Source organism: Streptomyces sp. NPDC045022, from assembly GCF_056432605.1.
In genome coordinates this window covers 172,536-275,531 of record NZ_JBWKIR010000011.1, presented here as the reverse complement: position 1 = coordinate 275,531, position 102,996 = coordinate 172,536, and the positions used below count along the sequence as shown (strand labels likewise).

At 72.1% G+C, this 102,996-nt stretch carries 95 protein-coding genes, 7 tRNA genes and 8 pseudogenes (1 of these 110 cut by a window edge); 73 read left to right on the top strand and 37 right to left on the bottom strand.

Translation table 11 applies throughout. The features are described 5' to 3' along the window. Positions 1 to 277: 277 nt before the first annotated feature. Together AC07C1_RS21875 and AC07C1_RS21870 are read right to left on the bottom strand one after the other, a co-directional pair. Positions 278 to 964 (bottom strand): gamma-glutamyl-gamma-aminobutyrate hydrolase family protein, encoded by a 687-nt coding sequence (locus tag AC07C1_RS21875; protein ID WP_478941280.1) that lies wholly within the window; start codon positions 962 to 964, stop codon positions 278 to 280. A 53-nt stretch (positions 965 to 1,017) separates the two neighbouring features. Further along, entirely contained in the window at positions 1,018 to 1,755 is a 738-nt protein-coding gene (locus tag AC07C1_RS21870) for a FadR/GntR family transcriptional regulator (RefSeq protein WP_478941278.1), read from the bottom strand. 94 nt (positions 1,756 to 1,849) lie between these two features. Here AC07C1_RS21870 and AC07C1_RS21865 point away from each other — a divergent pair, with 94 nt between their 5' ends. Genes AC07C1_RS21865 through AC07C1_RS21850 form a run of 4 tightly spaced genes read left to right on the top strand, consistent with a single transcriptional unit; the run spans position 1,850 to position 6,643 of the window. After that, positions 1,850 to 3,220 (top strand): glutamine synthetase family protein, encoded by a 1,371-nt coding sequence (locus AC07C1_RS21865; RefSeq protein ID WP_478941276.1) that lies wholly within the window; start codon positions 1,850 to 1,852, stop codon positions 3,218 to 3,220. Positions 3,221 to 3,231: 11 nt separating this feature from the next. Continuing rightward, on the top strand, positions 3,232 to 4,605 hold the full coding sequence (locus tag AC07C1_RS21860) for an aldehyde dehydrogenase family protein (RefSeq protein ID WP_478941274.1): 1,374 nt from the start codon (positions 3,232 to 3,234) through the stop codon (positions 4,603 to 4,605). Then, a complete protein-coding gene (locus AC07C1_RS21855; RefSeq protein ID WP_478941272.1) occupies positions 4,602 to 5,384 on the top strand; it encodes a 3-oxoacyl-ACP reductase in 783 nt (260 codons plus the stop codon). The genes AC07C1_RS21860 and AC07C1_RS21855 overlap by 4 nt, the downstream gene beginning before the upstream one ends. A gap of 26 nt (positions 5,385 to 5,410) precedes the next feature. Continuing rightward, a complete protein-coding gene (locus AC07C1_RS21850) occupies positions 5,411 to 6,643 on the top strand; it encodes an HAD family hydrolase (protein ID WP_478941270.1) in 1,233 nt (410 codons plus the stop codon). A gap of 8 nt (positions 6,644 to 6,651) precedes the next feature. Here the strand turns inward: AC07C1_RS21850 and AC07C1_RS21845 are convergent, their stop codons facing one another. After that, positions 6,652 to 7,854, bottom strand: coding sequence for an amino acid deaminase/aldolase (locus AC07C1_RS21845; RefSeq protein WP_478941269.1), 1,203 nt, complete (start codon positions 7,852 to 7,854; stop codon positions 6,652 to 6,654). A 1,332-nt stretch (positions 7,855 to 9,186) separates the two neighbouring features. Here AC07C1_RS21845 and AC07C1_RS21840 point away from each other — a divergent pair. Together AC07C1_RS21840 and mycP are read left to right on the top strand one after the other, a co-directional pair. Beyond that, entirely contained in the window at positions 9,187 to 10,065 is an 879-nt protein-coding gene (locus AC07C1_RS21840) for a hypothetical protein (protein ID WP_478941267.1), read from the top strand. Continuing rightward, complete coding sequence (gene mycP, locus AC07C1_RS21835; protein WP_478941265.1) at positions 10,062 to 11,249, top strand: type VII secretion-associated serine protease mycosin; 1,188 nt, start codon at positions 10,062 to 10,064, stop codon at positions 11,247 to 11,249. Before AC07C1_RS21840 ends, mycP begins: the two co-directional genes overlap by 4 nt. Before the next feature lie 60 nt (positions 11,250 to 11,309). Here mycP and AC07C1_RS21830 read toward each other — a convergent pair whose 3' ends face one another. Further along, positions 11,310 to 12,278, bottom strand: coding sequence for a serine hydrolase (locus tag AC07C1_RS21830; protein WP_478941263.1), 969 nt, complete (start codon positions 12,276 to 12,278; stop codon positions 11,310 to 11,312). A 216-nt stretch (positions 12,279 to 12,494) separates the two neighbouring features. On the opposite strand from AC07C1_RS21830, the gene AC07C1_RS21825 reads away from it, so the two are divergent. Together AC07C1_RS21825 and AC07C1_RS21820 are read left to right on the top strand one after the other, a co-directional pair. After that, positions 12,495 to 13,034 (top strand): GNAT family N-acetyltransferase, encoded by a 540-nt coding sequence (locus AC07C1_RS21825; RefSeq protein ID WP_478941324.1) that lies wholly within the window; start codon positions 12,495 to 12,497, stop codon positions 13,032 to 13,034. A gap of 115 nt (positions 13,035 to 13,149) precedes the next feature. Continuing rightward, positions 13,150 to 13,881 carry an SseB family protein gene (locus AC07C1_RS21820; RefSeq protein WP_478941262.1) on the top strand — a complete coding sequence of 244 codons (732 nt, stop codon included), beginning with the start codon at positions 13,150 to 13,152 and terminating at the stop codon, positions 13,879 to 13,881. Between the two features lie 91 nt (positions 13,882 to 13,972). On the opposite strand, the gene AC07C1_RS21815 is transcribed toward AC07C1_RS21820, so the two are convergent. Beyond that, positions 13,973 to 14,329 (bottom strand): DUF1844 domain-containing protein, encoded by a 357-nt coding sequence (locus tag AC07C1_RS21815; protein WP_478941260.1) that lies wholly within the window; start codon positions 14,327 to 14,329, stop codon positions 13,973 to 13,975. 353 nt (positions 14,330 to 14,682) lie between these two features. Here AC07C1_RS21815 and infC point away from each other — a divergent pair, with 353 nt between their 5' ends. From infC to AC07C1_RS21765, 10 genes are all read left to right on the top strand, one after another. Then, the gene (gene infC, locus AC07C1_RS21810) at positions 14,683 to 15,384 is read left to right on the top strand and encodes a translation initiation factor IF-3 (RefSeq protein ID WP_478941259.1); all 702 of its coding nucleotides are present in this window, start codon (positions 14,683 to 14,685) and stop codon (positions 15,382 to 15,384) included. Positions 15,385 to 15,496: 112 nt separating this feature from the next. After that, positions 15,497 to 15,691: a 50S ribosomal protein L35 gene (gene rpmI / locus AC07C1_RS21805; protein WP_004933563.1), complete on the top strand. Its 195-nt coding sequence runs from the start codon at positions 15,497 to 15,499 to the stop codon at positions 15,689 to 15,691. Positions 15,692 to 15,789: 98 nt separating this feature from the next. Next, a complete protein-coding gene (rplT, locus tag AC07C1_RS21800; RefSeq protein WP_014671645.1) occupies positions 15,790 to 16,173 on the top strand; it encodes a 50S ribosomal protein L20 in 384 nt (127 codons plus the stop codon). 166 nt (positions 16,174 to 16,339) lie between these two features. Further along, complete coding sequence (locus tag AC07C1_RS21795; protein WP_478941257.1) at positions 16,340 to 17,203, top strand: TrmH family RNA methyltransferase; 864 nt, start codon at positions 16,340 to 16,342, stop codon at positions 17,201 to 17,203. Between the two features lie 50 nt (positions 17,204 to 17,253). Beyond that, positions 17,254 to 18,387, top strand: coding sequence for a sensor histidine kinase (locus AC07C1_RS21790; RefSeq protein WP_478941255.1), 1,134 nt, complete (start codon positions 17,254 to 17,256; stop codon positions 18,385 to 18,387). Between the two features lie 137 nt (positions 18,388 to 18,524). Continuing rightward, on the top strand, positions 18,525 to 19,646 hold the full coding sequence (gene pheS, locus AC07C1_RS21785; protein WP_478941253.1) for a phenylalanine--tRNA ligase subunit alpha: 1,122 nt from the start codon (positions 18,525 to 18,527) through the stop codon (positions 19,644 to 19,646). Next, the gene (pheT, locus tag AC07C1_RS21780) at positions 19,646 to 22,159 is read left to right on the top strand and encodes a phenylalanine--tRNA ligase subunit beta (RefSeq protein WP_478941252.1); all 2,514 of its coding nucleotides are present in this window, start codon (positions 19,646 to 19,648) and stop codon (positions 22,157 to 22,159) included. The genes pheS and pheT overlap by 1 nt, the downstream gene beginning before the upstream one ends. A 249-nt stretch (positions 22,160 to 22,408) precedes the next feature. Next, positions 22,409 to 23,482 carry a PP2C family protein-serine/threonine phosphatase gene (locus AC07C1_RS21775; RefSeq protein ID WP_478941251.1) on the top strand — a complete coding sequence of 358 codons (1,074 nt, stop codon included), beginning with the start codon at positions 22,409 to 22,411 and terminating at the stop codon, positions 23,480 to 23,482. Positions 23,483 to 23,690: 208 nt separating this feature from the next. Then, positions 23,691 to 25,031 (top strand): transcriptional regulator, encoded by a 1,341-nt coding sequence (locus tag AC07C1_RS21770; RefSeq protein WP_478941249.1) that lies wholly within the window; start codon positions 23,691 to 23,693, stop codon positions 25,029 to 25,031. Between the two features lie 65 nt (positions 25,032 to 25,096). Next, the gene (locus AC07C1_RS21765) at positions 25,097 to 25,633 is read left to right on the top strand and encodes an NUDIX hydrolase (RefSeq protein ID WP_478941247.1); all 537 of its coding nucleotides are present in this window, start codon (positions 25,097 to 25,099) and stop codon (positions 25,631 to 25,633) included. Here AC07C1_RS21765 and AC07C1_RS21760 read toward each other — a convergent pair. Both AC07C1_RS21760 and AC07C1_RS21755 read right to left on the bottom strand, forming a co-directional pair. Beyond that, entirely contained in the window at positions 25,630 to 25,890 is a 261-nt protein-coding gene (locus AC07C1_RS21760; protein ID WP_478941245.1) for a hypothetical protein, read from the bottom strand. The genes AC07C1_RS21765 and AC07C1_RS21760 overlap by 4 nt on opposite strands. Positions 25,891 to 26,084: 194 nt before the next feature. Beyond that, positions 26,085 to 26,945 (bottom strand): 3-hydroxybutyryl-CoA dehydrogenase, encoded by an 861-nt coding sequence (locus tag AC07C1_RS21755; RefSeq protein WP_478941244.1) that lies wholly within the window; start codon positions 26,943 to 26,945, stop codon positions 26,085 to 26,087. A 171-nt stretch (positions 26,946 to 27,116) separates the two neighbouring features. Between AC07C1_RS21755 and AC07C1_RS21750 the strand changes: the two genes are divergently transcribed. Then, positions 27,117 to 28,517: a glycoside hydrolase family 10-like protein gene (locus AC07C1_RS21750; protein ID WP_478941242.1), complete on the top strand. Its 1,401-nt coding sequence runs from the start codon at positions 27,117 to 27,119 to the stop codon at positions 28,515 to 28,517. Positions 28,518 to 28,541: 24 nt separating this feature from the next. Here the strand turns inward: AC07C1_RS21750 and AC07C1_RS21745 are convergent, their stop codons facing one another. Together AC07C1_RS21745 and AC07C1_RS21740 are read right to left on the bottom strand one after the other, a co-directional pair. Continuing rightward, positions 28,542 to 28,742, bottom strand: a complete 201-nt coding sequence (locus AC07C1_RS21745) for a DUF1918 domain-containing protein (RefSeq protein WP_478941240.1) — start codon at positions 28,740 to 28,742, stop codon at positions 28,542 to 28,544. Between the two features lie 19 nt (positions 28,743 to 28,761). Then, a complete protein-coding gene (locus AC07C1_RS21740) occupies positions 28,762 to 29,727 on the bottom strand; it encodes a DMT family transporter (RefSeq protein WP_478941239.1) in 966 nt (321 codons plus the stop codon). Here AC07C1_RS21740 and AC07C1_RS21735 point away from each other — a divergent pair. From AC07C1_RS21735 to AC07C1_RS21725, 3 genes are all read left to right on the top strand, one after another. Then, on the top strand, positions 29,726 to 31,162 hold the full coding sequence (locus AC07C1_RS21735; protein ID WP_478941237.1) for an aminotransferase-like domain-containing protein: 1,437 nt from the start codon (positions 29,726 to 29,728) through the stop codon (positions 31,160 to 31,162). The genes AC07C1_RS21740 and AC07C1_RS21735 overlap by 2 nt on opposite strands. A gap of 61 nt (positions 31,163 to 31,223) precedes the next feature. Next, on the top strand, positions 31,224 to 31,661 hold the full coding sequence (locus tag AC07C1_RS21730; RefSeq protein ID WP_478941236.1) for a GNAT family N-acetyltransferase: 438 nt from the start codon (positions 31,224 to 31,226) through the stop codon (positions 31,659 to 31,661). 73 nt (positions 31,662 to 31,734) lie between these two features. Then, complete coding sequence (locus AC07C1_RS21725; protein WP_478941234.1) at positions 31,735 to 32,328, top strand: histidine phosphatase family protein; 594 nt, start codon at positions 31,735 to 31,737, stop codon at positions 32,326 to 32,328. Here the strand turns inward: AC07C1_RS21725 and AC07C1_RS21720 are convergent. After that, complete coding sequence (locus tag AC07C1_RS21720; protein WP_478941233.1) at positions 32,325 to 32,774, bottom strand: DUF6314 family protein; 450 nt, start codon at positions 32,772 to 32,774, stop codon at positions 32,325 to 32,327. The genes AC07C1_RS21725 and AC07C1_RS21720 overlap by 4 nt on opposite strands. Before the next feature lie 435 nt (positions 32,775 to 33,209). Here AC07C1_RS21720 and AC07C1_RS21715 point away from each other — a divergent pair. Next, positions 33,210 to 33,938, top strand: a pseudogene (locus tag AC07C1_RS21715) (alpha-L-arabinofuranosidase C-terminal domain-containing protein); the annotation flags it as partial. Here AC07C1_RS21715 and AC07C1_RS21710 read toward each other — a convergent pair. After that, entirely contained in the window at positions 33,925 to 34,365 is a 441-nt protein-coding gene (locus AC07C1_RS21710; protein ID WP_478941231.1) for a carboxymuconolactone decarboxylase family protein, read from the bottom strand. The pseudogene AC07C1_RS21715 and the gene AC07C1_RS21710 overlap by 14 nt on opposite strands. Beyond that, positions 34,362 to 34,787 (bottom strand): MerR family transcriptional regulator, encoded by a 426-nt coding sequence (locus AC07C1_RS21705; RefSeq protein WP_478941229.1) that lies wholly within the window; start codon positions 34,785 to 34,787, stop codon positions 34,362 to 34,364. The genes AC07C1_RS21710 and AC07C1_RS21705 overlap by 4 nt, the downstream gene beginning before the upstream one ends. A gap of 264 nt (positions 34,788 to 35,051) precedes the next feature. Between AC07C1_RS21705 and AC07C1_RS21700 the strand changes: the two genes are divergently transcribed. The 10 genes from AC07C1_RS21700 to AC07C1_RS21655 all read left to right on the top strand — a co-directional run bounded on the left by AC07C1_RS21700 (position 35,052) and on the right by AC07C1_RS21655 (position 45,357). After that, on the top strand, positions 35,052 to 37,622 hold the full coding sequence (locus AC07C1_RS21700) for a YfhO family protein (protein WP_478941227.1): 2,571 nt from the start codon (positions 35,052 to 35,054) through the stop codon (positions 37,620 to 37,622). A 21-nt stretch (positions 37,623 to 37,643) separates the two neighbouring features. Next, the gene (locus tag AC07C1_RS21695; protein ID WP_478941226.1) at positions 37,644 to 38,594 is read left to right on the top strand and encodes a glycosyltransferase family 2 protein; all 951 of its coding nucleotides are present in this window, start codon (positions 37,644 to 37,646) and stop codon (positions 38,592 to 38,594) included. 11 nt (positions 38,595 to 38,605) lie between these two features. Next, positions 38,606 to 38,989, top strand: coding sequence for a GtrA family protein (locus AC07C1_RS21690; protein WP_478941224.1), 384 nt, complete (start codon positions 38,606 to 38,608; stop codon positions 38,987 to 38,989). A 57-nt stretch (positions 38,990 to 39,046) separates the two neighbouring features. Continuing rightward, positions 39,047 to 40,075, top strand: a complete 1,029-nt coding sequence (gene argC, locus AC07C1_RS21685; protein ID WP_478941223.1) for an N-acetyl-gamma-glutamyl-phosphate reductase — start codon at positions 39,047 to 39,049, stop codon at positions 40,073 to 40,075. After that, positions 40,072 to 41,223, top strand: a complete 1,152-nt coding sequence (gene argJ / locus AC07C1_RS21680) for a bifunctional glutamate N-acetyltransferase/amino-acid acetyltransferase ArgJ (protein ID WP_478941221.1) — start codon at positions 40,072 to 40,074, stop codon at positions 41,221 to 41,223. Before argC ends, argJ begins: the two co-directional genes overlap by 4 nt. Beyond that, complete coding sequence (gene argB, locus AC07C1_RS21675; RefSeq protein WP_478941220.1) at positions 41,220 to 42,128, top strand: acetylglutamate kinase; 909 nt, start codon at positions 41,220 to 41,222, stop codon at positions 42,126 to 42,128. Before argJ ends, argB begins: the two co-directional genes overlap by 4 nt. Next, positions 42,125 to 43,342 carry an acetylornithine transaminase gene (locus tag AC07C1_RS21670; RefSeq protein ID WP_478941218.1) on the top strand — a complete coding sequence of 406 codons (1,218 nt, stop codon included), beginning with the start codon at positions 42,125 to 42,127 and terminating at the stop codon, positions 43,340 to 43,342. The genes argB and AC07C1_RS21670 overlap by 4 nt, the downstream gene beginning before the upstream one ends. Before the next feature lie 7 nt (positions 43,343 to 43,349). After that, entirely contained in the window at positions 43,350 to 43,895 is a 546-nt protein-coding gene (locus AC07C1_RS21665) for an arginine repressor (RefSeq protein ID WP_478941217.1), read from the top strand. A 108-nt stretch (positions 43,896 to 44,003) separates the two neighbouring features. Then, positions 44,004 to 44,591: an RNA polymerase sigma factor gene (locus AC07C1_RS21660; RefSeq protein WP_478941215.1), complete on the top strand. Its 588-nt coding sequence runs from the start codon at positions 44,004 to 44,006 to the stop codon at positions 44,589 to 44,591. After that, a complete protein-coding gene (locus AC07C1_RS21655; RefSeq protein ID WP_478941213.1) occupies positions 44,581 to 45,357 on the top strand; it encodes a hypothetical protein in 777 nt (258 codons plus the stop codon). Before AC07C1_RS21660 ends, AC07C1_RS21655 begins: the two co-directional genes overlap by 11 nt. 9 nt (positions 45,358 to 45,366) lie before the next feature. Here AC07C1_RS21655 and AC07C1_RS21650 read toward each other — a convergent pair whose 3' ends face one another. The 9 genes from AC07C1_RS21650 to AC07C1_RS21610 all read right to left on the bottom strand — a co-directional run bounded on the left by AC07C1_RS21650 (position 45,367) and on the right by AC07C1_RS21610 (position 53,406). After that, positions 45,367 to 46,233 carry a serine/threonine-protein kinase gene (locus AC07C1_RS21650; protein ID WP_478941211.1) on the bottom strand — a complete coding sequence of 289 codons (867 nt, stop codon included), beginning with the start codon at positions 46,231 to 46,233 and terminating at the stop codon, positions 45,367 to 45,369. After that, positions 46,230 to 48,065 carry an ABC transporter ATP-binding protein gene (locus AC07C1_RS21645; RefSeq protein WP_478941209.1) on the bottom strand — a complete coding sequence of 612 codons (1,836 nt, stop codon included), beginning with the start codon at positions 48,063 to 48,065 and terminating at the stop codon, positions 46,230 to 46,232. Before AC07C1_RS21645 ends, AC07C1_RS21650 begins: the two co-directional genes overlap by 4 nt. A 74-nt stretch (positions 48,066 to 48,139) precedes the next feature. Beyond that, positions 48,140 to 48,325, bottom strand: coding sequence for a hypothetical protein (locus tag AC07C1_RS21640; protein ID WP_478941207.1), 186 nt, complete (start codon positions 48,323 to 48,325; stop codon positions 48,140 to 48,142). A gap of 87 nt (positions 48,326 to 48,412) precedes the next feature. Further along, positions 48,413 to 49,153 (bottom strand): FAD:protein FMN transferase, encoded by a 741-nt coding sequence (locus AC07C1_RS21635; protein WP_478941205.1) that lies wholly within the window; start codon positions 49,151 to 49,153, stop codon positions 48,413 to 48,415. Positions 49,154 to 49,208: 55 nt separating this feature from the next. After that, entirely contained in the window at positions 49,209 to 49,997 is a 789-nt protein-coding gene (locus AC07C1_RS21630; RefSeq protein ID WP_478941203.1) for an FMN-binding protein, read from the bottom strand. 35 nt (positions 49,998 to 50,032) lie between these two features. Continuing rightward, positions 50,033 to 51,415, bottom strand: coding sequence for a ferredoxin reductase family protein (locus tag AC07C1_RS21625; protein ID WP_478941202.1), 1,383 nt, complete (start codon positions 51,413 to 51,415; stop codon positions 50,033 to 50,035). A 58-nt stretch (positions 51,416 to 51,473) separates the two neighbouring features. Further along, positions 51,474 to 51,938, bottom strand: coding sequence for an FMN-binding protein (locus AC07C1_RS21620; RefSeq protein WP_478941200.1), 465 nt, complete (start codon positions 51,936 to 51,938; stop codon positions 51,474 to 51,476). 172 nt (positions 51,939 to 52,110) lie between these two features. Further along, positions 52,111 to 52,815: a L,D-transpeptidase family protein gene (locus tag AC07C1_RS21615; RefSeq protein ID WP_478941198.1), complete on the bottom strand. Its 705-nt coding sequence runs from the start codon at positions 52,813 to 52,815 to the stop codon at positions 52,111 to 52,113. Positions 52,816 to 52,818: 3 nt separating this feature from the next. Next, positions 52,819 to 53,406, bottom strand: a complete 588-nt coding sequence (locus AC07C1_RS21610; RefSeq protein WP_478941196.1) for a pyridoxamine 5'-phosphate oxidase family protein — start codon at positions 53,404 to 53,406, stop codon at positions 52,819 to 52,821. 158 nt (positions 53,407 to 53,564) lie between these two features. Here AC07C1_RS21610 and AC07C1_RS21605 point away from each other — a divergent pair, with 158 nt between their 5' ends. From AC07C1_RS21605 to AC07C1_RS21585, 5 genes are all read left to right on the top strand, one after another. Next, positions 53,565 to 54,758 (top strand): argininosuccinate synthase, encoded by a 1,194-nt coding sequence (locus AC07C1_RS21605; RefSeq protein ID WP_478941194.1) that lies wholly within the window; start codon positions 53,565 to 53,567, stop codon positions 54,756 to 54,758. Between the two features lie 119 nt (positions 54,759 to 54,877). Then, positions 54,878 to 56,311 (top strand): argininosuccinate lyase, encoded by a 1,434-nt coding sequence (gene argH / locus AC07C1_RS21600; protein ID WP_478941192.1) that lies wholly within the window; start codon positions 54,878 to 54,880, stop codon positions 56,309 to 56,311. A gap of 161 nt (positions 56,312 to 56,472) precedes the next feature. Continuing rightward, positions 56,473 to 57,444: an aldo/keto reductase gene (locus AC07C1_RS21595; RefSeq protein ID WP_478941190.1), complete on the top strand. Its 972-nt coding sequence runs from the start codon at positions 56,473 to 56,475 to the stop codon at positions 57,442 to 57,444. A gap of 96 nt (positions 57,445 to 57,540) precedes the next feature. Further along, entirely contained in the window at positions 57,541 to 58,092 is a 552-nt protein-coding gene (locus tag AC07C1_RS21590; RefSeq protein ID WP_478941188.1) for a TetR/AcrR family transcriptional regulator, read from the top strand. Further along, the gene (locus AC07C1_RS21585) at positions 58,089 to 59,612 is read left to right on the top strand and encodes an MFS transporter (RefSeq protein WP_478941186.1); all 1,524 of its coding nucleotides are present in this window, start codon (positions 58,089 to 58,091) and stop codon (positions 59,610 to 59,612) included. Before AC07C1_RS21590 ends, AC07C1_RS21585 begins: the two co-directional genes overlap by 4 nt. Positions 59,613 to 59,682: 70 nt before the next feature. Here the strand turns inward: AC07C1_RS21585 and AC07C1_RS21580 are convergent, their stop codons facing one another. Then, positions 59,683 to 61,323: a multicopper oxidase family protein gene (locus AC07C1_RS21580; RefSeq protein ID WP_478941185.1), complete on the bottom strand. Its 1,641-nt coding sequence runs from the start codon at positions 61,321 to 61,323 to the stop codon at positions 59,683 to 59,685. A gap of 127 nt (positions 61,324 to 61,450) precedes the next feature. Further along, positions 61,451 to 62,203 carry a lysophospholipid acyltransferase family protein gene (locus AC07C1_RS21575; protein ID WP_478941322.1) on the bottom strand — a complete coding sequence of 251 codons (753 nt, stop codon included), beginning with the start codon at positions 62,201 to 62,203 and terminating at the stop codon, positions 61,451 to 61,453. Between the two features lie 313 nt (positions 62,204 to 62,516). Here AC07C1_RS21575 and AC07C1_RS21570 point away from each other — a divergent pair, with 313 nt between their 5' ends. The 3 genes from AC07C1_RS21570 (at position 62,517) to AC07C1_RS21560 (ending at position 64,835) form a co-directional block, all read left to right on the top strand. Further along, the gene (locus AC07C1_RS21570) at positions 62,517 to 63,695 is read left to right on the top strand and encodes a glycerophosphodiester phosphodiesterase (RefSeq protein ID WP_478941183.1); all 1,179 of its coding nucleotides are present in this window, start codon (positions 62,517 to 62,519) and stop codon (positions 63,693 to 63,695) included. A 90-nt stretch (positions 63,696 to 63,785) separates the two neighbouring features. Then, positions 63,786 to 64,292, top strand: a complete 507-nt coding sequence (locus AC07C1_RS21565; protein WP_478941181.1) for a sigma-70 family RNA polymerase sigma factor — start codon at positions 63,786 to 63,788, stop codon at positions 64,290 to 64,292. 45 nt (positions 64,293 to 64,337) lie between these two features. Beyond that, positions 64,338 to 64,835 carry a GNAT family N-acetyltransferase gene (locus AC07C1_RS21560; RefSeq protein ID WP_478941321.1) on the top strand — a complete coding sequence of 166 codons (498 nt, stop codon included), beginning with the start codon at positions 64,338 to 64,340 and terminating at the stop codon, positions 64,833 to 64,835. A 67-nt stretch (positions 64,836 to 64,902) separates the two neighbouring features. On the opposite strand, the gene AC07C1_RS21555 is transcribed toward AC07C1_RS21560, so the two are convergent. Further along, positions 64,903 to 65,328: a hypothetical protein gene (locus AC07C1_RS21555; protein WP_478941180.1), complete on the bottom strand. Its 426-nt coding sequence runs from the start codon at positions 65,326 to 65,328 to the stop codon at positions 64,903 to 64,905. Between the two features lies 1 nt (position 65,329). Further along, positions 65,330 to 65,689, bottom strand: a complete 360-nt coding sequence (locus AC07C1_RS21550) for a hypothetical protein (RefSeq protein ID WP_478941178.1) — start codon at positions 65,687 to 65,689, stop codon at positions 65,330 to 65,332. A gap of 69 nt (positions 65,690 to 65,758) precedes the next feature. Between AC07C1_RS21550 and AC07C1_RS21545 the strand changes: the two are divergent. The 9 genes and pseudogenes from AC07C1_RS21545 (at position 65,759) to AC07C1_RS21505 (ending at position 78,830) form a co-directional block, all read left to right on the top strand. After that, positions 65,759 to 66,404, top strand: a pseudogene (locus tag AC07C1_RS21545) (HAD family hydrolase). 395 nt (positions 66,405 to 66,799) lie between these two features. Continuing rightward, positions 66,800 to 67,843 (top strand): methionine ABC transporter ATP-binding protein, encoded by a 1,044-nt coding sequence (locus tag AC07C1_RS21540; RefSeq protein WP_478941176.1) that lies wholly within the window; start codon positions 66,800 to 66,802, stop codon positions 67,841 to 67,843. Further along, entirely contained in the window at positions 67,840 to 68,577 is a 738-nt protein-coding gene (locus tag AC07C1_RS21535; RefSeq protein WP_478941174.1) for a methionine ABC transporter permease, read from the top strand. The genes AC07C1_RS21540 and AC07C1_RS21535 overlap by 4 nt, the downstream gene beginning before the upstream one ends. A 66-nt stretch (positions 68,578 to 68,643) precedes the next feature. After that, positions 68,644 to 69,474, top strand: a complete 831-nt coding sequence (locus AC07C1_RS21530) for a MetQ/NlpA family ABC transporter substrate-binding protein (protein ID WP_478941172.1) — start codon at positions 68,644 to 68,646, stop codon at positions 69,472 to 69,474. 195 nt (positions 69,475 to 69,669) lie between these two features. Further along, on the top strand, positions 69,670 to 70,308 hold the full coding sequence (locus AC07C1_RS21525; protein ID WP_478941170.1) for a GNAT family N-acetyltransferase: 639 nt from the start codon (positions 69,670 to 69,672) through the stop codon (positions 70,306 to 70,308). Between the two features lie 119 nt (positions 70,309 to 70,427). Continuing rightward, positions 70,428 to 71,639, top strand: a complete 1,212-nt coding sequence (gene cbiE / locus AC07C1_RS21520) for a precorrin-6y C5,15-methyltransferase (decarboxylating) subunit CbiE (RefSeq protein WP_478941168.1) — start codon at positions 70,428 to 70,430, stop codon at positions 71,637 to 71,639. A 344-nt stretch (positions 71,640 to 71,983) separates the two neighbouring features. Continuing rightward, entirely contained in the window at positions 71,984 to 76,564 is a 4,581-nt protein-coding gene (gene cobT, locus AC07C1_RS21515) for a nicotinate-nucleotide--dimethylbenzimidazole phosphoribosyltransferase (protein ID WP_478941166.1), read from the top strand. A gap of 141 nt (positions 76,565 to 76,705) precedes the next feature. After that, on the top strand, positions 76,706 to 77,938 hold the full coding sequence (gene cobA / locus AC07C1_RS21510; RefSeq protein ID WP_478941319.1) for a uroporphyrinogen-III C-methyltransferase: 1,233 nt from the start codon (positions 76,706 to 76,708) through the stop codon (positions 77,936 to 77,938). A gap of 73 nt (positions 77,939 to 78,011) precedes the next feature. Further along, on the top strand, positions 78,012 to 78,830 hold the full coding sequence (locus tag AC07C1_RS21505) for a TrmH family RNA methyltransferase (RefSeq protein ID WP_478941164.1): 819 nt from the start codon (positions 78,012 to 78,014) through the stop codon (positions 78,828 to 78,830). 15 nt (positions 78,831 to 78,845) lie between these two features. Here AC07C1_RS21505 and AC07C1_RS21500 read toward each other — a convergent pair whose 3' ends face one another. Continuing rightward, the gene (locus AC07C1_RS21500) at positions 78,846 to 80,258 is read right to left on the bottom strand and encodes a serine/threonine-protein kinase (RefSeq protein ID WP_478941162.1); all 1,413 of its coding nucleotides are present in this window, start codon (positions 80,256 to 80,258) and stop codon (positions 78,846 to 78,848) included. Positions 80,259 to 80,862: 604 nt separating this feature from the next. On the opposite strand from AC07C1_RS21500, the gene AC07C1_RS21495 reads away from it, so the two are divergent. The 4 genes and pseudogenes from AC07C1_RS21495 to AC07C1_RS21480 all read left to right on the top strand — a co-directional run bounded on the left by AC07C1_RS21495 (position 80,863) and on the right by AC07C1_RS21480 (position 83,707). Next, positions 80,863 to 81,039: a hypothetical protein gene (locus AC07C1_RS21495; protein ID WP_478941160.1), complete on the top strand. Its 177-nt coding sequence runs from the start codon at positions 80,863 to 80,865 to the stop codon at positions 81,037 to 81,039. A gap of 836 nt (positions 81,040 to 81,875) precedes the next feature. Beyond that, positions 81,876 to 82,247: pseudogene (locus AC07C1_RS21490) on the top strand (aminoglycoside phosphotransferase family protein); the annotation flags it as partial. A gap of 396 nt (positions 82,248 to 82,643) precedes the next feature. Then, a pseudogene (locus AC07C1_RS21485) lies at positions 82,644 to 83,342 on the top strand (phosphotransferase family protein); the annotation flags it as partial. Between the two features lie 80 nt (positions 83,343 to 83,422). Further along, the gene (locus AC07C1_RS21480) at positions 83,423 to 83,707 is read left to right on the top strand and encodes a TFIIB-type zinc ribbon-containing protein (RefSeq protein ID WP_478941159.1); all 285 of its coding nucleotides are present in this window, start codon (positions 83,423 to 83,425) and stop codon (positions 83,705 to 83,707) included. A 57-nt stretch (positions 83,708 to 83,764) separates the two neighbouring features. On the opposite strand, the gene AC07C1_RS21475 is transcribed toward AC07C1_RS21480, so the two are convergent. From AC07C1_RS21475 to AC07C1_RS21455, 5 genes are all read right to left on the bottom strand, one after another. Then, positions 83,765 to 83,836, bottom strand: a tRNA-Val gene (locus AC07C1_RS21475). A gap of 29 nt (positions 83,837 to 83,865) precedes the next feature. Continuing rightward, positions 83,866 to 83,937: transfer RNA gene (locus tag AC07C1_RS21470), tRNA-Val, on the bottom strand. Positions 83,938 to 83,984: 47 nt separating this feature from the next. Beyond that, positions 83,985 to 84,056 (bottom strand) — tRNA-Val (locus AC07C1_RS21465). A gap of 1 nt (position 84,057) precedes the next feature. Then, positions 84,058 to 84,131, bottom strand: a tRNA-Cys gene (locus tag AC07C1_RS21460). Between the two features lie 38 nt (positions 84,132 to 84,169). Next, positions 84,170 to 84,242 (bottom strand) — tRNA-Gly (locus tag AC07C1_RS21455). A 177-nt stretch (positions 84,243 to 84,419) separates the two neighbouring features. On the opposite strand from AC07C1_RS21455, the gene AC07C1_RS21450 reads away from it, so the two are divergent. The 3 genes from AC07C1_RS21450 (at position 84,420) to AC07C1_RS21440 (ending at position 87,261) form a co-directional block, all read left to right on the top strand. Next, the gene (locus AC07C1_RS21450) at positions 84,420 to 85,475 is read left to right on the top strand and encodes a chorismate-binding protein (RefSeq protein ID WP_478941157.1); all 1,056 of its coding nucleotides are present in this window, start codon (positions 84,420 to 84,422) and stop codon (positions 85,473 to 85,475) included. Beyond that, a complete protein-coding gene (locus AC07C1_RS21445; protein ID WP_478941155.1) occupies positions 85,472 to 86,293 on the top strand; it encodes an aminotransferase class IV in 822 nt (273 codons plus the stop codon). Before AC07C1_RS21450 ends, AC07C1_RS21445 begins: the two co-directional genes overlap by 4 nt. A 143-nt stretch (positions 86,294 to 86,436) precedes the next feature. Continuing rightward, on the top strand, positions 86,437 to 87,261 hold the full coding sequence (locus tag AC07C1_RS21440) for a GNAT family N-acetyltransferase (protein WP_478941153.1): 825 nt from the start codon (positions 86,437 to 86,439) through the stop codon (positions 87,259 to 87,261). 36 nt (positions 87,262 to 87,297) lie between these two features. Here the strand turns inward: AC07C1_RS21440 and AC07C1_RS21435 are convergent, their stop codons facing one another. Beyond that, the gene (locus AC07C1_RS21435; RefSeq protein WP_478941151.1) at positions 87,298 to 87,822 is read right to left on the bottom strand and encodes a DsbA family protein; all 525 of its coding nucleotides are present in this window, start codon (positions 87,820 to 87,822) and stop codon (positions 87,298 to 87,300) included. Positions 87,823 to 88,071: 249 nt separating this feature from the next. Between AC07C1_RS21435 and AC07C1_RS21430 the strand changes: the two genes are divergently transcribed. Next, positions 88,072 to 88,569, top strand: a complete 498-nt coding sequence (locus AC07C1_RS21430; protein ID WP_478941149.1) for a hypothetical protein — start codon at positions 88,072 to 88,074, stop codon at positions 88,567 to 88,569. 155 nt (positions 88,570 to 88,724) lie between these two features. Next, entirely contained in the window at positions 88,725 to 88,877 is a 153-nt protein-coding gene (locus AC07C1_RS21425; protein ID WP_478941148.1) for a hypothetical protein, read from the top strand. A gap of 90 nt (positions 88,878 to 88,967) precedes the next feature. Here AC07C1_RS21425 and AC07C1_RS21420 read toward each other — a convergent pair whose 3' ends face one another. Further along, positions 88,968 to 89,528, bottom strand: a complete 561-nt coding sequence (locus AC07C1_RS21420; protein ID WP_478941146.1) for a CGNR zinc finger domain-containing protein — start codon at positions 89,526 to 89,528, stop codon at positions 88,968 to 88,970. 313 nt (positions 89,529 to 89,841) lie between these two features. Continuing rightward, the gene (locus AC07C1_RS21415) at positions 89,842 to 90,255 is read right to left on the bottom strand and encodes an SsgA family sporulation/cell division regulator (protein WP_004002642.1); all 414 of its coding nucleotides are present in this window, start codon (positions 90,253 to 90,255) and stop codon (positions 89,842 to 89,844) included. A gap of 191 nt (positions 90,256 to 90,446) precedes the next feature. Between AC07C1_RS21415 and AC07C1_RS21410 the strand changes: the two genes are divergently transcribed. From AC07C1_RS21410 to AC07C1_RS21365, 10 genes and pseudogenes are all read left to right on the top strand, one after another. After that, the gene (locus AC07C1_RS21410) at positions 90,447 to 90,932 is read left to right on the top strand and encodes a TIGR02611 family protein (protein WP_478941145.1); all 486 of its coding nucleotides are present in this window, start codon (positions 90,447 to 90,449) and stop codon (positions 90,930 to 90,932) included. A 60-nt stretch (positions 90,933 to 90,992) separates the two neighbouring features. Continuing rightward, positions 90,993 to 91,064, top strand: a tRNA-Val gene (locus AC07C1_RS21405). Positions 91,065 to 91,393: 329 nt separating this feature from the next. Further along, positions 91,394 to 92,224, top strand: a pseudogene (locus AC07C1_RS21400) (alpha/beta fold hydrolase); the annotation flags it as partial. A 123-nt stretch (positions 92,225 to 92,347) separates the two neighbouring features. Next, positions 92,348 to 93,308, top strand: a pseudogene (locus AC07C1_RS21395) (ABC transporter substrate-binding protein); the annotation flags it as partial. Between the two features lie 186 nt (positions 93,309 to 93,494). Further along, positions 93,495 to 93,734 (top strand): annotated as a pseudogene (locus AC07C1_RS21390) (hypothetical protein); the annotation flags it as partial. A gap of 47 nt (positions 93,735 to 93,781) precedes the next feature. Continuing rightward, positions 93,782 to 94,066 (top strand): annotated as a pseudogene (locus AC07C1_RS21385) (exo-rhamnogalacturonan lyase family protein); the annotation flags it as partial. 220 nt (positions 94,067 to 94,286) lie between these two features. Next, the gene (locus AC07C1_RS21380; protein WP_478941143.1) at positions 94,287 to 94,733 is read left to right on the top strand and encodes an SRPBCC family protein; all 447 of its coding nucleotides are present in this window, start codon (positions 94,287 to 94,289) and stop codon (positions 94,731 to 94,733) included. 39 nt (positions 94,734 to 94,772) lie between these two features. Next, a tRNA-Val gene (locus tag AC07C1_RS21375) sits at positions 94,773 to 94,844 on the top strand. A gap of 59 nt (positions 94,845 to 94,903) precedes the next feature. Then, positions 94,904 to 95,731: a DUF2207 domain-containing protein gene (locus tag AC07C1_RS21370; protein ID WP_478941141.1), complete on the top strand. Its 828-nt coding sequence runs from the start codon at positions 94,904 to 94,906 to the stop codon at positions 95,729 to 95,731. Continuing rightward, on the top strand, positions 95,680 to 96,246 hold the full coding sequence (locus AC07C1_RS21365) for a hypothetical protein (RefSeq protein ID WP_478941140.1): 567 nt from the start codon (positions 95,680 to 95,682) through the stop codon (positions 96,244 to 96,246). Before AC07C1_RS21370 ends, AC07C1_RS21365 begins: the two co-directional genes overlap by 52 nt. A gap of 9 nt (positions 96,247 to 96,255) precedes the next feature. Here the strand turns inward: AC07C1_RS21365 and AC07C1_RS21360 are convergent, their stop codons facing one another. Continuing rightward, a complete protein-coding gene (locus tag AC07C1_RS21360; protein WP_478941138.1) occupies positions 96,256 to 96,981 on the bottom strand; it encodes an exonuclease domain-containing protein in 726 nt (241 codons plus the stop codon). Positions 96,982 to 97,149: 168 nt separating this feature from the next. On the opposite strand from AC07C1_RS21360, the gene AC07C1_RS21355 reads away from it, so the two are divergent. The 3 genes from AC07C1_RS21355 (at position 97,150) to thrS (ending at position 101,042) form a co-directional block, all read left to right on the top strand. Then, entirely contained in the window at positions 97,150 to 97,716 is a 567-nt protein-coding gene (locus AC07C1_RS21355) for a DUF4365 domain-containing protein (RefSeq protein ID WP_478941136.1), read from the top strand. After that, the gene (locus AC07C1_RS21350; RefSeq protein WP_478941135.1) at positions 97,713 to 98,945 is read left to right on the top strand and encodes a hypothetical protein; all 1,233 of its coding nucleotides are present in this window, start codon (positions 97,713 to 97,715) and stop codon (positions 98,943 to 98,945) included. Before AC07C1_RS21355 ends, AC07C1_RS21350 begins: the two co-directional genes overlap by 4 nt. A 120-nt stretch (positions 98,946 to 99,065) precedes the next feature. Next, positions 99,066 to 101,042, top strand: coding sequence for a threonine--tRNA ligase (thrS, locus tag AC07C1_RS21345; RefSeq protein WP_478941133.1), 1,977 nt, complete (start codon positions 99,066 to 99,068; stop codon positions 101,040 to 101,042). Positions 101,043 to 101,070: 28 nt separating this feature from the next. Here the strand turns inward: thrS and AC07C1_RS21340 are convergent, their stop codons facing one another. After that, positions 101,071 to 101,724 (bottom strand): potassium channel family protein, encoded by a 654-nt coding sequence (locus AC07C1_RS21340; RefSeq protein ID WP_478941132.1) that lies wholly within the window; start codon positions 101,722 to 101,724, stop codon positions 101,071 to 101,073. A 67-nt stretch (positions 101,725 to 101,791) separates the two neighbouring features. On the opposite strand from AC07C1_RS21340, the gene AC07C1_RS21335 reads away from it, so the two are divergent. After that, positions 101,792 to 102,349 carry an HIT family protein gene (locus AC07C1_RS21335; protein ID WP_478941130.1) on the top strand — a complete coding sequence of 186 codons (558 nt, stop codon included), beginning with the start codon at positions 101,792 to 101,794 and terminating at the stop codon, positions 102,347 to 102,349. Between the two features lie 39 nt (positions 102,350 to 102,388). On the opposite strand, the gene AC07C1_RS21330 is transcribed toward AC07C1_RS21335, so the two are convergent. After that, positions 102,389 to 102,996, bottom strand: the 3' portion of a protein-coding gene (locus AC07C1_RS21330) for a hypothetical protein (protein ID WP_478941129.1). Its footprint extends 1,039 nt past the window's final position; 608 of the gene's 1,647 nt are visible here — the last part of the coding sequence; the start codon falls outside the window, past its right edge — the gene reads right to left on this strand; it ends in the stop codon at positions 102,389 to 102,391.

The window sequence follows — 102,996 nt, the reverse complement described above, 5'->3', positions numbered from 1 at the left end:
CGGCACCCGGCACGACGAACCCGCACCCGGCAGCTGGCGACCGGCCGCGACGGACCCGGCACCCGGCACGACGAACCCGCACCCGGCAGCTGGCGACCGGCCGCGACGGACCCGGCACCCGGCACGACGAACCCGCACCCGGCAGCTGGCGACCAGCCACAACGAGCCTGCGCGAGGCACGACGAACCGGCACCCGGCACGACGAACGCTCGGCACGAGCCTGCGCGAGGCACGACGAACCGGCACCCGGCACGACGAACGCTCGGCAGCGCTCGGCTCAACCCGCCGCAGCGATGAGCGCCCGCATCACGCGCAGGTCCTCGCCCATCTCCGGGTGCCACTGCACGCCCAGCGCCCAGCCCCGCTCCGGCGGCAGCTCCACCGCCTCCACGGTGCCGTCCGCCGCGTAGGCCGACGGCAGGAGCCCCGCGCCGAGCCGCTCCACCGCCTGATGGTGATACGTCGGCACCGTCAGTTCCTCCGGGACGATCCCGGCGTACCGCGTTCCCGGCACCGGCTTCACCGGATGCGCGCCGAACACGCCGACCGCCTCCGCGTGCCCGTCCAGGTGCTGGACGAGGGTCCCGCCGAGGGCCACGTTCAGCAGCTGCATGCCCCGGCAGATCCCCAGCAGCGGCACACCCGCGGCCAGGGCCGCGCCGAGCAGGGCGAGTTCCCAGGCGTCCCGCTGCGGCGCGGGCGGCCCCGTACGAGGAGAGCGCTCGGCGCCGTAGCGCGCCGGATCGACGTCCGGCCCGCCCGCGATCACCAGTCCGTCGAGCCGGGCGACCGCGGCCTCCGCGTGCTCCGGTGCGTCCGGCGGCAGCAGCGCCGCCAGCCCGCCGGCCCGCTGCACCAGCCGGGGATACGCGGCCGGCAGCAGCGCCGCCTCCAGCTCCCACACGCGCCAGCGCGCACCGGCCTCCAGATACGTGCTCACACCGATCAGCGGTCGTACGGTCATGCCGCCCTCCACGGAAACCAAAGGTACACTCCCATACCTTTACAGGGGCCGCGCTACGCCAGGAAGCCCCGCAGCAGCGCCGCCGTGCCCGCGCAGTGCTCGCGCATCATCTCCCGCGCCCCGTCAGCGTCCCCGTCCAGCACCGCCTCCACCAGCGCGGTGTGCTGCCGCTGGGAGTGCTCGAGGTTGCGCACCAGCAGCGGAATGCAGTCGAGCAGGTCGTTGACGGTGGCCCGGACCGCGGCGTACTGCGCGGTCAGCGACGGCGAACCGCACAGTTCGGCGATCGTCAGATGCAGCAGCGTGTCCAGGCGCCGGTAGTCGGCGAGGGGGGCCTCGTGGGTGCGGTCCAGCGCCTCCCGCAGCCGGTCGGCCCGCTCGCCCGTCAGCCCGTGCGCCGCGCACAGCCCTGCCGCGCCCACCTCCAGCACCTCCCGGAAGCGCAGCACGTCCTCGATGTCCACCGCGGCGACGCGCCGCCGCAGCTCGTCCTCGCCGCCCGCGTCGGCGCGTGGCAGCACGAACGTTCCGCCGTACCGTCCGCGCCGCGCCTCCACCAGCCCCTGGTCCTGCAGCACCTTCAGTACCTCGCGCAGGGTCACCCGGCTGATCCCGAGCCGCTCCGCCAGCTCCCGCTCGGCCGGCAGCCGCTCGCCCCCCGGCACCAGGCCGAGCCGGACGAGCTGCAGGATCTGCTCCAGCGCCTCTTCGAAGCCGTTGCCCGCGCGCACCGGCCGCAGCACCGGAGCGAGCCGGTCGCCCACCCCTTGCCACTCCGTCTCCCGCGACATCCGTCGTACCCCCTTCCCAAGCAATGGTCCTGCGCAATACCTTATGGCTCCCGGCCCGGCCGAAACAGCGCGAAGAAGCCGAAGGAGCTCTCCCGTGGCAGACCGCACACCCCCGCTGAGCGTCGAGGAACTGCACGCCCTCGTCGCGAGCGGTGAGATCGACACTGTCGTCCTGGCCTTCCCCGACATGCAAGGGCGGCTCCAGGGCAAGCGGTTCGCCGCCCGCTTCTTCCTCGACGAGGTCCTGCACCACGGCACCGAGGGCTGCAACTACCTCCTCGCCGTCGACACCGAGATGAACACGGTCGACGGCTACGCGATGTCCTCCTGGGACCGGGGCTACGGCGACTTCGCCATGCGGCCCGACCTGGCCACCCTGCGCAAGATCCCCTGGCACCCCGGCACCGCCCTGCTCGTCGCCGACCTCGCCTGGAACGACGGCTCCCCGGTCGCCGCCGCACCCCGCCAGATCCTGCGCCGCCAGCTGGAGCGGCTCGCCGGACTCGGCTGCACCGCCCAGGTCGGCACCGAGCTGGAGTTCATCGTCTTCAAGGACAGCTATGAGCAGGCCTGGGACGCGAACTACCGGGGCCTGACCCCGGCCAACCAGTACAACATCGACTACTCGATCCTCGGCACCGGCCGCATCGAACCGCTGCTGCGCCGCCTGCGCAACGACATGGCCGGCGCCGGCCTCACCGTGGAGTCCGCCAAGGGCGAGTGCAACCCCGGCCAGCACGAGATCGCCTTCCGCTACGACGAGGCCCTGCGCACCTGCGACCAGCACGTCCTGTACAAGACCGGCGCCAAGGAGATCGCGGCCCAGGAAGGTGTCTCGATCACCTTCATGGCCAAGTACAACGAGCGCGAGGGCAACTCCTGTCACATCCACCTCTCACTCGCCGACGCCGACGGCAACAACGCCATGGCCGGGTCCCCGGACGACCCGGACGGCATGTCCGAGGTCATGCGGCACTTCCTCGCCGGACAGCTCGCCGCACTGCGCGACTTCTCCCTCCTCTACGCCCCCAACATCAACTCCTACAAACGGTTCCAGCCGGGCTCCTTCGCCCCCACCGCCGTCGCCTGGGGCCACGACAACCGCACCTGCGCGCTGCGCGTCGTCGGCCACGGCCGCTCCCTGCGCTTCGAGAACCGCCTCCCCGGCGGCGACGTGAATCCCTACCTCGCCGTGGCCGGGCTGGTCGCGGCCGGCCTGTACGGCGTCGAGCAGAAGCTGGAACTCCCCGAGCCGTGCCCCGGCAACGCCTACACCGCCGGCTTCGCGCACGTCCCCACCACCCTCCGCGAGGCGGCGGAACTCTGGGAGAACAGCCCGATCGCCCAGGCCGCCTTCGGCGACGAGGTCGTGGCCCACTACCGGAACATGGCGCGCGTCGAACTGGACGCCTTCGACGCCGCGGTCACCGACTGGGAGCTGCGCCGCTCCTTCGAACGCCTGTGAAAGGTCATCACGTGTCCGACCCGCACGAGCTGAAGGTCCTCAACCCCGCCACCGAGGAAGTCGTCGCCGTCGTACCCGCCGCCACCGCGCAGGACGTGGACGCCGCCGTCGTACGGGCCGCGCGCGCCCAGCGGAAGTGGGCCGCCCTGGGCCCCGCCGACCGGGCCCGGCTGCTCCGCCGTTTCGCCGACGTCGTCGACGCCCACATCGAGGAACTCGCCGGGCTGGACGTCCGCGAGGCCGGCCACACCGTCGGCAACGCCCGCTGGGAGGCCGGCAATGCCCGAGATCTGCTGCTGTACGCCGCCGGCGGCGCCGAACGCCTCCTCGGCAAGCAGATCCCGGCCCCCGGCGGCTGGAACGTCACCTTCCACGAACCCCTCGGCGTGATCGGCGTCATCGCCCCGTGGAACTTCCCGATGCCGATCGCCGCCTGGGGCTCCTTCCCGGCGCTCGCCGCCGGCAACGCGGTCGTCCTCAAGCCCGCCGAGACCACCCCGCTCACCGCGCTCCGCCTGGCCGAACTCGCCCTGGAGGCGGGCCTGCCCGAACATGTCCTCCAGGTGCTGCCCGGCTACGGCCACACCGCCGGACGTGCCCTGGTGGACCACCCGGACGTGGCCAAGATCGTGTTCACCGGCTCCACGAGCACCGGCCGCGAGGTCATGGAGCGCTGCGCCCGCCTGGTCAAGCCGGTCACCCTCGAACTCGGCGGCAAGAGCCCCAACGTCGTCTTCGCCGACGCCGACCTCAAGGCCGCCCTCGACCCCTTCTCCTTCCTGGACAACGCCGGCCAGGACTGCTGCGCCCGCACCCGAGTGCTCGTCCAGGAGTCGGTCCTGGAGGAGGCCCACGCCTTCCTCGCCGACGCGCTGGCCGCCGTCGTCGTGGGCGACCCGGCCGACGAGAAGACCCGGATGGGCCCGCTGATCTCCCGTCAGCAGCTGGAGCGGGTACGGTCCTACGTCCCCGAAGACACTCCGGCCCTGCGCGGCAGCGCTCCCGACGGGCCCGGCTTCTGGTTCCCGCCGACCGTGCTCACCGGCGTGCGGCACGACAGCGCGGCGGCCCGCGAGGAGATCTTCGGACCCGTCGCCGTCCTGCTCCCCTTCACCGACGAGCAGGACGCGGTCCGCCTCGCCAACGACACCCCCTACGGCCTGTCCGGCTCCATCTGGACCCGGGACGTCGGCCGCGCCCTGCGCGTCTCCCAGGCCGTCCGCGCGGGCAACCTGTCCGTCAACTCCCACTCCAGCGTCCGCTACTGGACCCCGTTCGGCGGCTTCAAGCAGTCCGGCCTCGGCCGCGAACTCGGCCCCGACGCCCTGACCGCCTGTACCGAAACCAAGAACGTCTTCATCAGCACGGAGGGCCCCGCACAGTGACCGACACCATCGTCTGCCGCCGCCTGGCCGGCCGTACCGCCGTCGTCACCGGAGCCGGCAGCGGCATCGGCCTCGCCACCGTCCGCCGGCTCGCCGCCGAAGGCGCCCACGTCGTCTGCGGCGACGTGGACGAGGTCCGCGGCAAGGCCGCCGCCGACGAGGTCGGCGGACTCTTCGTGAAGGTCGACGTCACCGACCCCGAGCAGGTCGAGGCGCTCTTCCGGACCGCCTACGACACCTACGGCAGCGTCGACGTCGCCTTCAACAACGCCGGCATCTCCCCGCCCGACGACGACTCCATCCTGGAGACCGGCCTGGAGGCATGGAAGCGGGTCCAGGAGGTCAACCTCACCTCCGTCTACCTGTGCTGCAAGGCCGCCATCCCCTACATGCGCCGCCAGGGCAAGGGCTCCATCATCAACACCGCCTCCTTCGTGGCCCGGATGGGCGCGGCCACCTCCCAGATCTCGTACACGGCCTCCAAGGGCGGCGTGCTCGCCATGTCCCGTGAGCTGGGCGTGCAGTTCGCGAGGGAGGGCATCCGGGTGAACGCCCTGTGCCCCGGCCCGGTCAACACCCCACTCCTGCAGGAACTGTTCGCCAAGGACCCGGAACGGGCCGCCCGCCGCCTCGTCCACATCCCGGTCGGCCGATTCGCCGAGGCCGAGGAGATCGCCGCCGCCGTCGCCTTCCTGGCCAGCGACGACTCCTCCTTCGTCAACGCCACCGACTTCCTGGTGGACGGCGGCATCTCCGGCGCGTACGTCACGCCCCTGTAGGGACAAAGGTGTACGGTCCCCGTCGTATGCGACAGCTTCTGGCGTGGACCCTGGCAGCGGCCGCCACCCTGGCGGCCGCGCCCACCGCGACGACGGCGACCGCCGGCGACTGCCCGGCCCTCTCGGGCACCTGGTACGGCGACAACCGAACACACCTCCAGCAGGTCATCGACGCCTACGGCACCTGCTCCGGCCACACGGGCGCCGTCGCCGCCTTCGACTGGGACAACACCGTCACCAAGAACGACGTCACCGACGCCACCCTCTCCTGGGCCCTGCGCCACGACCGGCTGCTGCGCCCCGCCCGCTGGAAGGAGACCAGCGCCTGGCTGACCGACGCCGCCGACCGGGCCCTGACGACGGCCTGCGGCACCGGCGCGGGCACACCCCTGCGGACCTCCGCCGAGCCCCGCTGCACGGACGAGATCGTCGGGATCCGCGAGAACGGCACCACCATGAGCGGCGCCCCCGCGTTCGCCGGCCGCTGGAACCACCGGCGCACGGTCCCGCAGTACGCCTGGGTCCCGCAGCTCTTCGCCGGCCGCACCCCGGCCGAACTCGCCTCCTACGCCCGGTCCGCCCGCCGGGAGGCCCTGGCCGCCCCGATCGGCGCCACCCGCACCCTCGGCACCCGCACGGTCCCCGCCTACGTCCGCTACTACGACCAGCAGCGCGACCTGATCCACACCCTCCGACGGGCCGGATTCCGGGTCTACGTCGTCTCGGCGGGCTCCGAACCCATCACCGAGGTGTGGTCGCGGGCGATCGGCGTCGACGCGGCGCACACCATCGCCATCCGCTCGGTCCTCGACCGCCGTGGCCGGATCACCGTGCGCAACGAGGGCTGCGGCGGCGTCCCCGCGAGCCGGGGCGCGGTGATCCCGTACATCGACGGCAAGCGCTGCTGGATCAACCAGGAGGTGTACGGCGTCCGGGGCGCGCCGGCCTGGAAACGGCAGCCCTCGAAACACCGGCCCGCCCTCGCGGCCGGTGACTCCGACACCGACGTCACCTTCGTCGCGGACGCCACCGGCGCGCACGTCGTGATCAACCGCAACAAGCCCGAGCTGATGTGCCGGGCGTACGACGACGCGGACGGCCGCTGGCTGGTCAACCCCATGTTCCTCGCCCCGCTGCCGCGCAGACCCAGGCCCTACCCCTGCTCGACCACGGCCTACACGGCCCCCGACGGCACTGGTGAGCCGCTCCGCCGCGCGGACGGCTCGGTGGTGCCGGACCAGGCGGACACCGCTCACTGACGGGCCGCTCAGAGGAAGGTGTGCCCCTCGCCCCGGTAGGTCGGCACGGTCGCCGTCACCGTGTCCCGCGCGACCAGGTGCAGCACCTCGAAGCGCTCGCACAGCTCGCCCGCCTTGGCGTGCCGGAACCACACCTTGTCGCCGATGAGCAGGTCGTCGGCGGGCGAGCCCAGCAGCGGGGTCTGCACCTCGCCCGGGCCTTCCTGCGGGTCGTACGCCAGCCCCTCCGGCAGGTACGGCACCGGCAGCCGGTCGGGACCGGCGGCACCGGAGGCCGGGTAGCCGCCGCCGAGCACGGTGACGACACCGACGCCGGGCCGCCGTACGACCGGCTGGGCGAAGAGGGCGGCCGGACGGCCCGTGAAGGACGTGTAGTTGTCGAAGAGACGCGGCACGTACAGTCCCGAACCGGCCGCTATCTCCGTCACCGCGTCCTCGGCTGCGGTGTGCTGCACACTGCCGGTGCCTCCGCCGTTGACGAACTCCAGGCCGGGGGCGACCGAGCGCACCGCGCGCACCACGGCGGCCCGCCGCTCGGCCAGCTCCCGCCGGGCCGCGGCCTGCATCAGCCGGATCGCCCGGGAGCGCAGCGGCCGCCCGGCCACCGCGTCCCCGACCCCGGCGATGTGCCCCTCGTACGCCATGATCCCCACCAGCTCGAAACCCGGCCGCCGGGCCACCGACCGTGCCAGTTCCGCGAGTTGGGCGGGGGAGCGCAGGGGTGAACGCCGTGCCCCCACCCGCACCCGGCCGCCGAGCAGCTTCAGCGAGGTGTCCAACTCCAGGCAGACGCGCACCACTTCACGCCCACCGCCGCGGGCGGCGTCGATGAGATCGAGCTGGGCCGGGTCGTCCACCATCACGGTGACGGCGGCGGCGAGCTTGGGATCGGCCGCCAGTTCCCCGAAGCCGGCGCGGTCGGCCGACGGGTAGGCCAGCAGGATGTCGTCGAACCCGGAACGCGCGAGCCACAGCGACTCGGCCAGGGTGAACGACATGATGCCCTGGAAGCCGTCCCTGGCCAGGACGCGTTCCAGCAGGGCGCGGCAGCGAACCGACTTGCTGGCGACCCGGACCGGCTTGCCGCCGGCCCGGCGGACGAGGTCCTCCGCGTTGGCGTCGAACGCGTCCAGGTCCACGAGCGCGAGAGGGGCGTCGAGATGGGCGGTGGCCCGGTCGTAACGGGCCCTGTCGGCGGCGAGCGCAGTCATGACGGAAGCGTGCCAGACAGGATTACCGCAGGGTAGGGGGACGTACCGGGCAGATGCCCCGGCGCTGCGGACTGGTTCTCTGTCATCCGCCGACAACCCGTAGAGTGACGCGCACGTACGGCGGAACGCGCGCGGCGCACCTGTTGAACCGGGGTGCCTGCCCGGCCGTACGGGTATGCGTGCCCGGGAGGGAGCTTCCGCACCGGGCGCGGCCGAGCAGCAGGACGGCCCGCGTACGAGAAGGCGGCCCGGGCACGAGGAAACGGGGGGTGCATGAGCACGGAAGCGCGCCACGCCCCGATCCCGCCACGCCCCTCGACTCCGCCCACCGGCCCCGCCTCCGAGCCGCCCCGGCAGCGCCCGGCACAGGGCACGCCCGCGGCTGCGAGGGGCGTACGCCCGGACGCGCGGTCCGCTCGCCCGGCCGGCCCGGCACCGGACGACGACCCGGACGACGAGCCGTCCGTCTTCACCCCCCGCGCCCCCCGGCCGCCCGCCGGGTCTCGCATCGCCGTGCCCGAGGTCACCGACCCGGTCAGCCCGCCCCCGCCGCCCGCCTCGGCCCGCTTCCCCGACGCCCCGCCCAACACGGGCCGACAGGCACACCGCGCCCACACCGGCCCGGCCGCCGACGCGCCCCGCTCCGCCGACACCGGCCCGGCCGGTACGCCGCGCTCCGCCGACGCGGGCCGGGTTGGTGCGCCGGGCTTGGCCGATGCGGGCCGGGTTGCTGCGCCGGGCTCCGCCGACGCGGCTGGTTCGCCGCGCTTCGCTGGCGCGGGTTCGGCCGGTGCGCCGGGCTTGGCCGATGCGGGTCGGGTTGGTGCGCCGGGCTCCGCCGATGCGGGTGCGGCTGGTTCGCCGCGCTTCGCTGGCGCGGGTCCGGCTGGTTCCTCCCGCTCCGCCGATGCCGGTCCGGCTGGTTCGCCCGGCTCCGCCGGCGCCGGACCGATCCGCGCCGGCCATCGCCCCGGCGGGGAGCCCGGCCGGTCCGCCGCCCCTGCGGAGGCCGCCGTCGAGACGACGGCCCGGCTCCGTCCGGTGGGGGAGCCTCGCCGACCGGGAACCCCGGCGGAAACCCCCTCGGAGACGACGGCCCGGCTCCGCCCGGTACCCTCGGCCTCCTCGTCTCCCTCGTCCCCGGACCCCCGGCATCCAGGGGCCGCGCCGGAGCGCCCCGCCGGACCGCACGGTGACCGTCGTACCGGTGTCGCGTCCGGGCCCCGTGTCAGTGGTACGCCGGCCGCGACCGCGCACGGCACCCTTGCCGGTGGATCCGCCGCCCCGACCGGGCGGCCGGCGCCCGAGGCAGGGGCGACCGCCTGGAGCCCGATGGCCCCGGCGCGCCCCGTCGGCGGCTCCACCTCCCCGGACCCTGCCCTGTCCTGGAGCGCCGGCCCGGCCGCCCGGCCGTTCGTGTCGTTCGGGGTGCCCGAGGCGTTCGACGAGCGGCGTCACCGGGTACGGCCGCGCACCGCCGTCGCCGCCGCCTGCCTCGTGCTCGGCCTCGGTCTCATCGGCGGTGCCGTGACCGGGAGTTGGCTCACCGGAGACGGCCCGGACGACGCCGCCGGCGGCGGGTACACCGCCGCCGGGACGCTCTGGCACAGCACGCCCGTGGACCAGCTGTTCCCGCCCACCGTCGAGGGCACCGGCGCCGGCCCCGGCGGCGCCGATCGCAACTGGACCCGGATCGCCGTGGCCCCCGACAGCGGCTGCGCCCACGCCTTCGACCCCCTGCTGCACAGGGTTCTCGCCCCGGTCGGCTGCCGGCGGCTCCTGCGGGCCACCTACACCGACTCCACCCAGAGCTATGTCACCACCGTCGGCCTGCTGTTCACCAAGGCCGACCCCGCCACCATGTCCGCGCTCGCCCGGCGCTTCCGCGACGAGCGCCTGGACCGGCGCAGTGACCTGATGCCGCGGCCGTACGCCGCCGAGGGCACCGCCGCGGCGGGCTTCGGTGACGAGCAGCGCGCCACCTGGACCGTGTCCGTCCTCACCGACGCCCCCGTCGTCGCCTACGCCGTCTCCGGCTGGGCCGACGGCCGTACGGTCGACTCGCCCCAGCCCGCCGCGGACGCCGTCCGCTCCGGCGCCACCACCGCACCGGCCCAGGCCGGCCTCGGCAACGAGGCCCAGGGTCTGGCCGACCGCGTCGAACGGCACCTGCGCCAGACCGTCGGCTCGGCCACGGAGAAACCCTCATGAGGCAACCGACGTACGGCCGTCGCCGCGTACGCGCGACCGGGCCGGCGGTGAGCCTGCTGCTCGCCGGCTCCCTCGTCCTGCTGCCGTCCGCCGTCGCCCACGCCGACAGCATCCGCGCCCAGCAGTGGGGCCTGTCCGCGCTGCACCTGTCCGAGGCCTGGCAGACCACCAGGGGCCGCGGCGCCACCGTCGCCGTCCTGGACACCGGCGTCGAGGCCGGCCATCCCGACCTCGCCGGCAACGTCCTGCCCGCCAAGGACATGATCGGCTTCGGCGCCGGGCCGGGCGACCGCCCCTGGGCCCGGCACGGCACCGCCATGGCCGGCATCATCGCCGGTCACGGCCACGGCCCCGGCGACACCGACGGCGTGGTGGGCGTCGCCCCGGAAGCGAAGGTGCTGCCGGTCCGGGTGATCCTGGAGGACGGCGACCCCGCCCGCGCCAAGGCCCGTACCACCCGCGGCAGCGCCCTCGCCGACGGCATCCGCTGGGCCGCCGACCACGGCGCCGACGTCATCAACCTCTCCCTCGGCGACGACTCCGACTCCGCCCACCCCGAGCCGAGCGAGGACGAGGCCGTGCAGTACGCCCTGAAGAAGGGCGTGGTCGTCGTGGCCTCGGCGGGCAACGGCGGCGACAAGGGCGACCATGTCTCCTACCCGGCCGCCTACCCGGGTGTCATCGCCGCCACGGCCGTGGACAAGTACGGCACCCGCGCCTCCTTCTCCACCCGCCGCTGGTACGCCGCGGTCAGCGCACCCGGAGTCAACGTCGTGATCGCCGACCCGGACCACAAGTACTACCAGGGCTGGGGCACGAGCGCGGCCTCCGCCTTCGTCTCCGGCGCCGCGGCCCTGATCAAGTCCGCCCACCCCGACCTGACCCCGGCCCAGATCAAGAAACTCCTGGAGGACACCGCCAGGGACGCCCCCGCAGGCGGCCGCGACGACTCCCGGGGCTTCGGCATGATCGACCCCGCGGCCGCCCTGAAGGCAGCCGCCCGCCTGAAGCCGAAGGGTCTGCGCTCGGCGTCGTACGGCGAGAGGTACTTCGGCCCCGGCCCGGACGGCCCCAAGGCCAGCGGCAGCACCTCCGACTGGGCGGGCCCCCTGGCGGGCGGCGCGGGCGGTGTGCTCCTGGTGGCAGGGGTGACCCTCTGGAGAGGCCGCAGGACAGCCGGCTGAGAGCGGGGGCGCCGCGCGATCAGCCCGGGAACAGCCGCGGACGCCGGCCGGCCGGCGCCGCTACGACGCCGAGGTGAGCGCGGACACCGCCGCCTTCGCGGCGGCCTCCACCAAGGAGATCCCGCGCGCCTGACTCACGGTCCCCTTCGACAGCACCGCCACCAGGTACGCGGCCGAATCCACCGTCACCCGCCCGATGCTGTTCACCACCCACAGCCCGGTCGTACTGCGTGGCAGCCACCCGTTCTTCAGCGCCCACGAGGAATCGGCGCCGGCAGCCGACACCCCCCACCGCTGACCGGCCTCCACGCCCTCCATCAGCCCCCGCAGATACGTCCGCGACGCGGCACTCAGCTTCGAGTTTTCCCCGAACACCTGCTGGAGCAGGACGAGTTGATCAGCGGCAGTGGTCTGCGTCAGCCCCCACAGCTCACCGGAGCCCCCGGATGTGTCCCGCAGCCCCAGCCGCTTGTTCGCCGCGTCCAGCCCCTCAGCGCGCCCGATGGAATGCCACAGCGCCGTCGCGGAGGCGTTGTCGCTGTTCTCGATCATCTTCGTGGCGTACGCCCGTTCGGTCGCCGTCAGCCGCCGTTCCGCGTCCTGCGCCTGGAGCAGCAGTGCGGCCAGGATGTCGACCTTGACGATGCTCGCCGTGTCGAAAGCGGCGTCCCCGTACACCGCGCTCGCACCGGAGCCGGGCTCCAGCACCGCCACCGACACCTCCGCTCCGGGCGGCACGCTCACCGCCGCCATCGCCTTCGACAGCAGCGCCTCCCGGTCCACCGCCGTCGGCGACGGCTCCGTCACGGATTCCACCGGTCCCTCCTCGCCCGCCCCGGCCGAGGAGGAGGCCGAGGGCGACGCGGCCGACGATACGGCCGCGGACCCGGAGTGTGTCCGTGCCAGCACATACACCGCACTCCCGGCCGTGACCCCGCCCACGGCGACGACGGCGAGCGCGGCACCGAGAACCGGACGGCGCCTGGACGGGCGCGCACGGCGGCGACGGCGGGCTCCGGGGGACTCCATGCCCGCGATGCTCGGGGCGTGGGCTGTGCGCACCGTCGGACGGACGTGAGAGCTGGGTCAGGGAAGGCTGAGATTCCCGTGAAAGCCGCCATCGCCGGCGTTCCCGGCCCCACCCAGGGCCGGCGGCTTCGCCCCTATAGACATCTCAGGGGGCTGAGAAGTCAAGCAGGTCCGCGAGTCTTGATCACTGCTGAGCCTGCTGATTGGCTGACCGTCATGACTGATCTCGGACCCGTTGCCTGGCCGTCTGCACCGATCAGGACCGAGAGGCTCGTGCTCCGTGAGCCCGAGGCCCGGGACCGTGCGGCGTTCATCGAGCTGCTGGCGTCGCCGGAAGTGCACACCTACCTCGGTGGACCCCGCCCGCGTGACGAGCTTGAGCGCGAGTTGCCCGAGGTGCCCGAGCGGTGGCCCGGGAGCTTCGTCGTCGATCTCGACGGGGCGATGATCGGCCAGATCCTGCTCAGGAGAGCGCCGGAGCACCATCGCCCGGCTGCCGCGGGGAAGGCCGATCTCGGCTACCTCTTCCTGCCACGGGCGTGGGGGTTCGGGTATGCCGCCGAATCGTGCGCGGCGGCACTGGGCTGGTTCGAAAGCGTCCTTCCCGGTGAGCCGGTGGTGCTCGCCACCCAGACCGCTAACGTCGGCTCGATGCGCCTCGCGGCGAAGCTCGGGTTCACCGAGGTAGAGCGGTTCCATGCCTGGGACGCCGAGCAGTGGCTCGGCTTGCGGTCCCCGGTCACGCCCTCCGCTTGAGCTCGCGCGCGACAGCGCGGATCTGTCGAGCGACCGCTGCCCATGCAAACCGCCCGCCGGTTCCTTGCGGAGGCCCGGTACGAGCTGCTCACACCCTGGATTAGGGTCGGTGACCGTGGCGAACAAGAACATTCCCGACCCCGGCTTCTCCGACGACGACGGCTCCGCCGACCCCCGGCTGAGCGCGGCGCTCGCCGCCTGGGCCGAGGACCGCGGCGCCCTGGAGCCCGTCCTGGAGGCGCTCAAGGGCGCCCGTCTGCTGGTCCCCGTCGTCGCCGTGCTCGGCGAGGTCGAGGAGGACGACAACGGGCTGCGCCGCGAGAAGACCAGCGACATGGCCGTACCCACCCTGAAGGCCGGCCACCGCACCGCCCTGCCCGCCTTCACCTCCACCGACTCCCTCGCCCGCTGGGATCCCGAGGCCCGCCCGGTCGCCGTACCGCTGCGCCAGGCCCTCGAGGCCGCCGCGCACGAGAAGGCCGACACGGTCGTACTGGACCTCGCCGGACCCGTGCCGTTCGAGCTGACCGGACCGGCACTGCTCGCCCTCGCCGAGGGCCGCACCAGCATCGACCCGCTCGCGGATCCGGCCGTCGTCGAGGCCGTCCGTACGGCCGTGGCGGCCGAGCCCGCCGTGCTGCGGGCCCATCTCGGGCCCGGGCGAGCCGACGGCACGCTCGCGCTCGTCCTCGACCCGGCCGTCCCGCCCGCCGAGGCCGCCCGCGCGGTCGCCGAGCGTCTCGCGGCCGACGAAACACTGAGGGCCCGCCTGGTGCGCGGTCTCGACCTGGCACTGCTGCCGGCCGGGACCACGCCTCCTGGCGAGCCCTTGTACGTGCGTGGCTGAGCGGCGGACGGACAGGCCCGCAGCGACGGCCTAGGGGCTCTCGTTTGGATCATGCCGGGCCCTGCGAGCCCGGCATGATCCACGAAAAACCCTAGCCGTAGACGGGGCCGGTGTACTTCTCGCCCGGGCCCTGACCCGGCTCGTCCGGGACGATGGACGCCTCGCGGAAGGCCAGCTGCAGCGACTTCAGGCCGTCGCGCAGCGGCGCCGCGTGGAAGGAGCTGATCTCGGTCGCGCTCGCGTCCAGCAGACCGGCGAGGGCGCTGATCAGCTTGCGGGCCTCGTCCAGGTCCTTGTACTTCTCGCCCTCCTCACTGAGCCCGAGCTTCACGGCGGAGGCGCTCATCAGGTTGACGGCGACCGTCACGATCACCTCGACGGCGGGGACCTCGGCGATGTCGCGGGTCATCGCGTCGAAGTCGGGGGACTCGGGAGGGGTGTCACTCATGTCCCACACGATAGGCGGTCCGGCCCGGCGTCCCTCAATTAGCCCTTGTCAAGCGATGCTGCTAGCCTGGTGGACGACCGGCCGGACATGCCATGAGCGACATCAGGGCATCCGGCCCACAAGTGGAGGCTCCGATCTCCCACCTGACCGTCCTCCGGGGCGGCGGGTCTCCGGTCAGGCGGCCACCATCGTTCCGTACGGACGATGGAGTCGCCCGATAGCGCCCCGCGGTCACCGCGGCGGTGCTCCGGTAGTCATTGGAGCCCGCCTGTGATCGTCCGGGGCATTTTTTGTGCTTCGGCGCGGTTAGGTCTAACGAACAGAGACGTTACGCGGCTGTCCGCCAGACCGCCGTGTGGTGCTACCGAGGAGGATCCATCAGCGCCGAGCCCCGCATCAACGACCGGATTCGCGTTCCCGAGGTGCGACTTGTCGGTCCCAGTGGCGAGCAGGTGGGCATCGTCCCCCTGGCCAAGGCACTGGAGCTTGCACAGGAGTACGACCTGGACCTGGTCGAGGTCGCGGCGAACGCCCGTCCGCCTGTGTGCAAGCTCATGGACTACGGGAAGTTCAAGTACGAGTCGGCCATGAAGGCCCGTGAGGCGCGCAAGAACCAGGCGCACACGGTCATCAAGGAGATGAAGCTCCGGCCGAAGATCGACCCGCACGACTATGACACCAAGAAGGGTCACGTCGTCCGGTTCCTCAAGCAGGGCGACAAGGTCAAGATCACGATCATGTTCCGCGGTCGTGAGCAGTCCCGCCCCGAGCTGGGCTACCGACTGCTGCAGCGTCTCGCGGAGGACGTCCAGGACCTCGGGTTCATCGAGTCGAACCCGAAGCAGGACGGCCGCAACATGATCATGGTTCTCGGTCCGCACAAGAAGAAGACCGAGGCGATGGCCGAGGCCCGTCAGGCGCAGGAGGCCCGCAAGGCCGAAGCGAAGGCGAACCCCGGTAAGTCGCAGAACGCCGCGGACCCGGACGCCGTGAACGCCGAGGCCCACGACGAGGTCTTTGACGAGGCCCCTGCCGAGGCTTCCGCCGAGGCGTGATCCCGGGGGACACCCGTCCCCGAGGATGTAACCGATAGAAGAGCGACGCTCCAGTGTGCCCGGTTTTCGTGACCGGGCACGGGAGCGCCACCGACGAGGAGAGAACGGCGCTATGCCGAAGAACAAGTCGCACAGCGGTGCCAGCAAGCGCTTCAAGGTCACCGGCTCCGGCAAGGTGCTCCGCGAGCGCGCCGGCAAGCGCCACCTGCTCGAGCACAAGTCGTCCCGCGTCACGCGCCGCCTCACCGGCAACGCCGAGATGGCCCCGGGCGACGCCGCGAAGATCAAGAAGCTTCTCGGCAAGTGACGCCGCGGCGCTGCCTGAGCGCCGTACGTCTGGACCGGGACCGAATCGTTTCCGGGTCGTGTGAGTACCCCCACGACCCCGCTACAAGGAGTTAACAAGTGGCACGCGTCAAGCGGGCAGTCAACGCCCACAAGAAGCGCCGGGCGATCCTCGAGCAGGCCTCCGGCTACCGCGGTCAGCGTTCGCGCCTGTACCGCAAGGCCAAGGAGCAGGTCACCCACTCGCTGGTCTACAACTACAACGACCGCAAGAAGCGCAAGGGTGACTTCCGTCAGCTGTGGATCCAGCGCATCAACGCCGCTGCCCGCGCCAACGGCATCACCTACAACCGCTTCATCCAGGGTCTGAAGGCCGCGAACGTCGAGGTCGACCGCAAGATCCTGGCCGAGCTGGCCGTGAACGACGCGAGCGCCTTCGCGGCGCTCGTCGAGGTCGCGCAGAAGGCGCTGCCGTCGGACGTCAACGCGCCGAAGGCCGCGTGACGCTGCGCTGGCTTTGAGCCGACGCTCACCGCAGGACCCGCAGGCTTACGGCTTGCGGGTCCTGCTGTTGCGGGCCCTGGGCGATGGTTCGGCCGCGGGTCCGTCGTGGCTGGTCGCGCAGTTCCCCGCGCCCCCTGGGGCGCCACGAGTTTCCGAAGGTAAGAGGATGCCCCCCGTCTCCCCTGAGCTCATCTCCTCCCGCTCCGCCCGTGTGAACGCCGCTCGGCGGCTGGCCAAGCGGAACTTCCGGGGCAAGGACCGGCTGTTCCTCGCGGAGGGGCCGCAGGCCGTGCGGGAGGCCGCCGGGCACCGAGGGGCGGACGGCACCCCGACGCTCGCCGAGCTGTTCGCCACGGTCGAGGCTGCGGAGCGGTACCCCGACATCGTCGGCGAGGCCCGGACCGCGGGCGCCCGCGTGCACCTCGCCTCCGAAGAGGTCATCGCCGACATCTCCACCACCGTCACCCCGCAGGGCCTGGTCGGGGTCTGCCGGTTCCTGGACACCCCCTTCGAGGACATCCTCGCCGCACGGCCCCGGCTCGTCGCCGTCCTCGCCCATGTGCGCGACCCGGGGAACGCCGGCACGGTGCTGCGCTGCGCCGACGCCGCCGGCGCCGAGGCCGTGATCCTCACCGACGCCTCCGTCGACCTGTACAACCCCAAGGCCGTACGGGCCTCCGTCGGCTCGCACTTCCACCTGCCCGTCGCCGTCGGCGTCCCCGTCGAGCGGGCCGTCCAAGGGCTGAAGGACGCCGGCGTGCGCATCCTCGCCGCCGACGGCGCCGGCGACCGCGACCTCGACGAGGAGCTGGACAAGGGCACCATGGGCGGGCCGACCGCCTGGGTCTTCGGGAACGAGGCGTGGGGACTCCCCGAGGAGACCCGCGCCCTCGCGGACGCCGTCGTACGCGTCCCGATCCACGGCAGGGCCGAGAGCCTGAACCTCGCCACGGCCGCGGCCGTATGTCTCTACGCGTCGGCCCGTGCACAGCGCGCCTCCGGAGGGTGCCGTTCCGTCACCGAGAGCTAGTAAGGTGACCAGCTCGGGGCCCTGCGCCGTCTGAGAGGTGGGGTACGGGGATGAGTGTGGCCGGCACGAGCACTGCGCCGGAAGGACGGGACGCGCGGCGCGCATCCGCGCCCGGGCACGAGGCCGGCCCGGACATCGATCCCGACCAGCTGCCCGACGGCCTCGTCGTCGCCGACGAGTACGGCCGGGTCGTCCGCTTCAACGCCGCCGCCGCACGGATCACCGCCGTCCCGGCCGCGGGCGCCCTCGGCCGGCCCCTGGAGCAGGCGCTGCCCCTGGAGGACCTGGAAGGGCGGCGCTGGTGGCAGCTGACCGACCCCTACGGCGGACTCGCGATCCGGGTCCGGCAACCCGAACGCAACCTGCTGCTGCCCGGCGGCCGGGAGGTGCTGGTCTCCGCCCGGTACGTGCGCGACGAGCCTCTCGGGCCCGTGCGGCGCGTGGTCGTCTCCCTGCGGGACACCGAGGCCCGCCGCCGCACCGAACGCAGCCACGCCGAGCTGATCGCCACCGTCGCCCACGAGCTGCGCTCGCCGCTGACCTCGGTGAAGGGCTTCACCGCCACGCTCCTCGCCAAGTGGGAACGCTTCACCGACGACCAGAAGCGGCTGATGCTCGAGACCGTCGACGCCGACGCGGACCGCGTCACCCGCCTCATCGCCGAGCTGCTGGACATCTCGCGGATCGACTCCGGGCGGCTGGAGGTGCGCCGGCAGCCCGTCGACATAGGCGCCGCCGTCTCCCGGCACATCCAGGCCTACGTCGCCGCCGGCCAGCCGGCCGACCGCTTCCTGCTCCGCATCGAGCAGCCGCTGCCCGCCCTGTGGGCCGACCCCGACAAGGTCGACCAGGTGCTCAGCAACCTGCTGGAAAATGCGGTGCGGCACGGCGAGGGAACCGTCACCATTGACGTCACGCCCTCGGCGTCCCCGCGCGAGGGCGAGGAAACCGGCACGTCGGTCGCGGTGAGCGACGAGGGGCCCGGCATCCCGGAGGAATCCATGAACCGCGTCTTCACCCGCTTCTGGCGGGGCAGCAAGCGCGGTGGCACCGGCCTCGGGCTGTACATCGTCAAGGGCATCGTCGAGGCCCACGGCGGCACCGTCACGGTCGGCCGCGCCCCCGGCGGTGGCGCCGAGTTCCGATTTACGTTGCCCGTGGGGGCCCCGGCGTATCTCAGCTGAGAGCGCCCGAGCAGCCCGCGGGCACATTCGTCTGTCTCCACCCCGTTAGACTCGGCCTTTGGCACCTTTGTGTCCTGCACGCGGCCCAGCGCCGGTCACGGGGACCATCCGCCAGCCAATCGGAAGCACGGGAAGAGATGTCGGCACCGAATAAGTCGTACGACCCTGTCGAGGTCGAGACGTTGAAACCGGAAGAGATCGAGCGCATGCGGGACGAGGCGCTCGCCGCCTTCGCCGCCGCGGACTCCCTCGACGCGCTCCACGAGGCCAAGGTCGCTCACACCGGCCCCGCCTCCCCGCTGGCCCTCGCCAACCGCGAGATCGGCGCCCTGCCCCCGCACGCCAAGGCCGAGGCAGGCAAGCGCGTGGGCCAGGCCCGCGGCGCGGTCAACAAAGCCCTCGCCGCCCGCCAGAGCGAGCTGGAGGCCGAGCGGGACGCCCGCGTGCTGGTCGAGGAGGACGTCGACGTCACGCTGCCGTACGACCGCGTCCCGGCCGGCGCCCGGCATCCGCTGACCACGCTCTCGGAGCGCATCGAGGACGTCTTCGTGGCCATGGGCTACGAGGTCGCCGAGGGCCCCGAGGTCGAGGCCGAGTGGTTCAACTTCGACGCCCTCAACATCGGCCCGGACCACCCGGCCCGCGGCGAGGCCGACACCTTCTTCGTACAGGGCCGGGGCGGTGGCACCGAGTCCGGTGTCGTGCTGCGCACCCACACCTCGCCCGTCCAGATCCGCTCCCTGCTCGACCGCGAGCCGCCGGTCTACGTGATCTGCCCCGGCCGCGTGTACCGCACGGACGAGCTGGACGCCACCCACACCCCGGTCTTCCACCAGGTCGAGCTGCTCGCCGTCGACGAGGGCCTGACCATGGCCGACCTCAAGGGCACCCTGGACCACATGGTCCAGTCCCTGTTCGGCGAGGGGATGAAGACCCGGCTGCGGCCGAACTTCTTCCCGTTCACCGAGCCGTCCGCCGAGATGGACATGGTGTGCTACGTCTGCCGCGGCGAGTCCGTCGGCAACCCGGACCGGCCCTGCCGCACCTGCTCCAGTGAGGGCTGGATCGAGCTGGGCGGCTGCGGCATGGTCAACCCGCGGGTGCTCGCCGCCTGCGGCGTCGACCCGGAGAAGTACAGCGGCTTCGCCTTCGGGTTCGGCATCGAGCGGATGCTGATGTTCCGCCACAACGTCGAAGACATGCGAGACATGGTCGAGGGTGACATCCGGTTCACCCGGCCGTTCGGGATGGAGATCTGATGCGGGTCCCGCTTTCTTGGCTGCGGGAGTACGTCGACCTGCCGGCGACTCAGACCGGGCGCGACGTCCAGGCCAAGCTCATTTCCGCAGGTCTTGAGGTCGAGACCGTCGAGCAGCTCGGCGCCGACCTCAAGGGCCCGCTGGTCGTGGGCCAGGTGCTGACCATCGAGGAGCTGGAGGGCTTCAAGAAGCCGATCCGCTTCTGCACCGTCGACGTCGGCCAGGCCAACGGCACCGGCGAGCCCCAGGAGATCGTCTGCGGCGCCCGCAACTTCGCGGTCGGCGACAAGGTCGTCGTGGTCCTCCCCGGCGCCACGCTGCCCGGCGGCTTCTCCATCGCCGCCCGCAAGACCTACGGCAGGACGTCCCACGGCATGATCTGCTCCAGCGACGAGCTGGGCATGGGCGACGACGGCAACCACGGCATCATCGTGCTGCCGCCGGAGACCGAGGTCGGCAGGGACGCCATCGAGCTGCTCGAGCTGGTCGACGAGGTCCTGGACATCGCCGTCACCGCGAACCGCGGCGACTGCCTGTCCATCCGCGGTGTCGCCCGCGAGACCGCCATCGCCTACGGGCTGCCGCTGCGCGACCCGGCCCTGATCGACGTACCGGCCCCGAACGCCTACGGCTACCCGGTCCAGGTCACCGACCCCGCCGGGTGCGACCGCTTCACCGCCCGCACGGTCACCGGCCTGAGCCCCGAGGCGCGCTCCCCGATCTGGCTGCAGCGCCGCCTGCAGAAGGTCGGCATGCGCCCGATCTCGCTCGCCGTCGACGTCACGAACTACGTGATGATGGAGCTGGGCCAGCCCCTGCACGCCTACGACCGCAAGCTGGTCCAGGGCACCATCGGCGTGCGCCGGGCGGAGGAGGGCGAGAAGCTCGTCACCCTCGACGGCGTCGAGCGCACGCTGCACGCCGAGGACCTGGTCATCACCGACGACCGCGGCCCCATCGGCCTGGCCGGTGTGATGGGCGGTGCCAACACGGAGATCGCCGACCACGAGGACGTGCAGAACGCCACGACCGACGTGGTCATCGAGGCGGCCCACTTCAACGCCGTCTCGGTCGCCCGGACGGCCCGCCGGCACAAGCTGTCCTCGGAGGCGTCCCGTCGCTTCGAGCGGGGCGTCGACCCGCAGGCCGCCGCGGCCGCCGCGCAGCGGACCGTGGACCTGCTGGTCCTGCTCGCGGGCGGCACGGCCGAGGCCGGTGTCACCGAGATCGTCGCGCCCTCCGCCCCGCACACGATCGCCGTCCCGGCGAACCACCCGGACAAGGTCGCGGGCGTCGACTACGGCCGCGAGACCGTCGTCCGCCGCCTGCAGGAGATCGGCTGCGACGTCTACGGGCAGGACGAGCTGCTCGTCACCGTCCCGTCCTGGCGGCCCGACCTCGCCGAGGTGAACGACCTGGCGGAGGAGGTCATCCGCCTGGAGGGCTACGAGAACCTGCCCTCCACGCTGCCCAAGCCGCCTTCGGGCCGTGGCCTGACCCACCGCCAGCGGCTGCACCGCCGCGTCGGCCGCGCGCTGGCGGGCGCCGGTTACGTCGAGGCGCCGAACTATCCGTTCGTCGCGGAGCAGGTCTTCGACCAGCTCGGCCTCGAGTCCGGCGACCCGGCCCGCCGTGTCGTGAAGCTGGCCAACCCGCTGAGCGACGAGGAGCCCGCGCTCCGTACGACGCTGCTGCCGGGCCTGCTGGGTGCCCTGCGGCGCAACGACGGCCGGGGCTCGCACGATCTGGCGCTGTTCGAGACCGGCCTGGTCTTCCTGCCGCGCCAGGAACAGGGCACCGCCGTGCACCTGCCCGTCGACCGGCGACCCACCGACGAGGAGATCGCCGAGCTGAACGCCGTGCTGCCCGAGCAGCCGCGGCACGTCGCCGTGGTCCTCGCGGGCGCTCGCGAGCTGGCCGGCTGGTGGGGCAAGGGCCGGCCGGCCGACTGGGCCGACACGGTCGAGGCCGGGCGCGCCGTCGCGCGGGAGGCCGGTGCCGACCTGATCGTCCGCAAGGGCCAGTACGGTCCCTGGCACCCGGGCCGCTGCGCCGAGTTCGTGGTCGTCGCCGACGGCGCGGAGAAGGTCGTGGGCCATGCGGGAGAACTGCACCCGCGTGTCCTCAAGGCCCTGGGTCTGCCCGAGCGCACCTGCGCGATGGAGCTGAACCTGGATGCCCTGGAGACGGTGGGCGACGGTGTCCCGCAGGCGCCGCGGATCTCCACGTTCCCGGTGGCCACGCAGGATGTCGCCCTGGTCGTCGACAAGCCGGTGCCGGCCGCGGAGGTCGAGGCGGCGCTGCGTGAGGGTGCGGGTGAGCTGCTCGAGTCCATCCGGTTGTTCGACGTGTACGAGAACGCCGAGCAGTTGGGTGACGGGCGCAAGTCGCTGGCGTACGCGCTCCGCTTCCGTGCGGGCGACCGGACGCTGACCGTGGACGAGGCGTCTGCCGCTCGGGACGCGGCCGTCGCCCTCGCGGGCGAGCGGACCGGGGCGGTACTTCGAGGCTAGGGCCTTCCCGGTGCTGTGCGCGGCCGGCCGCGGGTCGTCCCCGGCCGGCCGCGCGGTTTCCCGCACCCCTTCGGCGCGTTTGCCCCGGCCGTCGGCTGCATAAATGCGGCTTGGTCAGGGTGACCTCACTCGTTCGGGTGGGAACCGGAGGCGATCCGGCCCTTTTGGGTCATGCCGTCGACAGAATCGGACCGGCCTTTCGGGGTCGGTCCGTCTGCTCTGTCAGGGCCCGGATGGGGGACCACAGGCATGATCCGCATCAAGGCACGGGCGCCCACCGCGCGGGGAGCCGTACTGCCCACGCTCTGGGGAGCCGTGGCGGTCGGCTACAAGCTCGGCTGCCCGCTCGCCCAGCAGAACGGGATCGGCGCACGCATCGTCACCAGCGCCGTCTTCTTCGCGGTCGGTACGGGCCTCATATTCCACGTCCGCCGCACTCTCCTCCAGGAGCTGCGGCTCGCCCGCCGGGCGGCCCGTGCCGCCCAGAGCGTCGTCCTGCGTCCACCGCCCCCACGCCTCGACGGGCTGAACGTGGCCGCCGCGCAGCTCTCCGCGGACCGGGGCGCGACCGTCGGCGGCGACCTGTACGAGGCGATCGCCACCGAGTACGGGGTACGGGTGGTGATGGGCGACGTGCGAGGGCACGGCCTGTCCGCGTTGGGCACGGTCGCCGCCGTCCTGGGCAGTTTCCGCGAGGCCGCCCACGACGAGCCGGAACTCGGCGGGGTGCTGCGCCGACTGGACCGGGCCCTGGCCCGGCACCTGCGCGAACGCGCCCGCGCGGAGCATCCCGCGAACGGCGCCCCGGACCCGGAGCACCCGGTCGCCGAGGAGTTCGTCACCGTCCTGCTCCTGGACATCGGCCGGGACGGCGAGCTGCGCGCCCTCAACTGCGGTCACCCGTGGCCGTATCTGCTGCGCGGTACGAGGGCCGAGCCGCTGACGCGCGCGGACCCGCTCCCGCCGCTGGGCCCGTTCCCGCTGCCGGCGGAACTGACGGCCCAGCCCTGCGGCCACCTGCTCCCCGACGACTCCCTGGTCCTCTTCACGGACGGCGCGGAGGACGCCAGGGACTCCCGGGGGCGGTTCTTCGCACTGCCGGAAGCGCTGCGCAATGCGGTACGTGATCATCCGGTCTCCCCGCAGACGGTCCTGCGCACGGTCTTCACGGCCCTTCTGCACCACACCGCCGGCAGACCGACGGACGACGTAGCGGTACTGGTCCTGCGGAACGAACGCGGCAGGGTGACGCGCACCCCCCAAGGGGCGCGGGGAACCGCGCGACCAGCGGCGCATCACCCGCAGCCGACAACGCGCCCCTGACCGGCCGGCCCAGGGGTCACCCGGCCAAGCCACCGCTTTTCGAGGGGGAGCAGGCGGCTTGGCCGGCCTCTTGCGAGGAACTTCAGTCAACCGGATCGCCACCCACCGCAACAGCGCGCGCACACTCCGGATGCACGCGTTCCGTTCACACCCCGTGTGAACGCGGACGCACTACGCTGACCGCACCAGGCCACTCGGGGGGCATCCCATGCAGCCCAACACTCTGCTCGACGCCATCCTGGACGAGGCGGGGATCTCGCACGCGGGTCTCGCCGCCCATGTGAACCAGGCGGGCCGGAGACGGGGCCTCGCGCTCCGGTACGAACACACCGCCGTGGCGCGGTGGTTGAAGGGACAGCGGCCCCGCGGCCAGGTGCCCGACCTGATCTGCGAGGTGCTGGCCGGGCGCCTGCACCGCCCGGTGACCCTGGACGACATCGGCCTCGGGGTGCCCGGTGAGCCGAGTACGCCGCACGCCGGTTCACTCAGCGGGTTCGTGGAGCGGGCCACCGCACTGTGGCGGTCCGACGAACAGCAGCGGCCCCATGTGCTCGGGGCTCCGGCCGTCACGGGCACCCCCGCCGTCATGCCGGTGTGGGAGTGGGAGAACCCGCCCGAGGACGTCGATGTCTCCCGTGGCGGGCGGCACCGGGTCACCGCGGCCGACATCGAGATGCTGCGCGCCGCCCGCACGCACTACGAGCAGATGTACCGCAAGGCCGGTGGCATCGCGACCCGGACGCGGATCGTCGGCTTCCTCAACGCCGAGGCCGCGCCGCTGCTGCGCGGCAGCTACACCGACGCCACTGGCCGCCAACTGCACCGGGCGACCGGCGGGTTGGTCGCGATCACCGGGATCTGTGCCTACGACTCCGACGCCCACGGACTCGCCCAGCGCTACTTCCATCAGGCGCTCAGACTGGCAAAGGCCAGCGGGGACCGGGGACTCGGGGCGTATGTGATAGCCCTGCTGGTCAACCAGTCGCTGTTCATGCGCGAGTACCGGCAGGCCGTCGCCTTCGCCGAGGCCGCGTTGCGCGCCGCGGGCAGGCACATCACCCCGGCGCTCGCCTCCGACCTGTACGCGATGCAGGCCAAGGCGTACGCCCACCTCGGCGACTCGGGCAGCGCGTTGTCCTGCATCCGGCGCGCCGAGACGGCCGCCGACCGCATCAGGCGCGGGTACGAGCCCGACGAGACGGGCTACGTCCAGCCCGGACTGGTCAACGTGCAGGTGGCCGAGGCGCTGCTCAGCCTCGGGGAGCTGGCCGCCGCCCGGGAGCACGCGGCCGCCGCCGTGGACAACCCGGCGCACGACCGGGGCCGGGTGCACCGGCTCGCCATGCTCAGCACCATCGAACTGCGCCAGGGCAACGCCGACAAGGCGGTGGCCGCGGCCGTGCAGATGGCCGAGCAGGCGCGCGGGATGGAGTCCCAGCGGCTGCGCGACAGACTGCGCGCGGTGCGCGAGCATCTGGTGCGGTGTGGTTCGGCCGGAACCGCCGAGGCCGCCGAACTCATCGACGGGGCACTGCGCGTACCGCTGTAGGCCCCCTGTGGGTACACAGTCCCTGCTGCGATATTGCCACTTACTCGTCGGAAGGTGGCAGAACCGTGCAGTGGACGAAACAGAACGAACAAACTGTGTATGAAAACCGCTGGTTCAGCGTCAATCTCGCAGATGTCGAGCTGCCGGACGGCCGGCACCTCGACCACTTCCTCATCCGGCTGCGGCCCGTGGCCGTGGCCACGGTCGTCAACGAGGCCAACGAGGTCCTCCTGTTGTGGCGGCACCGCTTCATCACCGACAGCTGGGGGTGGGAACTGGCCGCGGGGGTCGTGGAGGACGGCGAGGACATCGCGCGCGCGGCCGCCAGGGAACTGGAGGAGGAGACCGGCTGGCGGCCGGGACCCCTGCACCACCTCATGACCGTGGAGCCGTCCAACGGCCTCACCGACGCCCGGCACCACATCTACTGGTCCGACCGGGGCGAGTACATCGGGCATCCCGTGGACGACTTCGAGTCCGACCGCCGGGAATGGGTCCCCCTCAAACTCGTCCCCGACCTGATCGCCCGTGGGGAGGTCCCGGCCGCCAACATGGCGGCCGCGTTACTCCTGCTGCACCATCTCAGGCTCGCGGAAGGTTAACGGGCCGCCAGCGCCTGCCAGATCGTCACGACGAGCGCGCCCAGCGCCGTCAGCGCGGAGAGCGAGGGCAGCGGCCAGCGGGCGTGTTCGAGCGAGTTCATGCGCGTGTTCAGTTCGTCCAGTTCCTTCGCGGTCTCCTCGGTACGGTGACTGAGCAGGGCCAGCCCCCCCTCGACACGGGCGTAGGCCACGTCGAGGCGGCGCCGTAACTCTGCGAGTTCTCCAGGGACCACGGGATGCTCCGGATCGACGGTCACGGGTCCGCTCCTTTCGGTAGTCGGTACGGATGGTTCCGCATCCCTTGCATGCGCATGAAGAGTCAACTCGCCTGGTGGATGCATGGGGAGCGTGTGCGACAGGCATATGCGTGCCCGGCGCGCACACGGTGTGTGAAACAGACGGGCCCGGCACCCACCTGGGTGCCGGGCCCGCAGAGCGTCGCTCTTCGTAATCAGCCGTAGGTGTAGAAGCCCGAGCCGGTCTTCCGGCCGAGCCGGCCGGCCTCGACCATGCGCTGGAGCAGCGGGGGAGCGGCGTACAGCGGCTCCTTGTACTCGGCGTACATGGAGTTGGCGATGGAGACGATGGTGTCCAGACCGATCAGGTCGGACAGCTTGAGCGGACCCATCGGGTGGGCGCAGCCCATCTCCATGCCGTTGTCGATGTCCTCGCGGCTCGCGATGCCCGACTCGAACATCCGGATCGCGGACAGCAGGTAGGGCACCAGCAGCGCGTTGACGACGAACCCGGAGCGGTCCTGGGCGCGGATGGCGTGCTTGCCGAGCACCTTCTCGGCGAACGTCTGGGCGCGGCTCAGGGTGCCCTCGGAGGTGGTGAGCGCCGGGATCAGCTCGACCAGCTGCTGCACGGGGGCCGGGTTGAAGAAGTGGATGCCCACCACGTGGTCGGGGCGGGAGGTGGTGACGGCCAGCTTCACCAGCGGGATCGAGGAGGTGTTGGAGGCGAGGATCGCGTCCGCGCGGGTCACCACCTGGTCGAGCACCTGGAAGATCTCCGTCTTGACCTGCTCGTTCTCCACGACGGCCTCGATCACGAGGTCACGGTCGGCGAACTCGCCGAGGTCGGTGGTGAAGCTGAGGCGCGCCTGCGTCGCGTCCCGCTCCTCCTCCGTGATCTTGCCGCGCTCGGCGGCCTTGTCCAGGGAGCTGAACAGCCGGGTACGGCCGATCTCCAGGGCCTCGCCGGTGGTCTCGGCGACCTTCACGTACAGTCCCGCGCGGGCGCACACCTCGGCGATGCCCGCGCCCATCTGGCCGCAGCCCACGACTCCGACGCGCTCGATGTCGGTCACATCGTTCCCTTCGCTGGATTCTCCGGCTCGCTGGCAGACCTCCGGGTTCGGCGCCTGCTCCGTTCGTGCACGTTACCGCCAAGTATCGATGATCGATCGTCCGGGTGGCGGCATCCTTGTGCGCGAAACGATCCGTGACCGAGCGGATCCACAGCGTATGAGGGTGTGCGGATGGTGCGGACGGTGCGGATGTCACGGCGGGCCTTCGCGCTGGCGGCGCTGTCGACGCTGGCCACGCCGGTCCGGGACGCGGCGGCCCAGGACGCGGTGGCGCGGAGCGGGGCGGCGGGGCCGAGCGGGGCGGCGGCACGTGGTGCGGTCGAGCCGAGCGGGACGGCCGCCCTCGGCCCGGTGCGGCACGGTGGGATGGCGGCGCAGGGCGGGATGGCCATGCGGGGCCGGGCGGCGGCGCAGGGCGCGGCAGCCGGGCGTCCGGCGCGCGCGACCGCCGAGATGCGCGGCGTGTGGCTCGCCACCGTCGTCAACCGCGACTGGCCCTCGCGCCCGGGCCTCACGGCGGCCGCCCAGCGCACGGAGCTGATCGCCCACCTCGACAAGGCGGTCCGCGACCGGCTGAACACGGTGATCCTCCAGGTCCGGCCCACCGCGGACGCCCTGTGGCCGTCACCGTACGAGCCCTGGTCGGAGTACCTCACCGGCACCCAGGGCGAGGATCCCGGCTGGGACCCGCTCGGCACCGCCGTGCGGGAGGCCCACGCCCGGGGCCTGGAACTGCATGCCTGGTTCAACCCCTACCGGATCGCCAACCACACCGAACCGACCCGGCTGGCCGTCTCCCACCCCGCCCGCCGGCACCCCGACTGGGTGGTGCCCTATGGCGGGCGGCTCTACTACGACCCCGGCCTGCCCGAGGTCCGCGCCTTCGTCCGGCAGGCGATCCTCGACGCGGTCGCCAGGTACCCGGTCGACGCCGTCCACTTCGACGACTACTTCTACCCCTACCCGGTCGCCGGACAGACTTTCGACGATGACGACGCCTACGACCGGTACGGCGGCGCGTTCAGCAGTCGGGCCGCCTGGCGGCGGGACAACATCGACAAGCTGGTGCGGGAGACGGCCGACGGCGTCAAGCGGGTCCGGCCCGGCACCCGGTTCGGGATCAGCCCCTTCGGAGTGTGGCGCAACGCCTCGGCCGACTCCCGCGGCTCCGACACACGGGCGGGCGTCCAGACCTACGACGACCTGTACGCGGACACCCGTGAGTGGGTCAGGAGGAACTGGATCGACTACATCGTCCCGCAGCTGTACTGGCACATCGGCTTCGCCGCCGCCGACTACGCGACACTGGTCGCCTGGTGGGCGGAGGTCGCCCAGGGCACCGAGACCCGGCTGTACCTCGGCGAGGCCCTGTACAGGGCGGGCGCCGCCGGGGAGCCCTCGGCCTGGCAGGACCCGGTCGAGCTGTCCCGCCACCTCACCCTCGCCGCCCGGTACCCGCAGGTGCGCGGGCATGTGTTCTTCGCCGCCAAGGACGTGGCGGCGGACCCGATCGGGGCGATGGCACGCGTGGTCGCCGATCACTACGGGCGATCGGCGAAACCACCGCGTTGAACCACTTCGTCGGTCTGCTTCGCGTTACTTCTGCGGCTGCTCGCCCTGGTGCCGGACCTCGCAGTCCGGGCCGGGGGACATCACGGCCTCGCGTCCGTCCGCGAAGCGAACCCGGTAGGGCGGGTTGCCCTCCTGGCCCATCACTTCGACGACTTCCGTGACCTGGTCGTGTTGGCCGACCACCCTGCCGTGCTGGACTAGACGGTCGCCCTTCGATGCGCGCATCTGCAGGCCCTCCTCACGATCACGACCGCTGGGTGACGGCGATGCACACGAGCACGGCGACAGCGGTCAGGGGAGCGGCTGCCGTGAAGTGCTCGCCCAGCAGCAGCGCCGACCACACCAGTGTGAGCAGCGGCTGAGCCAACTGCAACTGGCTGGCGCGGGGGACGCCGATGGCCGCCATCCCCCGGTACCAGACGACCAGACCGAGGAACTGCGAGCCCAACGCCACCCACAGCAGACCGGCGATGCCGTGCCAGGTGAGATGCACGGGCTCGTGGGCCAGCGCCACCGCGGCGGCCGGCACGCTGAGCGGCAGACACAGCACCAGGGCCCAGCCGATGACCTGCCAGCCCGGCATGACCCGGGCCAGCCGACCGCCCTCGGTGTACCCGGCCGCGCACACCAGCAGGGCCGCGAACAGATAGCCGTCGGCGGCCGTGAGCGCGCCACCGCTCTGGACGATCGTGAAGGCGAGCACGGCCGCGGCGCCCGCCACGGCCGCCAGCCAGAACCGGCGGGAGGGCCGGCTGCCGGTGCGCAGGGCCGAGAAGACGGCGGTGGTCAGCGGCAGCAACCCCACCACCACGGCGGCGTGCGCGGTGGTGGAGGTCTGCAGGGCGAGCGTGGTCAGCATCGGGAAGCCCAGCACCACGCCGAGGGCGACGACGGCCAGTCCCGGCAGATGGCGCCGCTCGGGCAGTCGTACCCGACGCCATGCCCGGCCTCGCTCGAGCGGGCCGGCCCCCGGGCCCGGGGACGCCCCCGCCACCAGCAGGCAGCCGCCGGCGACGAGCGCGGCCAGGACGCTGCGCACGGCCACCAGGGACCAGGGACCGAAGCCCTCCAGGCCCCACGCGGTGGCCGGGAAGGTCAGGGAGAAGGAGGCGACACCGAGGGCGGCCAGCCCGGTGCCCAGTGCCCGGTGCTCCCGGGGAGCGGTGACCGCTATCGTGTTCACGGTAGTAGCGCTACTCTGTGTCCTCATGCATGAGCGTAGCAGTGTCGGTGAACTGGCAGAACAGCTCCGGAGGGAACTCGACCGCTACTCGCCGGGAGGAAAGCTGCCGTCGAGTCGGGCGCTGGTGGAGCGGTTCCGGGTGAGCCCGGTGACCGTCTCGCGGGCCCTGGCCCAGCTGTCCGCCGAGGGGCTGGTGGTCACCCGGCCCGGCGCAGGTGCCTTCCGGGCCCGGCCGCGCGCCACGGAGGCGCCGGCCGGGGACACCTCCTGGCAGGAGGTCGCGCTGAGCGCCGACGGCACCGCCGACCTCGTACCGCGCACCGTGGACGCCTCCGGCGTCACGGTCTCGCTGGCCGCGCCGCCCCCGGGAGTGCTGGAGTTCAGCGGCGGCTATCTGCATCCCTCCCTGCAGCCGGAGCGGGCCATGGCGGCTGCCCTCGCCCGGGCGGGGCGGCGGCCGGGCGCCTGGGGGAGACCTCCGCTGGAGGGGCTGCCGGAGCTGCGGGAGTGGTTCGCCCGCGGGATCGGCGGCGCGGTCACGGCGGCCGAGGTACTGGTCGCGGCGGGCGGGCAGGCCGCCCTGGCCACCGCCCTGCGCGCGCTCGCCCAGCCCGGCGCCCCGGTACTCGTCGAGTCGCCGACCTACCCGGGCATGCTGGCGCTCGCCCGTGCGGCCGGCCTGCGCCCGGTCCCGGTGCCGGTGGATCCCGACGGGGTGCGCCCCGACCTGCTCGCCGACGCGTTCCGGGCCAGCGGCGCCCGGGTGTTCGTCTGCCAGCCGCTGTTCCAGAATCCGACCGGTGCCGTGCTGGCCCCGGGGCGGCGCGCCGAGGTGCTGCGCATCGCCCGCGAGGCCGGGGCGTTCGTCATCGAGGACGACTTCGTCCGGCGGCTGGTGCACGCCGACGCGGGCCCGCTGCCCCGCCCGCTGGCCGCCGACGACCCCGACGGCGTGGTCGTCCACGTCGGTTCGCTCACCAAGGCGACCTCGCCCAGCTTCCGGGTGAGCGCCCTGGCCGCGCACGGCCCGGTGCTGGAACGCCTGCGCGCCATCCAGGTCGTGGACAGCTTCTTCGTCCCCCGGCCGCTGCAGGAGGCCGCCCTGGAACTCGTCGGCTCCCCGGCCTGGCCCCGCCATCTGCGGGCACTCGGCGCCGAGTTGAAGGCCCGCCGGGATGCCATGACGAGTGCCCTCGCCCGGTACCTGCCCGAACTGGCCCTGCCGCACGTGCCGTCCGGCGGCTACCACCTCTGGCTGCGCCTGCCCGACGGCGCCGGGGGCGAGTCCGCGCTGGCCGCCGCCGCCCTGCGCGCGGGCGTCGCCCTCACCCCCGGCCGCCCCTACTTCAGCGCCGAACCCCCCGCGCCCCACCTCAGGTTGAGCTTCGCCGCGGTCGCCGGGACGGGGGAGATCACGGAGGGAGTACGACGGCTGCGGGCGGCCTGCGACGAGGTGCTGTAGCCGGGGCGGCACCCGCGGATATCCGGTCGCCGCGGCGAGGCTTGCCTGCGATCATCACGCGATGAGCGACGCACCCGGCCTGCCCGAGGGCTACGAGTTCTCCGCCGACCCCGACCGTGTCGACGTCGGCCGCGTCCATGGCTGGTTGTCGACCGACACCTACTGGGCCGAGGGCCGCTCGCGCGAGAAGCACGAACGGGCGATGGCGTCCTCGCTCAGCTTCGGCGTCCACGACACGGCCTCGGGGGAGCAGGTGGCGTACGCACGCGTGGTCACCGACCGGGCGCTGTTCGCCTGGCTCGCCGATGTGTACGTCGACCGCTCGGTGCGCGGCAAGGGTGTCGGCACGGCCTTCGTCGGCCGCGTCCGCGACCATCTGGAGTCCTACGGCCTGCGCCGCATCCTGCTCGCCACGCAGGACGCGCAGGGGGTTTACGAGAAGCTGGGCTTCCGGCCGCTGGACCGCCCTGAGCAATGGATGGCGCACCCCTTCGAGTAAGCATCCGCATACCCCCGGTAACTCCGCGGTAACGGCTATTGACCTGCGCACCTGGGCGGCTCACCATCACCGCATGCCACTGAGGGTGACGTTCGTCGCCGCCGCGCGCAGTTCCCCGCTGCTCGCGGAGCGCTTCGAGGACGACCGGCCGCTGGACCAGGCCGGCTGGGACGAGGTGCAGCGCGCCGCCGGGGAGCTGCTGCCGCTGGCGGCCGCCGAGCTGCGCTACTGCTCGCCGACCCCGCGCAGCCGGGCCACCGGTGACGCCCTGGGGTACGCTCCGCTGGTCCAGCTGGCCCTGCGGGACTGCGACATGGGCCGCTGGCGCGGGCTGACGCTCGGCGAGGCGATGGCCCGCGAGCCGGACGCGGTGGACGCCTGGCTGGCCGATCCGCGCGCCACGCCGCACGGCGGCGAATCCCTGCTGGCCTTCATCTCCCGGGTGGGCGGCTGGCTCGACACCCGGCCGGTGGACGACGGCGGCCGGATCGTGGCGGTCGCCGAGCCGTCGGTGATCCGCGCGGCCCTGGTCTACGCCCTGAAGGCCCCGCCCGCGAGCTACTGGAACATCGACGCCCGCCCGCTGTCCACGACCAGCCTTACCGGCCGCTCGGGCCGCTGGAACCTCCGCCTCGACGGCGTCTCCGCCCAGCCCTCGCGCGCCTAAAAGGCGGTGTCGCGCACGTAGTCGGTGGTGAGGACAAGGTCCTTCGCCGGGCCGCCGACCCGCCACACCGTGCGCCAGTGGTCGGCGTCCCGGACGGTGAACTCGCCCCGGTAGAGGTCGGCCGCGCACGGGTGGTCGGCGAGGTGGCGCCCCGACGTGAGGTCCAGCTCGTGGAAGGGCCGCCCGTCCGCGAACCGTACGTCCGCCGTCCCCGGTGCCCGCCCCGGCAGGAACCGCAGGGTCCGGGTGGCGGGCCGCGCCACGCCTTGCCAGGTGAAGGTGCCGGACTCCTCGTGCAGCAGACCGCCGCCGTCGAGCGGACGGAAGACGGTGACTCCCTCCAGCCGCCCCTCGTCCCCGCTCGCCAGATCCCGCACGCTCCGCCGCACCCGCCAGCGCCCGGCCAGATGGGCCAGCACGTCGGCCACGGGCCAGAACTCGCCCACCGTCGTCCTCCTCCCGGTGCGCACGCCCCATTGACGTGCTCATACCCCTTCCCTATCTTGCCGTTCGAAGTGCTGACCAGTGTTTGGTATTTCGAACGAACTCAAGAGCCGCGGAGTATCCATGTCACGCACCACCCGCACCAGGCTGAGAATCGGCCTGGCGGCAAGCGCATTCCTGCTCGCTGCCACCGTCGTGCCGGCTCCCGCCCAGGCCGCCGACGTCACCGACTACTCGATCACCGTCGATCCCTCGGCCGAGGGGCCGAAGATCGACAAGACCATGTACGGCGTCTTCTTCGAGGACATCAACCGGGCCGCCGACGGCGGCCTGTACGCGGAGCTGGTCCAGAACCGGTCCTTCGAGTACTCCGCCGACGACAACACGTCGTACACCCCACTGACCGCCTGGACGGTCTCGGGCACCGCCCAGGTCGTGGCACGACCCTGCTCAGCGACGACTTCTCGGGTGAAGCCGCGCAGTGGACGCACACCGGCGGCGGCAGCTGGAGCGTCCAGGACGGGAGTTACGTCGAAACCTCCGACACCGCCGAGAACACCATGGTCCAGGCCGGCGACCCGTCCTGGCACGACTACGACCTGCACGTGAAGGCCACCAAGAAGTCCGGCCAGGAGGGCTTCCTCGTCGCCTTCGGCGTCAAGGACACCGGGAACTACTACTGGTGGAACCTGGGCGGCTGGAACAACACGCAGAGCGCGGTCGAGCAGGCCGTCGACGGCGGCAAGTCCACGCTGCTCACCAAGGCCGGGTCCGTCGAGACCGGCCGCGCCTACGACGTCGACATCAAGGTGCGCGGCCGCCAGGTCACCCTCTACCTCGACGGCAGGGAGTGGGGCGGCTTCACCGACGACAAGCCGGCCGAGCCGTTCCGCCAGGTCGTCACCCGGGACGCGAAGACCGGTGAGCTGATCGTCAAGGTCGTCAACGCGCAGTCCGCGGCGGCCCGTACGGCGATCGACCTGGGCGGCGCCGAGGTCGCGTCCAAGGCCGAGGTGACCACTCTGGCCGCCGCGCCCGACGCCGTGAACACCGAGACGTCCACGGCGGTCGCCCCCCAGACGTCCACCTTCACCGGAGTCGCGAGGAAGTTCACGTACACCTTCCCGGCGAACTCCGTCACCTTCCTGAGGATCAGGCAGAAGTAGCCGGCCCCTCCTGCGCGGGCCGCTGTCCGAGCGGCAGCAGCCCGCGCTCGGCGAAGACCTTCTTCGCGGCGAAGGTGGCGTTGAGCGCCTTCGGCATGCCGCAGTAGACGGCGGAGTGCAGCAGCGCCTCCGTGATCTGCTCGGCCGTGAGGCCCACGTTGAGGGCCGCGTTCACATGCACGTCGAGCTGGGCCTCGCAGCCGCCGAGCGCGGTGAGCATGCCCAGGGTGACCAGCTGGCGGTCGCGCGGGGCGAGCCCGGGCCGGTCGTAGATCTCCCCGAAGGCCCAGGCGACGACCTGGTGCCCCAGTTCCGGGCTGATGTCGGCGAGCGAGTCGACGACCCGCTGCCCGGCCTCGCCGTCGACCTTGTGCAGGACCTCCAGTCCGTGGGCGAAACGCTGGTCCCGGGTGGTGCTCTCGCTCATGTCGGTCCGTCCGTTCCCGGCTGCCGCTCGCGCAGCAGCTGCTCGTAGTGGTCGATCTTGTCGTCCAGCGCGGCCGCGTTGCGCCTGAGCGCCCGGATGCGGTCCGCCAGGTCGGCGCGGTGCTCGCGGAGCATCGCCAGCCGGTCGGCGACCGACGCGTCCCCCTCCGCCCGCAGCCGGGCGAAGCGCTGCATGTCGGCGATGGACATGCCGGTCTCGCGCAGCCGCAGCAGGAACTCCAGCCAGGCCAGGTCGGCCGTGTCGTACCGCCGCTGGTTGCCGGTGGTCCGGCCGACCCGTGCGATCAGGCCGGCCTTCTCGTAGTAGCGCAACGTGTCCTGCGTGAGGCCCGTGCGCTCGGCCACCTGGGCGATGGTCAACGACGGCTCCGGGCCCCGGGGGAGGGGCTGTCCGCTGGTCATGACAAGAACGTTAGAACCTGGAGTGTGCTCCAGGTCAAGCCCGCCGCACGGCCGTCCGCATCCTCCGTGTGCCGCCAGGGCAATTCACCTTGACCTCACCTCCCGGAAAACTCCGGTTTCCCCATTGGCCGAGAAATTCACGATTCGTTTACCGGATTCGGATGGATGGGCCTCACTTTTGCATGAGCACACAACCGTTCGGAAAGATGTCCCGTCTAAGTCGGCGAAATCCATGAACTGAATTCGCTGGGGGCCTGCCGATAAATGGAACGCTCGACCTCGCCCGGTGGGCCCCGCACACCCGCGCGCGCCGCCGCCCTGCTCGCCGCGGCCGTCACCATCACGGCGTTCTGCGCCGCCGACGTCCTCGCGCGCAGCTATCCCTTCGGCCCCCGCACCCGCAGCGTCAACGACCTGGGCAACCAGTACGTGCCCTTTCACGCCCACCTGTGGGACCTGCTGCACGGCAGGGCCGACGGCGGGCTGCTCGTCAACTGGCGGTCCGGTTACGGGTCGAGCTTCCTGCCCGACCTCGGCACCTACCTCGGCAGCCCGTTCGCCCTGCTCGTCGCCGTCTTCCCCAGGGACGAGATCGACCTCGCGGTCTACGTCGTCACCGTCCTGAAGACCGCGTCGGCCGCCGCCGCCATGGCCTGGCTGCTGCTCACCCTGCGCCCCGGCCGCTGGTGGGCGGCGGGTCTGCTCGGTGCCTCCTACGCCCTGTGCGGCTGGAGCGTCGCCGACGCCTCCTACAACCCGATGTGGCTCGACGGCCTGATCGCCCTGCCGCTGCTCTGCCTGGTCGGGGAGTGGGCGCTCACCGGACGCCGGCACCTGCCCGGCGTCCTGATCGTCGCCCTCGCCTGGACCGCCAACTTCTACACCGCCTACATGGCCACCCTGGGCGCCGGACTGGTGCTGCTGCTGCGCCTGGTGCTGGCCCGTCCACCACGCCGGCAGGTGCTCGCCACGGCCGGCCGCGCCGCCCTCACCGTCGCCCTCGGCGTGGGTCTCGCCGCCCCGCTCGTGACGGTGATCTACTTCGGCACCAAGCATGCCTACCCCGGCCGCGTACGGCAGTTCGCGCCGGTGCCGAGCGAGGACGTGGCGGCCCGGCTGCTGCCGGCGACGTACGGCTTCGGCTCCCCGGCGCTCTACGTCGGCGTCACCGCCCTGCTGCTCGCCCTCGCCCTGCCCTTCCACCGCGCGGTCCCCGTCCGGGTCCGCGTGGGCTGGACGGCACTGGTGCTCGCGGTGGCCGTGTCGCTGCAGTGGGCGCCCACCCACCTGGTCTGGCATGCCTTCGCCACGCCGCAGGGCAGCGCCTACCGGCAGGCCTTCGTGCTGTGCGGGCTGCTGGTCGTCGCCGCCTGGCACGCCCTCGCGTACGGCCCGCCCGACCTGCGCGCCCTGGGCGCCGCGACCGCGCTGCTCGCCCTGATCACCGCCGTCGCGAGCCGCAGCGAGCTGGTGCGGCCGTACACCTGGACGGTGCTGCCGCCGGCCCTCGCGGGGGGACTGGGCGGGCTTCTCCTCCTGGGCCGCACCGGGCAGCGTGCCGGACTCGCCGGTCTGGCGGTGGTCCTCCTCCTCGGCGCCCAGCTGGGGGAGACCGCCGCCACCTCCGCCGTGGCCACCAAGCTGCGGCTGAGGCACCTGGACGACTACGAGCCCTGGGGGCGGCGGCAGGAGCGGCAGGCGGCGGCGATCGCCGAGGCCGACGGCTGGCCCCGGTACCGCACCGACCCCGGCCGCGAGCAGACCGTCGGCAACGACCCGATGCTGGTGGGCGGTCAGGGCGCCCAGTACTACAGCAGCCTGACCTCGGACGTCCTCAGCCGTACCCTCACCGCCCTGGGCGGCGGCTGGACCTCGCGCGGCCGCAGTGTGCAGAGCCTGGACAACGCCGTCACCGATGTCGTCTTCTCCGTCGGCGCCCGGGTGCACTCGCCGCCGGACCCGCACCAGAAGTACCTGCCGGGGCCCGGCGGCCCGGTGACCGTGACCCGGCAGGACGTCCCGCCCCTGGTGACGGTCCGGGCCACTCCCGGCACCGCCCCTTTCGGGCCGTCGCCGTACCGCAACCAGGAGCTGCTGCTCGGCAGCCGTGTCTACACCGTGCCCCGGCTCGCCGTGCACGACGACAGCGGGCAGCCGGTCCGGGCGGGCCGGCTCGGGACCGGTGACGCCACGGCGAAGCCGACGATCACGGCCCGCTGCCCGGCGGGGACCCAGGTGAACCTGTGGGCCCCGCACTACTCGGGCACCGCACGGCTCACCGGCACCACCACCGCCGCCCGGTTCCGGTTCCGGTACCCGCGCAACCGCGCCGCCATGGAACCGCTGGGCCGCACCCCGGCCTCCGGGCGGCTGCGCATCGAGCTGACCCCGGAGGGCCCGGGACGCGTCCCGGCCGGCGCCGTCGGCTGCCTGGACACCGGCCGGCTGCACACCGCGGCCGCGCGTCTGAAGGCCACCGGCGCCACCGAGGTGACCGTCTCGGACGGCACCGTACGGGCCCGGCTGCCCGCCGGGAGCAGGGGGATCGCGGTCGTCGCCGCGCCCCGCATCGCCGGCTGGCGGTGTGCCACGGGCGGCGGGCCGGCCCGGCCCGCCGGCCAGTACCACGGCCTCATCGCCGTCCCCCTGGACGGCGACTCGACCAGCCTGACCTGCACCTTCCATCCACCGGGCCTGCGGTTGGGCGCGACCGTGGGGGCCGCCTCGTTCGGGGTCCTGGTGCTGCTCACCGCCTTCTTCGCCGTCCGTCGCCGGCGCGCCCCGGCGCCGCCCACGACCACATCACCGCGCGAGCGCGTGACCACCGCTCCCTGACCGTGCCCTGGGGGATCCACCATGCTGATATCGATCGTCGCGCCCTGCTACAACGAGGAAGACGTCGTACGACGCTTCCACGAAGAGGTCCAGAAGGTCGCCGAGGAACTGCTGCCGCTCGGTCACGACATGGAGTTCGTGTACGTGGACGACGGCAGCCGGGACCGCACCCTCACCGTCCTGGAACACCTCGCCGACCTCGACGCGCGGGTGCGCTACGTGTCCTTCAGCCGTAACTTCGGCAAGGAGGCGGCCCTGCTCGCGGGCCTCAGGCACGCCTCGGGCGACTCGGTGATCGTGATGGACGCCGACCTGCAGCATCCGCCGGCGCTGATCAAGCGCATGGTGGAGCTGCGGGAACAGGGCCATGACCAGGTCATCGCCAGGCGCTCCCGCACCGGCGACCGCCTCACCCGGACCCTCACCGCCCGCGTGTACTACCGGCTCGTCAACCGTCTGGTCGACGTCGAACTCGTCGACGGCGTGGGCGACTTCCGCCTGCTGTCACGCCGGGTGGTGAACGCGATCCTGGACCTGACCGAGTACAACCGCTTCTCCAAGGGCCTGTTCGCCTGGGTGGGCTTCCCGAGCACCACCTTCGAGTACGAGAACGCGGTGCGCGAGGGCGGCCGCAGCTCCTGGTCCTTCCGGGGCCTGCTCAACTACGGCCTCGACGGCCTGCTGTCCTTCAACAACCGCCCGCTGCGCGCAGCCCTGTGGCTCGGCATGGGCCTGCTGCTGTGCGCCGGGCTCTACACCGCCTGGATCGTGGGCGCCGCAATCGTCCACGGGGTTCAGACCCCCGGCTATGTGACCATCATCACCGCCGTCACCGCCCTCGCGGGCGTGCAGATGGTCATGCTGGGAGTCATCGGGGAGTACACCGGCCGCATCTACTACGAGGTGAAGGGCCGCCCGCACTTCCTGGTGAAGGCGACCAACGTAGAGCGGACCAAGGACCTCATTCCCTGATGGCGGTACAGATGACGAGACAGATCCTCACCTTCGCCCTGGTCGGCGTCGTGAATACTGCCACCTACTACTGTCTTTACCTGTTGTTCCTGACTCGTCTTCCCTACCTGGCGGCGCACGTCCTGGCATTTCTCATCAGCATGGTCGGCTCCTTTTTCCTCAACGCGCGCTTCACCTACCGGACGCGGCCCACGCTGCGGAAATTCCTGCTGTTCCCGCTGACGAACGTCACCAATTTCCTGATCACGACCGCCGGGGTGTACGTGATCGTCGACGTCCTGCACGCCGGGAGCCGGTTCGCCCCCCTCCTGGCCTCGGCGGCGGCGATCCCGGTGACTTTCGTCGTCTCCCGCTGGGTCATGCTGCCCGGCGCCGAGGCCAGGCCGGCCGCATAACTGATTGCATAAACGTGCAGCGATACGTATAGTCATGCCATCCAGAGGAGGATGGACATGGCGGTACGTGCAGCGGTGGCCGGAGCGAGCGGGTACGCGGGCGGAGAGGTCCTGCGGCTGCTCCTCGCGCACCCCGAGGTCGAGATCGGTGCCCTGACCGGCAACTCCAACGCCGGGCAGCGGCTCGGCGCGCTCCAGCCGCATCTGCTGCCGCTGGCCGGCCGGGTGCTGGCCGAGACCACGGCCGAGGCCCTCGCCGGGCACGACGTGGTCTTCCTGGCCCTGCCGCACGGGCAGTCCGCCGCCGTCGCCGAGCAGCTGGGCCCGGACGTCCTCGTGGTCGACATGGGCGCCGACTTCCGGCTGACGGACCCGGCCGACTGGGAGACGTTCTACGGCTCCCCGCACGCCGGCACCTGGCCCTACGGCCTTCCCGAACTTCCGGGCGCCCGCGCCGCGCTGGAGGGGTCCAAGCGCATCGCGGTGCCCGGTTGCTACCCGACCGCCGTCTCCCTCGCCCTGTTCCCGGCCTACGCGGCCCACCTCGCCGAGCCCGAGGCGGTGGTCGTCGCCGCGTCCGGTACCTCCGGTGCGGGCAGGGCGCCCAAGCCGCACCTGCTCGGCAGCGAGGTCATGGGCTCGATGTCGCCGTACGGCGTCGGCGGCGGTCACCGGCACACCCCCGAGATGATCCAGAACCTCAGCGGGGTGGCCGGAGAGCGGATCTCGGTCTCGTTCACGCCGACCCTCGCGCCGATGCCCCGGGGCATTCTCGCCACGTGCAGCGCCAAGGCCGTGGCCGGGGTGACGGCGGAGTCCGTCCGCGCCGCGTACGAGAAGGCCTACGCCGACGAGCCCTTCGTCCACCTGCTCCCCGAGGGCCAGTGGCCCGCCACGGCGTCCGTCCACGGTTCCAACGCCGTTCAGGTGCAGGTCGCTCACGACGCGGCAGCGGGCCGCATCATCGCGATCAGCGCCATCGACAACCTGACCAAGGGCACCGCCGGCGGTGCCGTCCAGAGCATGAACATCGCCCTGGGTCTCGCCGAGACCACAGGGCTTTCCACGATCGGAGTCGCACCGTGAGCGTCACGGCAGCCAAGGGATTCACGGCGGCGGGCATCGCCGCCGGGATCAAGGGGAACGGCAACCCGGACCTGGCCCTCGTGGTCAACAACGGGCCCCGCCGTGCCGCCGCGGGCGTCTTCACCTCCAACCGTGTGAAGGCGGCGCCGGTGCTCTGGTCCGAGCAGGTGCTCAGCGGCGGTCAGGTCTCGGCCGTCGTCCTGAACTCCGGCGGCGCCAACGCCTGTACGGGCCCCAAGGGCTTCCAGGACACCCACGCCACCGCCGAGAAGGTGGCCGAGGTGCTCGACCGGGGTGCCATCGAGGTGGCCGTCTGTTCCACCGGCCTGATCGGCGTGCTGCTGCCGATGGACAAGCTGCTCAAGGGGGTGGAGACGGCCGCCGCCCAGCTGTCCGAGCACGGTGGTGAGAAGGCCGCCATCGCCATCAAGACCACCGACACCGTCCACAAGACCTCCGTGGTGACCAAGGACGGCTGGACCGTCGGCGGCATGGCCAAGGGCGCCGGCATGCTCGCGCCGGGCCTCGCCACCATGCTGGTCGTCCTCACCACCGACGCCGACCTGGGCGACGAGGTACTGGACAAGGCCCTGCGCGCCGCCACCAAGGTCACCTTCGACCGGGTCGACTCCGACGGCTGCATGTCCACCAACGACACCGTGTTGCTGCTCGCCTCCGGCGCCTGCGGCATCACCCCCGGGTACGAGGAGTTCGCCGAGGCCGTACGCCAGGTCTGCGACGACCTCGGCCGGCAGCTCATCGGCGACGCCGAGGGCGCCGCCAAGGACATCAAGGTCGAGGTGATCAACGCGGCGACCGAGGAGGACGCCGTCGAGGTGGGCCGTTCCATCGCCCGCAACAACCTCCTCAAGTGCGCCATCCACGGCGAGGACCCCAACTGGGGCCGTGTCCTGTCCGCGATCGGCACCACGAAGGCCGTGTTCGAGCCGGACCGGCTCAACGTCGCCATCAACGGCGTCTGGGTCTGCAAGGACGGCTGCGTCGGCGAGGACCGGGAGCTGGTCGACATGCGCTACCGCGAGGTGCACATCGTCGCCGACCTCGCCGCCGGCTCCGAGACGGCCACGATCTGGACCAACGACCTGACCGCCGACTACGTCCACGAGAACAGCGCCTACTCCTCATGAGCACCACGCGTAAGCACACCGCTCTGCCCAAGGCCCAGATCCTCATCGAGGCGCTGCCCTGGCTGACCCGGCACAACGGCAGGATCGTCGTCATCAAGTTCGGCGGCAACGCCATGGTGGACGAGGACCTGAAGGCCGCCTTCGCCCAGGACGTCGTCTTCCTGCGGCAGGCCGGTCTCAAGCCGGTCGTGGTGCACGGCGGCGGCCCGCAGATCAGCGCCGCCCTCGACCGGCACGGCATCGTCAGCGAGTTCAAGGCGGGCCTGCGTGTCACCACCGAGGACGCCATGGACGTGGTCCGGATGGTGCTCGCCGGGCAGGTGCAGCGCGAGCTGGTCGGCCTGCTCAACCAGCACGGCCCGCTCGCCATCGGCCTGACCGGCGAGGACGCCCACACCATCACCGCCACCAAGCACCGGCCCGAGATCGACGGTGAACGCGTCGACATCGGGCGGGTCGGCGAGATCACCGCGATCGACACGGGCGCGATCGAGGCCCTGCTCGCCGACGGCCGCATCCCGGTCGTCTCCTCCATCGCCCGCAGTCAGGACGACGGACATGTCTACAACGTCAATGCTGATACGGCGGCTGCGGCACTCGCTGCGGCACTGGGCGCCGAAACGCTCATGGTCCTCACCGACGTCGAGGGCCTCTACGAGGACTGGCCCCACTCCGACGAGGTGATCAGCCGCCTCACCGCGTCCCAACTGGAGAAGCTCCTGCCGGAGTTGAGTTCCGGCATGGTGCCGAAGATGGAAGGCTGCCTGCACGCCGTGCGCAACGGCGTGACGACCGCCCGCGTCATCGACGGCCGGGTCCAGCACTCGATCCTGCTGGAGATCTTCACCGACGAGGGCATCGGCACCATGGTCGTGCCCGACGAATCCGAGGGGGAGCAGTCATGACGGGTACCGCGAGCAACGCAGAGCTGAGCGCGCGCTGGCAGGGCGCGCTCATGAACAACTACGGCACCCCGCGCCTGCCCCTCGTGCGCGGTGCCGGCACGAAGGTGTGGGACGCCGAGGGCCGCGAGTACCTCGACTTCGTCGGCGGCATCGCCACCAACGCCCTCGGCCACGCCCACCCGGCGATCGTCGAGGCCGTCAGCGGGCAGATCGGCTCCCTCGGCCACATCTCCAACTTCTTCATGGCCGAGCCCACCGTCGCCCTCGCCGAGCGGCTCCTGCAGCTCTTCGGCCGGGAGGGCAGGGTCTTCTTCTGCAACTCCGGCGCCGAGGCCAACGAGGCCGCCTTCAAGATCGGCCGGCTCACCGGGCGGACCCACATGGTCGCCACCCAGGGCGGCTTCCACGGCCGCACCATGGGCGCGCTCGCACTCACCGGCCAGCCCGCCAAGCAGGGCCCGTTCCAGCCGCTGCCCGGCGACGTCACCCACGTGCCCTACGGCGACGCGCAGGCGCTGGCCGCCGCGGTCACCGAGGAGACGGCCCTGGTGATCATCGAGCCCGTCCAGGGCGAGAGCGGGGTCGTGATGCCCCCGGCCGGCTACCTCAAGGCGGCCCGCGCGATCACCGCGGCCACCGGCGCCCTGCTGGTCCTCGACGAGGTGCAGACCGGCATCGGCCGCACCGGGAACTGGTTCGAGTACCAGGCCCACGAAGGCGTGCTGCCCGATGTCGTCACGCTGGCCAAGCAGCTCGGCGGCGGACTGCCGCTCGGAGCCACCGTGGCCTTCGGCCGGGCCGCCGAGCTGCTCCAGCCCGGCCACCACGGCACGACCTTCGGCGGGAACCCGGTCGCCTGCGCCGCCGGGCTCGCCGTACTGGACACCATCGCCGGCGAAGGGCTGCTGGAGAACGTCAAGCGGCAGAGCGCCGCGCTGCGCGACGGAATCGAGGCGCTGGACCACCCGCTGATCGATTATGTCCGGGGCGCGGGCCTGCTCCTGGGTATCGTGCTCACCGGGCCGCGCGCGCCGCAGGTGCAGCAGGCGGCCCAGGAGGCCGGGTTCCTGGTGAACGCGCCCGCTCCCGACGTCGTACGGCTCATGCCGCCGCTGAACCTCCGCGACGACGAGGTGGGTGCCCTGCTCCAGGCGCTGCCCGGCATCCTCGAGGCAGCGGACCCAGTGCATGGGGACGGACGATCCGGAGAATGAGACGACGATGAGCCAGGCGCAGGACCAAGAGCAGGCGGCGGGTGCCGGGCCCGCCGTGCCGCAGACCCGCACCGCACGGCACCGCCGGATCGTGGACATCCTCAACCGGCAGCCGGTGCGGTCGCAGAGCCAGCTGGCCAAGCTGCTCGCCGACGACGGGCTGAGCGTCACCCAGGCGACGCTCTCCCGGGACCTCGACGAGCTGAACGCGGTGAAGATCCGCAACACCGACGGCGACCTGATCTACGCGGTACCGAGCGAGGGCGGCTTCCGCACCCCGCGCGCTCCGCTGGGCGAGTCGGCGAAGGAGGAGCGGATGCGGCGCCTGTCCCAGGAACTGCTGATCTCCGCGGAGGCCTCGGCGAACCTCGTGGTCCTGCGTACACCGCCCGGTGCGGCCCAGTTCCTCGCCTCGGCCATCGACCAGGCCGAGCTGCACGACATCCTCGGCACCATCGCCGGTGACGACACACTGCTGCTGATCAGCCGGAATCCGACCGGGGGACAGGCTCTGGCGGACCACCTGCTGATGCTGGCCCAGAACGGGCACTGAGCGGGCACCGGCCCGCGTGCGGGGCCCGGCCCGTCGGCGGAGAATGGGAATGTGATCTTCCGCAGGGGGCGGGCAATCTCCTGGCGGCCGCCGACCGTATACAGAGGTGTGTCGGGTTCCCGGTTCACCGTGGGCCGTCTCCCGGACGAGGCTCTGCTGTCCGGGCTGGCCACCGGTGATCCGGAACTCGCCGTCACCTTCGTACGGAGGTTCCAGCACAGGGTCTTCGGTGTGGCCATGACCGTCACCGGGGATCCGCAGCTCGCCGAGGACATCGCCCAGCAGACGTTCGAGCGTGCCTGGCGTCACGCGCAGATCTACGACTCGCGCCGCGGTTCGGTCACGACCTGGCTGACGACCATCGCGCACAACCTCGCCATCGACGCCGTCCGCGCACGGCGGACGGAGCCGGTGGCACCCGAGGACCTCGACGCGCTTCTGGGCGTCGTCACCGAGACCCCCGAGCGGTGGGCGCTGGCCGACGAGGCCTCGTCCCAGCTCCGGGCCGCCGTGGCGCGGCTGCCGCGGGAACAGGCCCGTGCCCTGGTGATGGCGGGCATCTACGGAATGACTGCCCAGCAGGTCGCCGACTCGGAGAACATCCCGCTGGGCACCGCCAAGACGCGGATCAGGGCCGCGATGGGAAAGCTGCGGACCGCACTCGCGTCTCCTAACCGAGGCAATCATGTCCAGTGACGTGACCTGCGAGAAGCTGCGGGAGATCGGCGCCGAGCTCGCGCTCGGCGTGCTGCCCGGCCGCGAGTGGGCCGAGGCGGTCGCGCATCTGGAACGGTGCGCGGCCTGCCGGGAGTACGTCGAGCACCTGACCCTCGTCGGCGACCGGCTGATCGGCCTGCTGCCGGACCGGGAACCGCCGCTCGGGTTCGAGACCCGGATGGCGCGCCGGCTGGCCCAGGACGTGACGGCGCAGGAGGCGCGCCCGCACACGCGCGCGTCCCGGCTCCAGCGCAAGGGCTTCTTCCGCGGTCCCGCGCGCCGGGCCCGGCTGCGGATCGCGTCGGCCGCGGCCGCGCTCGCGCTCGGCTTCGGGCTCGCCGGCTGGGCGGTCGGCACCGCCGTCGAGCAGAACGCGGCCTCGTCCCCGCCCGCCACCAACACCGAAACCGTTCTGGTCGGAGATCTGACCTCGGACGGGCTCCGCGGGCGGTCCGCCGGCGAGGTCTACGCACATCCGGGGCGCCCCGGATGGATCTTCATCTCCGTCGCCCTCGCCGGCCCCGGTGCCCTGTACACCGGCAAGGTCAGCTGCTTCCTCGAGGGCACCGACGGCACGACCCTCCGCGTCGGCGACTTCCCCCTGCGCGACGGACACGGTGACTGGGGTGTGGCGGTCCCCGTCGACCTCACCCGGTATTCCAGTGCCCGCCTGACGTCCCCCGACGGCACCGTTCTGGCCACCGCCCACCTGCAGAAGGGCCAGGTCTCGAGCCAGGAGGCGTGACGCCCCGGCTCAAGAGAGGCGGCGCGGGACGGGCAGCGTCGCCTCCAGGGCGGCGGCCAGTCCGGCGACGGTGGGCCGGGCCGACGGATCGGCCAGCAGGCAGCTGTCGACGGCGGCGGCGAGCACGGGGGGCAGACGCCGCCGGGACGCGGTCGGCGGGACCGGGTGCCGCACCTGCGGGGACCGCGCGCCGGCGCGCCCGTCGCCGGACGCGGTTCCCGGCCCCGGGCACGGGAAGGGCACGTCGCCGCAGGCCACCTCGAACAGGGTGATGCCGATGCCCCACACGTCGGCGGCGGCCGTGAGCGGGTCGCCGCGGGCCTGTTCCGGGGAGAGGTAGCAGCAGGTGCCGATCCCGGCGGGCGCGGGACCGGGCGGCCGTGCCAGGCTCAGGTCCAGCACCTTCGCGTGGCCGCGCTCGACCACCACGTTGGACGGCTTGATGTCCAGGTGCAGTAGATCCTGCCGGTGCAGATAGTGCACCGCGGAGCACAGCTGGGTGCCGAGCAGCGCCACGTCGGTGGCGGCAGGCCGGCGCCGCAGCCGGTGCACGAGGTGGGAGAGCGTCTCGCCGGTCAGGGTCTCCAGGACGACGAGCGGCTCGGGCGCTTCGCGGGTCTCGTAGCCGCGCACCAGGTGCGGATGGGTGAAGCGGCCCAGCCACCGGCCCTCCCGCAGCAGCCGCTCCGCCGGCCCCTCCTCGCCCCGGTGGTCCGGACGCAGCACCTTGACCACACAGCGGCAGGCCCGTTCCTCGCTCCAGGCGTCGTAGACGTCGAGCCAGCCGGTGCGCGCCAGATGCGCCAGCACGTGGTAACCCGGGGCCGGTTCCGTGCCCGGGGGGAGGGGCGGTGCCTCGGTGGTGGAGACGCTCACGACAGCACCTTCCCTTCGGCCGGGAGCCCGGTCATCGCGCTGAGCCGGTACAGCCGGGCGTACGCCCCGTCGCGCTTGATCAGCTCGTCGTGAGGGCCCTCCTCCATGACCCGGCCCTGGTCGAGCACCACGATGCGGGTGGCGTCGCGGACGGTCAGCAGGTTGTGGGAGATGACGACGGTCGTCCGGCCGGCCATGAGCCGGCGCAGCGGGTCCATGATCCGCCGCCCCGACCGGACGTCGAGCCCGGTGGTCGGCTCGTCCAGCAGCAGCACCGGCGCGTCCCTGATCATGGCGCGGGCGATGGCCAGCCGCTGGCACTGCCCGCCGGAGAGCGTCCGGCCGCGCTGGCCGACCAGCGTGTCGTAGCCCTCCGGGAGCCGTTCGATGAACTCGTGCGCCTGCGCGGCGTGCGCCGCGGCGACGATGTCCGCCTCCGGGGCGTCCGGCCGGCCGTAGGCGATGTTCTCCCGCACGGTGCCGTGGAAGACGAGCGTCTCCTGCAGTACCACCGACACGTTCTCGCGCACGTCGGACAGCCGCAGCTCCCGCAGGTCGGTCCCGTCCAGGAGTACGGCCCCCCGCTCGGGGTCGTAGAAGCGCAACTGCAGTTTCGCGACCGTCGACTTGCCGGCCCCGCTGGCTCCCACCAGCGCCAGCGTCTCCCCGGGTGCCGCATGGAAGGACACCCCCGACAGGGCCCAGGACGAGGCGCCGGGGTAGCGGAACCATACGCCGTCGAAATGCACGTCCCCGCGTGCCCGCCCGGTGGGCCGGGCCTCCGGCAGCTCGGCCACCTGCGGTTGCTGGTCCAGCAGTTCGATGATCCGCTCGGCGGAGGCGGAGGCCGCGTAGAAGGTGGTGCCCAGCCGGGACAGGCCGCGCACCGGGCTGTAGAGCTTGCCGATCAGGGCGAGGAAGACCATCAGTCCACCCAGCGTCAGCTGACCCTGGGCCAGCTTCCAGGTGCCGAGGCCCATGACCGCGAGGCCGCCGGACACCTCGATGAGCTCCACGATGGGGCGGTAGACGGCGCGGATCCGCGTCGAGGCCATCACCGCCCGGAACCTGCCGAGGTTCTCCCGGTGGAAGCGGTGCTCCTCCCAGCCCTGGCGGTTGTATGCCTGCACCAGCGCGACGTTGCCCAGCGACTCCTCGGCGATCGCGCTGAGCGAGCCGCTGCGCCGCCTGCGTTCCCGCGCGGCCTCCTTGGTCAGCCGGGAGAAGTGCCGGGCGGCGGCCCAGAACACCGGCACGACGACCAGGGCCAGCAGGGTCAGGTCCCAGGCGAGGGAGAACAGCAGGCCGAGGAAGACACCGAGGCGGACCACGTAGTACAGGGCGTCCGCCACCCCGGCGAGCAGGAAGGTCTCGACCGCGTCGACGTCGCCGGTCACCCGGGACAGCACGTCCCCGAGCCGCCGGCGTTCGAAGAAGCCGAGCGACAGCCCCTGGACGTGCCGGAAGACGTCGGAGCGCAGCGAGAGCAGGAAGCGTTCCCCGACCCAGGTCGAGGTCATGTCGTCGGCGAACGCGAGGATGCCGGAGCAGAGGATGAGCCCCAGGTAGGTCGGGGCGATCCACAGGAACGGCCCCAGATCGCGGGGGACGAGCACATCGTCGATGACGATCTTGAAGAGCCAGATCTCCGCCGCGTCGACGACGGGACCGACCAGGCTGAAGACGACGATGGGGATCAGCCAGCGCCGGCCACCCCGGGTGTACGGCCAGAACCGCCGGAACACCTCGCGCGGGGGCACCGGGGGCGCGGCCGCGACGACGGCGTCGGACGACTCACCGAGCGACAGCAGACGCCGCAGGACCTTCGCCATGTCACGCCATCCTCCGGGATCGCCGGAGCGGACCGGGTCTGTCGAAATCCGGTCCGCTCACCTTCGGGTGGCGATCAGTAGCCGTGGTGGCCGTGGCCGTTGTGGCCGCCGCTGTTGTTGTGCCGGTCGCCATGGTTGTGGCCGCCGCTGTTGTTGTGGCCTCCGCTGTTGTTGTGCCCGTTACCGGACCGGTCGCCGTTTCCCGAGTTGTTGCCGTGATCCCGCCGGTTCGCAGGCATCAGGCTGCTGAAGATGGCCATGTTCGTTCCTCCTAGAACTTCGTTCACAGGGGATACGGCGCAGGACGGGATCCGGATGCCGTTTCCGGCAAATCGGGTGAAACTTTTTCAGCCCAGCCGGGTCGCCAGCCCCCCGGTGCACCGCACCTCGTCCCCCGCCGTGATGAGCAGCGCCTCGGTGTCCGGCAGCGACTCCAGCCAGGCCAGCCCGGTCCGCGACCCCATCGCGAACGCCGCGGTCGCCCAGCAGTCCACCCAGGTCAGACGGGGCCCCACGACGGTCACCGACACCAGGTCCGTCACCGCCGACCGCCCCGTCCGCGGATCCACTATGTGCGCCCCGCGCTCCGCCGTCCCGGACGTCGCCACGGACAGCTCCGCCATCCCGGCCGCCGAGACCACCGCCGCGAGACCGCCGGGACGCAGCGGATCGGCCACCCCCACCCGCCACGGCCGCTGCGGCCCCGGCGCGCCGAGCATCTGGACGTCCCCGCCCCCGTTGACACTCACCCCGCACACCCCGTCGGCCTCCGCCAGCAGCCGCGCTGCCCGCTCGGCCGCCCAGCCCTTGACGATGCCGGTGGGATCCACGGAGCCGCGGTACCGGGTGCTGAACCAGCCGTCGCTCACCCGCTCCGCCTCGGCCGCCAGCTCCAGCACCTCGGCCACCTCGGGAGCGCAGCGCGCCACGGTCAGTTCGCCCCGGGCCAGCCGCGAGACCTCGCTGTCCTCGCGGTAGGTGCTGAACAGCGCGTCCGCCCGGTGCAGGCCGGCGACGGCCTCGGCGAGCACCGCCCGGACGGCACCGGGGTCCCCGCCGCGGACGTCGAAGGAGAAGACGGTCCCCATGACCTCCTCCGCATGACGCACCGCGGCGGGACCCTCAGCCGGTTCGGCCACCGTCTCAGCCGCCGTTCTGGTCCAGCGCCGACTGCAGCGACTGCTGGTAGCCGGTGCTGGTGTAGGTGGCACCGGAGACGGCGTCGATGTGCGCGCTCTGTGCGGCCACGGCCTCCTGGTTGAGCCGGGGGACGGCGAGCTGCGTCTTCTGGTCGCTGAGTCCGCCCTTGGGTGCCTGGACCGCCTCCGCCTTGGTGATCTTCCCGTCGCTGACCGTGATCCGCACCTGGACCGGGCCGTACTGGGTCTGCGCGACCTTCCCGGTGACCGTACGGGCCTGCGCCGAGCCGGAGGCGCCGGCAGAACCCGAGGACCCCGCGGAGCCCGACGCCGCCGCCGACTTCATCTTGTCCAGCGCCGACTGCAGCGACGTCTTGTACCCGGCGCTCGTGTACGTCGCCCCGGACACCGCGTCGATGTGCGCGCTCTGTGCGGCCACGGCCTCCTGGTTGAGCCGGGGGACGGCGAGCTGCGTCTTCTGGTCGCTGAGTCCGCCCTTGGGTGCCTCGACCGCCTCCGCCTTGGTGATCTTCCCGTTGCTGACGGTCAGCCGTACCCGCACGGCCCCGTACTGCGTCTGCGTCGCGTCACCGGTCACCGTGCCGGAGCCGGTCGAGGCCTGGGCGCCGCCCTGCGGGGACTCCTGTCCCGTCGCCGTCTGCTGCTGGGCCGCGCCCGCCGCCGAGGCCGCGGCCGGGCCGGACGCCGGCTTCAGCGACAGCAGCAGCACGACACCGGACACCGTCGCCGCGGTGGCCAGCACGACCCGCCGAATGGGGTGGCTCTTCCTCATCGCTCCCTGACTCCCGATCTCTTTGTGGCTCCCGCTCACATCTCGAACGACTCGTGGTGGATGCGGCGGGCGGGGACCCCCGCGCCGCGCAGTGCCTCGTACACCGACTGCGCGAACCCGGGCGGGCCGCACATGAAGACATCGTGGTGGTCGAGGTCCGGGATCTTCCGCTGGAGATTCTCCGCGGAGATGTCGGGCCGCTCGCCCTCCGGGCTGTTGACCGCGTACATCAGGCGGGCGCCCCGCTCCTTGGCGATCGCCGCCAGCTCGTCCCACAGGGCCAGGTCCTGGGTGGTGTTGGCCCGGTAGAGCAGGGTGATGTCACCGGCCGCCCCGGGCAGCGTCTCGAACAGCGCCCGCATCGGCGTGATGCCGACCCCGCCCGCGACCAGCAGCACCTTGCCCCGGCTGCGGCGCTGCGCGGTGAGCGCGCCGTACGGGCCCTCGGCCCACACCCTGGTGCCGGGCGTCAGCTCGCGCAGCCGGGCGCTGTGGTCGCCGATCGACTTCACCGTGATCCGCAGCAGACCCGGCCGGGGCGCCGCCGACAGCGAGTACGGATGCGAGCTGAAACGCATACCGGGTGCGAGGAAGCGCCAGCGGAAGAACTGGCCCGCCTCCGCGCCCATCCGGTGCAGCTTCCGCCCGCCGATCAGCACCGACACGATGCCCGGGGTCTCCTCGATGACCGCCTCCACCCGCATCCGGTGCCGGAGGTTCAGCCGGATGGGGGTGAGGACCCGGTACCAGAGGACCAACGCGGTGACCGTGCCGTAGAGCGCGTACCAGAAGGTCTTGGCGGTGGGCTCGACGGCGAAGTCGTTGCCGGCGGTGATCTGGTGCCAGAACGTCAGGAACACCGCCGCGTAGGTGAGCAGGTGGACGTGGTACCAGGTGTCGTAGGGCAGCAGCCGGCGGATCGCGCCGGTCGAGGTCAGGCCGATGAGCACGAACAGGCCCGTGCCGATGGCGGCCTTGCCCATGTCGGGCAGCTGGTCGACGGAGTCGATGGTCTGCCGGACGATGTCGCCCAGCGACCTGCCGGCCTGCAGCGCGTACCCCCACATGGTGAGGAACACGTGCGCGACGATCAGGCACAGCGTGTACCGCCCGCTCATCGCGTGCCAGCGGGCCACCCGGTCGGAGCCGACCCGCCGCTCCAGCGCCGGCACGCGCGCCATCTGGAGCACGACCAGCGCCATCAGGTAGCCGGCCAGCAGGCCGGTGATCCGGCCCGCGTTCAGGATCCTGCTGTTGTCGTCGGCGATCGACGGGGTGTTGTGCCACCAGAGCCACAGCACGGCCACCGCGCCCGCCCAGACCGCCAGCAGCAGCGGGACGGCGGGGGAGCGGCGCGGGCGGATGCGGCGCATCGTCTGGCGGCGGGCGGCACGTCCGCCTGCGAGCGTGGTGGTCACGGTTCCTCCGTGGGACTTGACCCTTGGCCCACAGATACGGCCCGCGTCCGCCGAGTGTTCAGCGGCCTGCCGAGTCCAGAGCGGACTGGAGTGACTGGCGGTAACCGTCGCTCGTGTACGTCGCTCCCGGCACGGTGTCGATCCGCGCGCTCTGTGCCGCCAGCGCCTCGCGCCGCAACTGGGGCAGTGCGTAGCTGTTGATCTCCTGGTCGCGGGGGTTGTCCTGCGGGTAGTCGACGGCCGTCACGTCGGTGAGCCTGCCGTCCTTCAGCGTGACCCGCACCCGGACCGGCCCCCAGCGGGTCTCGACGGACTCCCCGGTGACCGTGCCGCTCCCCGCGGCGGAACCGCGCGCCGAACCGCCCGTCGCGGCAGGTGACCTGGTGGTGCCAGCCGTCACCACCGTGGGACTCGTGTGCGGCTTCAGTGACAGCAGCAGCACCATCCCGGAGACGGTGGCGGCACTGGCCAGCACGATGCGGCGCAGCGGGCGGTTCTTCTTCAACGCGTGGCGGAGGCGCACGGGGGGAACGTGGCGCTGGAGAGCGGGCCGGGGTCGACGGCCTTCACGGTGCGGTTGCCCGCGGCCGGGTAGCCATTGAGCCCGCACAGCCGGAGCCGGAGGCACTCGCGTACGACGTCAGCCGTCCCGCACCTACTGCCGCCGCGATCCCGGGAGCCGGGGTTCACGACGTTCAGTAGCGGGTGGTCGCTGTCGCTCCGCTCGCCGTTCCGATGGCGATGTGCGGCTTGGCGGCCGGGTCGGCCCACCCGAGGATGCGGCGCATGGCATCCTCCGGCACCGACACACAACCGGCCGTGGCGGCCCGCCCGTTGACATGCAGGAAGATGCCGGCGCCGCGTCCCCGCACCGGCCGGTCGTAGTTGAACCCGATGACGAGGGCGTACGCGTACTGCGTCGCGTAGGAGACCAGGTGCTCGGCCTCCGCGGCACGACAGTCGCCCGGCAGGGGGTCCACCCACCGGTTGTACGCCTGCGACTCGTTGTCCTGGCACCACCAGGAACTCTCCCGCACCGGCAGGTACCTCTCCCGTGTCCCGGCGGGCGCCGTCTTGGTGCCGAAGGCGAAGGGAAGGTCGTACAGCCCGGTCGGAGTCGTGTTCGTGCCCTGGGTCCGTGAACCGCCTTCGACGAGCCCGTGGGATCCGAACCGGGCCGGTGCGGACCCGGCCCGCGCCCACTGTCCGTCCCGCAGGTCCCACCAGGTGAGCGTCCCCGACGTCGAGCCGGTCGCCGGGGCCTCGGCGGTGATCAGCTGGGTGCCGCCGCCCGTGTCCGCCATCCGCGCGGGCAGCACGGCCGGTTCGGGTCCGGGCGTGAGACCTGGCAGGGCGAGGGAGGAGGCGGAGACGAGGGCGAGGACGACACCGGGGCGCATGGCTCAGACGCTAGACGGGGGGAGCGGCAACGGCAGCCCGGGTAGTCCGTCCAGGCTCGTCGCGACGTGCTCTTTCTTGGTGAAGTAGGCGTTCAGCGAGGCGTCGTCCTCGCGGCCGAAGCGCTTCGCGTGCAGGTCCCGGTCCTCCTCGTACGCCATGTGGGGGACGGCGTACCCGCAGGTGTCCCGCACCAGTTCGGCGTGGACGACGATGACCGCGCGCAACCCGTGCGTGCCCGGGTCGATGTCCGGGAAATGGGCGACCAGGTCCCCGAAGCGCGGGTCGTCACGGAACACCGCCTCGCCCCGGCCGTGCACCCGCACGATGTTCGGCGGCCCCTGGAAGGCGCACCACATCAGGGTGATCCGCCCGTTCTCCCTGAGGTGCGCGATGGTCTCGGCGTTGGATCCGGCGAAGTCCAGGTAGGCCACGGTGAGTTCGTCCAGCACGACGAACGAGCCCCTGAGTCCCTTGGGGGAGAGGTTGACCGTGCCGTCGGCGGACAGCGGGGCGGTCGCGGTGAAGAACAGGGGCTGCTCCTCGATGAACGTGCGGAGTCTGCCGTCTATGCGCTCATAGGTCTTTCCCATGTCTGACGATTGTCGGCGAAAGTCGTTCACCTGTCTAAGGAATTGCCGAAGACCCGGCCGGGATCCCGCCGCGCACGGCACTCGCGGCGCCGATTGACGAATCATGCGGAGTTCTGCATACTCATGCATGTCAGCGAATGCACTGTGAGGAGAAACCCGTGACCGAGCGCGTCGTACTCGCCTACTCAGGCGGTCTGGACACCTCCGTCGCCATCGGCTGGATCGCCGAGGAGACGGGCGCCGAGGTCATCGCCGTTGCGGTCGACGTCGGCCAGGGCGGCGAGGACCTGGACGTCATCCGCAAGCGCGCCCTCGCGTGCGGTGCGGTCGAGGCCGAGGTCGCGGACGCCAAGGACGAGTTCGCCGACGAGTACTGCCTCCCGGCGATCAAGGCCAACGCCCTCTACATGGATCGCTACCCGCTGGTCAGCGCCCTGTCCCGGCCGACGATCGTCAAGCACCTGGTCGCCGCCGCCAAGAAGCACGGCGCCACCACGGTCGCCCACGGCTGCACCGGCAAGGGCAACGACCAGGTCCGCTTCGAGGCCGGCATCGTCGCCCTCGCCCCCGACCTGAAGTGCATCGCCCCGGTCCGCGACTACGCGATGACCCGGGACAAGGCGATCGCCTTCTGCGAGGACAAGCAGCTCCCGATCGCCACCACCAAGAAGTCCCCGTACTCCATCGACCAGAACGTCTTCGGGCGCGCCGTCGAGACGGGCTTCCTGGAGGACATCTGGAACGCCCCGATCGAGGACATCTACGAGTACACCTCCAACCCGGCCGCCCCGCGTGAGGCCGACGAGGTGATCATCACCTTCAAGGAGGGTGTCCCGGTCGCCGTCGACGGCAAGCCCGTCACCGTCCTGCAGGCCATCCAGCAGCTGAACGAGCGGGCCGGCGCCCAGGGCATCGGCCGGATCGACATGGTCGAGGACCGCCTCGTCGGCATCAAGTCCCGCGAGGTGTACGAGGCCCCGGGCGCGATCGCGCTCATCACGGCCCACCAGGAGCTGGAGAACGTCACCGTCGAGCGCGAGCTGGCCCGCTACAAGCGCCAGGTCGAGCAGCGCTGGGGCGAGCTGGTCTACGACGGCCAGTGGTTCTCCCCGCTCAAGCGCGCCCTGGACGGCTTCATCAACGAGGCCAACCAGCACGTCTCCGGCGACATCCGGCTGACCCTGCACGGCGGCCGCGCGGTCGTCACCGGCCGGCGCTCGGAGTCGTCGCTGTACGACTTCAACCTCGCCACGTACGACACTGGCGACACCTTCGACCAGGCCGCCGCCAAGGGCTTCATCGACATCTACAGCCTGTCGTCGAAGATCGCCGCCAAGCGGGACCTCGCGTAAGCGCCTGACGGCACCTCACCCGCAATAGCCTGACAACCGCCTCCTCACTTGCGACTGAGTGGGGAGGCGGCGGCACATCCGTATCTCGGCACATCCGTATCTCTCTAGGAGCGACGCAAGTGAGCAGCAACAGCGGTGACGTACGGCTCTGGGGCGGCCGTTTCGCCGACGGTCCCGCCGAGGCCCTGGCGAAGCTGTCCGCGTCCGTCCACTTCGACTGGCGGCTCGCGCCCTACGACATCGCCGGTTCGCGTGCCCACGCGCGCGTGCTGCACAAGGCGGGTCTGCTCACCGAGGACGAGCTGCGGCGCATGATCGCCGGGCTCGACCGGCTGGAGGCGGACGTCGCCGACGGCTCCTTCACCGGCACCATCGCCGACGAGGACGTGCACACCGCCCTGGAGCGCGGCCTGCTGGAGCGCCTCGGTCCGGACCTGGGCGGAAAGCTCCGCGCGGGCCGGTCCCGCAACGACCAGGTCGCGACCCTCTTCCGGATGTACCTGCGGGACCACGCCCGGATCATCGGTGGCCTGATCGCCGGCCTCCAGGACGCGCTGATCGGCCTGGCCGAGGCCCACCCGGACGTGGCGATGCCCGGCCGTACGCACCTCCAGCACGCCCAGCCGGTGCTCTTCGCCCACCATGTCCTCGCCCATGTCCAGTCCCTGTCCCGGGACGCGGAGCGGCTGCGCCAGTGGGACGAGCGGACGGCGGTGTCGCCGTACGGCTCCGGCGCCCTCGCGGGCTCCTCCCTCGGCCTGGACCCGGAGGCGGTGGCCGAGGACCTCGGCTTCGAGCACGGCAGCGTCGGCAACTCCATCGACGGCACGGCCTCCCGTGACTTCGTGGCCGAGTTCGCCTTCATCACCGCGATGATCGGCGTGAACCTCTCCCGGATCGCCGAGGAGATCATCATCTGGAACACGAAGGAGTTCTCCTTCGTGACCCTGCACGACGCCTTCTCCACGGGCTCGTCGATCATGCCGCAGAAGAAGAACCCGGACATCGCGGAGCTGGCACGCGGCAAGTCCGGCCGCCTGATCGGCAACCTCACGGGCCTGCTGGCGACCCTCAAGGCCCTGCCCCTCGCCTACAACCGCGACCTCCAGGAGGACAAGGAGCCGGTGTTCGACTCCTGTGACCAGCTGGAGGTGCTGCTCCCCGCCTTCACCGGCATGATCGCCACCCTCACGGTCAACCGCGAGCGCATGGAGGAGCTGGCCCCGGCCGGTTTCTCGCTCGCGACCGACATCGCCGAGTGGCTGGTCAAGCAGGGCGTGCCGTTCCGGGTGGCGCACGAGGTCGCGGGGGAGTGCGTGAAGGTCGCCGAGGCCGACGGCAAGGAACTGGACGGCCTCACGGACGAGCAGTTCGCGAAGATCTCCGCCCACCTCACCCCCGAGGTGCGTACGGTCCTCAACGTCCCGGGCGCCCTCGCCTCCCGCAACGGCCGCGGTGGTACGGCACCCAGCGCGGTCGCCGTCCAGCTGACGGAGGTCAAGGCGGACGTGGCGGCGCAGCACGCATGGGCGGATGCCAAGAAGAAGGGCTGAGTGAAGCGCCCCGCAAGGGGCGCGGGGAACCGCGCGGACAGTCACCACCCTCCCGCGGTCGCCACGCCACCGCAGGAACCGGGTGCTCGGGCGGACCCGAAGGCCGTCGCGGGTTAGTTTTGGTCGGAAGCCGTACCGGAGCCGACCGAACGGAACCCGCGATGCCCTTCTCCCGTCTGGCCACCGCCACCACGCCCACCTGCCACATCGGACTGGGCCTCGCCGCCGTCGGCCGCCCCGGTTACATCAACCTCGGCCGCGACGAGGACTTCGGGACCGACCGCAGCGTCGACGCGATGCGCACCCGCACCCATGAACTCCTCGACGCCGCCTACGCCCAGGGCATCCGCTACTTCGACGTCGCCCGGTCCTACGGCCGTTCGGAGGAGTTCCTCGCCGACTGGCTGAACGCCCGCCCCGGCATCGACGACGTCGTGGTCGGCAGCAAGTGGGGGTACACCTACACCGCCGGCTGGTCCACCGACGCGGAGCGGCACGAGGTCAAGGACCACAGCCTCGCCACCTACGAGCGGCAGCGCGCCGAGACCGACGCCCTGCTCGGCGACCGGCTCGACCTGTACCAGATCCACTCGGTGACCCCGGACAGCCCCGCCCTCACCGACAAGGAACTCCACGCCAGGCTGGCGGAGGCCGCCGCGGAGGGCGTGACCATCGGCTTCTCCACCAGCGGTCCCGCCCAGGCCGACACCGTCCGCGCCGCCCTCGCCGTCACGGTCGACGGCGAGCCCCTCTTCCGTACCGTCCAGTCGACGTACAACGCCCTGGAGACCTCCGTGGGCCCCGCCCTCGCCGAGGCGCACGAGGCCGGGCTCACCGTGATCGTCAAGGAGGGCATGGCCAACGGCCGGCTGGCCGCGCCGCACGCCCCCGACGCGCTGAAGGCGGTGGCCGAGGAGACCTCCCTCGGCTGCGACGCCGTGGCCCTCGCGTGGATCCTGCGCCAGCCGTGGGTCGGTGTCGTCCTCTCCGGTGCCGCGACCGTCGGCCAGCTGGCCGCCAACCTCCACGCGTCCGTCGTGGACCTCGACGAGGACCAGCTGACCCGCCTGGCCACGCTGGTCGAGGACCCGGGCACGTACTGGGAGCGGCGCGGGCAGCTGCCCTGGCACTGACGAATCCACCGCACTGACCAGCCGGCATGAGGGCCAGCATGAGCCACACATGCCCATGATGAGACAAAGATGTCTCATATGGGCTACGCTTGTCTCATGGCCCTGGACCGAGACCACGTGCTGCGCAGCGCAGCCGCCCTGCTGACCCGCAAGTCCACCGCGACCATGGACGAGGTCGCCAAGGCCGCCGGGATCAGCCGGGCCACGCTGCACCGCCACTTCGCCGGACGTGACGCGCTCGTCCGGGCACTGGAGGCGCTCGGCATCGCGGAGTGCGAGGCGGCGCTGGACAACGCCCGGCTGGAGGAGGGGGCCGCCCGGGACGCCGTGCGCAGGCTGGTGCGCGAGATCCAGCCCGCCGCGGGGCTGCTCGCCTTCCTGTACGGCGAGAACCAGCTCTGGGAAGGCGATCGGCAGAACGACGGCTGGCTGCGGCTGGACGCCCGGATCGGCGCGGTGTTCCAGCGTGGACAGCACAGCGGTGAGTTCCGGATCGACCTCACTCCCGTGTGGCTCACCGAGGCGCTGTACGGACTGATCGCCTCCTGCGCCTGGGCCACCCTGGACGGCCGCGTGGCCGCCAGGGACTTCCCCGCGATGATCACCGAGCTGCTGCTCGGCGGCGCTCTGCGAAGAGAGGAATCATGACCAGCACCCTGCAGCCGGCACACGTGGCGGAGGTGGAGAAGCGCCCGGGCCGCTGGCCGGCGCTCTCCGTCCTCGTCCTGGCCGTGCTGCTGGTGGCCGTCGACGCCACCGTCCTCGGCCTGGCGACCCCCTACATCAGCGAAGACCTCGACCCCTCCGGCACCCAGCTCCTGTGGATCGGTGACGTCTACTCCTTCGTCATCGCCGGTCTGCTCGTCTCCATGGGCAGCCTCGGCGACCGCATCGGCCGCAAGCGGATCCTGCTCGGCGGCGCGACGGCGTTCGGAGCGATCTCCGTGCTCAACGCCTACGCGACGACACCCGAGCTGATGATCCTCGCGCGGGCCCTGCTCGGCGTCGCGGGCGCGACCCTGATGCCCGCCACCCTGGCCCTGATCCGCAATCTCTTCCACGACCCGCGCGAGCGCAGCCTCGCCGTCGGCATCTGGGGCGCGACCGCCTCCGCCGGCACGGCCGTCGGCCCGATCACGGGCGGCTTCCTCCTCGAACACTTCTGGTGGGGCTCGGTCTTCCTGATCAACCTGCCGGTGATGGCGGTCCTGGTCCTCGTCGGCCTCCGCACGCTGCCCGAGTCCCGCAACCCGAACCCCGGCCCCTGGGACCTGACCAGCGTCGCCCTGTCCCTCGCCGGCGTGCTCGGCATCGTGTACGCGGTCAAGGAGATCGCCACGCACGGCCTCACCTGGACCTCGCTCGCCGCGGGCCTGCTGGGCGCGGCGGCCCTCCACGGCTTCGTCCACCGCCAGCTGACCATGCCGATCCCGCTGCTGGACATGCGGCTGTTCCGGCGCCGCGGCTTCAGCGGGGCGGTCCTCGCCGACCTGCTGACCGTCCTCGGCATGTCCGGCCTGGTGTTCTTTCTCTCCCAGTATCTGCAACTCGTCCAGGGCAGGCGCCCGTTCGAGGCGGGCCTGGCCGAAGTGCCCGCGGCCGTCGGGGCGGTGGCGGCCGGCCTGATCGCGGGGCGCGCGGCCCGGCGTTTCTCCGTCCGCGTGGTGGTCTCGGGCGGCCTGGCGGCCGTCGGACTGGCCCTGGCCGCGCTGACGACGCTCGGACAGTCCACCGGCTATCCGGTCCTCGGTGCCGCCCTCCTCGTCGTGGGCGTCGGCGCGGGCTTCTCCTTCACGGTCACCGCCGACGTGCTCCTCTCCAGCGTGCCCAGGGAACAGGCGGGCGCCGCCTCGGCGGTCTCCGAGACGGCGTACGAACTGGGAGCGGCCCTGGGCATCGCCCTCCTGGGCTCCATCGTGACCGGCGTCTACCGCGACTTCACCGGCCCGGCCGGAACCCCGGCGGAGGCCCACGAGTCGCTGGGCGCGGCAGTGGAGGCGTCGGCGCACCTGCCGGCGCACCGCGCCGATGCCCTGCTCGACGCGGCCCGCGACTCCTTCGTCCACGGCCTCCATCTGGCCTCGGGCGCGGGAGCGGCGGTTCTGCTGGGCGCGGCAGCGGTGGCCTGGTTCCTGCTGAAGAACCAGAAACTGGAAAGTGCGGGGTGAGGCGACCGGCCGGCGGCGCGGGGAACCCCGCGCGACCGCGCCCGGAACGCCGGCCGAACCATCCCCGACATCACCTCCGATACCCGAGCACCGTCATCATCCCGCTCTCCGAGTGGTACTGGTTGTGGCAGTGCAACATCCACAGCCCCGGATTGTCGGCGTCGAAGTCGATCACCAGCTTCCGGTGCGGCAGCACGAGCGCGGTGTCCTTCCGCGCGCCCACGGAGTCCAGGCCGGCCAGCGCGAAGGTGTGCCCGTGCAGGTGCATCGGATGCCACATGTCCGTGGCGTTGATGAGGGTGAGCCGTACCCGTTCACCGGCGCGGACCGGGTGGCGTTGCCGCACGGAGTAGGCCTGGTGGTCGAACCCCCAGTCGAACTTCTCCATGCCGCCGGTGATCCTGATGCGCAGCTGGCGGTCGGGGGTGCGGTCGTGGAGGGCCACGGAGTCGTCGGGCACCAGTCGGCGCGCGGGAACGGTCTTCCCGTCGAGTTCGTCCGGGCGGACGTCGGGGGAAGGAAGGTCTTTCCCCTTGCCGGTGCGCAGGACGGCGAGGGCCCCGCCCTTCTTTCCCTCCGGGAGCGCGACCAGGGGGAAGACGCCGTCCCGGGCGGTGATCAGGACGTCGTAGCGTTCCGCCATGCCGACGAGGAGGGCGTCTGTCTTCTTGTGCTTCACGGGATAGCCGTCGGTGTGCGTGACGGTCATCTCGTGGTCGCCCAGCGCGACCCGGAAGGCGGTCTCGGAACCGGCGTTGATGATGCGCAGCCGGACGCGGTCGCCGGGCCGGCAACGGAACACCGAGGGATTGGCGGGCAGACGCCCATTGGCCAGGTAGTACGGGTAGGCGACGCTGCCGCCGTCTCCGTGGAGCATGCGGCTGTGGGACTTGTGCAGCACCCTCGACGGGCCTGCCGGCGGCCTGGCCGGCGACGTGTGCGGGCTCGCCGGCCGGCCGGCGCTCGGACCGCCGTGGCCGGGACCCATGGCCGTGTGCCCCATGTCCATGTGCCCCATGTCCATGGAGCCGCCGGGCTTGAGCTGCTCGAGGACCTGGTCGGGGGTGGAGCCCTCCACGCCGTCGAGCCAGTCGTCCAGGACGAGGACCCACTCCTTGTCGTAGGAGAGGGGCTCCTTGGGGTCGTCGACGATGAGCGGCGCGTACAGGGCCCGGTCGGGCTGCATTCCGACGTGGGAGTGCAGCAGATAGGTTCCCGGATGCCGGATGGTGAAGCGGTAGCGGAAGTCGGACCCGGGGCGGATGGCCCGCTGGGTCAGGTCCGGCACGCCGTCCATGTCGCAGCGCAGCCGCACTCCGTGGGAGTGCAGCGTGGTCGTGGCGGGCAGCCGGTTGTCGAGCGTCAGGTCGAGCACGTCGCCGGCGGTGACCCGCACCAGCGGGCCCGGCACCTCCTCGTTGTAGGCCCAGGTGCGGACGGACCGCCCGCCCAGGTCCAGCTTGGCTTCGGCGGCGGTGAACCTGAAGGTGCGTACGTGGCCGGACCCGCGTTTCCGCTCGGCGGCGAGGACCTCCGGATCCGACGGGTTGACGTACCCCTTCGGCCCCGGTGGAACGAACTCCCTTTCGCCGCTCCGGCCTTGGGGGCCGGAACGAGGCCCGGAGCCGGAGCCGGTGCAGGCCGCCAGGAATCCCGCGCCGACGGCGGCGATCGGGCTGCGGAGCAGAGTACGCCGAGAAGGTTTGGACATGTCTAAATAAGACATGTCGCACGGTCATATAGCCGGGTACATACGGCCGAATGACCGATGTGTCGGCGTCAGATTCCACCGGCAGGCGGACGGACGCGGGCCACCGCGCCCGTCGCGCCGGAGGGTCCTAGGCGGCCTTGGCCTTCGTGGCGTACATGTCCACGTACTCCTGGCCCGACAGCCGCATGACCTCGGCCATGACGGAGTCGGTCACGGCCCGCAGCACATACCGGTCCCGGTCCATGCCCTCGTAGCGCGAGAACTCCATCGCCTCACCGAACCGGACGGTGACCTTGCCGGGCCGCGGAATACCGCGCCCGCCCGGCTGCAGCTTGTCCGTACCGATCATCGCGAACGGCACGACGGGAGCACCGGTCATCAGCGTCAGCCGTGCGATACCGGTGCGCCCCCGGTACAGCCGTCCGTCGGGCGACCGCGTGCCCTCGGGATAGATCCCGAAGATCTTTCCCTCCTCCAGGATCCTGCGCCCGGTCATCAGCGCGGCCACGCCACCGTTCGCCCCGTCCCGGTCCACCGGGATCATGCCGACGCCGGTGAAGAACCACGCCATCAGCCGGCCCTTGACGCCCTTGCCGGTGACGTACTCGTCCTTGCCGATGAAGAAGACCTGACGGTCGCAGACCAGGGGCAGGATCATCGAGTCGATGAAGGTCAGGTGATTACCGGCCAGAATGACCGGGCCGTCCCCCGGGATGTGCTCCACGCCCTCCACCTGTGGGCGGAACATCAGGCGCATGATCGGTCCGAGCACTGCCTTGATGAGCGCGAAGCGGGACAACGGGTCCTCCGATGTCGAGGGCGAGCGATATGAGTCTGTGCAGGTGAGGACATTACTCGCGGCACCCGGGCGAGCGCACATCGGGGAGGCCCGGTTCACCGAGGTCTTACGAAGTGTTGACGCGGGTTTACCTGCGGTGGCGCGCCCGGGACGGCCCGTGACTGCGTGGCGACAGTGTGACGGACATCGCGCGAAGCCCTCGGCCACCGGTTACCCCGGTCGCGCCCGCCGATGCCGACGGACCGTCACATCTCGCCTCGCACAGGACACCCGGCATCACCCGCGGCTTCGGGCCGAGGACTCCCCTCCGTCATGTGCGCGCCCCTACGATCGGCGCGCACCCAAGGCGCGCAGCGCCGAAACAGACGCAGGGCGGACGGCAGGAGGGCGCTTGATGGGCGGCGACCAGGCGAACGACAGGACACAGGGCACCACGGGGCGGCGGGCGATCCTCGGCGCCGCGGTGCTGGGCGCGGGCGGAGCGGTGCTCGGGCTGCCCGGCGCGGCCAGAGCCGCCGGAGCCCGGGGCGCCGGGCACGGCGGGCGCGGGCTGAAGAGCCTGCCGGTGCCGGCGGTCATCGGCCACCGGGGAGCCAGCGGCTACCGCCCCGAACACACCTTCGGCTCCTACGACCTGGCCCTGGACCTGGGCGCCGACATCGTCGAGGCCGGCGACCTGGTACCCACCAAGGACGGTCACCTCGTCTGTAGGCACGAGCCGGAGATCGGCGGCACCACGGACGTCGCCTCCCACCCCGAGTTCGCCGACCGCAAGACCACCAAGGTCCTCGACGGCGTCTCCACCACCGGCTGGTTCACCGAGGACTTCACGCTCGCCGAGCTGAAGACGCTGCGTGCCATCGAGCGCATCCCGGCCAACCGCCCGCACAACACCCTCTACAACGGGCGCTGGGGGATACCCACGTTCGAAGAGGTCCTCAAGTGGCAGGACGAGCAGACCCGCAAGCGCGGCAAGCAGGTCTGGATCTACCCCGAGACCAAGCACCCCTCCTACTTCCGGGGGCTCGGACTCGGCCTGGAGGAGCGGGTCGCCAAGCTGCTGCGCAAGCACGGAAAGGACGGCCGGACCTCGCCGGTCATCCTGCAGTCCTTCGAGCCGAGCAGCATCCAGAAGCTGAACCAGCTGGTGGACAACCCGCTCGTGGTCCTGCTGTCCTCGGCGAACAGCCGCCCCTGGGACTTCGTAGAGGCGGGCGACCCGCGCACGGTCGCCGACCTGATCACCCCCCAGGGCCTCAGGGAGATCGCCGGCTACGCGCAGGGCATCGGCCCGACCCTCGACCTGGTCATCCCCAGGAACGCGGACGGCACCCTGGCCGAACCGACCACGCTCGTCGCCGACGCGCACAAGGTGGGCCTGATCCTGCACCCGTACACCATGCGCAACGAGAACCCCTTCCTGCCGGCCGAGTACCGCAGGGGCAGCGCGCCGGACGCCTACGGTGACGCCTTCGGCGCCTTCAGGACGTACTTCGCGACCGGCATCGACGGCGTCTTCACCGACAACGCCGACACCGGCCTGCTCGCCCGCGCCGACTTCCTGCACGGCTGACCGCGTCAACCGGCAACCGCCAGGCACCCGTTCGGGGTGACTCCGGGCCGCCCCGGCAACCCATCGCCGGGGCGGCTCGTCGTTCCGCATATGACGCACGACCTGGTAGCCGCCCTGCGCCCACTGCTCGCCGCCGAGGCCTCCGCGGAGACATATGCCTCCGGGACTGAGCCGGGCGATCTCGAGCAGGCCGTCTGGCTCCGCCTGCTGGAGCGGCTGGAGACCGACGGACCGCCGCTGGACCCGCAGGGCTGGCTGCGCAAGGCCGTCCGCGCCGAGGCCCGTCGCACCCGCCGCACCACCCGCCTCGAACGCCCGTACGGCATCGAGCCGGCCGACGACATCCGCCCCGGCCCCGAGCAGCACGCCCTCACCGCCGCGCGCTACCGCGCCCTGCGGGACGCGGTCCGCCGGCTGCCCGGCCGCTGCCCCCGGCTCATGGAGGCGCTGCTCTCTCCGAAGGACATGACATACCGGGAGATCGCGGGGGAGTTGGGTATCTCACAGGGCAGTCTCGGCCCGGAACGGTCCAGATGTCTGGGATGTCTGCGTCGATTGCTCACCCCGGAGGTTGCTTCCCGCGAAGTGCGGGGATAGGAGTGAGGGACGACAGGTGATCAGGTGAGCGGGAGGCATGCGCACATGGGCATGAGCGTGACCATCTCGGTGGCGACCGAGCAGGACGCGGAGCAGATCTTCAGGCTCCAGTACCTGTGCTTCCAGAGTGAGGCGGCGCTGTACGGCAACTACCGCATCGACCCGCTCGTCCAGACCCTGGACTCCGTGCGGCAGGAGGTCTCCTCGGACTGCGTCTTCGTCGCCCGGCTCGGCGACGAGGTCGTCGGCTCCGTGCGCGGCAAGGTCACCGAGGACGGCGCCGCGGCCATCGGCAAGCTCTGCGTCCACCCGCGCCTGCAGGGCCACGGCATCGGGGCGAGGCTGCTGCGCGCGGCCGAAGCGGCGCTGGCGGAGGAGCGCGGAGCCAAGCGGTTCCGTCTCCACACGGGCCACCGCAGCGAGGGCAACCTCCGCCTGTACCGCCGCTCCGGCTACCGGACGGTGGGCAGATCCAAGGGCGCCGACGGCGTGGAACTGATCATCCTGGAGAAGCAGGCGGGCGTCTACGCGCAAACGGCGTGAGGGGAGCGCCCCCGAGGGGCGCCGGGAGCCCGGCCGGCCATGAGCGGCCCGCGGACACCCACGCCCCTCAGGCGGCGGCCCCGCGCCGCGGACGCACCTTCCGCAGCCAGTAGAGCGCGGACAGCGGCAGGAGCACGGGGATGAAGACGTAGCCCATCCCGTAGTCCGACCACACCGTCGCGTCGGGGAACGCCGAGGGTTCCACCAGGGTCCACGTGCCCACGACGAGCACACCGGCCAGTTCGGCCGCGCAGCACACCTGTGCCGCCCTGCGGGCCGTCTCGCCGCCGCGGACGAGGGTGTACGTGATGAAGCCGTACACCACACCGGCCACGGCCGACAGGGAGTACGCGAGCGGTGCCCGGTCGAAGTCCGTCGCGATCTGGTAGGCCGAACGCGACACCGCGCCGACCACCATCACGCCGTAGAACCAGACGAGCAGCATGCCCGGACCGCTGATCAGCCGGGCCGGCTTCTCCTGCGCCGCCGTCACCTCAGCCTCCCCAGATGTCGTAGAGCCGTACTTCCAGCACGGCCAGGACCACGCCGCCCGCCGCGACCGTCACCGAGCCCCAGCGGGTCCGCTCGGACAGTGACATGAAACCCGCCGCCGGAACGCACGCGAACGCGCCCAGCAGATACGCCACGAAGATCGTCGTGCCCTGCTCCGGCTTCTCACCCCGCGCCAGCTGCACGATCCCGATCACCAGCTGGACGACGGCCAGTAGTGACACCACGGCCATGCCGATGAAGTGCCAGTCCTTGGTCGGCTGGTCCCGGTAGGCGGCCCAGCCGCACCAGGCGGCGAGCAACAGGGCGGCGACCCCGGTCACCAGCGTCAGGGCATTGAGCATGCCGTGACCCTATTACGGCCGAAACGGCCCACCGCCGCCGACCCCGTCGTACGCCGTATGGTCCAGACCGTGACGATCCATGCGCACGCCCTCCTGTTCGACACGACGGCACCCTCGTCTCCTCCCTCGCGTCGACCGCTGCTGGACCCGCTGGGTCCGGGAGTACGGGATCACGGCCGAGGAGTTCGGGCGCGTGGAACTGCACGGGCGGCCGGCCGTGGAGACAGTCGCCGATCTGCTGCCCGCCCACGTGGTGCCGGAGGCGGTCGCCCGGGTCGAGCAGCTGGAGGTCGAGGACGTGCGGAACGGGGGTGTGCGGCTGCTGCCCGGCACCCGGGACTTCCTGGACTCCCTGCCGGCCGACCGCTGGGCCGTCGTCACCTCCGCCACCCGCCGCCTCGCCGAGGCCCGCCTCGACGCCGCCGGCATCCGGCCCAAGGCCCTGATCTCCGCCGACGACATCACCCGCGGCAAGCCCGACCCCGAGCCCTACCTGCTCGCCGCCCGGCAGCTCGGCGTGGACCCGGCCCGGTGCGTCGTCTTCGAGGACGCCCCCGCCGGACTCCGCGCGGGCCGCGCGGCCGGTATGACCACCGTGGCCTTGGCCACAACCCACCGGGCGGCGGAGCTGGACGCCGACCTCGTGGTCAGGGACCTGTCGGCCTTGTCCGCACTGGTCACCCGCGAGGCAGTGGAGATCTCCGTCCGCGGCTGAGCCGGCGGCCGACGGTGTCCGCCGTCGTCCACTATGCGGACAGCGGAGACCGGTCAGGACCATACGTCTGCTTTACTGATCGCATGACCACCACGAGCCGCCGCACCCTTGCGACCGAGGCGACCCCCACGCCCGGTGCTCGTTGTATGTGTCCGTGTCGAATGTGCGCCTTCTAGAGGGCCCCCGCACCATCTGAGCCTCGCGCCCCGAAGCGAGCCGCGGCCCGTCCGGCGCCGGCATTCCGGCGTATGCGACCGATGCCGCCCCGCGCACACGACGTTCTCCCCCGGTTCCACCGCCGCCCGAGAACCGTGCCGCGTACCCGCACAACGCACGAAACGCAGCCGTGCCCGGGCACACCCACGCCCGCGCACTCGACAGTGACGGAAACCCACGTGATCACCACCTCGGGCCTGACCAAGGTCTACCGCTCCCGCGGCCGTGAGGTCACCGCCCTCGACGGCGTCGATCTCCACGTCCGCGAAGGCGAGGTCTACGGCGTCATCGGCCAGTCCGGCGCCGGCAAGTCCTCCCTCATCCGCTGCGTCAACCTGCTGGAGCGCCCCACCGCCGGCACCGTGACCGTCGCCGGACAGGACCTCACCGCCCTGGCCGGCCGCGGACCGCGCGCCGGGAAGGACCTGCGCCGGGCCCGCAGCCACATCGGCATGGTCTTCCAGCACTTCAACCTGCTGTCCTCGCGGACCGTCCAGGACAACGTCGAGCTGCCCCTGGAGATCCTCGGCACGTCCGGCAAGGAGCGCTCCCGCAAGGCGCGGGAGCTGCTGGACCTGGTGGGCCTCGCCGACAAGGCCAAGGCCTACCCCGCCCAGCTGTCCGGCGGCCAGAAGCAGCGCGTCGGCATCGCCCGCGCCCTCGCCGGCGACCCCAAGGTGCTGCTCTCCGACGAGGCCACCAGCGCCCTCGACCCCGAGACCACCCGCTCCATCCTCCAGTTGCTGCGCGACCTGAACCGGCAGTTGGGCCTGACCGTCCTGCTCATCACCCACGAGATGGACGTCGTGAAGTCGATCTGCGACTCCGCCGCACTGATGGAGAAGGGCCGGATCGTGGAGTCCGGCACGGTCAGCGAGCTGCTGGCCACCCCGGACTCCACCCTTGCCGCCGCCCTGTTCCCGGTGGGCGGCGAGGCCTCCGGTGCCGACCGGACCGTCCTCGACGTCACCTTCCACGGCGAGGCCGCCACCCAGCCGGTCATCTCCCAGCTCTCGCGCACCTACAACATCGACATCTCGATCCTCGGTGCCGCCATCGACACCGTCGGCGGCCTCCAGATCGGCCGCATGCGCATCGAACTGCCCGGCCGCTACGAGGACAACGTGGTGCCGATCGGCTTCCTGCGCGAACAGGGCCTGCAGATCGATGTCGTCGGCGGCGAGGGCGAGGAGCCCGTGCTGGTCAAGGAGGGCGCGAAGTGACCTGGTCCGAACAGTGGGAGCTGCTCCAGCCGGAGTGTTGGAACACCCTGTACATGGTCGGGTGGTCCACGCTCATCGCCGTCGTCGGCGGTCTGCCGCTCGGCATCCTGCTCGTCCTCACCGAGCGCGGCGGCCTGCTGCAGAACGTCGTGGTGAACAAGGTCCTCGGGCAGGTCGTGAACGTCGCCCGCTCGATGCCGTTCATCATCCTGATGGTCGCGCTGACCAACTTCACCCGGTTCGTCACCGGGACCAGCATCGGCCGTGACGCCGCCATCGTGCCGCTGGCCATCGGCGCCATCCCCTTCTTCGCCCGGCTCGTCGAGACGGCCGTCCGCGAAGTGGACGGCGGCCTCGTGGAGGCCGTGCAGTCCATGGGCGGCAACACCTTCACCATCGTCCGCAAGGTCCTGGTCCCGGAGGCCCTGCCTTCGCTCATCGCCTCGGCGACCACCACCGTCGTCGCCCTCATCGGCTACTCCGCGATGGCCGGCACCGTCGGCGCCGGCGGCCTCGGCGACCTCGCCGTCCGTTACGGCTACCAGCGCTTCGAGACCGGGCTGATGTGGGTGATCGTCGCGATCCTCGCCGTCGTCATCACCGTCATCCAGTTCGCCGGCGACCTCGCGGCGCGCTCGCTGCACCGCCGCGGCGCCCGCTCCGGACCCGCGCCCAGGCTCCGCCTGCTCAAGGCCAAGGAGCCCGCGGCGGCCGACATCAGCAAGGTCGCCTGACCGCACCCCGAAGACTCCCCGTCACCCGACACGGGGCCGCACCACCCTTAAGGAAAGGCACTTTTCGTGCGTAACACCGCCAAGTTCACCACCGCCGTCCTCGCCGCCGGAGCCCTCACCCTCGGGCTCACCGCCTGCGGCTCGGACAAGGACTCCGGCTCCTCCGACACCAGCGGACCCCTGGTCGTCGCCGCGAGCCCGACGCCGCACGCCGAGATCCTCGACTTCGTCAAGAAGAACCTGGCGAAGAAGGCGGGCCTCGACCTGGACGTCCGGGAGTTCACCGACTACATCACGCCGAACACGGCGACCGAAGACGGTGACGTGGACGCCAACTACTTCCAGAACCAGCCGTACCTGGACGACTTCAACAAGAAGCGCGGCACCCACATCGTGCCCGTCGTCACGGTGCACCTGGAGCCGCTCGGCCTCTACTCCCACAAGGTGAAGAAGGCCGACGCCCTGAAGAGCGGTGCGACCATCGCGGTCCCGAACGACTCCGTCAACGAGGCCCGCGCCCTGAAGCTGCTCGCCGCCAACGGCCTGATCACCCTCAAGGACGGCGTCGGCACCGAGGCCACCCCGCGGGACATCGCCAAGAACCCCAAGAACCTCAAGTTCAAGGAGGTCGAGGCGGCCCAGACCCCGCGCTCCCTGGACGACGTGGACGCGGCCGTGGTCAACGGCAACTACGCCATCTCCGCGGGCCTGAAGCCCGCCGGGGACGCCCTCGTCCTGGAGTCCGCGAAGAACAACCCGTACGGCAACTTCCTCGCCGTGAAGAAGGGCGACGAGAAGGACCCGCGGGTGAAGAAGCTCGCGAAGCTCCTCACCTCGCCCGAGGTCAAGAAGTTCATCGAGGACAAGTACAAGGGCTCGGTCATCCCGTCGTTCTGACCCTCCGGTCCGCCGGTGACCGACAGCTGACGGTACGTATACGGCGTTTCGCGACGCACGGGGTCCGCTCCCTCACCCGGGGCGGGCCCCGTCGTGCGGTTCAGTGGTTTCATGCTGCATGCTGGGCAGTTCAGCGGGGCCGGCCCGACAGTCCTGATGGCCCATCAACGTTTCCCGAAGGTTATGGAGCGGCGCATGACGAGCACCTTCCCCAACATCTCCATCAACACGGAGCGGTTGGTGCTGCGTCCACTCGACGAGGACGACGTGCCCGCCCTGGCCGAGATGATGAACGACGAGCAGGTCGGTGCCTGGACCGACGTGCCCCAGCCCTGCACCCAGGACCAGGCCCGCCACTGGATCAGCCAGTACGCCCCCGCCGAACGCGCCGCGGGCCGCGGCCTCGGCCTCGCGGTCACCGAGTTCCTCACCCAGCGCCTGGTCGGCATAGTCCAGCTGGCCAAGACCGACTGGCACGTACGGTCCACCGAGATGTCGTACATCATCGCCCCCTGGGCCCGCGGCGAGGGCTATGCCTCCGAGGCCGCCCTCGCCACCGCCCAATGGCTCCTCGGCGACCAGAAGTTCGAGCGCATCGAGATCCGCACCGCCGCCGACAACACCGCCTCCCAGCAGGTCGCCCAGAAGATCGGCTGTATCAGCGAGGGCGTCCTGCGCAACGCCTGCATAGCGCACCACCGCACCGAGGACGGCACCTGGACCGACGTGCGCACCGACTACATCGTGTGGAGCCTCCTGCCGGAGGACCTCGAGGGCGCCGACGACCAGCTCGCCGACACCGGCGGTTTCGCGTCGTACTCCGACTGGAACTGACGCCCACAGGAGCGCGGGCCCGGCCCCGGCGCGCGTCCGGCAGACGCACCGGGTAGTCTCACGGAGACCGCCCACGGGCCCCTCCCTGACGACCTGCGCGAACCTGGAGATACACGACGATGGCCGACCGGGTCACGGTGATCGGCTGGGACGGCTCGCCGCTGACCGACGCGGCCCGCTCCGCCCTCGGCGCCGCCACACTCGTGGCCGGCGCGCCCCACCACCTGGCGCTGCCCGAGATCCCGCCCGCCGCCGACCGCGTCCGCCTCGGCAGTGTCGCCCTGGCCGCCCGCCGCATCGCCGACCACCGAGGCACCGCCGTGGTCCTCGCCGACGGCGACCCCGGCTTCTTCGGTGTCGTACGGGCCCTGCGCGCGCCGGAGTTCGGCCTGGAGGTCGAGGTCGTCCCCGCGGTGTCCGCCGTCGCCGCCGCCTTCGCCCGCGCCGGCATGCCCTGGGACGACGCCCAGGTGGTCGTCGCCCACCCGCGCACCCTGCGCCGGGCCGTGAACGTCTGCCGCGCCCACACCAAGGTCGCCGTCCTCACCGCACCGGGTGCCGGACCCGCCGAACTCGGTCTCCTCCTGGAGGGCGTCCACCGCACCTTCGTCATCTGCGAGGAGCTGGGCACCGAACGCGAGCAGGTCACCGTCGTCACCTCCGACAAGGCCGCCGACCACATCTGGCGCGACCCGAACGTCGTCATCGTCATCGGCGGCCCGATGGCGGCTGCCGAGGGCGGCGGCTGGATCGCCGGGCGCGACCCGGGCGCCGGCCCGCGCGGCTGGGTGCAGCCCGACGAGACGTACGGCGGCGATCTCGGGGAGGGCGAGACCGAACTGCTCCGCTCCGCCCAACTCGCCCGTCTCGGCCCCCGGGTCGGCGATCTCGTCTGGGACATCGGCTGCGGCAGCGGTGCGTTCGCCGCCGAGGCCGCGCGCGCCGGAGCGGCCGTCATCGCCGTCGACCACGACCCGGGGGCCTGCGCCCGGACCGAGGGCGCCGCACGTTGGTACGGCGTACAGCTGCACGTGGTGCGGGGCACCGCCCCGCACATCCTCGAAGACCTGCCCGAGCCGGACGTCGTGCGGGTCGGCGGCGGGGGAGCGGCCGTCGTCTCCGCGGTCGCCGACCGGCGACCGCAGCGCATCGTCACGCACGCCGCGACCCGCGACGCGGCCGAACTCGTCGGCCGCGACCTGACCGAGCACGGATACCGGGTCGAATGCGCCCTGCTCCAGTCCGTCGAACTCGACACCCGGGCCTGGACCGAGACCGAGCGGAACGTAGCGTTCCTGCTCAGCGGGGTTCTGCCCGACCGCGCCCCGTGATCCTGTTGTCGTACCGCGCGCGGTAGGCTGGCCGATCGTTGTACCGCACCGGCGGCCCGGAAATTCGTTCGCCAATGTCCGGAACGCACTCCCGTTTTGGGGTGGGTGTGGTACGGCGGACCGGAGGACGCGCAACGTGGCGCAGTCCACAGCGGACTGTCGCGGATCATGCTGTCGCGATGGCCGAACGGCCGGGACAATGCCACTGAATGGCTTTGTCGCCTTTTTGGGGCGGGTCGTTCGTGCCGCTGGGCACGGACGCTCGTTCTTCACTACGGGGCGGTCGGTGCGCCGTTCCGGGTGAGCTGGTCGTAGAAGCACTAACCGATGGGCGAGGGGTACGCATGACGGACACCGGCCAGGTCCCGGGCGAGGGGCAGCCGGAGAGCGCAGGCATGGTGGAGCAGCCGGGCGTCCCCGCGCACGCTGCGTACACCTACCTCTCCGAGGCGCCCGCCGAGGACGAAGACCTGCTGCTACCGGGTGCCCAGGGCGCGTGGGGCAACGAAGTGCCGCCACCCGCCCCGGAACCGGTGGTCGAGGCCGTCCACGAGCCGGGCCCGCACGAGACGGCCGGCCGGGACAGCGGCTCGGTCGACCTCAGCGGCGTCCGTCTGCCCAGCCCGGGCCCGGCGTCCGTGCCGCCGTCACCCATCCTCTCGGCCCCGCACGCCCCGGCGGCCGCCGCCCAGCCGCCGCGCCGTCCGCTGCACCTCGGCCCGCCGATCCCCGACACCTCCGCGAGCCCGGTCCGCTCCCTCGCCGACCGCGGCCCCGCCGGAGCGCCGGTACGGCAGGCCGGTCCGGCGGCCACCGGCCCCGAGTACCTCGACGCGCAGCCGCTGCGCGACATGGCCCCGCAGAGCGCGACCCCCTGGGATGCGGCACCGGCCGCCCCGGCCGACGCCGGTACGGCTCCGGCCGCGGAGGCCCAGGTCGGCGCGCCGGCACCGGCTGCCGAAACGGTTGACCCGGCCGTCGGTCCGGTGGCGGACGCCTTCGCCGACCCGGCCGACCCGTCCGGCGCCGCCCAGGCCACCCTCGCCCGCCTGGCGACCCAGGCGGCCGCGGTGGCACCGGCCCCGGCCGAGGTGGTGCAAGGTCACGACGGCGTGCAGCCTGCGCACGGCCACGACGGGGTGTACACGGCTCCGTTGGGACAGGGGTTCGAGGACGCCGAGCAGGCTGCGCAGATGACCGGGAACGCGGCTGCCGAGGATGCTTCGGTGGCGGAGGCTTCGGCTTCGGCTTCCGCTTCGGTGGAGGCTGACGCCGGGCAGCCGGTCGACGGTGCCGTGACGGCCCCGGAGGGCGGGGAGGTCGCCGGTGTCCAGGCACCGGCTGCCGTCCGGGAAGCGGTCGTCCAGCAGGTGCCGGGTGATGCCCTCGCGGATCGGACGCCGGACGGCGGACAGGTCACGGACGGCGCCGAGGTGGCCGAGCCCGCCGCCCAGCAGCCTGCGGCGACCGCTGAGGCGGCTCAGCCGGGCGAGGGCCCGGAGCAGGGCGTGAACGTGCAGGAGGACGCGGCCGCGCAGGTCACCGACGCGACGCAGGTACCCGCGCACACCGAGGGTGCCCTCCCGGCCCAGGTCGCGGCCGAGGCTGAAGTCGCCGTTCCTGCCGAGGGGGTTGCGGAGGCCGTCCCGGCTCAGGTCGCGGCCGAGGCTCAAGTCGGTATTCCTGTCGAGGGGGTTGCGGAGGCCGCCCCCGCCCAGGTCATGGCCGAGACCGAAGCCGCCGTTCCTTCCGACGACGTGGCCGAGGCCGCCGTCCAGGCGCAGCCCGGCGCCGTCGCGCAGGCTCTGCCCGCCGACGCTCAGGTGGAGCCCACAGCCGAGGAAGCTCCGCCCGCCGAGGCACAGTCCGCGCCCATTGCCGAGGCCCAGCCGGTGGCCGCGCAGGTCATGCCGGGTGTCGGTCAGGTGGCGCCTGCCGTCGAGGTTCAGTCCGGCGATGCTCAGGTGGCGCCTGCCGCCGAGGTTCAGTTCACCGACGTGCAGGCCGCGCCCGCTGCCGAGGGCCAGCCGGTGGCCGCGCAGGTCGTGTCGGGTGGTGCCCAGGTGGCGCCTGCCGTCGAGGTTCACTCCGGCGATGCTCAGATGGCGCCTGCCGCTGAGCTTCAGTTCACCGACGTGCAGGCCGCGCCCGTCGGCGAGCCCGAGCCCATCGCCGCGCAGACGGTGTCCGCCGACGCGCAGGCCGCCCCCACCGCCGAAGTCCAGCCCGCGCCCACCGCCGAGGCCCAGCCCGCACCCGGCACCGAAGCCATGCAGGCGCCCGCACCGGCGGAGGCGCCCGACTCCGCGCGGGTGCCCGAGTTCGTCGCCCCCGACGCCGTACCGGATGCGGCGGAAACCGAGGCCGCCGTGGCCCAGGACGCCGCGGAGGCCGTGGCCGCGCCTGATGGCAACGGCACGATCGAGCCGCAGCTCCAGCCCGCTCAGGGCCCGCAGCTGGCCGAACCCGTCTGGTCCGCCGCCGAGTCCGCGCCCGGTGCGCCCCAGCCCCAGCCGGCGGTCCACCCGGATTCCCAGGCCCAGCCCCTGCCCGAGCCGGAGTCCCAGGCCCAGCCCCTGCCCGAGCCGGAGTCCCAGGCCCAGCCCCTGCCCGAGCCGGAGTCCCAGGCCCAGCCCTTGACCGGGCCGTCGGCCCTGGACGTCGCCCACCCGCTCGCCCTGGGCGCCGAGCCGGTCCCGGCCGCCGGCCCCGGCGTACCCGCGGGCCCGCAGGCCCAGCCCGCTCCCGCCGAAGCCGCGGCCACGCACCCGGAGACAACGCCGGCCGGCGCTGCCACCGGTCAGCCGGGGACAGTCGAGCAGCCGGCCTCCACCGGTACCGCCGAGACCTTGCGGTCCAGCGTTCCGCTGGAGCCGCACCCGGAGCAGCCGCTCGGGCAGTTCGTGCCCGTGGACGGCCAGGTGCCGACCACCCCTCACCTCGCGCCGACCCCGCCGCAGCCCCTGGTCCTGCCCAGGGAGGACCCGCAGGGCCCCCAGGCTCCCCAGGGCTTCCAGGAGCAGCCAGTGGCCACGGTGCCCGCACCGCGCGAGGCCGAGCCGGCCGCCGTACCGGCCGCGCCGGACGAGGGGCACACCCCCGATGTCGTACAGCACGCGGAGGACCTGCAGACCAGGGCCGCCGACCAGGAAGAGAGCACGGCCGAAGTGGCAGAAGCACAACAGTCCACCGGCCCGGCCGCACCCGGCTACGCCGACGCCGAACGCGAGGCCGTCCTGCGGGTCATGCGCGAGCGCCGTGACATCCGCAACGGCTTCCGCGGCGACCCGATCCCGCACGAGGTGCTGCTGCGTGTCCTGGAGGCGGCCCACACGGCGCCTTCCGTGGGCCACTCGCAGCCCTGGGACTTCGTCGTCATCCGGTCCGCCGAGACCCGGCGCGCCATGCACGAACTGGCCATGCGCCAGCGCGAGGCGTACGCCCAGTCGCTGCCCAAGGGCCGGGCGAAGCAGTTCAAGGAACTGAAGATCGAGGCCATCCTCGACACCCCGGTCAACATCGTCGTCACCGCCGACCCCACCCGCGGCGGCCGTCACACCCTCGGCCGTCACACCCAGCCGCAGATGGCGCCCTACTCCTCGGCGCTCGCGGTGGAGAACCTCTGGCTCGCCGCCCGCGCCGAAGGCCTCGGGGTCGGCTGGGTCAGCTTCTTCGACGAGCGGGAGATGGTCCGCGCGCTCGGCCTGCCCGAGCACCTGGAGGTCGTCGCGTACCTGTGTGTCGGGTACGTCGACGAGTTCCCGGACGAGCCGGAGCTGATGCAGGCCGGCTGGTCCAAGCGGCGCCCCCTGTCCTGGGTGGTGCACGAGGAGACGTACGGCCGCCGCGCCCTGCCCGGAGAGGAACCCCACGACCTGCTTGCCGAGACCGTCGCACAGATCCGCCCGCTCGACGCCAAGGCGCTCGGCGAGGCGTGGGAGCGCCAGAAGCGCATGACCAAGCCGGCCGGCGCGCTCGGCATGCTGGAGATCATCTCCGCGCAGCTGTCCGGGCTGTCCCGGCAGTGCCCGCCGCCGATCCCGGAGCCCGCCGCCGTCGCGATCTTCGCGGGCGACCACGGCGTGCACGCCCAGGGCGTCACCCCCTGGCCGCAGGAGGTCACCGCCCAGATGGTGGCCAACTTCCTGGGCGGGGGCGCGGTCTGCAACGCCTTCGCCAACCAGGTCGGCGCCGAGGTGTGCGTGGTGGACGTCGGTGTCGTCGCCGACCTGCCGGCCACGCCCGGTCTGCTGCCCCGCAAGATCCGCGGCGGCACGTCCGACATGACCACCGGCCCCGCGATGACCCGCGAGGAGGCCCGGGCGGCCATCGAGGTGGGCATCGAGACCGCCCGCGACCTGGTGGCGGCCGGCAACAAGGCGCTGCTCACCGGTGAGATGGGCATCGCCAACACCACCGCGTCCGCCGCGCTGATCTCCGTCTTCACCGGCGCCGACCCGGCGGAGGTGACCGGTCGCGGCACGGGTATCAACGACGAGACCCTGGCCCGCAAGACCGAGGTCGTCCGCCGGGCCCTGGAACTGCACCAGCCGGACCCGGCCGATCCCATCGGTGTCCTCGCGGCCATCGGCGGTTTCGAGCACGCGGCCATGGTCGGACTGCTCCTCGGTGGCGCCTCGCTGCGTACGCCGGTGATCCTGGACGGCGTCAGCGCCGGCGCCGCGGCCCTCGTCGCCCGCGCCATCGCCCCCGAGGTCCTCGCGGCCTGCATCGCGGGTCACCGCAGCGCCGAGCCCGGCCACATGGCCGCCCTCAACAAGCTGGGCCTGCGTCCCCTGGTCGACCTCGACCTGCGCCTCGGCGAGGGCACGGGCGCGCTGCTCGCGCTGCCGCTGGTGCAGAGCACGGCGCGGGCGATGCACGAAGTGGCCACGTTCGATTCGGCGGGTGTCACCGAGAAGTAGGCGTCGCGAACGGGGTGGTCCGGTGTCCAGCCGCCGGACCACCCGTGCCGTCCGCCCTGCTCACCGCTTAAAATCCGCACGTCAGGGCCGCTCCGAAGGTGCAGCGTGCCCACCGCACAGCTGCACGAGGAGTCGCCCCTCATGGCCGAACACCCCGCCTACCCCGTAGGCCTCCGCCTCTCCGGCCGCCGCGTGGTCGTCCTCGGTGGCGGTCAGGTGGCCCAGCGCCGCCTCCCGGCACTGATCGCGGCAGGCGCGGACATCGTCCTCGTGTCACCCGAAGCGACCCCTTCCGTCGAGGCGATGGCGGACGCCGGCGAGATCACCTGGCAGCAGCGGCCGTACGCCGAAGGCGACCTCGCCGAGGCCTGGTACGCGCTGATCGCCACCGGCGACGCCGAGGCCAACGCGCAGGCATCCGCCGAGGCCGAGCGGCACCGCGTCTGGTGCGTGCGCTCCGACGACGCCGACCGGGCGACCGCCTGGACCCCGGCGACCGGCCACAGCGAGGGCGTCACCGTCGCCGTACTCACCACGGACGCGCGCGGCCGCGACCCCCGCCACACCGCCGCCATCCGGGACGCGGTCGTCGAGGGCCTGCGGGACGGCACCCTCGTCGCCCCGCACCACCGCACCCGTACCCCTGGCGTCGCCCTGGTCGGCGGTGGGCCCGGCGACCCGGACCTGATCACCGTCCGCGGCCGCCGGCTGCTCGCCGAGGCGGACGTCGTCATCGCCGACCGGCTCGGCCCCCGCGACCTGCTCGCCGAACTCCCGCCGCACGTCGAGGTCATCGACGCGGCGAAGATCCCGTACGGCCGTTACATGGCCCAGGAGGCCATCAACAACGCGCTGATCGAGCATGCCAAGCAGGGCAGGTCGGTCGTCCGGCTCAAGGGTGGGGACCCCTTCGTCTTCGGCCGTGGCATGGAGGAGGTCCAGGCGCTCGCCGAGGCCGGGATCCCCTGCACGGTGGTCCCCGGCATCTCCAGCTCGATCTCGGTGCCGGGCGCGGCCGGCATCCCGGTCACGCACCGGGGTGTCGCCCATGAGTTCACCGTGGTCAGCGGCCATGTCGCCCCCGACGACGAGCGCTCCCTGGTCGACTGGCCGTCGCTGGCCGGGCTCACCGGCACGCTCGTGATCCTGATGGGCGTCGACAAGATCGGGAAGATCGCCGAGACACTCGTCGCGCACGGCAAGTCTCCCGAGACCCCGGTCGCCCTGGTCCAGGAGGGCACCACGGCCGCGCAGCGCCGGGTGGACGCCACCCTCGCCACGGTCGCCGAGAGCGTACGCGCCGAGGACGTGAGGCCCCCGGCGGTCATCGTCATCGGCGAGGTCGTGAACGTCGGCCCCGACCCCGTGGCTTGATCACGCGTAACCCGGGGTAACACTCCCGTTCCCAGCCGTTGGCACCACACCCAGGACAAGGCAGTATCACCCTGTGGCCGATCTCATCACCGTCGAGGACCCCGCCGACCCCCGTCTCTCCGACTACACGGGCCTGACCGACGTCGAGCTGCGCCGCAAGCGCGAGCCGGCCGAGGGCCTGTTCATCGCCGAGGGCGAGAAGGTCATCAGAAGGGCCAAGGAAGCCGGCTACGAGATGCGCTCCATGCTGCTCTCGGCCAAGTGGATCGACGTCATGCGCGACGTCATCGACGAGCTCCCGGCCCCGGTGTACGCCGTCAGCCCGGAACTCGCCGAGCAGGTCACCGGCTACCACGTGCACCGCGGCGCCCTCGCCTCCATGCAGCGCAAGCCGCTGCCGACGGCGGCCGAACTGCTGCGCTCCGCCCGCCGGGTCGTGGTCATGGAGTCGGTCAACGACCACACCAACATCGGCGCGATCTTCCGCTCGGCCGCGGCCCTCGGCATGGACGCGGTCCTGCTGTCGCCGGACTGCGCCGATCCCCTGTACCGCCGCAGCGTCAAGGTCTCCATGGGCGCGGTCTTCTCGGTGCCGTACGCGCGGCTCGATTCCTGGCCCAAGAGCCTGGACTCGGTCCGCGAGGCCGGCTTCACGCTCCTCGCGCTCACCCCGGACGAGAAGGCCCGCACCCTGGACGAGGCCGCCCCGCACAGGATGGACCGGGTGGCGCTCATGCTCGGCGCCGAGGGCGACGGACTGACCACACAGGCCCTGGTCGCCGCCGACGAATGGGTCCGCATCCCCATGTCCCACGGCGTCGACTCGCTCAACGTGGGCGCGGCGGCAGCGGTGGCCTTCTACGCGGTGGCCACCGGCCGGCCGGGGTCCTGACCCGCCGCTCGGCGCTCAGTTACCGAAATCCCGGCTCAGCGTCGAGTCGTGCCGGTCGGACATCAGCCTGCCGCTGTCCAGCGGAGTGAAGCTCGGCTGCGCCTGCCGCTGCCGCTGGACGCCGTCGTCACCGCCGAGCCCGCGTGCCGGACCCTGGCAGCCCTGCGCCACCGCGATGCCGAGCGCCACGAGCAGCGTCACCACCACGAACACGAACAGCCGCTGCCGCAGCAACCGCGGATTGGCCGGCCGCAGACCGGTTCCCGTCGCGCGCTGCCCGGGCCGCCCGGAACCGCTGCGCGGAGCGGGCCGGCCCCCGCTGCCGGAGCGCGGCGCACCACCGCGCGGCACCGGGGTCGGGCGTGCCGTACCCGGTCGCGAGGCGACGTTCCCGGCGCGTGAGCCACTGCCGTCCCGCGAGGGCACCCCGCCGCGCGACGGCGCACCACCACGAGAGGGGGCGCCACCGCGCGGCGCCGGAGTGCCGGGGGATGCGCGCCGCTGGGTGCGCTGTTGCTCGGGGTAGGTGTCGACGAGCCGTCCGGTGGGCCGGTCCGCCTCGGCGGCGCGCGGCGCCGGCGGTCGTACGTCGGCCAGGCCCTGCGCCTCGCGGGCGGCGATCTCCTTGAGTCGCAGCGACAGCTGCAACGTGGTGGGCCGGTCCTCGGGGTCCTTGGCCAGGCAGGCCCGGATCAGCGGGGCGAGCGCGTCGGGCACGCCGTGCAAGTGCGGCTCCTCGTGCACCACCCGGTACAGCATCACCTCGGAACTGCCCTGCCCGAAGGGCGAGTCGCCGGTCGAGGCGTACGCCAGGGTCGCACCCAGCGAGAAGACGTCCGTCGCCGGGGTGACCGCCGCGCCACGCACCTGCTCCGGGGCGAGGAAGCCGGGGGAGCCGACCGCGGTGCCCACATGGGTGAGCGTGGACGCACCGGTGGCCCAGGCGATGCCGAAGTCGATGATCCGCGGACCCTTGGGGGACAGCAGGATGTTGGACGGCTTCAGGTCCCGGTGGACGACACCGGCCTCGTGCACGGCGACCAGTCCCTCGGACAGGGCCGCGCCGACCGCCGCGGTGTCCGCGGCGACGAGCGGCCCCTCGTCGGCGACCTTGTCGTGCAGGGACGGCCCGGGCACGTACTGCGTGGCGAACCAGGGCCGCTCGGCCTCCAGGTCCGCGGCGACCAGCCGGGCCGTGCACCCTCCCCGGATGCGCCGGGCCGCCGACACCTCGCGCGCGAACCGGGACCGGAACTCCTGGTCCTCCGCGAGATCGGGCCGGATCACCTTGAGCGCGACCCGCTGGCCCTTCTTGTCGGAGCCGAGATAGACCACGCCCATCCCGCCCGCGCCGAGCCGTCGGTGAAGCCTGAACGAGCCGACGACGCGCGGGTCCTCGCGCCTCAGGCGCATCATCGCCATGTTCATCCCCGCTGCCCGGTCCCTGTGACGGGGCACAGCTTACGTTTCCCCGGCCGCCTGCGCGCAGAGGCCGCGCCCTCTCGGGCGGATGGATTGTGCCGGCCGTGCGTGGGAGGTGAGACGGGGTCAGGAACCCGCCAAAGGCGGTGCCTTTGAGTCACCGGCCCCCTCAACCGGTCGGCGGCAAAGGGCGGTTGGGCTCGTGAAGAGTGTGGCCGGGCGGGGGTTCACGTCCGCTGTCCCGCCGCCGCGAACGGCTCGTGGAGCCGGGCGCGGGGCGGATCACCCACCACATGCGGCGCCCCTCCCGCGCCCGCTGTGAGTGATCGAAGTCACTCCGCCCGGCCCGTCGGACGCTTCCGAAATGACGGGACACACCGGGCACCCCCTCCGGGAAGACCCCGAGACCCAGGAACGTGTCTCCACCCAGGGGAGTAGTCCGCAGGTCATGGCTCATCCTCCGGGAGGCCCGGCAATCGGTACGAGGGCATGACGCCCGCCGTTGGCCCCGCGCCTAGATTTGAGGTCAAGCGGCGGGTGCAGCACTCGTCCCCCGAGGTCAGGCACCCGCCGCTGTCGAACGACAACCGAGAAGGTCAGGAGAGGGACCATGGCCCACACGGCACCGCGACGCACAGCGCTCGCCCCCCGCCGGACGGGTCGCCGCCACCCCCTGGTGGCGACGCTCATGGCCCTTCCCCTGGCGGCCCTGCTCCTGCTCGTCTTCGACTGCTGGGAGACGGTGGCCACACAGGCGTCGTCCGTGGGTGTGATGCTGGGGCGCTGAGCGGCGTCCCCAGGCCCGGAAGAGCGGTCCGGGCGGGGACATCCATCCATGAAACCCCGTGGGGACGGGGGTACGGCGGACGGCACAAATGCCGGCGCAGCTGGGGAGCTGCGCCGGCATTGCGCCGTGTACGGGGACTGTGCGCGGCGGCGCTGACCGGTGCCGGGTGCGACCCCGCGTTCGCCGAGTCGCGGACCTTCGGCGGGGACACCGGGCGAGGCCGTCCCCCGGGGGAGCCCCGGCGCTGGTGAGCGGCCGCCACACCGGCTCCGCATCGAGCGGAACGGGCAGGAGTTCGCCCGGACACCGGCAGGCCGGCTGCCCCGCGGCTTCGACCTCGCCGGCCGGCAGCCGACCCCCGAGCGGACCGCCGACCACGCGGGGCGGTGCCGAATACGGCCACGGATACGGCGGGCCATCGGATGCGGGCGCTCAGCCCTCGCCGGGACGTCGCCGTGGAGACCGTTCTCAGGAGCGCGGAGAGCCGAGTAGCTCGACGAGCCGCCGGCCGTTCTCGCGCCCACGGCCCGTACTTGCCGTACCCCGCGAGTGGGAGCACGTCCGCGGCGCCGGCGCCCGCACCCCTGTTCCGCTGGGACGGCGCCCACGGCCCGTACTTGCCGTACCCCGCGAGTGGGAGCACGTCCGCGGCGCCGGCGCCCGCACCCCTGTTCCGCTGGGACGGCGCCCTTCCCCAGGAAAGGCGGCGCCCGCCGAAGCGGGTAAGCGGCCCCGCCCGGCCCCGCCCGGCGCGGGGCACCAGCGCGTCCCGCGATCAGTACCTCGCGCCCCGCCCGCGTACGCTCACCCTGCACACCCCGACTTCCGAGGCCGCCGTGAACCTCCTCCCCGCCCTCACCGCAAAGGTCAGAGCCGCCGCCCACCCACAAGCCGGTGCGGCCACCTGCTCGTGCGGGACCCCCGCTCCCCTTGCCGACCGGCCCGACGCCACCGTCGTACGCCACGCCGGCACCGTCGCGAAGGCCCACGCCCCCGGCACCGACTCCACCGAGCTGAGCCTCCGCCTGGCCACGGCCGCACACCTCCCCGACGTCCTGCTGCCCCCGCTCACCCCCGATCCGGTCCCACTGCACGACCGCCTGGTGACCTTCTGGCCCTACGGCACCCCCGTGGACCCGGACGACCCGGACGCGGCCCCTTGGGAGGCCATCGCCACACTCCTGGCCCGACTCCACAGCGCGGTCCCTGCCCACGGAAGGGCTGCTCTCCACGGTCGGGCTCCGTCATACGGTGCGGCCCGTCTCCATGGCGGGGCTGCTTCCGAGGGTTCGGTTCCGTCCCACGAGATGGCTCCGCCCTACGGTGCGGCCCCTCTCCATGGCGGGGCTGCTTCCGAGGGTTCGGTTCCGTCCCACGAGCCGGTCCCGCCCCACGGTTCGGCCCGTCTCCACGGCGGAACCCCTCTCGACGATCCGCCCCTGTCCCACGGCTCGCCCCTGTCCCACGGCTCGACCCTGCCCCACGGCTCGACCCTGCCCCACGGCTCGACCCTGTCCCACGGCTCGGCTCCGTCCCAGGGCTCGGCTCCGTCCCAGGGCTCGGCTCCGTCCCAGGGCTCGGCCCCGTCCCAGGGCTCGCCCCCGCCCCACGGCTCGCCCCCGCCCCACGGATCGGCTCCGCCCCCCGGCCCAGCCTCGTGCCGCCATCCGGCCCCGCACATCAGCCCGACCCCTCTCGCCAGCGCAAGCCCCCTCCCCACCGCATCCCCCCTCGGCCCCCTGCCCCCCATGCGCGGCCCCGCCAAGGCCGCCCGGGCAGTCGGCCGTCTCCGCGACGCCCTGCGGGGCACCTCCCACGAAGCCGCCCGCCCCGTTCTCCGGGCCTGGGCCGCGCTTCCCCCCTGGGCCCGGGCGGAGGCCCCGATGCCCGGGCCGGCGGTCCTCTGCCACGGTGATCTGCATCTCGGCCAGCTCGTCCGGCACCCGGCCCCGGACGGGCCCTGGCGGCTGATCGACGTCGACGACCTCGGTGTCGGCGTCCCGGCCTGGGACCTCGCCCGCCCCGCCGCCTGGTACGCCTGCGGACTCCTCCCGCCCGAGGAGTGGTCCCGCTTCCTGACCGCCTACCGGCAAGCCGGTGGCCCCGCCGTACCCCCGGACGGCGATCCCTGGCCCGCGCTGGACGTCCCGGCCCGTGCCCTCACCGTGCAGACGGCCGCCCTCGCGATCACCAAGGCGCTCGCCGCGAACCGCCCGCTGGACGAGGTGGAGCAGGCCCTGGTCGACGCCTGCGCGCGAATGACGTCCACCCCCCGGCAGTTGACCCGCGGAAACCCGGACTAGGCTGCAACCGCCCGGGGCCGGACGGAGTCTGTCCTGGGGAAACACGAAGCAGGACCGACCGGCGAGGAGTTGAGCCGACCATGCAGTGTCCGAAGTGCCATGCGCCGATGCACACCTACAACCGCAACGGCGTACAGATCGAGCAGTGCAGCGGCTGCCGCGGCATATTCCTCGACTACGGCGAGCTGGAGGCGCTGACCCGCCTCGAATCCCAGTGGTCCCAGCCGGCGCCGCCGCCCCCGGCGGCCCCGCAGGCGTACCCGGCTCCGCCCGCGCCCGCCTGGGGCGCCCCGCACGGCGGCCACGGTCACCATGGTGGGCACCACCGCCACAAGAGCTTCGGCCACATGCTGTTCTCCAGCTGAGTACGAGCCCACGAAGAAGCCCCCGGCCGTCGGGACGGCCGGGGGCTTCTGTGCGTGTGGACGATACTGGGATTGAACCAGTGACCTCTTCCGTGTCAGGGAAGCGCTCTCCCGCTGAGCTAATCGTCCGCGGGCTGTGACCCGAGGGTCGCAGTCGGTGCGCGATACTGGGATTGAACCAGTGACCTCTTCCGTGTCAGGGAAGCGCTCTCCCGCTGAGCTAATCGCGCGGGTACGGATCTTCGAGGAGATCCTCGGACCTTCTGAGAAGATCCAGTGGACGATACTGGGATTGAACCAGTGACCTCTTCCGTGTCAGGGAAGCGCTCTCCCGCTGAGCTAATCGTCCTTGGAGGTGGAGACGGGATTTGAACCCGTGTAGACGGCTTTGCAGGCCGTTGCCTCGCCTCTCGGCCACTCCACCAGGAGTGTAGGGGATCGGGGCGACCCCTTCTTCCTTCGAGCGGACGACGAGGCTCGAACTCGCGACCTCAACCTTGGCAAGGTTGCGCTCTACCAACTGAGCTACGTCCGCTTGTCGTTTCGGTCCGCTCCCGCGTCCCGGCGACGTGTTGAACTCTAGCGGATTCCCGGGCCAGCACAAAAACGCGTTTACGCAGCGTGCTGCGGTGCGTCCGGTGGACCCGGTGGTCAGGGGCCCTCCAGGACATCCCCGGGCCGCATCCCGGACACCCGACCTAAACTCGACCACGTGCTCCACCACCCATCCGGACCCCCTCCTCTGGCCCGTTTCGGCGACCGCGTCGCCACCGGCCTCCTCGACGTCACCAGTGATCCGGCCGCCCTGGACTCGACCGGCTACTGGGCCGTCTGCGCCGACTTCGAGGGCCGGCTGACCTGCGCCCGCTTCGCGGACGTGCGGGAGGAGCCGGTGCCCGCCCCGGTACCGGGCGGCTGGCGCGGACCGGCGGTGGGGGAGTGGACCTCCTCCCTCGACCGCGCCGCGTACACGGCGGCCGTCCGCCGGATCCGTGAGCACATCGCGGCCGGCGAGGTCTACCAGGCCAACCTCTGCCGGGTGCTCAGCGCGCCCGTCGCCGCCGACGCCGACGTGGACGCCCTGACCGCGCTGCTGGCCCGCGGCAACCCGGCGCCGTACGGAGGAACGATCCGCCTGCCGGAGCACGGCGTGGAGATCGCCACGGCCTCGCCCGAACTGTTCCTGCGCCGGGACGGCCGGACGGTGGAGTCGGGGCCCATCAAGGGCACCGGACGCACCGAGGCGGACCTGCTGGAGAAGGACTACGCCGAGAACGTGATGATCGTGGACCTGGTCCGCAACGACATCGGGCGCGTCTGCGCGACCGGCAGCGTCACGGTCCCCGACCTCTGTGCCGTGGAGAAGCACCCCGGCCTGGTCCACCTGGTGTCGACGGTCCACGGCGAGCTGCGTGCCGGAGCCGGGTGGCCCGAGCTGCTCGCCGCCGCCTTCCCACCGGGCTCGGTGACCGGCGCGCCGAAGTCGAGCGCCCTGAGGATCATCGAGGCCCTGGAGACGGCCCCGCGCGGGCCGTACTGCGGTGGCATCGGCTGGGTGGACGCCGACCGGGGCACCGGCGAGCTGGCCGTGGGCATCCGTACCTTCTGGATCGACCGCGCCGAAGGCGTCCTGCGCTTCGGCACGGGCGCCGGCATCACCTGGGGTTCCGATCCCGAGGGCGAGTGGCGGGAGACCGAGCTGAAGGCGTCCCGGCTGCTCGCGGTAGCGTCGGGGGCGTACGAGGAGAGCGGAAGGGCGTTCGCATGAGGATCTGGCTGGACGGCGGGCTGCGGGATCTCGAGTCCGCCCGTGTCTCCGTCTTCGACCACGGGCTGACGGTCGGCGACGGCATCTTCGAGACGGTGAAGGCGGTCGGCGGCAGGCCCTTCGCGCTCACCCGTCACCTCGACCGGCTGACCCGCTCGGCCCGCGGCCTCGGCCTGCCCGACCCCGACCACGACGAGGTCCGCCGCGCCTGCACGGCCGTGCTGGCGGCCAACCCGATGCCGCTCGGCCGGCTGCGGATCACCTACACCGGTGGCCACGGCCCGCTCGGCTCCGACCGGGGCGAGCACGGCCCCACCCTGGTCGTCGCCGTCGGCGAGACCACCCGCCGCCCCGACTCCACCGCGGTGATCACCGTCCCGTGGACCCGTAACGAGCGCGGCGCCCTCACCGGCCTGAAGACCACCTCGTACGCCGAGAACGTCGTCGCCCTGGCCCGCGCCCACCAACACGGCGCCTCCGAGGCGCTGTTCGGCAACACGGTCGGACAGCTCTGCGAGGGCACCGGCTCGAACGTCTTCGTCGTTCTGGACGGAGAGATCCACACCCCGCCGGTCGCCTCCGGCTGCCTCCCCGGCATCACCCGCGCCCTGACCGTCGAGTGGACGGGCGCCAAGGAGACGGACCTGCCGCTGGATGTCCTGCAGCGGGCCGACGAGATCTTCCTGACCTCCACACTGCGGGACGTGCAGGCCGTGCACCGGGTCGACGACCGGGAACCGGCCGGCGCCCCGGGCGCCGTGACCGCCAAGGCGATGCGGATCTTCGACGAGCGGTCCGGGCACGACCTGGACCCCTGAGCCCGGCCGACGGGCCGGCGCCCAACCGGCCGGCATGAGCGAACGGACCGGCGTGCGCGAACGGACCGGCGTGCGTGAACGGACCGGCGGGCGCGCGGAAAACGGGCTGACGGGGCCGGGACGCTGTGGGTAGAACACCTGTGATGACCACGACCCTGCGGCCGACCGAGCCGCTCCGGCGCCACCCCGACGGGACCCGCTCCCGCCGCTACCAGGTGTGCGTGAACAGCCGTCCCGTCGGCGAGATCCACCTCGGCACCTCACCGTCCCTCGGCGACTCGGTGGCCGACGTCCTCGAGCTGCGGATCGACGAGCCGGACCGGCGGCGCGGCCGGGGCACGGTGGCAGCGCTCGCCGCCGAGGAGGTGGCGCGCGGCTGGGGCTGCCGGCAGATCGAGACCGTCGTCCCCGCCGCGGCGGACGCCGCCCTGCGGCTGTTCGGCACTCTCGGCTACACCGTGCGCAACCGCGGCATGGAGAAGCGCCTCGGCGCCGCCCCGCCCGCACTGCCGCCGGACAGCCGCGCGCGGCCCATGACCGAGGCCGAGTTCACCGCCTGGCACGAGTACGAGAGCGAGCGGTACGCGCGGCAGTGGATCGAGCGGGGCCTCCCGGAAGCCGCGGCCCGTGCCAAGGCGCGAGGCGACCACGACAGACTGCTGCCGCGCGGACTCGCCACCGACGGCATGGTCTTCAGCGTCCTGGAGCACGACGGGACCCGCGTGGGCACGTTGTGGGTGGCCCTGGAGGACGCCAGGGCCTATGTGTTCGATGTCGAGACCGACGCGGCCCACCGCGGTCGTGGACACGGCCGTACGCTCATGCTGCTTGCGGAACGCCAGGCGATCGAAGCCGGCCTGCCGGTCCTCGGTCTCAACGTGTTCGCGGGCAACGCCCCGGCCGAGGGCCTGTACGCGTCACTCGGCTACGAAACGGTGACCCACTCCCTCTGCAAGGCCCTGCTCTAGGACGTCCGGTTTCCGACCCGGGACGCGCCGCCCGGCTCAGGCCTCCGGTTCGGCCAGCAGCCGGTCGGCGATCTCCTGGATCCGCTCGCGCAACCCGTCCTGGCTCTTGCCGCCGTCGAGGCGCTCACCGCCGATGACGTACGTCGGGGTGCCGGTCACGCCGATGGCCTTGCCCTCGGCCTGGTCGGCGTCGACGATCAGGATGTGCCGGCCGTCGATCAGCGCGGTGTCGAACTCCTCGGCGTCCAGACCGAGTTCGCGGGCCACCTCGACCAGGAGGGGTTCCCCCTCACGGTCCAGCTCCGCCACCCGCTCCAGCACGGCCTCCACGTACGGCCAGCCCTTGCCCTGCTCCAGCGCCTCCTCGGCGGCCTGGGCGGCGGCGAAGGAGTGCTTGTGCTTCTCCAGGGGGAAGTGCCGCAGGCGCAGCTCCAGCCGGTCGCCGTAGCGGGCGCGCAGGGTGCGGACGTCGTCCAGGGCGGTGCGGCAGTCGGGGCACTGCAGTTCGCACCAGACATCGAGGACGAGGGGCTCGGTGGGTGCGGGGGAGGAGTCGCTCATGCGCCCCAGTCTTCCAGGCCGGGCACGGGTGACCCAATCGGGAGTGTACGGCGCCGCAGGCCAGGGCCGGGACCCGGGGCACCGGCACTCCAGGAGGAGGCGACCCGGAGATGTCCCTGATGTCCGCCCGGGGCATGGCATCGCGAGGACCGGGCGGTGCAGGATGGAAGGGACGAAGCGCGCTCGGCGACGCCGGTGTGCCCTTCCCAGCACGTGCCGTACCCGACCGAGCCCGCCCAGGAGGACCGGATGATTGCCGAGACCGTCTGTTCCGCCGCGTCCGCCGCCGGCCTGGGCATCGCGGTGGTCACGGCCTACCGCAGGCGTTTCCTGGCGGCGGCCCGTGTCGCGGCCTACTCGCTCGTGCCGGTCGGCCTGGTGATGACCGGGATCGTCGGCTGGCTCGCCGACACCGCGTTCAGTCCCACTGCCTGGGCGGGCTTCGGGCTGCTGGGCGCGGCCTGGCTGCTGTTCGCCGGCACCCGTGCCGTGGAGCGCCGACGCGGCGGCGCCGGATCCGAGCGCAAAGCGGCCCAGGGTGGCAAAGCGGCCCAGGGTGGCAAGGCGGTCAAGGGTGGCAAGGCGGTCAAGGGTGCGGGCCGGGAGGCGGTGGCACCGGCGGCCTCGGCGCCATCCCCGGGTCAGGTGGCCCGTCCCGGGGCACGTCCGGCCGGGGCGCCCCGGGCCGCCGACTCGGCCGACGACTTCAGCGACATCGAGGCCATCCTCAAGAAGCACGGCATATGACAGTCACACGACTTGCTGAAACGACACAGTGAGTCCCGGAACGTCCGGAATCGTTCACCACTCGAACGAGAGATCACGGTAATCGGCGAACTCCCGCAAGATCCTCGAGTGGTGATCGCGCTCGGTGTGCCCGGTAGGACATCATCGGCCGCGAGATGCTGGACACGAGACAGAGCGAGGCCGTGCCGCCGAAGGACGAGCCGCGCGGGTGCCTCTTCGCCCTTTCCCAGCCACCGCTGATGATCTTCCTTGCGGTGATCGGGTGTCTGCTCCTCATGGCTGCGCTGCACGACCTGCTGTTGCTGTGAGCCGTACACGTCCGTCCCGGCGCCACCCGCCGGGGCCGACGTCGCCTCGGACGAGGAAGCGGTGGCGGAGCCGGCCGTGGCCCCTCGGTGTCAGCCGGCCGCCTCCTTGCGCCGGGCCCGGTAGGCGGCGACATGCAGCCGGTTACCGCAGGTCCGGCTGTCGCAGTAGCGGCGCGAGCGGTTGCGGGACAGATCGACGAAGGCGCGCCGGCAGTCCGGTGCCTCGCAGCGCCGCAGCCGCTCCTGCTCCCCGGCCACCACGAAGAAGGCGAGCGCCATCCCGCAGTCGGCGGCGAGATGGTCGGCCATGGAGGCGCCGGGCGCGAAGTAGTGCACATGCCAGTCGTAGCCGTCGTGGTCCGTCAGCCGCGGGGTGGTGCCCGCCGCGGCGACCAGCTCGTTGATCATCACGGCGGCGGCCCGGGCGTCCGGGGCGGCGAAGATCCCCGCGAACCGGCCGCGGATCTTGCGCACCGCCGAGAGGTCGAACTCGGACAGCACCCCGACATCGCTGATGTCGTGGTTTCGCACGAACTCGGCGAGGGCCGCGACATCCGGCAGTCCGTCCGCCGCCACGTCGTCCTCCGGTGCGGTGTTCACCAGGTCCACCACCGTGTCGAGGGCGCACCGGGTGTCGTGGGTGATCAGCACGTTCTGCTCCCTGGCCTGGGGGTCGGGCGGGCGGCGCCCGCCGATGCTGGCCGATGGTAGCGACAACCGCGCCCACCGCACCGTCCTCCGCCCGACCGCGATTGCCGGGAGAACGCCTCCGGGTGCCAGGGGGTTCCCGATTCCGCCGACGAGGGCCGCGAAATCGCCGCCCCCGGCCTGCGCGGACCGCGCACAGGCCGACGCCGTCCCGTGAGCGCTCACGGTGACGGCGCCGGCCCGTGCCGTATGCGGTTGTCTTGGCCCGAGCCGTCTCCCCGAGTGGACGGCGCCGGGCTGCTCGAGGGGCCGCGACCTAGCTCTCCGCCAGGATGTGCGAGAGCTCCTGATCCAGGTCGAAGTGCCGGTGTTCCGTGCCGGGCGGCACGGCGGCGTCGGTTCGCTTCAGGAAGGACTCCAGGGCCCGCGCCGGGGCCTCCAGCAGGGCCTCCCCCTCCGGGGAGCTGAGGGCGATGCACACGACGCCCTGACCATGACTGCGCGATGGCCAGACGCGGACGTCGCCGGTGCCGGTGGGCCGGTGCAGCCCCTCGGCGAGGAGGTCGCGGGCGAACACCCACTCGACGGTCTCCTCGGCTCCGGTGTGGAAGGTGGCGTGCACGGCGTAGGGGTCGGCCGTGTCGTACCGCAGGCCTGCGGGGACAGGCAGGGAGGACTCGCTCGACACAACGAGGCGCAGGTGCAGCTCGCAGCTGACCGTGGTGTTCATAAGCGCCAGGGCCTTTCGCTCAGTGTGCGCTCGGGGATTCGCACGTCGGCGAAATCGACATGCCACCTACGGTGCCGTTGTAAACCCCTCTGAGGGTTTTGCGTGTGTTTACGTAACTCTTCCGGCCGAGAACTCGTACCAGACCTACGGCCATTCCAGTGACTGGATTCACTCCGGTAGGGTTTGTCTGTATGAATACGGGGAGTGACCACCAGCCGGGCGAGATCGCCGTGGCGGCGGACGGGGCGAACGAGGCGGACGAGACGAAGGCGGACGAGCGAGTGGGCGAGGAAGGCGCCGAGCGCGGGCTCGGCTCCCGCGCACCGGAATTCATCAAGGCGCGCCGGGCCCTGCACCTGAGCTGGCAGGTCGGCGTCTTCGTGGTCGGCCTGGCGGTCGTCGCCGCCGGCATCGTCATGCTGCCGCTGCCGGGACCCGGCTGGGTGGTGATCTTCGGCGGCATGGCGATCTGGGCGACCGAGTTCGTCTGGGCCCAGCTCGTGCTCCGCTGGACCAAACGCAAGGTCACCGAGGCGGCCCACCGGGCCCTCGACCCCAAGGTACGCCGCCGGAACATCATCCTCACCGGCACCGGGCTGGTGATCGTGGGGACGCTGGCCGGGATCTACCTGTGGAAGTTCGGCGTGGTGATGCCGTGGAAGATCAAGGACCAGTGATCCGGCACCGGGCCCGGTCGGAAGCACCGCCTGACATGGGGTAATGTTCTTCCTGCGCCCGGGCGATTAGCTCAGTGGGAGAGCGCTTCGTTCACACCGAAGAGGTCACTGGTTCGAACCCAGTATCGCCCACCCGGACCGACGGCCCACCTGTGAGAGCAGGTGGGCCGTCGGCGTATCTGCCGCGGCTCCGCGCAGGCGCGCGACCGTGTCGGAGGCATGCGCCGCGTCGGCCCAGGGCCGACTCCCGGCTGTGCGCCGAGGTGGCGCCGGGGCGCCCGCTCGGCCGGCCCCCGAGCCCGGGCACCCGCATGACGCGCGTCGGGCAGCCGGCGGCCTCACCCGCCCGTTTGCCGTTCCGTCGCCCTGAGCCGTTGAACGGACGGGTGTCATGAACGTGCGCTTTTGCCGAATCGGCAACAAAGCTCGTGCCCGCCGGGGCTCCCCCCGGACCATCGTCGATGCCCCCTCCGCACGGACCTCCAGCGTCCGCCCACCAGGCGGTGGTTGTGGTCGGGGATCTGTGTCACAGAGGCTTCTTGGACAGCCTTGTGGAGCAGGGGCGGCCCGCTCGTGCTGCTCGTGCACCGGTTCCCGGAGTCGTGGTACGCCTGGCGGCACCAGCTGCCGGTCCTGGCCGACGCCGGTTACCGCGCGGTGGCCGTCGACGTCCGCGGCTACGGCCGCTCCTCCAGGCCGGACAGCCGTGGAGGCCTGCCGGATGCTCGACCTGGTCGCGGACGCCGCCGCCGTGGTGGAGGCCCTGGGCGAGGAGTCCGCCGTGGTCGTGGGGCATGACTGGGGTGCCACCATCGCCGCCGTCTCCCCGCTGATCAGGCCCGACGTGTTCCGCGCCGTGGGGCTGCTGGGCGTGCCGTACACCCGCCCGGTGGCCCGCGGCCCAGTGAGGTCTTCGCGCGTATGAGCGGCGAGGAGGAGTTCTACGTCTCGTGCTTCCAGCAGCCGGGCCGCGCGGAGGCGGAGATCGAGCCTGACGTGCGTGGCTGGCTCGCCGGTTCCTACGCGGCCCTGTCCGCCGACACGATGCCCGCGCCGGGCGCCCCGGACCCGCACTTCGTCAGCCGTGGCGGCACCCCGTGGGAACGCTTCCCCGCCGGTCGGCCGGGCTGGCTGGCTGGGAGAGGGTGATCTCGACGTCTTCGCGGAGGAGATCGAACGAACCGGTATGACCGGGGCGCTGAACCGTTACCGGAACATGGACCGGGACTGGGCGGACCTGTCCGGTCACAGCGGCGCCCCCGATCACACAGCCGGCCGTGAGGACGGCCGGCAGGCCGGCGCCGGGCCGCCGCCGCCCGCAAGAAAATCCTGTCCGAATCATTGACGCGCCCCGGGCCCCTCCGTACCTTGCGCAAGCAAGCGCTTACTTGAAACGATTCGTGACGGCGGCGACGCTGCGGGGAGGCCCGACTGCGGGAACCAGGAATCTTGAGAGGCGTACGGTCCTGAAGGTGGCCGGGCCTCGGCGGCCACGCTCGGGCTCGCCGCGACGGCCGGGTGCGGGGGCGGAAGCGGCTCCGGGGACGGGACGGTGACGATCCGTTACTCATGGTGGGATGCCGAGGAGCGGGCCAAGAAGATCAACCAGACCATCGCGCTCTTCGGGAAGAAGTACCCGAAGATCAAGGTCAAGACCGACTTTCAGACATACCAGTCCTTCTGGGAGAAGTTCCAGACGCAGGCCGCCGGCGGAAATCCCCCGGACGTTTTCCAGAACGCTGTCACCTTTCTTCGGAAGTACGACAAGCGAGGAATTCTTCTCGACCTCAAGTCGCAGGTTCAGGCAGGCAATCTGAGCCTGGATCACTTCCGCGCGGACATCACCAGGGTCGGTGAGGTCGACGGCAGGCGGCTGGGAATTCCCGTCGGCTCCAACACCATGGCGCTCGTCATCGACAAGAAGCTCTCCCAGAAGGCGGGCGTCGAACCGCGGCAGGGCTGGACCGGGGAGGATTACTTCAAGGCTCTGAAGACCATCCACGACAGGACGAAGATCGCCGGAGACACCGGCTATTTCACCATCATGTACCTGTACGACCTCTACCTCCGCCAGAACGGCAAGGCGTTCTGGACCAAGAACGGACTCGGGTTCGACCAGGCCGCCCTGACGGAGTGGTGGACGGACGGCTACAACCGCGTGAAGGCCGGCATCGTCACCGACCCTAAGGTCGTCCAGCAGGACATGCCCAAGTCCTCGCTCTCCGCCGGTCACGGCGCCTCGGAGTTCACCTGGGACAACTCACCGTCCGCTACTCGGCGGAGGGAGACAGCAGCTACGGTCTCGCCCCGATCCCCACCACGGACGGCAAGCAGACGGGCCAGTACCTCGCCTCCCTGATTGAGGCCGCCTTCCAGGGCTGATGGGAAGTGCCGTGACGCTCGTCAAGGACTCCGTGCCCGCGACCCGTAAGACGTGTTCGGCCGCCACCGCCACCGCGGGGCGGCCGGACCGCCGGCGGGAGAACCTCGCCGGCTACCTCTTCATGTCCCCCTGGATCGCGGGCTTCCTGCTGCGGACCGCGGGCCCGATGGTCGCCTCGCATCGGAGTGGTCACCTTTCCGGCCGCCTTCGCCGCCGGCGCCCGGCACCTGCGCCGCCGTACGGCCCACCCGGGGGGCGGCCGGCGGGAGTTCACCGCCGACTTCCGGGCGGCCCTGCGCCGGGGCTGGGTGGTCGGTCTCGGCGGCTGGGTCGCCGCGGTCCTGGTCCGGGTGGACGTACAGGCCGCGCGCGCCGGGCTGCCCGGCGGGCCGCCGGCCGGGGCTGTAGGACTGTTCGCGTCTACGGCCTGGGCGAGCTGTGCGCCGGGCTGATCCACCTGGTCGACATGCCCAGGTTCAAGGAGGCCTACCTGGACTACTGCCGCTACTTCAACGCCACCAAGGCGGAACAGGCGGCCCGTTACGGCTCCGACTTCGGCACCCTGCTGCTCTTCCAGGGCCACTCGCGCCTCGACGCCTACGCCGCCGTACAGACCGGCGACGCGACACTCGCCAAGCGCGCCTGGACGAAGTTCTACGGCTCCGACGGCTACACCGAGTCCTCGCCGTGGAAGACCGAGAAGCTGACCGGACCGGCCACCCTGGTGGAAGGCAGCGAGGCGAGCTGGGTGTCCACCAACGACACCGCCCTCTACGGCCTCGCGGCCATCGAGAACCTGGCCCTGCTGCGACCGGATGCCCAGCTGACCGGGGCATGGGGAAGCGCCGTCGCACGGGCGGCGGCGCTCGCCTCCCGAGTGTGGCCCGCCACACGGCGCGGCACACGGGTACGCGTACTCGGATTTAAGCGCCCGTCCTGGTTCAAGCGCCCGTCCTGGGCAGACTCGGTTCATGGACTGGAACCACTACCGCTTCCGCAGCCTGTGGTCCCTGCCCGCCCCGCCGGCCGCCGTGTACGCGGCGCTGGAGCGGCCCGAGGACTATCCCCGCTGGTGGCCGCAGGTGCGGGCGGTGACCCGGCTGGACCACGGCACCGGTGTCCTCACCATCCGCTCCGTGCTGCCGTACGGCATCACGTTCACCGTGCGGCAGACACGCCGCGATCCGGCCGCCGGCGTCCTCGAGGTCGCCATGGCCGGCGACATCGAGGGCTGGGCGCGCTGGACGGTCACGGCCGAGGGCACGGGAACACTCGCGCGGTACGACCAGGTCGTCGAGGTGACCAAGCCGCTGCTCAGGCGGCTCGCCGTGCCCGGACGACCCGTCTTCCGCGCCAACCACCGGCTGATGATGCGGGCCGGACGGCGTGGGCTGCTGCGCCACCTGCAAGCGGTTTGAACGAACGGCGCCGGGACCTGTATTGTTCACTGCGTTCCCGGGCGATTAGCTCAGTGGGAGAGCGCTTCGTTCACACCGAAGAGGTCACTGGTTCGAACCCAGTATCGCCCACCGGGAAAGAGCCGGTCCGCACAGCGGACCGGCTTTTTTGCTGCCTTGGGGGGCATGCGGTGGTCAAGGAACAGGGCGACGAGGGCCGGAGAGTTGGCGCGGCACTGCGTCGGCGCCGGATGCTCAGCACGATCGGGGTCCTTCTCGTCGTACTGCTGCTGGGCGTTCTCGTCGCGTTCGGCTGGGCCGTCGGCTCCACCGAGAAGGTCACCACGATGTGGGTCGGGGCGCGGATCCCCGCCGATGGCAGTGCCCGCGTCACCGAGGTCATCGACTATGACTTCGGGCACGACGGCGGCGCCCACCACGGCATCTACCGCGACCTGCCCGGCCTGCCGTACGACGAGGACGAAGTCGCCGTCAGCCTGGACGGCCGGCGCGTGCCGTGGGAACTCACGGGCGGCGACTACTACACCCGACCCGACGGCCACCGGGAGACGGCCACCCGCATCAAGGTGGGCGACCCCGGCCGGACCCTGAGCGGCCTGCACCGGTACCGCGTCCAGTACCGGCTCCAGGGTGTCGTCAAGAAGGGCCGGCTGGCCTGGGACGCGGTGGGCACCGGCTGGCGTGTCGACCGCACCCGCGTCGAGATCCACATAGTGGCCCCTCACCTGCTCACCGCCCCGCGCTGTGTGCAGGGCACCGACGACTCCGGGCGCGGCTGCGCCGTGCGGGAGACCGGACCCGGTCTGCTCACCGTCGACCTGAGCCGGCTCAAGGGCAAGGAAGGGCTCACCCTCTACGCCACCAGCGGCGACCGCGTTTCCGGCAGGAAGGCGCTGCTGCCCGCACCGCCCACCGGCAAGGCGCCGGCACCCCGCTGGCCCACCCGATGCGCCGAGCAGGCCCCGCCGCCGGGCTCGCCCTGGCCGCCGCCACCCTGACCGCCGTCGCGCTGCACCTCGCCGGCCGGGACCGCTACGCCCCGGAGGGACCCGACGGAACCCCCGGCGAGGAACGCCGCGCCGGCTACCGGCGGCTCACCGCCTCCCTCACCCCGAGTGCCACACCGCCCGCCGGGCTGCCCCCGCCGAGGGCGGGATCCTCGCTGCCGAGAAGGTCGACCGCGACCAGAAGGTCGCCTGGCTTGCTGGGCGCGGTAGCTGACGACGACCAGCAGGTGGAGCGGTACACGGCATGGGCCACGGCCCTGGGCCTGAGCAGCAGTTGGCGGCAGGCGCTGGAGTCGGCCCTGGTGCCGACCCGGTGTCCCGAGTCGCGGGCGGTGCGGCGCGGCCCCTCGCTGGCCGGCAGGCTCCTCGTCCTCGCAGTCGTGACCCATCTGGCCCTGTCCTCCGGCAGCTCCAGTGGCAGCTCCTCCGGCAGCAGCACCTTCAGTGACAGCTCCTCCGACGGCGTCGGTGGTGGAGCGGGCGGCGGCGGAGGCGGCTCCTGGTGAGCCCAGCGGCTATGCCGCGGCGGGCAGCTCCGGCCGCAGTGGCCACTCCGTGCTGACGATCTCCTCCGAGCCGCTGCGCGCGAACCACGCCTGAAGACCGCGTGCCTGTGCCGCGTGCCAGTTGGCCTGGAGCGTGTGCAACTCGGCGGGGGAGAGGCGCTCGAGGCGGGTGGCGAAACGGCGTCCCAGGGCCCGTACGACGTCCAGCGCGGCCAGTGCGTCCGCCGCCGCGTCGTGTGCGCCCTCCAGCGTCACGCCATAGTGCTCGCACAGATCGGTCAGCGTGCGGCGGCCCTTGCGGTAGCGGTCCAGGTGCTTGTCCAGCACGCGCGGGTCCAGCACCCTGAGCGGCACGGACTCGAACCAGCGGTCCAGCGACGACGCCCGGTGCCGGCGCAACTCCCGGTCCAGCAACGTCAGATCGAACGGCGCGTTCATCACCACCAGCGGCCGGCCCATCGCCGCGTGCTCGGCCAGCTGCTCGGCTATCTCGTACATCACCGGCGCCGGCCAACGGCCGTTGTGCTGCAGGTGCTCCTCCGTCAGCCCGTGCACCGCCGTCGCCGCCTCGGGCACCGGCACGCCCGGGTTCACCAGCCAGCGCATGATCCGCGGCCGGGTGCCCGGCGCATCCTGGACGGTGACGGCGGCCGACACGATCCGGTCGGTCTCGACGTCCACGCCCGTCGTCTCCGTGTCGAAGGCGGCCAGCGGCCCCTCGTACCAGGTCGTCATCCCAACCCAACTCCTCGCTCAGCCACGGCAGATGACGCTCCCTCTTCTGCCCGTTTGGTGATACCCGGGCCGTTTGCGCCGTACGCCGGAAGGAGACAACAGGAGTACGGGTCTTTGCAGTTCAGCGGCCCACAGCGAGGAAACTCCTGGCTTGGAAGGCTGTTGGTCATGGCCATAGCGCAGCCCGAGCGGGGCGGGCTGCTGCCCGACCGCACGGGTCCCCTTCGCGGCACGCTCGCCACCACCGCCTGCATGGAGACACTGCAGGTCGGCTATCTCCACGCGGTCGCCGCCGCGGCCGGCTGCTCGCTGTCCCAGCCCTTCCCGGACAACGGCATCGACTGGCACGTCAGCCACAGCGCGCCCGGACACACCGTCGACGACGAGGTCACCATCAAGGTGCAGCTCAAATGCACCTACCAGGTCGCGCCGAATCCGCCGGGCCGTTTCTTCTCCTTCACCCTCGACAACGCCCATCTGCGCAAGCTCGCCCGCACGCCCGTCTCGGTGCACAAGATCCTGGTCGTCATGCTCGTGCCGCGCTCGCAGGACGACTGGCTGCGCGCCGGCCACGACCGGCTCGACCTCAGGCACTGCTGCTACTGGGTCAACCTCGCCGGCCACCCCGTCACCGGGCGGCACCGGACCACCGTGCGGATACCGACCTCGCGCATCTTCGACGACCGGGCCCTGTGCGAGATCATGACGCGGGTCGGGACGGGAGGCAGGCCATGAGAAGCCGTCCGTACGACGGGCCGGCCCGGCCGGACCGGCCACACCCCGACGACCTCCCCTGGGACCGCCCCCCGGAGCCCGCCGAGGTCGACCCCGCCGTGCTCGGCGCCCTGCTGCACCGGCACGGCTGGCAGCGGCGCGGGGGAGCGGCCGGGCGCTACGGCCGCTGGACCCCACCGGGGCCCGGCGGCGCCGGGACCAGCCTGCTCGTGCCGGAGAGCCGTGCCTTCCCGGACAGCGACGACCTGCTCGGCGAGGCCCTCGACGCCCTCGCCCGCAGCGACACCCCCTCCGCGCGCGAGGTGCTGATCTCCCTCGCCGTGCCGAGCGACGAGATCCGCTGGTGGCGGGACACCCCGAGCGGACCCGTCGGCGCCACGCCCTGGACGGCGGACGGGCAACTGCGCGACGCCGCCCGCCGGCTGCTGCTCGCCGCCGCACTCGCCACGCGCGCGCGTGCCGGCTACTTCGGCGCCCGCCACCGCAGGCCTGCCGCCGCCCTCCTGCAGGACGTACTCGTCGGCCCCGCCGCCGGGGGCCGCGCCCTCACCGCCTTCGTGCCGGTGCCCACCGGCCGCCCGCTCGCCGTCCGCCTCCACCAGGCCCTGTACGCCGCCCGCGAGGCCATCGACTACCAGCGGGCCACCGGCGGCATGGACGCCTTCGACAGCGCCGTCGAAGCCGGCGTCAGCCGCGAGCTGACCGAGGCGCTCACCGCGCTCGTCCGGGGCACCGAGGGCGCCCGCGTCGCCGTCGCCTGGGCCCCCGGAGCCGGCGTCCCCGAGGGCTGCGCCGGCTCCGCCGAACCCGTCGAGTTCTCCCCCGGCGACCTGCCCGCACTGCGCGAGGCCGCGGCCCGCTACCTGCGCGACGAGCCCTCCGTGCCGGTCAGGATCACCGGCGCCGTCGTCCGCATGCGCCGCTCCGGACCCGGCGGCGAGGGAACCGTACGGCTGCGCGTCCTCGGCGGCGCCGAGGTCCCGCACCTCCGCGTCACCCTGGACGAGGAGGACTACCGCATCGCCGGCCACGCCCACCTCGTCGGACTGCCCGTGTGCGTGGAGGGCCGGCTGGAGCGCCGGGGCGGCTTCCGCAGGCTCACCGGCGCCCGCGGGGTCGTACCCGTCGAGGTGGACGACGCCGAACGGGACCGGCTGATGAAGTCGCTGCAGGAGAACCTCGGCTTCTTCGGGGAGGCGTGCGGGGAAACGTACGGGGACGGGGACTGAGGGGTAAGGGGACGGGACCGAGGGTGACCGTTTCGCGGTCGGTGCCGTGGGGTCGGTACGATCGCCTGTGCGCGCGCTCCTGGTATGGCGCCGCACCCCACCTTCAGTCAGGAGAGACCGGTGTCAGACGTCCGTGTGATCATCCAACGCGATTCCGAGCGGGAAGAACGCGTGGTGACGACGGGCACTACGGCCGCCGACCTCTTCGCGGGCGAGCGCTCGATCATCGCCGCGCGCGTGGCCGGCGAGCTGAAGGACCTCGCACATGAACTGTCCGACGGTGACGAGGTCGAGGGTGTCGAGATCTCGTCCGAGGACGGCCTGAACATCCTGCGCCACTCCACCGCGCACGTCATGGCGCAGGCCGTGCAGGAGCTGTTCCCCGAGGCCAAGCTGGGCATCGGCCCGCCCGTCAAGGACGGCTTCTACTACGACTTCGACGTCGAGAAGCCGTTCACGCCCGAGGATCTCAAGGCCATCGAGAAGAAGATGCAGGAGATCCAGAAGCGCGGGCAGAAGTTCGCCCGCCGCGTCGTCACCGACGAGGCCGCCCGCGAGGAGCTGGCCGAGGAGCCGTACAAGCTGGAGCTGATCGGCCTCAAGGGCTCGGCTTCGCACGACGACGGCGCGGACGTCGAGGTCGGCGCCGGTGAGCTGACGATCTACGACAACCTGGACGCCAAGACCGGCGAGCTGTGCTGGAAGGACCTCTGCCGCGGTCCGCACCTGCCCTCGACCCGGCTGATCCCGGCGTTCAAGCTGATGCGCAACGCGGCCGCCTACTGGCGCGGCAGCGAGAAGAACCCGATGCTCCAGCGCATCTACGGCACCGCCTGGCCGTCCAAGGACGAGCTGAAGGCTCACCTGGACTTCCTCGCCGAGGCCGAGAAGCGCGACCACCGCAAGCTGGGCAACGAGCTGGACCTGTTCTCCATCCCGGAGCAGATCGGCTCCGGCCTCGCCGTCTTCCACCCCAAGGGCGGTATCGTCCGCCGGGTCATGGAGGACTACTCGCGGCGGCGCCACGAGGAAGAGGGCTACGAGTTCGTCTACACCCCGCACGCGACGAAGGGGAAGCTCTTCGAGACGTCCGGGCACCTCGACTGGTACGCCGACGGCATGTACCCGCCCATGCAGCTCGACGAGGGCGTGGACTACTACCTCAAGCCCATGAACTGCCCGATGCACAACCTGATCTTCGACGCGCGCGGCCGCTCCTACCGCGAACTGCCGCTGCGCCTCTTCGAGTTCGGGACCGTGTACCGGTACGAGAAGTCGGGCGTCGTGCACGGCCTGACCCGCGCCCGCGGCTTCACCCAGGACGACGCGCACATCTACTGCACCCGTGAGCAGATGTCCGAGGAGCTGGACAGGACGCTCACCTTCGTCCTCGGCCTGCTGCGCGACTACGGCCTGACCGACTTCTACCTCGAGCTGTCGACGAAGGACCCGGAGAAGTTCGTCGGCTCCGACGAGGTCTGGGAGGAGGCGACCGAGACCCTGCGCCAGGTCGCCGAGAAGCAGGGGCTGCCCCTCGTCCCGGACCCGGGTGGCGCCGCTTTCTACGGCCCGAAGATCTCCGTCCAGACCAAGGACGCGATCGGCCGTACCTGGCAGATGTCGACCATCCAGCTCGACTTCAACCTGCCCGAGCGGTTCAACCTGGAGTACACCGGCCCCGACGGCTCCAAGCAGCGCCCGGTCATGATCCACCGCGCGCTGTTCGGTTCCATCGAGCGGTTCTTCGCCGTACTCCTGGAGCACTACGCGGGCGCCTTCCCGGCCTGGCTCGCCCCGGTCCAGGCGATCGGCATCCCGATCGGTGACGCGCACGTGGAGTACCTGGAGAAGTTCGCGGCGGCGGCCAAGAAGCAGGGCCTGCGCGTCGAGGTGGACTCCTCCTCGGACCGCATGCAGAAGAAGATCCGCAACGCCCAGAAGCAGAAGGTGCCCTTCATGGTCATCGCGGGCGACGAGGACATGTCGAACGGCTCGGTGTCCTTCCGTTACCGCGACGGCTCGCAGGAGAACGGCATCCCGTTCGACGAGGCCATCGCGAAGATCGCGAAGGTCGTGGAGGAGCGGACCCAGGTCTGAACCGCCTGTGCCTGAAGGGCCCCCGGGATCACGGCCCTTTCTGATCACTCCGGCGGGAGAAGGTCTCCATCAGCAGGGACGAGAAGGAACCCGTCACCGCGCCGAGCAGACCCAGCCCGCAGGCCATCATCCCGGTCGCGATCACCCGGCCCAGCGAGGTCACCGGGGTGACGTCGCCGTAGCCGACCGTGCTGAGGGTGGACGCGGCCCACCACACGGCGTCCCCGAACGTCCGCATGGTGGAGCCGGGCGCCCCGCGCTCCTGCTGGTAGACCGCGAGGGCGCCGGAGAAGCCGATCAGCAGGGTGGACAGGCTCGCATAGGCGATCACGCGTGCGTACAGGGAGAGCCGGGGCTCGCCCTGCCGGCGCTGGATGACGTCGTAGAGCGGAACGATCCGCAGCGGGCGCAGCAGCGGCAGGACGACCACGACCGTGTGCAGGAAGTGCGTGGTGGCGAAGCGCAGGAAGCGCTGCCCCGCGAGTCGCCAGCGGACCACGTAGTCCACGGCGAACAGTGCCCAGAGGGCGAGCATCGTGACCCCGCACAGATCCCGCCAGCCGGACGGCAGGCTCATGGCCAGGACCCGGGTGGCATACGCGGCCGTGAAGACCAGCGATGCCACGAAGAGGGGGATCTCGGTGCGCTGCTCCCAGCGGACCGCGAGGCTGTCGTCGTCCACCGGCCAAGCTTGGCGGGAGACCGCCTCCCGGACGCCCCGGCGACACGCCGCGAACGGGCGAAGCCATATGCTGCCTAGCATGACGAGTGAGCCGGAGCAGCAGATCGGAGTGGGGACGCAGGACGCGTTCCAGCGCCTGTGGACGCCCCACCGGATGGCCTACATCCAGGGCGAGAACAAGCCGAGCGGTCCGGGGGCCGACGACGGCTGTCCCTTCTGCGCGATTCCGGCCAAGTCCGACGAGGACGGGCTGGTCGTGCGTCGCGGCGAGCACGTGTACGCCGTCCTCAACCTCTACCCGTACAACGGCGGCCACCTGATGACCGTGCCCTACCGGCACGTCGCCGACTACACCGACCTGACCGGGCCGGAGACCACCGAGCTGGCCGAGCTGACCAAGCAGGCGATGAGCGCCCTGCGCACCGCCTCCGGCGCACACGGCTTCAACATCGGCATGAACCAGGGCACCGTGGCGGGCGCCGGCATCGCCGCCCACCTGCATCAGCACATCGTCCCGCGCTGGGGCGGCGACACGAACTTCATGCCCGTGGTCGGCCACACGAAGGTGCTGCCGCAGCTGCTGGGGGACACGCGGAAGATGCTGGCGGAGGCGTGGCCGGCGTAGGCCCACGGTGCCGACGGTGCCCTCGGCCGAGGGCACCGCTCACGCGTCGTACAGGTCGGCCTTCCTCGGCGTCGCGTCCTGGACATTGCCGCTGAGGAACGCCGAGCGGGCACCGAACTTCTCCGTGTCCACGCCGTTCTCCCGCAGCACCCTGATCGCCGCCGAGTGCACCACCCGCAGCACCGGCGTGGCCGCGCGCAGCGCGTCGTCGGCCATGAAGCGGTGCCGCCACGGCTGGTCGGCCCAGGCGTGCCGCAGACCGAACGGCTCGGGCAGGCCGAGCGAGCCCCCGAGCCAGTTGAGCGCCGGCGGATACCAGGTCAGCGGCGCGCGCACGGCGAGCCGTACCACCTCGTCGGCGGTGACCAGCGGCAGCATGACCTTACGGGTCTCCCAGGGCTTGAGGGACTTGGCGACCTCCTTGCTCGGCGGCTCCGGCTTGGTGGTGAACAGCGGGTTCACCGGTCCCAGCGCGTGCCCGGTGACCTCGATGCGCAGCGTCTCGTGCAGCACGGTCACCGTGATCAGCATGGTGATGACCAACTGGCCGTCCCACAGCGTCCACTGCACGCCCAGGTAGTGCCGGTCACCGCTGCCGAACTGCTGCTTGTTGCAGATCTCCTGTATGGCGTGCGGCTTGACCTGGA

Excerpts from the sequence above, each read along its gene's own strand:
- AC07C1_RS21875 (WP_478941280.1), bottom strand. The coding sequence starts at position 964 with ATGACCGTACGACCGCTGATCGGTGTGAGCACGTATCTGGAGGCCGGT.
- AC07C1_RS21870 (WP_478941278.1), bottom strand. The coding sequence starts at position 1,755 with ATGTCGCGGGAGACGGAGTGGCAAGGGGTGGGCGACCGGCTCGCTCCG.
- AC07C1_RS21850 (WP_478941270.1), top strand. The coding sequence starts at position 5,411 with ATGCGACAGCTTCTGGCGTGGACCCTGGCAGCGGCCGCCACCCTGGCG.
- AC07C1_RS21845 (WP_478941269.1), bottom strand. The coding sequence starts at position 7,854 with ATGACTGCGCTCGCCGCCGACAGGGCCCGTTACGACCGGGCCACCGCC.
- AC07C1_RS21840 (WP_478941267.1), top strand. The coding sequence starts at position 9,187 with ATGGCCCCGGCGCGCCCCGTCGGCGGCTCCACCTCCCCGGACCCTGCC.
- mycP (WP_478941265.1), top strand. The coding sequence starts at position 10,062 with ATGAGGCAACCGACGTACGGCCGTCGCCGCGTACGCGCGACCGGGCCG.
- AC07C1_RS21830 (WP_478941263.1), bottom strand. The coding sequence starts at position 12,278 with ATGGAGTCCCCCGGAGCCCGCCGTCGCCGCCGTGCGCGCCCGTCCAGG.
- AC07C1_RS21825 (WP_478941324.1), top strand. The coding sequence starts at position 12,495 with ATGACTGATCTCGGACCCGTTGCCTGGCCGTCTGCACCGATCAGGACC.
- AC07C1_RS21815 (WP_478941260.1), bottom strand. The coding sequence starts at position 14,329 with ATGAGTGACACCCCTCCCGAGTCCCCCGACTTCGACGCGATGACCCGC.
- rpmI (WP_004933563.1), top strand. The coding sequence starts at position 15,497 with ATGCCGAAGAACAAGTCGCACAGCGGTGCCAGCAAGCGCTTCAAGGTC.
- AC07C1_RS21795 (WP_478941257.1), top strand. The coding sequence starts at position 16,340 with ATGCCCCCCGTCTCCCCTGAGCTCATCTCCTCCCGCTCCGCCCGTGTG.
- AC07C1_RS21790 (WP_478941255.1), top strand. The coding sequence starts at position 17,254 with ATGAGTGTGGCCGGCACGAGCACTGCGCCGGAAGGACGGGACGCGCGG.
- pheS (WP_478941253.1), top strand. The coding sequence starts at position 18,525 with ATGTCGGCACCGAATAAGTCGTACGACCCTGTCGAGGTCGAGACGTTG.
- pheT (WP_478941252.1), top strand. The coding sequence starts at position 19,646 with ATGCGGGTCCCGCTTTCTTGGCTGCGGGAGTACGTCGACCTGCCGGCG.
- AC07C1_RS21775 (WP_478941251.1), top strand. The coding sequence starts at position 22,409 with ATGATCCGCATCAAGGCACGGGCGCCCACCGCGCGGGGAGCCGTACTG.
- AC07C1_RS21770 (WP_478941249.1), top strand. The coding sequence starts at position 23,691 with ATGCAGCCCAACACTCTGCTCGACGCCATCCTGGACGAGGCGGGGATC.
- AC07C1_RS21750 (WP_478941242.1), top strand. The coding sequence starts at position 27,117 with ATGGTGCGGACGGTGCGGATGTCACGGCGGGCCTTCGCGCTGGCGGCG.
- AC07C1_RS21745 (WP_478941240.1), bottom strand. The coding sequence starts at position 28,742 with ATGCGCGCATCGAAGGGCGACCGTCTAGTCCAGCACGGCAGGGTGGTC.
- AC07C1_RS21735 (WP_478941237.1), top strand. The coding sequence starts at position 29,726 with ATGCATGAGCGTAGCAGTGTCGGTGAACTGGCAGAACAGCTCCGGAGG.
- AC07C1_RS21740 (WP_478941239.1), bottom strand. The coding sequence starts at position 29,727 with ATGAGGACACAGAGTAGCGCTACTACCGTGAACACGATAGCGGTCACC.
- AC07C1_RS21730 (WP_478941236.1), top strand. The coding sequence starts at position 31,224 with ATGAGCGACGCACCCGGCCTGCCCGAGGGCTACGAGTTCTCCGCCGAC.
- AC07C1_RS21725 (WP_478941234.1), top strand. The coding sequence starts at position 31,735 with ATGCCACTGAGGGTGACGTTCGTCGCCGCCGCGCGCAGTTCCCCGCTG.
- AC07C1_RS21710 (WP_478941231.1), bottom strand. The coding sequence starts at position 34,365 with ATGAGCGAGAGCACCACCCGGGACCAGCGTTTCGCCCACGGACTGGAG.
- AC07C1_RS21705 (WP_478941229.1), bottom strand. The coding sequence starts at position 34,787 with ATGACCAGCGGACAGCCCCTCCCCCGGGGCCCGGAGCCGTCGTTGACC.
- AC07C1_RS21700 (WP_478941227.1), top strand. The coding sequence starts at position 35,052 with ATGGAACGCTCGACCTCGCCCGGTGGGCCCCGCACACCCGCGCGCGCC.
- AC07C1_RS21695 (WP_478941226.1), top strand. The coding sequence starts at position 37,644 with ATGCTGATATCGATCGTCGCGCCCTGCTACAACGAGGAAGACGTCGTA.
- AC07C1_RS21690 (WP_478941224.1), top strand. The coding sequence starts at position 38,606 with ATGACGAGACAGATCCTCACCTTCGCCCTGGTCGGCGTCGTGAATACT.
- argC (WP_478941223.1), top strand. The coding sequence starts at position 39,047 with ATGGCGGTACGTGCAGCGGTGGCCGGAGCGAGCGGGTACGCGGGCGGA.
- argB (WP_478941220.1), top strand. The coding sequence starts at position 41,220 with ATGAGCACCACGCGTAAGCACACCGCTCTGCCCAAGGCCCAGATCCTC.
- AC07C1_RS21670 (WP_478941218.1), top strand. The coding sequence starts at position 42,125 with ATGACGGGTACCGCGAGCAACGCAGAGCTGAGCGCGCGCTGGCAGGGC.
- AC07C1_RS21665 (WP_478941217.1), top strand. The coding sequence starts at position 43,350 with ATGAGCCAGGCGCAGGACCAAGAGCAGGCGGCGGGTGCCGGGCCCGCC.
- AC07C1_RS21655 (WP_478941213.1), top strand. The coding sequence starts at position 44,581 with ATGTCCAGTGACGTGACCTGCGAGAAGCTGCGGGAGATCGGCGCCGAG.
- AC07C1_RS21645 (WP_478941209.1), bottom strand. The coding sequence starts at position 48,065 with ATGGCGAAGGTCCTGCGGCGTCTGCTGTCGCTCGGTGAGTCGTCCGAC.
- AC07C1_RS21640 (WP_478941207.1), bottom strand. The coding sequence starts at position 48,325 with ATGGCCATCTTCAGCAGCCTGATGCCTGCGAACCGGCGGGATCACGGC.
- AC07C1_RS21635 (WP_478941205.1), bottom strand. The coding sequence starts at position 49,153 with ATGGGGACCGTCTTCTCCTTCGACGTCCGCGGCGGGGACCCCGGTGCC.
- AC07C1_RS21630 (WP_478941203.1), bottom strand. The coding sequence starts at position 49,997 with ATGAGGAAGAGCCACCCCATTCGGCGGGTCGTGCTGGCCACCGCGGCG.
- AC07C1_RS21615 (WP_478941198.1), bottom strand. The coding sequence starts at position 52,815 with ATGCGCCCCGGTGTCGTCCTCGCCCTCGTCTCCGCCTCCTCCCTCGCC.
- AC07C1_RS21610 (WP_478941196.1), bottom strand. The coding sequence starts at position 53,406 with ATGGGAAAGACCTATGAGCGCATAGACGGCAGACTCCGCACGTTCATC.
- AC07C1_RS21595 (WP_478941190.1), top strand. The coding sequence starts at position 56,473 with ATGCCCTTCTCCCGTCTGGCCACCGCCACCACGCCCACCTGCCACATC.
- AC07C1_RS21590 (WP_478941188.1), top strand. The coding sequence starts at position 57,541 with ATGGCCCTGGACCGAGACCACGTGCTGCGCAGCGCAGCCGCCCTGCTG.
- AC07C1_RS21585 (WP_478941186.1), top strand. The coding sequence starts at position 58,089 with ATGACCAGCACCCTGCAGCCGGCACACGTGGCGGAGGTGGAGAAGCGC.
- AC07C1_RS21580 (WP_478941185.1), bottom strand. The coding sequence starts at position 61,323 with ATGTCCAAACCTTCTCGGCGTACTCTGCTCCGCAGCCCGATCGCCGCC.
- AC07C1_RS21575 (WP_478941322.1), bottom strand. The coding sequence starts at position 62,203 with ATGTGCGCTCGCCCGGGTGCCGCGAGTAATGTCCTCACCTGCACAGAC.
- AC07C1_RS21570 (WP_478941183.1), top strand. The coding sequence starts at position 62,517 with ATGGGCGGCGACCAGGCGAACGACAGGACACAGGGCACCACGGGGCGG.
- AC07C1_RS21565 (WP_478941181.1), top strand. The coding sequence starts at position 63,786 with ATGACGCACGACCTGGTAGCCGCCCTGCGCCCACTGCTCGCCGCCGAG.
- AC07C1_RS21560 (WP_478941321.1), top strand. The coding sequence starts at position 64,338 with ATGGGCATGAGCGTGACCATCTCGGTGGCGACCGAGCAGGACGCGGAG.
- AC07C1_RS21550 (WP_478941178.1), bottom strand. The coding sequence starts at position 65,689 with ATGCTCAATGCCCTGACGCTGGTGACCGGGGTCGCCGCCCTGTTGCTC.
- AC07C1_RS21525 (WP_478941170.1), top strand. The coding sequence starts at position 69,670 with ATGACGAGCACCTTCCCCAACATCTCCATCAACACGGAGCGGTTGGTG.
- cbiE (WP_478941168.1), top strand. The coding sequence starts at position 70,428 with ATGGCCGACCGGGTCACGGTGATCGGCTGGGACGGCTCGCCGCTGACC.
- cobT (WP_478941166.1), top strand. The coding sequence starts at position 71,984 with ATGACGGACACCGGCCAGGTCCCGGGCGAGGGGCAGCCGGAGAGCGCA.
- cobA (WP_478941319.1), top strand. The coding sequence starts at position 76,706 with ATGGCCGAACACCCCGCCTACCCCGTAGGCCTCCGCCTCTCCGGCCGC.
- AC07C1_RS21500 (WP_478941162.1), bottom strand. The coding sequence starts at position 80,258 with ATGAACATGGCGATGATGCGCCTGAGGCGCGAGGACCCGCGCGTCGTC.
- AC07C1_RS21495 (WP_478941160.1), top strand. The coding sequence starts at position 80,863 with ATGGCCCACACGGCACCGCGACGCACAGCGCTCGCCCCCCGCCGGACG.
- AC07C1_RS21480 (WP_478941159.1), top strand. The coding sequence starts at position 83,423 with ATGCAGTGTCCGAAGTGCCATGCGCCGATGCACACCTACAACCGCAAC.
- AC07C1_RS21445 (WP_478941155.1), top strand. The coding sequence starts at position 85,472 with ATGAGGATCTGGCTGGACGGCGGGCTGCGGGATCTCGAGTCCGCCCGT.
- AC07C1_RS21440 (WP_478941153.1), top strand. The coding sequence starts at position 86,437 with ATGACCACGACCCTGCGGCCGACCGAGCCGCTCCGGCGCCACCCCGAC.
- AC07C1_RS21435 (WP_478941151.1), bottom strand. The coding sequence starts at position 87,822 with ATGAGCGACTCCTCCCCCGCACCCACCGAGCCCCTCGTCCTCGATGTC.
- AC07C1_RS21430 (WP_478941149.1), top strand. The coding sequence starts at position 88,072 with ATGATTGCCGAGACCGTCTGTTCCGCCGCGTCCGCCGCCGGCCTGGGC.
- AC07C1_RS21425 (WP_478941148.1), top strand. The coding sequence starts at position 88,725 with ATGCTGGACACGAGACAGAGCGAGGCCGTGCCGCCGAAGGACGAGCCG.
- AC07C1_RS21415 (WP_004002642.1), bottom strand. The coding sequence starts at position 90,255 with ATGAACACCACGGTCAGCTGCGAGCTGCACCTGCGCCTCGTTGTGTCG.
- AC07C1_RS21410 (WP_478941145.1), top strand. The coding sequence starts at position 90,447 with ATGAATACGGGGAGTGACCACCAGCCGGGCGAGATCGCCGTGGCGGCG.
- AC07C1_RS21380 (WP_478941143.1), top strand. The coding sequence starts at position 94,287 with ATGGACTGGAACCACTACCGCTTCCGCAGCCTGTGGTCCCTGCCCGCC.
- AC07C1_RS21365 (WP_478941140.1), top strand. The coding sequence starts at position 95,680 with ATGCGCCGAGCAGGCCCCGCCGCCGGGCTCGCCCTGGCCGCCGCCACC.
- AC07C1_RS21360 (WP_478941138.1), bottom strand. The coding sequence starts at position 96,981 with ATGACGACCTGGTACGAGGGGCCGCTGGCCGCCTTCGACACGGAGACG.
- AC07C1_RS21355 (WP_478941136.1), top strand. The coding sequence starts at position 97,150 with ATGGCCATAGCGCAGCCCGAGCGGGGCGGGCTGCTGCCCGACCGCACG.
- AC07C1_RS21350 (WP_478941135.1), top strand. The coding sequence starts at position 97,713 with ATGAGAAGCCGTCCGTACGACGGGCCGGCCCGGCCGGACCGGCCACAC.
- AC07C1_RS21335 (WP_478941130.1), top strand. The coding sequence starts at position 101,792 with ATGCTGCCTAGCATGACGAGTGAGCCGGAGCAGCAGATCGGAGTGGGG.